Consider the following 113996-nt stretch of genomic DNA (forward strand, 5'->3'; position numbering starts at 1 on the left):
ACAGCGCCGATGGTACTGCAGGGGGGACCCTGTGGGAGAGTAGGACGCCGCCGAACAAATCTTGGGAAAACCCCGCACCTATGGTGCGGGGTTTTTCGTTTTTCGGGCTCGTCTACGCTCGTACCCATGCGCTATGACCTCGTCATCTTCGACAACGACGGCGTCCTCGTCGACAGCGAGCCCATCTCCAACCGGCTGCTGGCCGCCTACCTCACCGAGCTCGGACACCCGACGACGTACGAGGACTCCATCCGCGACTACATGGGGTCCGCGATGCATCGAGTCCACGACCTCGTCCAGGAGCGCACGGGGCGGCTCCTGCCGGCCGACTTCGACGACGTCTTCCACGGACGTGTCTTCGCCGCGTTCGAACGGGAGTTGAAGCCCGTGACGGGGGTCGTGGACGTACTGGAGAAACTGTCCGCCGACGGGACCCCGTACTGCGTGGCGTCGTCCGGGAGTCATGAGCGCATCCGGGTGGGTCACCGTACGACGGGGCTGACCCGGTGGTTCGACGACGGGCGGATCTTCAGTTCCCAGGACGTCGGACGAGGGAAGCCGGCGCCGGATCTGTTTCTCCACGCCGCCGAGCGGATGGGGGTCGCGCCGGGCAACTGCGTTGTCGTGGAGGACAGTCCACTGGGTGTGCAGGCCGCCGTCTCCGCCGGGATGGACGTGTTCGGGTTCACCGCGATGACGCCCGCGGCCAGGCTCGCGGGTGCCACACAACTCTTCTCCATCATGGGGGAGTTGTCCGACCTGCTGGTATGACCCGGGCCGTGACCGGGGCCACCGGTCCGGCGCTGACATTTGTCATGCCGAGCTGCGGACGATCGTTCCTACCGGCGGACCCGCCCCGGCGGCGAAGCTGAGGGCATGACGACGAACACGGTTTCCCAGGGTCACAGCAAGAAGCAGAACCTCATGCCGCTGGTCATCGACGTCGCGGTGCCGATCGGTTCCTACTACCTGTTCAAGGACGGGTTCGGGACGAGCACGCTGATGGCCCTCGGCCTCAGCAGCGTTGTGCCGGCCGTGCGGACCGTATGGGGCGTGGTCAAGGAGCGGACGCTCAACGCCTTCGCCGCGCTCATCCTCTTCGTGAACGTCGCCGGGCTGCTTCTCAGCTTCGTCGCCGGTGACCCGCGGCTGATGCTCGCCAAGGACAGCGGGATCAGCAGCGTGATCGGAATCGGGATCCTGGCCTCCGTGGTCATGGGGAAGCCGATGATGACGGCGGGCATGAAGCCCTGGCTGGTGAAGGGCGTTGCGGCCAGGGAGGCCGCCTGGACGCGGCTGCAGGACCGGTCCTCCGCCTTCCGGCGGGCGGAGCGGGTGTTCTCGGTCGTCTGGGGTGTGGTGCTGCTCGCGGAGTGCGTGGTGCGGGTCGTGGGCGCCTACACGCTGCCGGTCGACACGATGGTCTGGATGGGCTCGGTCGTCGTCGCGGTCGCGATGACGCTCGGGTTCGTCCTCAGCGGTGCCCTGGCCGCCCGTCCGATGGCGCAGCTGCTGATCGCCGAGGTGAAGGCTCAGAGCGCCGACGAGCCCGCCCTGGCGCCGGCTTCCGCCCGGTAAAGCTGAACAAAATTCGTCTTCGACGGGATCTACCCACCGGTAGCCCGGGGTCCTACTCTCGCCGCCATGACAGATGTGCTGCGGCGCGGTAGGGCCTCGCTGGCGTTCGGCTTCTTCGCCCAGGGCGCCACCTTCGCCCTGCTGGTGACCCGTATCCCGGCCATCCAGGACCGGTACGGCGTCTCCGACGCGCTGCTCCCCGTCTTCCTCGCCGCCGTGCCGATCCTCGCCGGCGTCGGCAGCGTGACGACCGAGCAGCTGGTCAAGCGCGTGCGGCCCAGCAGGCTGCTGCGCTGGTCGCAGCCCGTCGTGCTGCTCGCCCTCCTCGGCGTGGGCCTCGGCGGGAACATGGCCGAACTGGCCGTGGCCCTGGCCGCGTTCGGGCTTTCCGTGGGCGCCCTGGACGCCTCGATGAACATGCTCGGGGTGAGCCTCCAACGGACGTACGGGCGCAGCATCATGCTCGGTTTCCATGCCGCGTACAGCCTCGGCGGGATCGTGGGCGCCTCGCTCGCCTGGGTGGGCGCGCACGGACATCTGGCGCTGTGGGTTTCGTACCTGCCGGTGGTCGCGGTGCTGCTGCCGGCCACGCTCATCGGCAGCCGGTGGTACGTCGACGGGAGCGGTCCGGAGCCGGACGCGAAGGGCGCCGAGTCCGGCCCGCTGGTCTTCCGGCTGCTGCTGCCGCTCTGCCTGGTGATGACGTTCGCGTACATCGGGGACTCGACCGTCTCCAACTGGAGCGCCAAGTATCTGCAGGACACGCTGGGCAGCTCGGAGCAGCTGGCGACGGTCCCGTACAACGTCTACATGGTCACCACGCTGCTCGGGCGGTCCATCGGTGACTTCGGGGTGCGGCGGTTCGGGGCCGTGGCGGTCGTACGGCTCGGCGCGCTGGTGGCGGCGCTCGGGTTCGCGGTGGTGGCGGGGGCGCCCGGGGCGTGGGTCGGGATGCTGGGATTCACCCTGCTGGGCCTGGGGTTGTGCGTTCTCGTACCGCAGACCTTCGCGGCCGCAGGGCGGCTGTTCCCCGGGGCTTCGGACACGGCCGTCGCCCGCCTCAATATCTTCAACTACGTGGGCTTTCTGATCGGCTCGCCCCTGGTGGGTGCGCTCGGGGACGCCTGGAGCTACCGGGGGGCCATGCTGGTGCCGATGGCGTTGGTGCTGGTGACACTGGTGTACGCCCGCTCGTTCGCGCCGGGAGCGGACCGATACGGTGACGGGCATGAGCGGCCGCGCACAGCTGATGTGGGACGAGGCAGTAACGGGCTATGACTTCGGTCCGGACCATCCGATGGACCCGGTCCGCCTCGCGCTGACCAGGAAACTCGTCGACGCCTTCGGGCTCGACCGGGCGGTCGAGGTGGTCGCGGCGAAGCCCGCGGGCGACTCGACGCTGCGGCTCGTGCACCGGGAGGACTACGTGGAGGCCGTCAAGGCCGCGTCCGCGCACCCGGCGTCGGCGGACGGATCGTACGGACTCGGGACCGTGGACGATCCGGCCTTCGCCGGGATGCACGAGGTGTCCGCGCTGATCGCCGGGCAGTCGGTCGGGGCGGCGGAGGCCGTGTGGCGCGGGGACGTCCTGCACGCCGTGAACTTCGCCGGCGGGCTGCACCATGCGATGCCGGGCGGTGCCTCCGGGTTCTGCATCTACAACGACGCCTCCCTCGCCATCGCCCGGCTGCTGGAGCTGGGCGCCGAGCGGATCGCCTATGTGGACGTGGACGTGCACCACGGGGACGGCGTGCAGGCGGCGTTCTGGGACGATCCGCGGGTCCTGACCATCTCGCTGCACGAGCATCCGCGCACTCTGTTCCCGCAGACCGGGTGGCCGGAGGAGACGGGCGCGCCGGACGCGGCGGGCAGCGCGGTGAACGTGGCGCTGCCCGCCGGCACCGGGGACGCGGGCTGGGTGCGTGCCTTCCACGCCGTGGTGCCGGAGCTGGTCGCCGACTTCCGTCCGCAGGTGCTGGTCTCCCAGCACGGTGCCGACACCCACTTCGAGGACCCGCTCGCCCATCTCGCCGTGTCGCTGGACGCGCAGCGTGCCGTGCAGGTCGCGTGTCACGACCTGGCGCACGAGTACGCCGACGGCCGCTGGGTGGCGCTGGGCGGCGGCGGATACGCGGTCGTGGACGTGGTACCGCGGTCGTGGACGCACCTGGTCGCGATCGCGGCGGGACGGCCGATCGAGCCGGTGACCGTGATCCCCGAGAGCTGGCGGCAGGAAGTGTTCGCGCGGACCCGGCAGTTGGCGCCGGGACGGATGACGGACGGCCGGTGGCCCGTGTCGTATGCGGACTGGGACGCGGGATACGACCCGGCCGACCGGCTCGACCAGGCGGTGCTGGCGGCGCGGAAGGCGGTGTTCCCGCTGCGCGGGCTGCTGGCGTAGCCGGCCGCCGGGTGCCCGGCATGTGCGACGAAGTGGCGTACCTGGACGCACGGTTACGCCGACTGTGGGGTGTTTCCCGTATTCCGTGCGCAGGGCGGGGGCGATTGGGCCAGCATCGCTGTCGTGTTGAGCACCGGTGCACTGCGTGCACATCTGCTGGCCGCCCGGCTGGCCGGGCCTGTGGCCACCTCGCGCGAGGAGAGCCTGCGCAGCTATCGGCTGTTCGCCGCCCGCGACCCCCGCGTGCTGATCGGCCTCGATCCCGAATGGACATGGGGTCATCGGGATCTGATCGAGCTGATGGCGGACAAGTGCGGGGGCTCGGCCGATCCCCAGCGGATCTCCGGGCACGATGTGATCGACCCGCAGCGCACGCTGGAGGGTCTCGAGGCCTTCGCCCAGCGGATCGGCCAGGCTGCGCAGGACGGGGCGACGGTCCTTCTCGGCACTGGTCACCCGCACCGGTTGCTCGGCTTCTACGCCGAACTCGCGGACGCCTTGTCGACGGCGGGATGTACTGTCCTCACCCCGGCGCAGGGTCGTCGTGTCGACATAACGACCCGGTTCGGTCTACGCACGTACGACCTTGATTACGTACGGGGAGTGGCTTTCGTAAGGAACCCGGAGCCCGGAGGGGCCGGTTGTGAGCCCGGCGCACACACGCATTCGCCGCTGCCGGTGCGCACCGTGCTGGCCGCGGCCGCCGAGTCCGGCGGGCCGCTGCCGCAACTCGTCATCGGGGATCATGGCTGGGTCTGCGGAGCAGGTCAACTGGGCTTCGACGCGATCGGCCTGGCCGACACCGACGATCCCGCTCTCTTCGTTGGTGAGGCCGAGGGGCGCGTGTCAGTCGTCGTTCCCCTCGATGACGCCGTGCGGTCTCATTACTACCGACCGCTTACTCGCTATGTACTCAATCGAGCGTGTCTGTCACAGTAGGCCGCCGATGGCATCCCCTCTTCCCCACTTGCATCATCCGCACCTACATTGGGGAGTGAGCACGCAGCGACGAAGAGTCACCGGAAGGGGAAGCCGGTGGCCGTCGAGTGCGGAAGGTTCAGGTGTGTCATGGCTGCAGCTGACGAGAGGCCTCTGAACGAGGTTCAGTTCCTGACCGTGGCGGAAGTCGCCTCGGTGATGCGAGTGTCGAAGATGACCGTGTACCGGCTGGTGCACAGCGGTCATCTGCCGGCGATCCGGGTGGGGAGGTCCTTCCGGGTACCGGAGCAAGCGGTCCACGAGTACCTCCGCGAGAGCTATGTGGGGGTGGAGACGGCCTGACGGCTGCCCGATGGGGTCGGCCCGGCGAGGGCTCCGTACAGCCTCCCGGGTCACCTCGATTACGAGCTCAGCGCTCGGGCGGGTAGGCTAGGCCCCTCGTAGGTCGTGTGGGCCCATGGCGCCCAGCACCGAGTGAAGAAGTGAGCGAGGGTAGTCGTGGGCTCTGTTATCAAGAAGCGGCGTAAGCGGATGGCCAAGAAGAAGCACCGCAAGCTGCTCAAGCGCACCCGCGTTCAGCGTCGCAACAAGAAGTAAGGAGCGGCCCCCGCGAGGGCACCCTTGCTGCTGTGCGCCGGTGCGCGCGTCGGCCCCCCACTGCTGGTGGGGGGCCTTTGTCTTGCCTGGGGGCGGCTTCCGCCGGAGCGCGGTGGGGGTCGTCTGCGGTCAGCCCCGGCCGAAGCGATCCGTGCGGACGTCCGTCAGTCATATGACTTGTTCTGATCGCACGTTCGTGCGTGTCGTCACTTCGTGCATCGGGTGGTCATCACAGCGCAACATCAACCGGCTAAGTTGGCGGCATACGGGGAACGCGGCAGGCTGTCGGGCAGAAGCGTGCCCCAGTGGACGCGACGGGAAGAGAGGCGCTGAACTTGGGCAAGGTCGTGCTTGTGACCGGGGTGGCCCGCCGACTCGGTGGCCGGTTCGTACGACGGATCCAGCGTGACCCGGAGGTCGACCGCGTCATCGCGGTGGACGCGGTCCCGCCCGAGCACCATCTGGGCAGTGCCGACTTCATCCGGGCCGATATCCGCCAGCCCACCATCGCCCGGGTGCTCGCCGAGTACTCCGTCGACACGGTCGTCCACATGGACGTGACCGGCACCCCGCTGGGCAGCGGCAGCCGCGCCACGGTCAAGGAGACCAACGTCATCGGCACCATGCAGCTGCTCGGGGCCTGCCAGAAGTCCCCCACGGTCAAGCGGCTGGTCGTGAAGTCCAGCACGAACGTGTACGGATCCGCGCCCCGCGACCCGGCCGTCTTCACCGAGACAACCCCGCCCAAGTCGCTGCCGAGCGGTGGCTTCGCCAAGGACACCGTCGAGGTCGAGGGGTATGTACGGGGCTTCGCCCGGCGCAGGCCCGATGTCGCGGTCTGTGTGCTGCGCTTCGCCAACATCCTGGGCCCGAACGCCGACTCGCCCCTCGCGTCGTACTTCTCGCTGCCCGTGCTGCCGACCGTCCTCGGCTACGACCCGCGGCTGCAGTTCGTGCACGAGGACGATGTGATCGAGGTGCTGAGGATCGGCTCGCACGAGCCGCAGCGGGGCACCCTCAACAGCGGCACGTTCAATGTGGCCGGGGACGGGGTGCTGCTGCTGTCGCAGTGTGCGCGTCGCCTGGGACGGCCCACCGCGCCGCTGCTGCTGCCTGCGGTCACCTGGGTCGGCTCCGCGATGCGTACCCTGGGTATGACGGACTTTTCTCCCGAGCAGATCCGGCTGCTCACCCACGGGCGGGTGGTGGAGACGGAACAGATGCGTGTGACGCTCGGATACGAGCCGAAGTACACGACCGCGGAGACGTTCGCGGACTTCGCGCGCAGCCGCGGCCCCGGACTCCTGCCGCCGGAGGCCCTTGCGGGGGCCATCGACAGGATCGCCGCGCTGCCCGTCCTGGGCGGTGGGCACCCCCCGACGCAGAGCGCCAACTGAGGAGCGCATCAACAATGGCGGATGCCAAGGTCATTCCGTTCGACGACGACCGGTCCCGCGGGGCTGCCGCGCAGCGGCCGCAGCGGCGCCGGGGGGCGGGGAGCCGGAGGGGGAGCGAGCCCGCGGTGGTCCGTGAGGTGCAGCCCCTGCCGGGCACGGCGATCCCGCAGGATGATGTTCCCGTGACGCGCGAGGAAGAGCAGCCCACCGTCGCCCAGGAAGGGAGCCTGGAGCGACGCATCGCCGGGGGTCTGGCCTTTCTGCGCCGCCGCCTGACCGGCGACTACGAGGTGGACGCCTTCGGCTACGACGAGGAGCTCACCGACCAGGTCCTGATGTCGCTGCTGCGGCCGATGTACGAGAAGTACTTCCGGGTCGAGGTGAAGGGCGTCGAGAACATCCCGGACAAGGGCGGTGCGCTGATCGTCGCCAACCACTCGGGCACCCTGCCGCTGGACGGCCTGATGCTGCAGGTCGCCGTGCACGACAACCACCCGGCGGGCCGGCATCTGCGGCTTCTCGCGGCGGACTTGGTCTTCGTGCTGCCGGTGATCAACGAACTGGCCCGCAAGGCCGGTCACACCCTGGCCTGTGCCGAGGACGCCGAGCGACTGCTCGAGCGCGGCGAGGTGGTCGGTGTGATGCCAGAGGGCTTCAAGGGCATCGGCAAGCCGTTCAGCGAGCGCTACAAGCTGCAGCGCTTCGGCCGTGGCGGCTTCGTCTCCACGGCGCTGCGCACCGGGACGCCGATCGTTCCGTGCTCGATCGTCGGGGCGGAGGAGATCTACCCGATGATCGGCAACGCGAAGACCCTGGCCCGGGTGCTGGGCTTCCCGTACTTCCCGATCACTCCGACGTTCCCGTGGCTCGGTCCCCTGGGGGCGATCCCGCTGCCGACGAAGTGGACGATCCAGTTCGGCGAGCCGATCCCCACGGACGGCTATCCGACGGAGGCCGCGGAGGACCCGATGCTGATGTTCAACCTGACGGACCAGGTCAGGGAGCAGATCCAGCACACGCTGTACAAGCTGCTGGTGCAGCGGCGTTCGGTGTTCTTCTGACCGCGGGATTCTCCCGCGCCCAGCACCTTCCCGCTGCTTCGGATACGACGACGGGGGCGCCCCTGCGACCAGGGGCGCCCCCGCTCTCGTCGGAGCCGCGGTGGCCCTACTTGTTCTCCTCGCTGTTGAGCCCCAGTCCCGGCAGCAACCCGGGAAGCAGCGGCGGCAGTGTCACATGCGGTCCGGACGACGGGCTCTTGCTCGACGACGGCGAATCGCTGCCGCTGTCCTTCGGCGGATCCAGCAGACCGCCCGTGTTACCGCCGAGCAGCCCGCCGCTGCTGCTCTTGGACGAGGACGGCTGGGGCTTGCCGCTGTCGTCGCTGCTGCTCGCGGAGCCGCCGGTGGTGCTGGGGGCGGGTCCGTCCGAGCCGGTCGAGTCGGTGGCGCTCGGAGCGGAGCTCCGGTGCCGGCCGGTGCCGTCCGAGGACGGGGGATTCGGCAGGAGCGACTGCAGCGGGGCGACCTCCTGGTCTATGGCTTCGAAGACCGACGACACCTGCTGACTGACGTCGCCGAGCTGGACGGGCAGCCGGTCGCGCAGGGCGCCCCAGGCCTCGCGGTGGGACTGGGTGAAGGCGGAGAGTGCCTGGATGGGGGCGAGTGAGCCGTTGCGCTCGTACACCTCGTGCAGCAGGCGGTGGCCTTCGGACGCGTCGTGCTGCATGCCGGACAGCGTGCGGCGGACCTCGCCCAGGGACTCGTGGTCGAGCTGGCCGCCACGGCCGCGCTCCATCAGTCGGCGGGCCTCGTTCAGCCGGGTGGAGGCCTGGTCGAGGTAGAGCCGCCCGCGGTCGTTGTCCCCCTCGGTCATGCCGAGTTTGACGTCCTCGATGCCGCGTTTGAGGCCGTAGAGCGAGTCACCGGGCAGCGCGTCGTTACTGGCAGCGGCCACTCCACCGAAGGAGGCCGCCGCCACGCCGACGCTGAGTCCGCCCGCGGCGAGGCCCTTGGTGAGCCGCGTCCGAGGACGCAACTTACCCAGCGGGCTTGCCCGGTGCGCCCCCCGGGCCCGGTGAGAGTGCGCTCCTGTCTCCCGCCGTCCTTCCGCGGAAGCCGCGCCCCTCTTCCGACCGGGCACCGAAGGGTCCGCCGCCTCGCCTCCGGGAGCCGTGCCCTCCCGCAGCATGGCCTCCATCGCGGCCACGAGCCGCGCGCGGTGGACGACCTTCACCTCGGGATCGAGCGTCGGCCTCGGCAGCTCGTCGAGACGGATCGCGAGGCCCAACAGGTGGGCCTGCTCCGTCCGTTCCGCATCAGCCGGGGCCGGAGCCGATCCTCCGGACTGCTCGGCCGCCGTGCCCCGGTCGTCGGACTGGAACTCCAGGGCCTGGGCGAAGGCGTTCGCCCGCCGGTGCGCCGATACGTTCGCGATCACTGGCGGCACCTCCTCTCGTCATGACGGTCGACTCCCCAGGGGATCCTGAGGGTTGCACGCCCTGTCCGCATCCACACGAACGAGTGGAGGGGGACGGTCAGGGGGTGACCACAGGGAGCCTGTATCCCGCACAACGAGCGGCTCGGCACTTGGGTTACGGACGATAGATGATCGGACCGCGAATCCAACGTGCCCGCACGGAACGTGAGTTGAAGGTGGCGGAACGTGTGCGGCCGGGCACGGTGGACATGGGTGGCGCCTGTGCCCGGCGGGGACGGAGGAGCGGCTCGATGTGGTCGGCGGGGTTCAGCGGGCGTCTTCGGGCAGAAGCCGGGCGAGGGTGCGGACGGCCCGGTACTGGAGGGTCTTGATCGCGCCCTCGTTCTTGCCCATCACGCGGGCGGTCTCGGCGACGGAGAGGCCCTGGAGGAAGCGGAGTGTCACGCACTCCTGCTGCTGGGGGTTGAGTCGCCGCACGGCGTCGAGCAGGGCGGCGTTCGAGAGGGATTCGAGGACGGAGTCCTCGGGTGACCGCTCGACCTCGTTGGCGTCGAGCATCTCCCCGGTGGTGACCTCGAGGCGGAACCGGCTCGACTTGAAGTGGTCCGCCACCAGGTTGCGGGCGATGGTGACGAGCCAGGCACCGAAGTCGCGCCCCTGCCAGGTGAAGGTGCCGATCCGGCGCAGGGCGCGCAGAAAGGTCTCACTGGTGAGGTCCTCGGCGGTCGCTCTGCCGCCCACCCGGTAGTAGATGTAGCGATAGACGGTGTCGCTGTACTGGTCGTACAGGCGCCCGAACGCATCGGCCTCGCCGGCCTGGGCGCGCTCCACGAGGTCCATCATGCGTGCGCTGTCACTGTCCGCAGCCGGTCGGCGTGCGGTGGTGGCCGCCGAGCCGGAGCGGCCCCGTCGGCCGCCGACCGCGGCGCTGCCGTCGGCCAGTGCGTAGCACGGACCGATCGGCGCGGCGGTGGCGAAGGCGGGGACGGCGTACGCGGTGGGGACGAAGGCGCGCAACAGGTCGAGGACCGTTGCGCGCAGCGTGGCCAGGCCCGAGGCGTCAACCCCGACGTGTGGGTACACGGGACTCCCAGAGGCAGAGCTTCCATCACGTGCAGTGCGGAACCGTTCACCCGTCGTAGCGACGGAGGGGTGCCGGATTGCGTCTGAGGAGAATAACGCTTAGTACAGGCAGCACTACACCCAGTTGCTCAAATCATCGATTACGTCGCTTCTGTAACCGATTGATGCTCGCTCAAGTACCGCAGGGTGACCGATTGTTGACCGGTTCGGTCCGACTTCCGGCACAGTACGGGGCGTGTTGTGCCCGGGTCGGTATGCGGGGAGTGGTGGGGGCGGCGCGGGGGTAAGACGGTCGGAATGCGATCGCTTTCGGAGCGCCACCAGAGGTGAACGCCGCCGACCGGGCGACGGTGGGGCCGGCCCGGCCGCGGGGACGACCGCCGATCACGCACAGTCACCAGCATGGGTAGTGGTACCCGCCCATGACCCGTCGCCGTGAGATCGGCCGACGGCCGGCGCTCACTCCAACCAGTGAAACGTGCGACGTGTGCGCGAAGCCCTGGTCTCCGGCCCGTCACGGCCGCGAACGGGGGCGCGGGTGCCGCAACCGCCCCGTCGGACGGCCGGGCCGGCGGCATCCGGCCTGCCCTGGCGTCGGCCGGTGGCATCCGGCCTGCCCTGGCGTCGGCCGGTGGCATCCGGCCTGCCCTGGCGTCGGCCGGTGGCATCCGGCCTGCCCTGGCGTCGGCCTCCCGCCTGCCCTGGCGTCGGCCGGGGTGGGCCGCCAGGACGGTTGCGCCCCGGCCACCCCGGTTTCAGCGGTCGCCGGGTGGGCGTCCGGGACCGTCGCCGGGCAGGCCCGGGCCGTGGTGGCCGTGGGTGCCCCTTCCGGCGTCGGTCGTGGAGGCGTTCAGCGGCGGCGGCGGTGCAGCGCGATGGCCGCTGCCGTGCCGCCCGCCACAGCGCCGAAGCCGGCCGCCGCCGGGAGGCCGACTTTCGCCGCCTTGCGGGCCGTGCGGTAGTCGCGCAGGCGCCAGTCGTAGGTGCGGGCGTGCTTGCGGAGCTTGGTGTCGGGGTTGATCGCGTACGGGTGGCCCACCAGCGAGAGCATCGGGATGTCGTTGTGCGAGTCGCTGTACGCGGCGCAGCGCGAGAGGTCCAGTCCCTCCGCCACCGCGAGCGCGCGCACCGCTTCGGCCTTCGCCGGTCCGTGCAGCGGCTCGCCGACCAGCCTGCCCGTGTAGACGCCGTCGACCGATTCCGCGACCGTGCCGAGAGCACCGGTCAGGCCGAGGCGGCGAGCGATCACCGTCGCGATCTCCACCGGGGCGGCCGTGACCAGCCACACCTTCTGGCCCGCGTCCAGGTGCGCCTGCGCCAGCGCCCGCGTGCCCGGCCAGATCCGCTCGGCCATGTACTCGTCGTAGATCTCCTCGCCGATCGACATCAGCTCGGCGACGCGGTGGCCCTTGACGATCGAGAGGGCGGAGTCGCGGGCGTCCTGCATGTGCTCGGGGTCCTCGACCCCGGCCAGCCGGAACCACGCCTGCTGCCAGGCGAACTTCGCCAGGTCACGCGTCTCGAAGAACTTCCGCTTGTACAGGCCCCGCCCGAAGTGGAACAACGCGGCGCCCTGCATCACGGTGTTGTCCAGGTCGAAGAACGCCGCGGCCTTGTCGTCGCCGAGGACCGGGAAGTCCGGTTCCCGGTCGGAGACGTCCTTGTCCTGTGCGGCGACGTCCTGCGAGGACTTGCGCGCGGCCTCCGCCGAGGCCTCGCCTGCCAAAACACTCCTCGCCGTGGCGGAGCGCCTACGGGGAGTGAGCCATCCGAGAGCGGCCATGACGCGAGCATAGCCAGTCTGTTCAGTGGTTCCGGAGTCGTGAGGTTTGGAGGCTGTGAACTCTCCACGACCGTGTCGTTAAAGGATCGGTTGCATCGGCGTGGCGTCGAGGCGCCGACCGGGTGCGTCGGGTTGTGGTGCTCCGGCTCCCTCTTCGTCCCGGCGGGGCGAGAATGGCCGACATGAGTCCCATCTTTCGGCGCAAGACCGATCAGGAACCCGGTGACCGGCTCGTCACTCTCATCCGCAAGCCGGGGTGCCATCTGTGCGACGACGCACAGACCGTCATCGAGAAGGTGTGCGGCGAGCTCGGCGTGACCTGGGAGCAGAAGGACATCACTCAGGACGAGGGGCTCAACCGCCAGTACTGGGAGCAGATTCCGGTGGTGCTGGTCGACGGCGCGCAGCACACCTTCTGGCGTGTGAACGAGGAGCGGCTGCGCAAGGCCCTGACCTAGGGCCGCCGGTGCCCGCGTGACCTGACCGACCAGTCCAACTGGCCGGGAAAGTCGCTTAGGATCGTCGGCGACTGGTCTCGGGGGGCGTGGATCGTAGAGGAGAGTGGGCGGTTTTGCCCCCAGAAGAAAAGGAACAGCGGCGCCCCCGCGGCGGTTCCCCATCCATGCGGCGGGGGCGCGTGACCCCGGTCACGTTGGCCGGGCAAATCGGACACAATCTTTGTGCACGCGTTCACAAAGACATAGCCTGCATTCGACGGGGCGGTCCAGGGACGTGTGACCGCCTGCAGCCCCGCTCTACCCGCAGGAGCACCGTGGCAACTGGCCGAACTCACCGACCGGCGACCCGCAGCCGAGGGATTCCCGAGGCCACCGTCGCCCGGCTTCCGCTGTACCTCCGAGCCCTGACCGCACTGTCGGAGCGCTCGGTACCCACGGTCTCCTCCGAGGAGCTGGCCGCGGCAGCGGGGGTCAACTCCGCGAAGCTGCGCAAGGACTTCTCCTACCTCGGCTCCTACGGGACCCGGGGCGTGGGGTACGACGTCGAGTATCTCGTGTACCAGATCTCCCGTGAGCTGGGGCTGACCCAGGACTGGCCGGTTGTGATCGTCGGTATCGGTAATCTCGGCGCGGCGCTGGCCAATTACGGCGGGTTCGCCTCCCGGGGCTTCCGGGTCGCCGCGCTCATCGACGCCGACCCGTCGATGGCCGGAAAGCCGGTCGCCGGCATCCCGGTGCAGCACACCGACGACCTGGAAAAGATCATCGAGGAGAACGGCGTCTCCATCGGCGTCATCGCCACCCCCGCGGGGGCCGCCCAGCAGGTCTGCGACCGTCTGGTGGCCGCGGGTGTGACCTCCATCCTGAACTTCGCGCCGACCGTGCTGTCCGTCCCGGACGGCGTCGACGTGCGCAAGGTCGATCTCTCCATCGAGCTGCAGATCCTCGCCTTCCACGAGCAGCGCAAGGCCGGCGAGGAGGCCCTTCCCGACGGCCTGCCGGCCACCGCCGCGGACTCCGCCGACCAGGGACCCGACGGGGACTTTCCCGCCGTGATGCCGGCATGAGTCTCCTCGTCGTCGGGCTGAGCCACCGCAGCGCTCCGGTCAGCGTCCTCGAGCGGGCCGCGCTGGCCTCGGACGCCCAGGCCAAGCTGCTCCAGGACACGGTCGCCGCCGAGCCGGCGGACGAGGCCGCGGTGCTCGCCACCTGCAACCGCATCGAGCTGTACGCCGACGTGGACAAGTTCCACGCCGGTGTCGCCGAGCTGTCCACCCTGCTCGCCCAGCACAGCGGGGTCGGTCTCGACGAGCTGACCCCCCACCTCTACGTGCACTACGAGGACCGGGCCGTCCACCACCTGTTCTCGGTGGCCTGCGGGCTGGACTCGATGGTCGTCGGCGAGGGCCAGATCCTCGGCCAGATCAAGGACTCCCTGGCCACCTCGCAGGAGCTGCACACCGCCGGACGGCTGCTGAACGACCTGTTCCAGCAGTCGCTGCGGGTGGGCAAGCGCGCCCACTCCGAGACCGGGATCGACCGCGCCGGTCAGTCGCTGGTGACCTTCGGCCTGGAGCAGCTCTCGTCCGGTGCGCCGGTCGAGACCTGGGCCGCGGGCAAGCGCGCCCTCGTGATCGGCGCGGGCTCGATGTCCTCGCTGGCCGCCGCGACCCTCGCACGCGCCGGGGTCGCCGAGATCGTGATCGCCAACCGCACGCTGGAGCGTGCCGAGCGTCTGGCGAAGATCCTGACGGAGGGCGACGACACGGACGTGTCGGCACGTGCGGTACCGATGGACACGGTGCCGGACGAGCTGACACGTGCCGATGTCGTGGTCTCCTGCACCGGCGCGACGGGTCTGGTCCTGACGGCGCAGGCGGTCGCTGAGGCGCTCGAGGGACGCGTGGACGGCCCCTCAGACCCTCTCGTCCCTGCCACCCCGGCCGCCCCGGCACAGGGCGCCCAGGTCGCGCGTACGGCCGTGGCGTCGATGCCCGGCCAGGCCGCCGCACGGGACGAACTCGCCCCGACCAGCCTGGGCACCGAGGACGGCTGCCCGCTCGACCTGTCCGCCGTGCAGGGCACGGCCGGCTTCTCGGTGCTCGGCGAGGCCGCCGTCGCGGGGATGCGAGCCGCCGAGCTGGAGCAGCACGCGGCCTGGGTCGACAAGGGCGACAAGGAGCGCAGCGGCCGTCCGGCCGGCAGTGCCGTGCTCGACCCGGAGACCGAGGCCGAGGTCATCACCGCGCTGGCCGCCACCGCGGCCACCGTCGGCCGGATCCCCGAGCGCCGCCGCCCCGAACCCGTCGTGCCGGCCCCCCGCCCCGCGCCCGTGCTGTCCATCCTCGACCTCGCGATGCCGCGGGACGTCGACGCGGCCGTGCACCGGCTGCCCGGGGTACAGCTGGTCGACATCGAGTCCCTGGCCGAGGCCTCCGCCGACGCGCCGATGGCCGCCGACGTCGATCAGGTGCGGCGGATCGTCTCCGACGAGGTCACCGCGTTCGGCGCCGCCCAGCGCGCGGCGCACATCACGCCGACCGTGGTCGCGCTGCGCTCGATGGCCGCCGACGTGGTGGCGAACGAGATCGCGCGCCTGGAGGGGCGGCTGCCGGGCCTGGACGCCAAGCACCGGGCCGAGATCACCCAGACCGTGCGGCGCGTCGTCGACAAGCTGCTGCACGCGCCGACCGTACGGGTCAAGCAGCTGGCCGCCGAGCCCGGCGGCGCCGGATACGCGGACGCACTGCGCACCCTGTTCGACCTGGACCCCGAGACGGTCGCCTCCGTCTCCCGGGCCGAGGACGCCGACAGCACCGAGAACACCGAGAACGCCGAGAACCGAGGGCGAGCATGAGTGAGCCACGTGAGCCGCAGGCGCACGCCACACACCGAGACGGGGCACTGAGGCTCGGGACCAGGCGCAGCAAACTCGCCATGGCCCAGTCCGGACAGGTCGCGGACGCCGTGCGCCGGGTCACCGGACGGCCGGTGGAGCTCGTGGAGATCACGACGTACGGCGACATCTCCCGTGAGCACCTCGCTCAGATCGGCGGCACCGGTGTGTTCGTGACCGCGCTGCGCGACGCCCTGATCAGGGGCGAGGTCGACCTCGCGGTGCACTCCCTCAAGGACCTGCCGACCACGCAGCCGCAGGAGCTGGCGCTGGCCGCGGTGCCCGTACGCGAGGACCCGCGTGACGTGGTGGTGGCGCGCGACGCCCTGAAGTTCACGGACCTGCCCCGCGGCGCACGCATCGGCACCGGTTCGCCGCGCCGTATGGCGCAGCTCAACGCGTACGCGCGCGGCCACGGCCTCGACATCGAGACGGTCCCGATCCGCGGCAACATCGACACGCGGATCGGATACGTCCGCAGCGGCGAGCTGGACGCCGTGGTCCTCGCCGCGGCCGGACTGAACCGCATCGGCCGGATCGACGAAGCGACCGACTTCCTGTCGGTCGACACGGTTTTGCCCGCCCCCGGCCAGGGGGCACTGGCGATCGAGTGCACCGCGGACAACGCGGACCTGATCGCGGCGCTCGCCGAGCTCGACGACCCGTTCACCCGGGCCGCCGTGACCGCCGAGCGGTCCCTGCTCGCCGCCCTGGAGGCCGGTTGCAGCGCCCCTGTGGGCGCGCTGGCCGACCTGTTGGCCGACGGGCAGATTGTCCAAGAAATGCGCCTGCGCGGCGTCGTCGGCACCCCCGACGGCCGGGCGCTGGTGCAGCTGTCCACCACCGGTCCCGTGCCCGAGACGCACGACCAGGCAATGGCGCTCGGTCGCGAACTCGCTGCCGAGATGCTCGCCAAGGGCGCGGCCGGTCTGATGGGGGAGCGAGCACATTGAGCCCCACCACCCTTCCCGCCGGCCTTGAACACGGGTACGTCACCTTCCTCGGTGCCGGACCCGGGGATCCGGGACTTCTCACCCTGCGCGCCGTGGAGGCGCTGGCGAACGCGGACGTGCTCGTCGGCGAGCACGAGGCGCTCGACGTCGTGCGCACGCATGCCAGAGCAGGCGTCGCCGTCGTGAACACGGACCCGGACCCCGCCACGGGTTCGTATCCGGGCACGGGCACGCCTCAGCTAGCGGTCGTTGACGGCGAGTCAACAGCCGCTGGTGTCCCCGCGTTCAGGGATGCGGCACATCTTGTCATGGAGGCTGCGCGGGGCGGCAGGCGGGTCGTCCGTGCGGTGACCGGGGACCCCGGCATGGACGCGTACGCCACCGGAGAGATGCTGGCGTGCGCCGCCGCGGGCGTCCCGTTCGAGGTCGTGCCCGGCGTCGCGACCGCCGTCGGCGTGCCCGCGTACGCGGGTGTGCCGCTGCGGGACGCGCAGGGCACCGACGTACGGTTCGTGGACGCGCGGACCGCCACGGACCGCTGCTGGACCGAGATCGGCGCCTCCGACGGCACCGTCGTGGTCTCCACGACGCTGGACTCGGTGGCCGCCGCCGCGGGTGAGCTGGTGGCCGCGGGCCGCAAGCCGGACACGCCGCTGACGGTGACCGTCGCCGGTACGACGACCCGGCAGCGCACCTGGACCGCGACGCTCGGCTCGATCGCGCAGACGCTCAAGCAGGCGAAGGTCCTGCCGTCTCCCGAGGGCGGGCGTCCGGTGATAGCCGTGGTCGGTGAGCGATCCTCCGCCGCCCAGCGCGACCAGCTGTCGTGGTTCGAGAACAAGCCGCTGTTCGGCTGGAAGGTCCTCGTCCCGCGTACGAAGGAGCAGGCGGTCTCGCTCTCCGACCAGCTGCGGTCGTACGGGGCCGTGCCGCACGAGGTGCCGACGATCGCCGTCGAGCCGCCGCGCACGCCCCAGCAGATGGAGCGGGCGGTCAAGGGTCTGGTGACGGGCCGCTACGAGTGGATCGCGTTCACGTCGGTCAACGCGGTGAAGGCGGTCCGCGAGAAGTTCGAGGAGTACGGCCTCGACGCGCGCGCCTTCGCGGGCATCAAGGTGGCCGCGGTCGGCGAGCAGACGGCGAAGGCGCTGGTGGCCTTCGGCGTGAAGCCGGACCTGATCCCGAGCGGCGAGCAGTCCGCGGCCGGTCTGCTGGAGGACTGGCCGCCGTACGACCCGGTGTTCGACCCGATCGACCGCGTGTTCCTCCCGCGCGCCGACATCGCCACGGAGACCCTGGTGGCCGGGCTGATCGAGCTGGGCTGGGAGGTCGACGACGTCACCGCGTACCGGACGGTCCGCGCCTCGCCGCCGCCGGCCGAGACCCGCGAGGCGATCAAGGGCGGCGGCTTCGACGCGGTCCTGTTCACGTCCTCCTCGACGGTTCGGAACCTGGTGGGCATCGCGGGCAAGCCGCACAACGTGACGGTGATCGCCTGCATCGGCCCCGCCACGGCGAAGACGGCGGAGGAACACGGCCTGCGCGTCGATGTCATGGCTCCGGAGCCGTCCGTACACGCGCTGGCGGAGGCGCTCGCGGACTTCGGCCTGAGGCGGCGCACCGCCGCCCACGAGGCCGGGGATCCGGTGACGCGGCCGAGCGAGCGGCGGCCGGGGGCACGGCGGCGTCGTACGACGACCTGAGCCACTGCCGGGCCGAAAGCGACCGGACGCGAAAGAACCCCTCCGACCGTGACATGCGGTCGGAGGGGTTCTTCGCGCTGGACCGGCGATCAGTCCTCGCAGCCGGGTGCCGGGCCGGCGCAGTTCGTGTCGTCATCGCCCTGCACGGTGCTGCCGACGAGGGCCAGGGCACCCGGAAACCGCGGGAGTTCCGCTCGATGGCTCGTGCCTCCGATACGTCCGCACCGGTCGACACCACGTCGGCAAAAGGACCCCTGGGCCGGGCGTAGCGTAGAGAGCATGACGAAGTACGGATCCTTCCCCGGTTCCCGTCCGCGGCGGCTGCGTGCCACACCCACCATGCGTCGTATGGTCGCCGAGACGAGGCTGCACCCGGCCGACTTCATCCTCCCCGCGTTCGTGCGGGAGGGCGTGAGTGAGCCGGTGCCGGTCGGGTCCATGCCCGGCGTCGTGCAGCACACCCGGGACAGCCTGAAGAAGGCCGCCGCGGAGGCGGTGGAGGCCGGGATCTCCGGGATCATGCTCTTCGGCGTGCCCGAGGAGTCGAAGAAGGACGCCGTCGGGACGACGGGCACCGACCCGGACGGGATTCTGCAGGTCGCCCTGCGCGATGTCCGGGCCGAGGTCGGCGACGACCTGCTCGTCATGTCCGACCTGTGCCTGGACGAGTTCACCGACCACGGGCACTGCGGTGTGCTCGACGCCGAGGGGCGCGTGGACAACGACGCCACCCTGGAGCGGTACGCCGAGATGGCGCAGGTGCAGGCCGACGCCGGTGCCCATGTCGTCGGGCCCAGCGGCATGATGGACGGCCAGATCGGCGTCGTCCGGGACGCGCTCGACCAGATCGGGCGCGAGGACGTCGCGATCCTCGCCTACACCGCCAAGTACTCCTCAGCCTTCTACGGGCCGTTCCGGGAGGCCGTCGCCTCGTCCCTGGAGGGCGACCGCAAGACGTACCAGCAGGACCCCGCCAACTGGCGCGAGTCCCTGCGGGAACTCGCCCTCGACCTGGAGGAGGGCGCCGACATGGTGATGGTCAAGCCGGCCGGGCCCTACCTCGACATCCTGGCGAGGGTCGCGGACGCGGTCGACGTGCCGGTGGCCGCGTACCAGATCTCCGGTGAGTACGCGATGATCGAGGCCGCGGCCGAGAAGGGCTGGATCGACCGGGACCGGGCGATCATCGAGGCCCTGACCGGCATCAAGCGGGCCGGTGCCCGCGACATCCTGACCTACTGGGCCACCGAGGTCGCCCGCAGCCTGCGCTGACGCCCGCCGGTCAGTACGTCAGGGCCGCCTCCCGGTTCGAGAGCCAGTACGTGACGGTCACCTTGTCGTCGACGTGCACGCCCTCGCCCGGGAGCGCCGGGTGCGCGGTGTGGCCGTCGTGAAAGGCGACCGTGAGGGTCTTCACCGTGCGGCCGTGTCCGCCGGTGCCGTCCGCCGCCGACAGGAGCACGCCCGCGTAGGCCGATGCGCCGGGAGAGAGCGTGACGGCGGAGCGCGGTCGCGTCTCCCGCGCGGGCGGCGCCGAGGAGTCCGCTTCGCCGAAGCGGGCCTTCGGGTAGCCGGTCAGCGTGCAGTTCGTCGCACCCGTGTTGGTGACCGTCAGAAGCAGATGGTCCGTGGGACGGGAGACCGGGGTCGCCGTCGTCCTGGTGTGGCCGCCCGAGCAGGGGGCCGCCGTGCCGGGGCCCCCGGCGCCGCGGACCGGGCCGTCGGAGAGGGTCGACTCCGAGGACGGTCCCTCGTCCCGTACGCCCTCCCCGTTCTGGCAGGCCGTGAGTCCCAGGGCGGCGAGCACGGCCGTGGCGGCGAGCAGTCGAGTCCGGGAGGCACGGGCGGTACCGGTGGTGCGAGCAGACATGGGTCGGCCCTTCGACGTCAGGAACTGGGGGGTGGCGCGGCCGCTCGACCGGTCACCGGGAGCGGAAGCCTCGCTACCGGACAGCTTGACCGCTGCGGGAGCCCGGCCGCCACATCTGCCGCGGTTTTCGGGACGCCCGGATGACGATGTGCGTCCTGACGTGGGGAAACGACGTCCGTCGGGAAACCGGGACGGGACGCGGGAGGCGTCCCGAGTCTCCGTCCCCGTCAGTCCGGGCACTTCCAACTCGCCACAGGAGTTAGGTTGTTGACCACGCCTTTGGTTGCCCCTTCAATGACCGAGTCCTACGCCGACCACCAGGGAGACGTCCATGCCCGGCGATGCCCTCAGCCGTGACCCGGCCGAGCTGCGCAAGCGGATCGACACCACCAAGGCCCACCCGGCACGCGTCTACGACGTCTTCCTCGGGGGCAAGGACAACTACCCGGTGGACCGCGCGGCGGCCGCCGCCGCACTCGCCGCCAACCCGCGCGGCTACCTCGACGTCCGGCACAACCGTGACTTCCTGCGCCGCGCGGTGACCCGGCTCGCCGACCAGGACGGCATCCGGCAGTTCCTCGACATCGGCACCGGCCTGCCGACCGCGCAGAACGTCCACCAGATCGCCCAGCGGATCACCCCCGACTCCCGGGTCGTCTACGTGGACAACGACCCGGTCGTCCTCGCGCACGCCCGTGCCCTGCTCACCAGCGGGCCCGAGGGCCGTACGGACTACATCGACGCCGACCTCGCCGCGCCCGCCGAGATCCTCGAACAGGCCGCGAAGACCCTGGACTTCGACCAGCCCGTCGCGCTGGTGCTGGTGGCGGTCCTGCACTTCGTCGAGGACGAGCAGGCCTACCCGATCGTGCGCGAACTGGTGGAGGCGCTGCCCTCCGGCAGCCGGCTCGTGCTCAGCCACCTCACCGAGGACCTCAACCCGGAGAACATCCGCGCGGTCCAGCGCACGTACACCGAGCGCGGCTTCACCTTCGTCCTGCGCTCCAAGGACGAGGTCGCGCGGTTCTTCACCGAGACCCCCGGCGTCACTCTGGACGAGCCGGGCGTCGTCCCGGTCCACCACTGGCACCAGGACGGCGCGGCACCCCTGCCCGAGCATGTCGACCCGGCGCAGCTCGCCACCCTCGACGACATCGAGAAGGTCCGCTACCGCGACATCAACGACGTCACCGACGCGGACATCAACGTGTACGCGGCCACCGCCCGGAAGGCCTAGCCGGGCCGGGTCCCGCTCACCCCTCCGTGCCGAACCACCTCTCGGCGAGTGCGTCCAGGTGTGGTTCGGCCGGAGAGGGCAGTTCGTGCAGGTACAGCGGCAGGTCGCTGTACACGTGCAGCAGCGTGTACGCGAGCAGCTGCCGGGGGTCGTACGGGGCGCGTCCGTAGGCCGCGTAGAAACGGCGGAACTGGCGCGGGTCGGCACGGGTGACGAACAGGCCCACGCTCGCGAAGTCGTAGGCCGGATCGCCGATCATCGCCGGCTCGAAGTCGAACAGCCCGGTCAGCCTGCGGCCGTCGCGCATGTCGATGGTCAGGTGCTCGCGCATGAACTCGGTGTGCAGCAGCGCGAGTCCGGTGGTGGCGGGCAGCGGGACGGAGTCCAGGAACTCGGGGATCCGGCCGAGCCAGGGCTCGGTCACCCCGTTGGCCCGGTGGTGCTCGAGCGTCCCGGCGCGCCGGCGGCGCAGGAACGAGGCCCAGTCCGTCGGTCCCACGACATCCGTCAGCGGCTTGAAGTCCATCGCGTGCAGCGAAGCCGGCATCCGGGCCGACTCCGACACGATCCGGTCCTGCTCCGCCGCCGTGAGCCTCGGCCAGGCCTCGGCGACACTCAGTCCGGGCAGCCGGGACATCAGCACGAACCGCCAGCCGTTGCCGTACTCGTCGGTCGCGTGCAACCGGGGAGTGGGAAGCGACAGTTGCCCCCAGAGGTGGGACAGCACCCGTGCCTCTCGGACGGCTTTCGTCGTCTCGAAGCGCGGATACAGCTTCAGGACCAGGTCGCCCCCGACCGCGTACACGGGCAGGGAGCCCTCGTCGGAGACGCCGTACCGGCAGTCCGACGAGCCCCAGTCGGTCGAGCAGGTCCAGGGCGGCCGGGCGCAGCACCGCCTCGCCCGAGAGCATCGCGTCCAACTCGTCGATCGTGTCCACGCTCGGCAGCATGGGCGGCATGCTAGGGCCCGGCGGCGGTCGTCCGCAGGGCGAAACAGGGTTGTTGTATGAGGCGGTTATGTCCCGGAAGTGCCCGAAAGAGCTGTTTTCGAGCGGCGTACCCATGGGACCCCAGGCAGGGCGAGCGGACTGACGGCTTCCGAGTCTTCGGCGCCGACGGGACCGCCGCCGCGCACCGCGGCCGCCGGGGACGCCGTGCTCGACGGCCCCGGCGGGCCCGACCGGAACGCTTCGTGCCTACAGCCCGGAGAGGATGCGGCGGGGCAGGCGGCTCAGTCCCACCAGAAGGACCAGATCCGCCGGCCCACGATCTCGTGCGCGGCGTACTCCTGGAGCGTCTCGTGATGCCCCTGGGCGATGTTGTCCGGACAGAAGGCGAAGTGCTCGGCGGCCACCGCCTCGGCTTCGGCCTGTGTGGTCGGCGGGGCGGCGACGGACAGGACGAGCTGGTCGAAGGTGAGCGCGACGACCCGTATGCCGAAGCGGTCCTCCCAGGAGCGGAGCACGGAACAGATGCGGGCCGTGTCGTTCTCGTGGTTCAGGGGCCCGCTCCAGCCGATCGCCGCGGGTATGTCGGCCGAGCGACGGGCCGGAACCAGGGCGAGGCGCGCCTCCTTGAACCAGGAACCCTCGTCCAGGAGGGAGTCCGCGACCTCTGCCGCGCGTGCGTCGGGGTCGGCCTCCAGCCGGGGCGCGGCGGCGAGACCAGGCCACTCCGGGCCGAAGGGGGCGAGCATCTCGTCGAATTCGCCGTCGGTGTCGTCGTCGCCCCAGAAGTCGGCCAGCACCTCCTCGGCGTCATGATCTCCGGGGTACGACATCTCGCCCGGCATCAACTCCCATTCCTCGGGACCGCCCTGGGCGCCGCCGACGTCGACGAGCACCGGAAGGAGCCCCGCCCGCGCCCCGGGTGAGCCCAGCCGGGCCCAGTTGCCGGACGACGCGGTGCGTCCGGCATGCCACAGCAGCGGCTCGTGCCACGGACCCTCGTCCGTGGCGTCGATCAGTCTCCCGGGCGGGAGTTCAAGCCCGAGCGCGCGTCCGCTCGGATCGGCCGCCAGCTGGGGCAGCGGATTGGGAAGTGTCGCCATGCGAGTGACTGTAGGGCCAGCCTCTGACAACGCCCCTAGCGGGCCGCGTAGTCGGTGAACGCGGCCCAGGCCTCCGGAGAGACGGTGAAGACGGCCCCGGTGGGGTTCTTTGAGTCGCGGATGTGAACGGTGTGCGGACAGGCGGTGACTTCTACGCACTGGCCGCCTTCGTCAGCGCTGTAGCTGGACTTGTGCCAGGTGTAGGCGACTTCAAGGCATTCGCCGCCTTCGCTGCCGCTGTAGGTGGACTTGAACCACTGAAGCGTGGTGCTCATTGCTCTCCTAGCAGTCGGTCCAGCAGGCTTCTGGAGTCCTCGACGGTGAGGGCCTGAGTTCGCAGCATCGCATATTTGCGCGCCAGGATGGACACCTCGCCCGGGTCGGAGACCCACTGGCTGCCGCGCTGCCCCTCGATGTAGGCCAGGTGCTGGTGGTCGGGGGTTTCCAGGAGAACGAAGGGGCCGTCGAGCCCCGCATGCGATGGGCTGACCAGTGGCAGGAACTGCATGGACAGGCCGGGAAGTTCAGCGCATTCACGCAGGTGTCGAAGTTGCTCGCGGTGCACCTCCGGGCCGCCGATCGCCAGGCGCAACACCGGTTCCCAGACGACGAAGCTCACCGTCGGCGGAACCTTGCGATGGAGTACGTCCCGGCGGCCCACGCGGGCCGCGGTCCTGGTCACAATCTCATCCGCGTCATACGCAGGGACACGTTCGCGCAGAACGGCACGTGCGTACGCCTCGGTCTGCAGAAGTCCGGGCAGGGCTTGGTTGGCGTACAGGGAGAGAGCGATGGCCTCCCGCTCGTGTTCTACGTACAGCTCAGCCCACAGAGGAAACTGGTCGATCTCCGGCAGGTTCTCCACCCCGACCGATAACAACCCTTTCGTCCCCAGGAGTTCATCCAGCAACACCGCCAGGTCCGGCTTCAGCGGACGCCTCCCCTGTTCGATCGAGGCGATCGTCTCCTCGTCGAGCATCAGCCGTTCCCCGAGGGCCCGTTGGGTCAGGCCGGCCGCACGGCGTGCGGTGCCCAGCTGGACCCCCAGCATCTTCATGGCCGAGAGGCTCTTCTTCCGTGGAAGCTTCCTGGAGTTCATGCTGGACCAACTCCCCACGCCCGCCCGTACGCGACCCCGAACGAACCCGTACAAAAAATCTGTACGGGCTCACCCAGTGATCCACGGTAGTCACTCTCCGCGACACTCGCCCTGTGAACGAGACGATCCAACTCCCGCCCCTGCGCGAGAGGTTCTTCCGGCGCGAACGCCGAGCCGTCCCCGCCGCCCGGCGGTTCGCCCGGGAGACACTGGCCGGCTGGGGCCTCGCCGAAGCCGGGCGCAGCGAGGACGTGCTGCTGTGCGTGAGCGAGCTGGCGACCAACGCGCTGCTGCACGGGGTGCCGCCCGGCCGCCACTTCCGCCTCTTCCTGCGGTACGACGGAGCCTTGCTGCGGGTGGAGGTGCACGACAGCGGGGGTGGCGTCCCGCACCTCGTCGACAAGGCCGACGACGGTGACGAGGGCGGGCGTGGGCTGCTGCTGGTCTCCGCGCTCGCCGACAAGTGGGGTGTCGGCGAGCGGGAGCTCGGCAAGGTGGTGTGGTGCGAGTTCGCTTCCGCACCACCTGGGGACCTCACCAGGTGAGGGCGTCGGTCGCGCTGGGCTGCCAGTACGTCGCGGTCAGCTTGCTGTCGTAGTACACGCCCTTGGCGGGCAGCTTCACGGTGGCCGTGGGGCCCGCGTCGCTGCGCGGGGTGCGCCCCTGGAAGATGACGGTCAGTTTGTGGCCCGTGGTTCCGTTCTCTCCACTGCCGTCGGCGGCGGAGAGACGCACGCCCGCGTAGCCGGACCCGCCGGGAGCGAGCGTGGTCACGGCCTGCGGCCGGCTCTCCTCGAACGCCCCGGGCGCCCACTGCATCTCGTCGAACCGCAGGAAGGGGAAGTACGTCAGGTCGCACGGCCGGGAGCCGGTGTTCTTGACGGTGATCAGCATGTGGTCGAGGGGACGGGACACCACCTGGGCGGTGACCCGGGTGTTGGCGCCGTTGCAGAGGACGGGCGTCGTGGTCGTGGTCCCGTGGCCCGTACCCGAGCCGGAGGCGCGGCCCGTGGCGCCCTTGCCGGTCCCCGTACCCGCGCGGGACGCCGTGTCCGAACCCTTCGCCGCCGACGAGCCGGAGCTCGAGCCGGTGGTCGAGGCCGGGGCGCCCTGTGCGGCGGGGCTCTGGGCGGGCGACGACGCGGCGGGCACCGACGCGCTGCCCTCGTCCTGCGTGCCGGTGCCGTTCTGGCACGCCGTCAGGGCCAGGGCCGCGAGCGCGACGGTGGTGGTGGCGAGCAGCCCGGTGCGGGAGCGGGCGGTGCGGAAGGTGCGCATGACTGGATTCCTCGTTCGCGGTTCGGGACGGTGCGAGCCGCCCGGCCGGTCGGCGGGGGCGGCGTGCTTGGATGGCATGGAGCCTGCGGGGTGATCCGTCCCGGCCGCCACGACCAGCGCGCCATCAGGGACGCTGGAACGCCCGCAGCGGCTCTGACCTGGGAGAACGAGGTGTCCCTGGAACGCCGGACCGGGACGCGGGAAACGGGGGAATGGTGTCGGGGGACGATGCGGCGGACACGTTCGCGCAGCTGCTGAGGGAACTGAAGGAACGTTCCGGACTGAGTTACGGGCTGCTGGCCAAGCGGCTCCACATGAGCACGTCGACGCTGCACCGGTACTGCAACGGGGACGTCGTTCCGACGGACTACGCGCCCGTGGAGCGGCTGGCCCGGCTCTGCAAGGCCTCGCCCGAGGAACTGGTCGAGCTGCACCGCCGATGGGTGCTGGCCGACGCGATGCGGGAGAGGAAGAACAAGGCGGCCGCCGGGTCCGTCCGGGAGGCCCGCCCCGTCGAGCCGGGGTCCCAGCCCGGTGGTACGGGAGAACGGGAGCCCGGCGGTACCGGAGAACCAGGCCCCGGGTCCGTTGTTCCGGAAGCCGGAAGCGCAGGTTCCGCCGAGCGGGCCGACGCCGCCCGTCCGGAGCCGGAAGCTCCCGCACGTCCCGGCTCCCGCCGGCGTCTGCGCTCCACGGTGCTCGTCCCGGTCGGCGCCCTCGCGGTGCTGGGCGCCGCCGCGCTCGCGTGGCAGCCCTCCTTCGGCCTCGGAGGGGACGACGCCAAGAGCCCCACGGGAGCGTCGTCGGCCGTGGAACGGCACGGAACCGCGGACGAGGGCGGCACCGGAGAGCCGACGGCTCCCTCGCCGTCGCGGTCCGGCAAGGGCGCCGGCAAGGAGGCCGACGGGAAGCGGAGCCCCGGCCGGGCCACCGGATCCGTGGCCCCGAGCACCCGTCCGCCGACCGCCCCGGCCGACGTCTCCGCCGTACCGCTGACGGTCAACACCCGCCCGTACGCCTGGGAGGGGCCGTGCAGCCAGCACTACCTGATCGACCGGCCACCGCAGCAGATACCGCCGCCGCCCGTCGAACAGGACGCGCCGGGCTGGGTGTCGGCGCTCGGCGCGGTGTCGTCCGGGGAGCAGTACGTGGTGCTCACGGTGCAGGGCACCGGCGCGTCCACCGTGGTCCTGGAGGACCTGAGGGGCCGGGTGATCTCGTCGGATGCGCCCCTGGCCTGGAGCGACTACGCCATGGGTGTCGGTTGCGGCGGTGGCGTGGGAACGCAGGCGTTCGGCGTCGACCTGGACGCGGGCCGTCCGGCGGCGGTGCCCGCCCGGGGGCAGCGCGACTTCCCGTTCAAGGTCAGCGAATCCGACCCGGAGGTCTTCCGGGTCCTCGCCCGCACCGGCGCGCACGATGTGCGCTGGTACCTGGAACTGGAGTGGTCCAGCGGCTCACGGCACGGCACCGTCCGGATCGACGACCACGGCAAGCCGTTCCGGACGAGCGGCGCCACGGGGCGGCCCGGCTTCGACTTCCCCCTCGGCGGCTCGCAGTGGTACGCCCGCGACGAGGGCTGACGGAGCGGTGCCGTAGACGGCCAGGAAACGAACGCGGCCCCGCCGGGAGTGTCCGGCGGGGCCGCGTCACGCAACGGGATCAGAGCCGCTCGGGCGTCCTGATGCCCAGCAGTGTCATGCCCGCGTGCAGGGTGCGGGCCGTGACGTCGCACAGGAAGAGCCGGTTCTCCACCTGCTCCGGCGTCTCGGCCTTCAGGACCGGGCACTTGTCGTAGAAGGACGTGTACAGCGACGCCAACTGGTACAGGTACGCGGTCATCTTGTGCGGGGCGTACTCCCGCGCGGCCTCGGCCACGTTCTCCGCGAACTGGTCGGCGTGCAGGCCCAGGGCGCGCTCGGCCTCGGTCAGTTCGAGCTCGGGGTGCGCGGCCGGGCGTACCTCGCCGGCCTTCCGCAGGATCGACTGGATACGGGCGTAGGCGTACTGGAGGTAGACGGACGTGTCGCCGTTCAGCGACACCATCTGGTCGAGGTCGAACTTGTAGTCACGGCTCGCCGACGTCGACAGGTCCGCGTACTTCACCGCGCCGATGCCCACCTGGGCCCCACGCTCGGCGATCTCCACCTCGGACAGGTCCTGTGCCTTCTCCCGAACGACCGCGGAGGCACGGTCGATCGCCTCGTCCAGCAGGTCGACCAGGCGGACCGTCTCGCCCTCACGGGTCTTGAACGGCTTGCCGTCCTTGCCGAGGACCGTGCCGAAGGCGAGCTGGTACGCCTTCACGTCGTCGTTCAGCCAGCCGGCCCGCCGCGCGGTCTCGAAGACCATCTTGAAGTGCAGCGACTGACGGGCGTCCACGACGTAGATGATCGAGTTCGCCTTCAGGTTGAAGACACGGTCGCGGATCGCGGACAGGTCCGTGGCCGCGTAGCCGTAGCCGCCGTCCGACTTCTGGACGATGAGCGGGACCGGATTGCCGTCCGGGCCCCTGACGTCGTCGAAGAAGACGCACAGCGCACCCTCGGAGCGGACCGCGACACCGGAGTCCTCCAGGAGGCGGCAGGTCTCCGCGAGCATGTCGTTGTAGCCCGACTCGCCGACGATGTCGGGGTCCCGGATCTCCATGTCCAGCTTCTCGAAGACCGAGAAGAAGTAGATCTTCGACTCGTCGACGAACTTCTGCCACATGGCGACGGTGTGCGGGTCTCCGGCCTGGAGGTCGACCACCCGGCGACGGGCACGCGTCTTGAACTCCTCGTCGGAGTCGAAGAGCCTGCGGGCCGCCTTGTAGAGCCGGTCGAGGTTCGACATCGCCTCTTCGCCGGTGACCTCGGCGGCCCTGTGGTCCAGCTCGTGCGGGTGCTCGTCCAGGTACTGGATGAGCATGCCGAACTGGGTGCCCCAGTCGCCGATGTGATGGCGGCGGATCACCGTCTCACCGGTGAACTCCAGGAGCTTGAGCACGGAGTCGCCGATCACCGCCGAGCGCAGATGGCCGACGTGCATCTCCTTGGCCACGTTCGGCTGGGCGTAGTCGATGACCGTGGTGCCCGGGTTCTCCGCGTACGGCACGCCGAGGCGGCCCTCGGCGTCGGCGGCGCGGGCGGCGAGGTTCTCGGTGATCGCCTTGTCGGTGACCGTGATGTTGAGGAAGCCGGGGCCGGAGACCTCGACGTCCTTGATCACGTCACCGGTGACGACCTTGTCCACGACCTGGGTCGCCAGCTCGCGCGGGTTCGCCTTCGCCTTCTTCGCGAGCGCCAGGATCCCGTTGGCCTGGAAGTCCGCCCGGTCGCTTCGTCGCAGCAGCGGGTCCGCGTCGGCGGCCTCCGGCAGGGTGGCCGAGAGGGCGTTCGCGAGGCGCTGGTGGACGGAAGCGGTGAGGGACGTGACCGAGGCCATGGATGTGGGTGCCGTTCTCCTCGTGCGAATAGTTCAGACGCAGCCAGTATCCCATGCGGGGTAAAGCGATTTTTCCGTTCGCCGACTGAACTGCGACCCGCGTCCCCTCGTCCCTGAGGGTGCGGCACGGGCGTGAAAAGGCGTTTTCGCGGATGTGGCCCTGCCTGGGACAATGGAACGGTCAGCCGTCTGACCGTGCCGGCTGCTTCGAGAAAGAAGGACGTGCCGATCGTGGCTCAGAGCACCGAGACCACCGACTGGGTCTCCCGTTTCGCGGATGAGGTCATCGAGGAGTCGGAGCGTCGGGCCCCGGGCAAACCGGTCGTGGTGGCGTCCGGGTTGTCGCCTTCGGGCCCCATCCACCTGGGGAATCTCCGGGAGGTCATGACGCCGCACCTCGTCGCCGACGAGATCCGGCGGCGCGGGTACACGGTGCGCCACGTGCTGTCCTGGGACGACTACGACCGGTACCGGAAGGTCCCGTTCGGCGTACCGGGCGTGGACGACTCCTGGGCCGAGCACATCGGCAAGCCGCTGACCTCCGTGCCGGCCCCGAAGGGCTCCGCTCACCCGAACTGGGCCGAGCACTTCAAGGCCACGATGGTCGAGTCGCTGGCCGAGCTGGGCGTCGAGTACGACGGGATCAGCCAGACGGAGCAGTACACCTCGGGCACCTACCGCGAGCAGGTCCTGTTCGCGATGAAGCACCGCGCGGAGATCGACGCGGTCCTCGCCCAGTACCGGACCAAGCCGAAGGCCGCCGCGAAGAAGCAGCAGCAGAAGCCCGTCGACGAGGCCGAGCTGGAGGCCGAGGAGGGCTCCGGCGCCGCCGCCGAGGACGACGGCAGCTCCGGCTCCGCCGGGTACTTCCCGTACAAGCCCTACTGCGGCCGGTGCGGCAAGGACTTCACCACCGTGACGGCGTACGACGACGACACCACCGAGTTGACGTACACCTGCTCGGCCTGCGGGTTCGCCGAGACGGTGCGGCTGAGCGAGTTCAACCGCGGCAAGCTGGTCTGGAAGGTCGACTGGCCGATGCGGTGGGCCTACGAGGGCGTCGTCTTCGAGCCCTCCGGTGTCGACCACTCCTCCCCGGGCTCCAGCTTCCAGGTCGGCGGGCAGATCGTCGGGATCTTCGGCGGCAAGCAGCCCATCGGTCCCATGTACGCCTTCGTGGGCATCAGCGGCATGGCCAAGATGTCCAGCAGCAAGGGCGGGGTCCCCACCCCGGCCGACGCGCTGCAGATCATGGAACCGCAGCTGCTGCGCTGGCTCTACGCCCGCCGCAGGCCCAACCAGTCCTTCAAGATCGCCTTCGACCAGGAGATCCAGCGGCTCTACGACGAGTGGGACAAGCTGGCCGGCAAGGTCGCCGACGACTCGGCGCTGCCCGGGGACGTCGCCGGGTACACGCGGGCGACCGGCACGGCCGCAGGCCCGCTGCCCGCCACCCTGCGCCCGCTGCCCTACCGCACGCTGGCGTCCGTCGCCGACATCACCGCAGGGCACCAGGACCAGGCACTGCGCATCCTGTCCGACCTCGACCCGGCCAACCCGCTGACCTCGCTCGACGTGGTCCGGCCGCGGTACGACAAGGCCGAGGCCTGGATCAACACGCAGGTGCCCGAGGACCAGCGCACCATCGTCCGCGGCGAGCCGGACACCGACCTGCTGAAGTCCCTCGACGAGCAGGCGCAGCAGTCGCTGCGGCTGCTGCTCGACGGCCTGGAGGAGCACTGGTCGCTGGACGGGCTCACCCACCTCGTCTACGGCGTGCCCAAGGTGCAGGCCGGGTTCTCGCCCGACGCCACCCCCAAGGAGCTGCCGCCGGAGATCAAGACCGCCCAGCGGTCGTTCTTCGCGCTCCTGTACCACCTGCTCGTCGGCCGTGACACCGGCCCGCGGCTGCCCACCCTGCTGCTCGCGGTGGGACAGGACCGGGTGCGCACGCTGCTCGGGGAGTAGGACCCGCCGTACGACGACGGGGGCGCTCGGTGATGGCACCGGGCGCCCCCGTCGTCGTACGCGCCGGGCGTTATGCGATGTGGTCCTCTTCCAGTTCCGCGGTGTGGCGGTTCGTGAAGCGGCTGACCATGCGCTTGGCGTCGTCCGAGGGGAGGCTGATGCGGAACTCCGCCTCGACGTTGTCGATGAACTCGCGCGGTGTCGGGTAGCTGCCGTTGATCGACTGCTTGAAGACCTGGTAGTACGACTCCTCGCCCGGTTCCGGTGTGCCGCCGCCCTCGCCGAGCTCGCGCATGCGGTTGCCGGAGACGGGGATGGGGAAGCTCCCGGTGTCCTCCGGAGAAGGTTCCCGGGGCTGCTCCGGGACGGGGTTGTGGTACTGGTCCGGAACCGGGTTCGGGTACTGCTCGGGGATCTGGTTCCGGTACTGCTCCGGGATCGCCTGGGCGGGGTTCTGGTACTGCTCCGCCTGCTGCTGTCCCTCGTAGAACTGCCAGTGCTCTTCGTCGCCGACGTAGGGAGGTTCCGGCTCGTAGCCCGGGTCGTATCCGCCGTGGTAGTCCGGCTGCTGCTGGGCGTTGAACCAGGGGCTCTGCGGGTCCTCCGCCTGGACGGGCTGTTCGGGGTGCTGCCGGCCCTCGAGCTCGGGGCGCGGTTCACCGACAGGCGCCGCCTGCTGGGGGACGGGCCCGGTCCCCACGGCGCGACTCGCCGGGGCCGCGGCCGGCTCCGGCGACGGGGGTATGAGGGCCGGTTCTATGCCGGCCGCCGCCAGGCCGGCCGGGGCGGTGTCCACCAGGGGGACGCCGTACTTCGCCAGCCTCAGGGGCATCAGCGACTCCACCGGGGCCTTGCGGCGCCAGGCGCGGCCGAAGCGGGATCGCAGGCGGGCCTGATAGACGAGACGTTCCTGCTCAAGCTTGATGACCTGGTCGTAGGAGCGCAGCTCCCAGAGCTTCATGCGGCGCCAGAGCAGGAACGTGGGTATGGGGGAGAGCAGCCAGCGGGTCAGGCGGACGCCCTCCATGTGCTTGTCCGCAGTGATGTCCGCGATCCGGCCGATGGCGTGGCGGGCCGCCTCCACGGCGACCACGAACAGCATCGGGATGACCGCGTGCATGCCCACGCCCAGCGGGTCCGGCCAGGCCGCCGCGCCGTTGAACGCGATCGTCGCCGCCGTCAGCAGCCACGCCGTCTGGCGCAGGAGGGGGAAGGGTATGCGGATCCAGGTCAGCAGCAGATCCAGCGCCAGCAGGACGCAGATACCCGCGTCGATGCCGATCGGGAACACATAACTGAAGTCCCCGAACCCCTTCTTGATGGCCAGCGCGCGGACGGCCGCGTACGAACCCGCGAAGCCGATCCCGGCGATGATGACGGCACCGGAGACGACCACGCCGACGAGAATCCGGTGTGTCCGTGTCAGCTGCAGTGGCGCGGCCACCTGTACTCCCCTCCCATAGCGTGTGGTTGCGCGCAACAGGGTGGCACACGCGCGGAGCCGACGGGTGACCGGAGTGGGACGAGCCCGGTCCGCGCGGGACCGGGCTCCGACAACTGTCCTGGTGGCGCCAAGGATTCAGCGGCAGACGAGTTCGTACTTAACGATCCGGTCAGCCCTTCGTGGCGGCCGAAGCCGACGGGGAGGCGCTCCTGGACGCGCCCGGCGACGCCGGCTTCGACGGCGAGGCGTTCTTGGACGCTCCCTGCGACGGGGAGGTGCCCGCCTTGCCGCCGTCCTTGTTCGCCGCCGTCACCGCGGCCACGGCCTCCTTGGCCGCGCTCTCGGCCGCCTTCGCCAGGTCGTCGGCGTCCGGCGTCTTGTCGCCCGCCAGGCCCGCTCCGTTGTAGTCGAGGGTGACGACGACGTTCTCCACGCGCGCCACGACCGTCTGCTGCTTGAAGGATCCTTCCTTCTTCTTGAGGTCGTAGCGCACCGCGGTGGTCTCGTCGCCCACCCCGGCGACCGGTTGCGCCTTGGTGTTCTTCGCGCCTTCGACGGACTGGGCGTCGTGCACCTGCTTGGTGAAGTAGTCCTTGGCGAGCTTGTCGCCCTCGCCGCGCGTGGCGTTCGACTCGAAGCGCAGCAGGGAGACGTTGAGCCAGCGGAACTGGGAGCCCTTGACGCCGTTGTTCTCCAGGCTGCTCCAGGAGCAGCTGGAACGCGACGCCGAGTCGTCTGTCGTGCCCTTCTTGCCGGACTTGGCCCCCTTGGGTACCAAATCGCCCAGGGTCTTCTGGGACAGGACGCCGCAGGGCTCGGGCAGCGTGGAGTACGCGGCCGGCTGGACGGCGTTCGGCGAGGCGCTCTGCGAGGGCCGCGCGCTCGAGGTCTGCTGCTTGGCGTCGCCGCCGGAGGCGGAACCGGAGTCCGAGGAGGAGCAGCCGGCGGCGACGAGCACCGCCGGAACGGCGGCCGCGCAGACGAGGAGTCGGCGAAGGCGGGGGCCCCGGCGGTTCGGCCGGCCCTTGCCCTGATCGTGCTGATCTCGCTGGTCTCGCTGTGCAGGTCGGTGCATGGTTCCTTCACTCATGACGCTCGTGGATCGTGCGGTCGGATCGGGTCCGAGGGGCCACGGTACGCGGTGGGAACGCATGCGGTACGAGGTTCGGCATCCTTCACGGGGCCGGCCCGGGGGCTCGTCAGCCGAGCGAACCGGCCAGCTGCTGAGCCAGTTTCCTGGCCTTGTCCTGCAGGTCCTTGCTGTCCGGGGCCTGTGCGGTGGTGGCCGGCTGCTCGTCGTACTCGATGGTCACGATCACGTTGGACGTGCGGAACACCACAGTCACGGTGCGCTGCTCGGCGGTGCTCAGCTGGTCGTCGAGGAACGCCTCGTCGCCGAGGCCGTCGAGCGTGCGCGGCTCCAGGCCGGTCGGGGTCTCGGTGGCGGACGGGCTCGCTGAGTCCGAGGCGGAGGCCGAGCCGGAAGCCGACGCGGAGGGCGAGGGGGGCGCGCTCGCCTTCGCGGTGCCACTGGCCGAGGAGAACGCGCCGGTCGCGGAAGCGGAAGGCGGCTCGGGAAGGTTCGCGGCCTTCTCCTTGGTGGCGTACACCTCTTGGGCCCGGCTGTCGTCGGAGACCGTGTTGTCGTACGACACCACGCGCTCGAGGTCGACGAACAGGTGGTCCGTGGCGCCGGGCGACTCGGCCTTCCAGCGGCAGCCGGAGCGCCGGTCGTTGTTGTACGTGGCCGCGGCCTCGCCCGCGTAGGCCCTGTCGCGCTGCTCCTGGTCCGCTATCTGCTTGATGCCGGGCAGCAGCGAGTCGAGGGTGTCGTGGCTCACCGCGCCGCAGGCGTCGGAGAGCGTGCGGTACTTGCCGGGCTGGGCGGCCGGAGCGCTCGTGGTGGCGCTGCCGGCCTTGGAGTCCTCCGCCGCGCCGCCGCTGCCGGAACTGCCGGTGCAGGCGGCCAGCAGAGCCGCGAGGAGTACGACGGCGCCCGGTACGTACGCCTTCCGCTGCACGGTGAGGCTCCTCTCGACGGTTCCACGGGGCCTGTGTCCGCTGGTTATTCGGTTGCCGCGTGAGGCGGGCCCCTGGAGACAATGTCTATCGCACGCACGGCCGTGGATGCCGGTCCGTTGTCCCTTACGTCGACCTTGGCGCCGGTTTTGCGATTAACGACTTGTGACACGTTTCCGGGGGAATGGGGAAGAAATGTCGTACGTGGAAGTGCCGGGGGCCCAGGTCCCGATCCGGCTGTGGACGGACCCCGCGACGGTCGAGGGCGCCGCGATGCAGCAGCTGCAGAACGTGGCGACGCTGCCGTGGATCAAGGGCCTCGCGGTCATGCCGGACGTCCACTACGGCAAGGGCGCGACGGTCGGCTCGGTCATCGCCATGCGGGACGCGGTGTGTCCGGCGGCGGTGGGCGTGGACATCGGCTGCGGGATGTCGGCGGTGAAGACGTCCCTGACGGCGAACGACCTTCCGGGCGACCTGTCGCGGCTGCGCTCGAAGATCGAGCAGGCGATCCCGGTCGGCCGGGGGATGCACGACGAGCCCGTCGACCCCGGGCGGTTCCACGGTATGGCCACCTCCGGGTGGGACGACTTCTGGGGCCGGTTCGGCGGCGTCGCCGAGGCGGTGAAGTTCCGCGAGGAGCGCGCCACCAAGCAGATGGGCACGCTCGGTTCGGGCAACCACTTCGTCGAGGTGTGCACGGACACGACCGGTGCCGTGTGGCTGATGCTCCACTCCGGTTCCCGCAACATCGGCAAGGAACTGGCCGAGCACCACATCGGCGTGGCCCAGAAGCTCCCGCACAACCAGGACCTCGTCGACCGCGACCTCGCCGTCTTCGTGGCGGACACCCCGCAGATGGCGGCGTACCGCAACGACCTGTACTGGGCACAGGAGTACGCGAAGTACAACCGTTCGCTGATGATGGCTCTCCTGAAGAACGTGGTCCGCAAGGAGTTCAAGAAGGCGAAGCCGACCTTCGAGCAGGAGATCTCCTGCCACCACAACTACGTGGCGGAGGAGCGGTACGAGGGCATGGACCTGCTCGTGACCCGCAAGGGCGCGATCCGGGCGGGCTCCGGTGACTTCGGGATCATCCCGGGGTCGATGGGCACGGGCTCCTACATCGTGAAGGGCCTCGGCAACGAGAAGTCGTTCAACTCGGCATCGCACGGCGCGGGTCGGCGCATGAGCCGCAACGCGGCCAAGCGCCGCTTCACGGCGCAGGACCTGGAGGAGCAGACGCGGGGCGTGGAGTGCCGCAAGGACTCCGGAGTCGTGGACGAGATCCCCGGCGCCTACAAGCCCATCGAGCAGGTCATCGAGCAGCAGAGCGACCTGGTGCAGGTCGTGGCGAAGTTGAAGCAGGTCGTCTGCGTGAAGGGCTGACGCGGCGAAGTGCTGACGCACGGGCCCCCGGTGGATGCCGGGGGCCTTGCTCACGCCGGCCCCCGCGGCCGTCCGCCCGTGGATTCACTTCGCGTGCCTCACCGCGTAGATCATCACGAACGCCACGATGTGGATACCGAAGAGGAAGTACGCGAGGTAGTACCAGACAAAGCGCTGGCGTTTCTTCTCCAGGGACAGGCGTTCCTCGTCCCCGGTGCCCGCGGGTTCGTCGGCCGGCGCCGGTTCGGGCATCACAGCTCCCGGTGGACCTTGGTGTTCGACGCCTGGGCACGCGGGCGGACCACCAGGAGGTCGACGTTGACGTGGCTGGGGCGGGTGACCGCCCAGGTGATCGTGTCGGCCACGTCGTCGGCGGTGAGCGGCTCGGCGACGCCCTGGTACACCTTCGCCGCCTTCTCCGTGTCGCCGCCGAAGCGGGTCAGCGCGAACTCCTCCGTCCGCACCATGCCGGGCGCGACCTCGATCACCCGGACCGGGGTGCCCACGATCTCCAGCCGGAGGGTCTCGGCGAGGACGTGCTCGGCGTGCTTGGCGGCGACATAACCGGCGCCGCCCTCGTACGTGCCGTGGCCGGCGGTGGAGGACAGGACCACCACCGTGCCGTCGCCGCTCGCCGTCAGCGCGGGGAGCAGGGCCTGGGTGACGTTCAGGGTGCCGAGCACGTTCGTCTCGTACATCCGGCGCCAGTCCTCGGGGTCGCCGGTGGCGACCGGGTCGGCGCCGAGCGCGCCGCCCGCGTTGTTCACCAGGACGCCGATCGTCCTGAAGGCCGTCGCGAACTCGTCGACCGCCGCACGGTCCGTGACGTCCAGCGCGTACGCCGTCGCCGAGTGGCCGGCCGCGGTGAGCTCCTCCGCGAGCGCCTCGATGCGGTCCTTGCGCCGGGCGGTGACGACGACGCGGTAGCCCGCCTCGGCGAGCTGCCGGGCCGTCGCGGCCCCGATGCCGCTGCTCGCCCCGGTGATGACGGCGATGCGGGAGGCGGCGGCAGGTGCGGCGGCGGTCATGGGGCGGCTCCTCGGGCTGCGGGCTCGGTCCGGCGGTCGCGCGTACGGTCGTACGGGCCACCTCCGCCCAGGATAGGTGGCGGGGCCGGGCGGCCGGCGGGAGTGCCCGAGTGGTGGCCGGCCGGCTGCCGCACGGGGGTCAGTGGCCTCGCGGCGCCCACATGATCACTGCCATCCCGGCGAGGCAGATCAGGGCGCCGGTCACATCCCAGCGGTCCGGCCGGTAGCCGTCCGCGACCATGCCCCAGGCCAGGGAGCCGGCCACGAAGATTCCGCCGTACGCGGCGAGGATGCGGCCGAAGTGGGCGTCCGGCTGGAAGGTGGCGACGAAACCGTAGACACCGAGGGCCATGACACCCGCGCCGATCCACACCCAGCCGCGATGTTCGCGCACGCCCTGCCACACGAGCCAGGCGCCGCCGATCTCGAAGAAAGCGGCCACGAGGAACAGGGCGGCGGACCTGAGGATGAGCATGCCGCCACCTTCGCACGAGGCGCCCGGCACCCGGATCGGGGCCCCGTCTCGCCCGGCCGCGCGCGGGTCACCTGCCCGGCGGCGCCTGCCGTGCCGCACAAGTGGGATACATGCGGTGATGTCCGGGCCGATGCGGAGGAACCGACGATGAGGAAGTGGATGTCCGGCGCGCTGGGCGCGGCCGTGGTGGTGGGTGCGGCCGTTCCCGCCGCGGCCGTGGGCGGTGAGGCCGGCCTCACCTATCACGGGTATGTGGACATGGGCCTCGGCGAGGTCAATGTGCGCCTGACCCCGACGAACCGCGGGGCCTCCAGCATCGAGGACGCCACCGTGCGGCTCCACTGGTCCAAGCCGCTGACGGACCAGCAGCAGCTGGCCGAGGGCTGTGCCCGGTACGACGCGAGCACGGTGCTGTGCCGCACGGGGGCGATCGCCGCGAACGGCGAGGGCAAGGAGATCCATCTGCGGTTGCGCCTCGCGGACGCCACGACCGACGAGGTGCGGCTGGACATCGACTCCGTGTGGTGCGGCGGCGCGGTGGACCGCGACCCGAGCAGCGGCCGCCAGCAGGTTGTGGCGCTGGGCACGGGGGACCGGTACGCCTTCTGAGCGGTCAGGAGCCCGCCCGGCTCCCCTCGTCGTACAGCTCCCGCGCCTCGTGGACCTCCTCGATATGGGCCTCCGCCCAGCCCTTCACGGCGGACAGCAGGTCGCTGAGGCTGCGGCCGAGCAGGGTGAGTTCGTAGTCCACGCGCACCGGCACGGACGGGGTGACGGTCCGGCTCACGATGCCGTCGCGCTCCAGCGAACGCAGCGTCTGCGTCAGCATCTTGGGGCTCACCCCCGCGATCTTGCGGCCCAGGTCGCTGTAGCGCATCGAACCGGCGGACAGCGCGCTGACGACCAGGCCGACCCACTTGTCGCTGATGCTGCCGAGGAGCTGGTGCGTCGGGCAGCTCTTGATGAACGCGTCGTACTCGATCCGCGCCTGCTCGCGCCGCTGCGCCGCGGTCATGGTGGCCATGCGTGCACCTCCCGGTGAGGTACGCACCTTCAGGTGCCTACTATCTTTCAGATAGTAGCTGTTCCTAGGGTTGTGACAGCAGCGTAGATACCGGAACTTTCTGCGCATATCCCCTACGTAATCCTGGAGAACAGTCATGCGTGCTGCTGTGGTGACGACGTTCGGCGGGCCCGAGGCCGTGGAGATCGTGGAGGTGGAGACGCCGGAGCCGGCCGCGCGTCAGGTGCGGATCAAGGTCGCGGCGGCCGCGCTGAACCCGGTGGACGCCGGGGTGCGCGCCGGGATCTTCGGCCCTGCCGACGGACGGATCGGCCTCGGCTGGGATGTCGCCGGGACCGTCGACGCGACGGGCGAGGGCACCGCCTGGAACGTCGGTGACGAGGTGGTGGCCCTCCAGTACGGGATGGTGAAGCCGCTGGGCACGCACGCGGACTACGTCGTCGTGGACGCGGACGCGGACGCGGTGGCGAAGGCCCCGGCGACGGTGGACTCCGTGCTCGCCGCGACGCTGCCGCTGAACGCGCTGACCGCCGCTCAGGCGCTGGACCTGCTGGACCTCGGTCCGGGACGGTCGCTGCTGGTGACAGGTGCCGCGGGCGCGGTCGGCGGGTACGCCGTCCAGCTCGCCGTCCGCCGGGGGATCGAGGTGACCGCGCTCGCCCGTGAGAGCGACGAGCGGTTCGTACGGTCGCTGGGGGCGGGACGGCTGGTGACCGGGGGCGCCGACGCGGGGAGCTTCGACGCGGTGCTGGACGCGGCGGTTCTCGGGGAGACGGCGCTGGAGTGGGTGCGGGACGGCGGGGCGTACATGGGGGTCATTCCGCATGCGCAGCCGGGTCCCGTGCGAGGCATCGAGACGGCCGCCATCCAGGTGGGTGCCGACGGGGCCCGGCTCGCGGAGCTGGTCGGGCTGGTCGACGAAGGCGCGCTGACGCTGCGGCTGGCCGCGACGTTCTCGCTGGCAGACGCCGCCAAGGCGCATGCGTGGCTGGCCGAGGGCGGGGTGCGGGGACGGGTCGTGCTCGTTCCCTAGCGCGGGTGCGGTGCGGCCGGTCGCGCCCGCGCGGCGAAGCCGCTCAGAGATCCGGCACCGCGTTCCTCACGGGGCGCGGTGCTGCACGTATGCCGTCGGCGGCACCCCCACCGTCGCCGTGAAGTCCCTGACGAGATGGGCCTGGTCCGCGTAGCCGAGCTCGGCCGCCAGACCCGCCCAGTCCACCGCCCGCTCGGTCTCCGCGCGCTCCAGGGCCTCATGGATGCGGTAGCGCAGGACGACCCACTTGGGACCCACGCCCACATAGGCCGCGAAGAGGCGCTGCAGGACCCGTACGGACACGCCCTCCGTCCGTGCGAAGTCGGCGACGCGACGGATCGTGCGGTCGGTGTGGATGCGGTCGACGAGGGTCATCGCCAGGTCGGCCTGCGGGTCCGGGTGCGGGCCGAGCCCCAGCAGGAAGGCGTCCAGGGCCGCCACGCGCTCGTGCGCGTCGCCGGGAGTGACGATGCTCACGGGGTCGGCGCCGGGGAGGACATCGGCCGCCGGAACGCGGCGGCCGGTCCAGTCCGCCACGGGACGGCCGGGTGCGAAGGGGCGGAAGCCGCCGGGGCGGAACTGGATCCCGCACACCCGGCCCCGGCCCTGGAGCTTCTGCGTGAACAGCTCCAGCCCGATGCCCGCCACCTCGCCCCAGGGAGCCTGGTCGCCGTACTGCTGGAAGACCACGTTCACCGACGGGTGCGGTACGACATGGGACGCGTACGGCTCCGGGAGGTCCCAGTCGATCAGCCAGTAGTGCTCGAGGTACGGGCGCAGGGGTTCGGCCGGTTCGAAGCGCCGGAAGGCCACGCGCGAGAAGAGCTCCGCGGCGTCGACGATGCCTCGTGTGTCACGGCGAGGGGCGGCCATGCCCGGATCCTACGAGCGGGCAGTGACATCGAGCACTGTCAGCGGGAGGAATACGCGGGCGGGCCGCTTCGTTCTGCGGGTATAGTTGAATCGTAAACAACCTGGAGGGTGTGAGCGGGCATGCAGTTCGGGATCTTCAGCGTCGGAGACGTCACCATGGACCCGACGACGGGACGGACGCCGACCGAGCGCGAGCGGATCAAGGCCATGGTCGCCATCGCGCTCAAGGCCGAGGAGGTCGGCCTCGACGTCTTCGCGACGGGTGAGCACCACAACCCGCCCTTCGTGCCGTCCTCGCCGACCACGATGCTCGGCTACATAGCGGCCAAGACGGAGAAGCTCGTCCTGTCCACCTCCACCACCCTCATCACCACCAACGACCCGGTGAAGATCGCCGAGGACTTCGCGATGCTCCAGCAGCTCGCGGACGGCCGGGTGGACGTGATGATGGGGCGCGGCAACACCGGCCCGGTCTACCCCTGGTTCGGGCAGGACATCCGCCAGGGCATCAACCTCGCCATCGAGAACTACGCGCTGCTGCACCGGCTGTGGCGCGAGGACGTGGTGGACTGGGAAGGCCGCTTCCGCACCCCGTTGCAGAGCTTCACCTCCACGCCGCGCCCGCTGGACGACGTGCCGCCGTTCGTCTGGCACGGCTCCATCCGCTCGCCGGAGATCGCCGAGCAGGCCGCCTACTACGGTGACGGCTTCTTCCACAACAACATCTTCTGGCCCGCCGACCACACCAAGCGGATGGTCGAGCTGTACCGGGAGCGCTACGCGCACTACGGGCACGGCACGCCCGAGCAGGCGATCGTCGGCCTGGGCGGACAGGTGTTCATGCGGAAGAACTCCCAGGACGCTGTGCGCGAGTTCCGGCCGTACTTCGACAACGCGCCGGTGTACGGGCACGGCCCGTCCCTGGAGGACTTCACCGACCAGACCCCGCTGACCGTCGGCTCCCCGCAGCAGGTCATCGAGAAGACGCTGTCCTTCCGCGACTACGCCGGCGACTACCAGCGCCAGCTGTTCCTGATGGACCACGCGGGGCTGCCGCTGAAGACCGTCCTCGAGCAGCTCGACATGCTCGGCGAGGAGGTCGTGCCGGTGCTGCGCAAGGAGTTCGCGAAGGACCGCCCGGCGAACGTGCCGGACGCGCCGACGCACCAGTCGTTGCTCGCCGCCAAGCAGTCCGAGCAGTCCGAGCAGACCCCGGAAGGGGCTGAGGAGGTGACCGCCGTATGAAACTCGTCGTCGTCTCGGCGGGGCTGAGCGTCCCGTCCTCCACCCGGCTGCTCGCCGACCGGCTGGCCGCCGCCGTGGACCGGCGCACCCCCGCCGACCTCCGGGTCGTCGAACTGCGTGACCTCGCCGTGGAGATCGCGCACAACTTCACCAACGGCTTCCCCGGGCGTGCGCTCGAGGAGGCGCTCGACGCGGTGACGCAGGCCGACGGGCTGATCGTCGTCACGCCGGTGTTCTCCGCGTCGTACAGCGGCCTGTTCAAGTCGTTCTTCGACGTGCTGGACAAGGACGCCCTGGTGGGCAAGCCGGTCCTGATCGCGGCGACCGGTGGCACCGCCCGGCACTCCCTCGTCCTGGACTACGCCCTGCGCCCGCTCTTCACCTACCTGCGGGCCGTGGTCGTCCCGACCGGGGTCTACGCGGCGTCGGAGGACTGGGGCGCCGAGGGTCTCGCCGAGCGGATCGACCGGGCGGCGCAGGAGCTGGCCGGTCTGATGGCCGCGGGGTCCCTTCGGCAGACCGGCACCGGAGCGGAACGCGCCTGGTCCGTGCCGGAGCCCGCTCATCCGGTGGCCGCTCCCGTCGTGCCCCTGCCGGGGCCGGCCGCGGGCGACCGGGCGAGCGGCACGGACGGGGACCGCGCGTCCGCGGCGGAGACCGGCGCGACGCACGCGCACGGCTTCCGGGTGATCCCCTTCGAGGAGCAGCTCGCCGCGCTGCGGAACTAGGCGCCGCCCGGTCCCGTCCGGGCGCGGCGCCGGGCGGCGGTTCGCGATGACCTGTCGTCGGACATGGGTCGGGGTGGGCCGCCGCCGTCCTGCGTTCGGCCCACCCCTGGCCGCACCGGCCGGTCCCCGACCGGGGGGCTCCGGGCCCGGCCGGGCGGGTCTCCTCACCTGGCGCGCCCTGGGATGGCGGGCCGGGCGAACCTCTCGGGCGGCGGGTCCGGCGGTGTGTGCGCCGCGCGGACCCGTTCGCCGTTCCACGGCTTCGGTGTCGTCGTCTTCAGGTGTTCGTCCGTCGCGACGGCCGCGGAGAGACGGCGGGACCGGAGGGCGGTCGGTACCACCCGGCGACGAGCCCCAACTTGTCGGCCGGTGCCTTCGACCGCTCCGTCCCGGCCCGCCTCCATGGCTCCGCCCCGGCGCACCCACTCGGGGAACGCGCCGACGTGACGTATCCAACACACTGGCCCGACCAGGTAAGTCACCGCGCGCGCAGCGGTGAGAGGCGGGTAAGAAGCCCGCCCCCCGTCCGGCTCAGCCGGTGGTGCACCACTGTGACCTTGGCAGACTGGTGGGGTGACCCAGACAGTGCTGCTCGCCGAGGACGACCGTGCCATCCGCCATGCCCTGGAACGAGCACTGACACTGGAGGGTTACCAGGTGACCGCTGTGGCTGACGGGATCGAGGCCCTCGCACAGGCTCACCGCACTCAGCCCGACGTGCTCGTTCTCGATGTGATGATGCCCGGCATCGACGGCCTGCAGGTGTGCCGGGTGCTGCGCGCCGAGGGCGACCGCACTCCGATCCTGATGCTCACCGCACTGGTGGAGACCGCCGACCGGATCGCCGGCCTGGACGCGGGCGCCGACGACTACGTCGTCAAACCGTTCGACGTCGAGGAGGTCTTCGCCCGGCTGCGGGCCCTGCTGCGGCGCACCAACGGCTCCGCTCCCGAGCTGCCGAAGGAGGAGCAGAAGATCCCGACCGGCCAGGTGTCCGTCGCCGGGCTGCGCATGGATGTACAGGCGCGCCGCGCGTGGCGCGGTGAGCGCGAGCTGGAGCTCACGAGGACCGAGTTCGATCTGCTGGAGCTACTGGCCCGCAACGCGGGCATCGTCCTCGACCACGCCACCATCTACGACCGCATCTGGGGCTACGACTTCGGCCCCGGATCCAAGAACCTCGCCGTCTACGTGGGCTATCTGCGACGCAAGCTGGACGAGCCGGGGGCCCCGGCGCTCATCCACACGGTGCGCGGCGTGGGGTATGTGCTGAGGGAGGACTAGTGCCTCCACCAGTGGATTCCGGCGCCGAGGCGGACGCCGGAGTGGGAATGCGGCTGTGGCGCAGGCTGCCGAGAGGGCTGCGCCGCCGGCTGCGGCTGAGGTCCAGGCTGCGGCGGATCTCCTCGCTGCGGACCACCTTCACGGTGTCGTTCGCGGCGGTGGCCGCCGGTGTCACCGTCCTTGTCGGCTTTCTGAGCTACGACGCCGCGGCCCGGCTGGTCCGCGTCGACCAGCAGACCGTCTTCGCCCAGGTCGTCGCCGACCTGCGGGACCAGGTCCGCCAGAAGCAGCTGATGCCGGACGACTTCGCCATCTCCGACAAGGACCACGACACCCCGCGCGACGACATCATCCGGCCCAGCCGCACGGTCGTGCAGGTGCTCGGTCCGGGCGGCGCGGTCGTCGACCACTCCAATCCGGCGCTGCCCGTGGGCGGCGACGACCGGAGGATCGCCGAGAGCGGCACTGCGGCCAGGCTCCTGGAGCACAAGAGCGTCGACGTCGACGGCGATGTCTACCGGGTCGCGACCGTCGCGCTCGGGCACGGTCAGGGCGCCGTGCAGGTCGCCCAGGAGCTCAGCAGCACCGAGGACCTGCTGCGCAGCCTGCAGCAGCGGACGGCCCTGCTGATGGGCGCGGTGGTGATAGCGGCCGGGTTGTTCGGCTGGTGGCTGGCGCGGCGCATCACGGGGCGGCTGGTGCGGCTGGCCGGTGCCGCCGAGGACGTGGCGCGCACCCGCAGGGTCGGCATCCAGGTCCCGGTCACCGGGAACGACGAGGTCGGCCGCCTCGGGCGCTCCTTCGACCGCATGCTGGGGCGGCTGGCCCAGTCCGAGGAGGACCAGCGGCGCCTGGTGCAGGACGCGGGCCATGAACTGCGTACGCCGCTGACGTCCCTGCGGACGAACATCTCGCTGCTGCGTCGCATCGACGAACTGCCGCCCGCCGCGCGCGAGGAACTGGTCGCCGACCTCGCCCAGGAGTCCCGTGAACTCACCGACCTGGTCAACGAGCTGGTCGACCTGGCGGCCGGGCAGTCGGACACGGAGCCGTTGCAGCGGGTGAGGCTCGCCGACATCGCCGAGGACGCGGCGACGATCGTGCGCCGCCGCACGGGCCGCGAGATCGTCGTCCGTGTCACCGGTGACACGACGGTCGACGGACGGGTCTCGGCGTTGCAGCGCGCGGTGTCCAACCTGCTGGAGAACGCGGCCAAGTTCGACCGTGACGGCACGTCGCCGATCGAGATCGTCGTCACAGGTCCCGAGCACCCGTTCCAGCTGGAGGACTCCGACGCACCGCGAACCGGCCTGCCGCTGGGCAGTGTGCGCGTGGAGGTGCTCGACCGCGGGCCCGGCGTCGAGGAGAGCGACCTCATGCGCATCTTCGACCGCTTCTACCGTGCCGCCGACGCCAGGAGCCTGCCCGGCTCGGGGCTCGGCCTCTCGATCGTGCAGGACGTGGCCACGTCGCACGGGGGAGCGGCGTTCGCGTACCGGCGGCCGGGCGGAGGGTCGGTCATCGGGTTCACGATCGGCGGTGGCGCGCGAGCGGGGCGCCAGTGACAGGGCGGGCGGGGGACGTCGCCACGCACCTCGTGTGGGCCGCGCAGGGCCGGCCCGACCTGGTGCGGCGGTACGGTTCCGCCCTCGCCGTCGCCGCGCCGGGGCTCTCCGGACGGGACCGGATCGCCGTCTCCGGGGACGCCGACGACGCCGTTCCTCTTGTACGCGATCTGCTCGCCGAGCTGGGGCCCGGCTTCCGGCCCTTCGGGGACGCCGGCTTGATCGCCGCCCTCGCGCGGCGGATCCCCGGGCTCGCCCCGACCGAACCCTTCTACTGGATGGAGACCGCGGCCCCGGGCCGCCCGCCCCGGACGGAGACCGCGGCCCCGGGTGGCGCGTCCGGCGTCTTTGGAGTGCGGTGGCTGGACGCGGCCGAGGAGCGGATGCCGGAACCACTCTTCGAGCGCTGGTTCCCCCGGTCCCACGCCCAACCGGGACGCTCGGGGGTGAGCCGCTGGGCCGGAGTGCACGGCGGGAGCGGGCTGCTCGCCGTCGCCGCCTGGTCCGCCGCCGGGTGCGGCTTCGTCGCCGGAGTGGTCACCGCCCCCGAGGCCCGGGGGCACGGCCTCGGCACCGCCGTGTGCCGGTTCGTGGTCGACGCCCTTGTCCGGGAGCACGGCCGCGCGGCCCTCATGGTGGACGCGGGCAACATGCCCGCCGTCGCCGCCTACGAGCGCATCGGCATGACGGAGCGGCTGTTCGACGCGGCTGCCGTGGTGGCCTGAACTCAGCCCACGTGCACGCGCGGCCGCCGCTTCCGGTCGTGCTCCGCCTCCCGCAGCACCTCCCGGGTCACGGGTGCCACCTCTCCCTGACCGAAGAGGAAGAAGCGCAGGAAGTTGGCGAACGGGGTCCCCTCGGTCCACTCGAAGTACATGTGCGGGATGCAGCCGGTCATGTCCCGGGCGTGCAGCAGCAGAGCGGCGAGGGCGTTGGGGATGGAGGACGACTCCAGGGTGAGCACGCGGTAGCGGCCGTGCATGACCTCGCCGCGGACGGTCAGACCGGCCTCGAACTCCGACGGGTCCCGGATCGTCACCTCCACGAAGACGAAGTCCTCCTGCGGGGGCAGGTCGTTGTCGTTCCGGATCTGCTCGATCTTGTCGCGGTACTCGGCGACGTCCCGGTTGTTCGGCTCGTTGGCGATGAACCGGATCTTGCGGCTGGCGATGTCCCGGACGAAGCGTTCGGCGAGGGTGTCCAGGGTCACGCTGGTCACCCGCAGCTCGAAGGCGCGGGCGAGGCGGGAGAGCAGCGAGAGCAGGATGATCCCGGCGATGAAGCAGGCGCCGATCTTCACACCGTCGGGCCGCTCGATCACGTTGACGACCGTCGTGTAGAGGAAGACGGCCGAGATGATCGCGAACACGATGGTCCATCTGCGCTGTGCGGCCTTGCGGGCGGCGATGGTCACCGCGATCGCCGCGGAGCTGATCAGGACCAGCACACCGGTGGCGTAGGCGCCGCCCTGGGCGTCCACATTGGCGTCGAAGATCCAGGTGACCAGGAACGCGACCAGGGTGAAGACGATGACCATGGGCCGCACGGCGCGCGCCCAGTGCGGCGCCATGCCGTAGCGGGGCAGGTAGCGCGGCATCAGGTTGAGCAGGCCGGCCATCGCGGAGGCTCCCGCGAACCACAGGATCGCGATGGTGGAGACGTCGTAGACCGTGCCGAAGGCGTTCCCCAGATACTCGTGCGCCAGGTAGGCCAGCGCACGGCCGTTGGCCCGGCCGCCCGCCCGGAACTCCTTCTCCGGGATCAGCAGCGTGGTGATGAAGCTGGTGGTGATGAGGTAGCCGCTCATGATGACCGCGGCCGTGGTCAGCAGCTTCTTGGTCTCCCGGATCCGGCCGGTGGGCCGCTCCTCCGTGTCGCCGGGGTCGCCCTGCACATGGGGCATGACGGCGACACCGGTCTCGAAGCCCGACAGACCAAGCGCCAGCTTCGGGAAGACGATCAGCGCCACACCGATCATGACGAAGACGTTGCCGTGCTCGGTGGTCAGAGCGCCCGTCCAGTCGGTGACCACGTGCATGGCCGTCAGCACATGCCACAGTCCGACGGCCACGACCACGGCGTTCAGCGCGAGGTAGATACCGACCAGGGCGAAGGCGACGCCGATCGCCTCCAGGAACCCCTTGAGGAACACCGCGCCCAGCAAGGTGATGAGCAGCAGGGTGATGATCATCTGGTGGCCGTGGAGGGTGCCGGTCAGATGCGGGTTCTCGATCAGGTGGGTGGAGGCGTCGGCGGCCGAGAGCGTGATGGTGATCAGGAAGTCGGTGGCGGCGAAGCCCAGCAGGGTCAGGACGAAGAGCTTGCCCTTCCAGAAGGTGAGGAGCCGTTCCAGCATGGCGATGGAGCCCTGGCCGTGCGGGCTCTCCTGCGCCACCCGCCGGTAGACCGGCAGGGCGCCGGCCAGGGTGACGATCACGAGGACGATGGTGGCGATGGGGGAGAGCAGTCCGGCGGCGAGGGCGGCGATGCCGGGCTGGTAGCCGAGGGTGGAGAAGTAGTCGACGCCGGTCAGGCACATCACCCGCCACCAGGGCTGGCCCTTGTGCGGTGACTCGGGCTGGGCGTGCGGAGCCGCGGAGCCCTTGCCCATGTCGGACAGCCCCTCCAGCATCCACGCCCGCAAGCGGCTCGGACGTGTGTGCTCCGTAGCGGCCATCGGCGTGCTCTCCTGGCATATGGCTCTGCGAGCGGTTCCGGCCATCGAGGAGACCGGGTTCCAGCGTAGGCAGAGACCGAATCCGGTGGCCCGTGGACGGCGACCGGATGGTGTCGCGCCGCCTGGAGGAGACAGGTGGACATCAGGTAGGTGGTGCCTGGTCGGTGAGGGTGCGCCGAGGACCGGGCCGCTGCGACCGCGGGGAGTGGCCGGGCACGCCCAGGGCCTAGGGTGGCGCACCCAGGGCCGTCGGCTGCCGGAAGCCGTGGCGTGTCGTGACAGGAGCAACCGTCCATGACCGCACCCGAGTTCACTCCCGAGGAGGCCGCCGCGCTGGCGGCCGTCGACGAGGCGTCCATCGCCCGGACGCTGCGGGAGCTGATCGCGATCCCGAGCGTGACCGGAACCCCGGCCGAGTCGGAGATCCAGCACGAGCTGGCCCGGCGGCTCGACCGGCTCGGGCTCGACGTCGACCTGTGGTCCATGAACCTGCCCGAACTCCTCGCCGACCCCGGCTTCCCCGGCGCCGAGGCACCCAGGGACGAGGCCTGGGGCCTGGTCGCCTCGACCCCGGACGGGGACGACGGACCGGCACTGATCCTCCAGGGGCATGTGGACGTCGTACCGCCGGGGGATCCGGCGAGCTGGAAGGGCGACCCGTTCGTGGCGAGGGCCGCCGGGGACGTCGTGTACGGCCGCGGCGCCTGCGACATGAAGGCCGGACTCGTGGCGCATCTGGCCGCACTGGAAGCGGTGCGCGCGAGCGGGGCCCGGCTGCGCGGCCGCGTCGCCGTGCACTTCGTCGTCGGCGAGGAGGACGGCGGGCTCGGCGCCTTCGGCACGCTGCGGCGCGGGCACACCGGCGACGCGTGCGTCATCACCGAGCCGACCGGCGGCACTCTGGTGACGGCCAACGCGGGTGCCCTGACCTTCCGGATCTCCGTACCGGGCCGGGCGGCCCACGCGAGCTCCCGTGACGAGGGGGTGAGCGCCGTGGACGCGTACATACCGGTCCACCGGGCCCTGGCCGCACTGGAGGGGGACCGCAACACCGACCCGGACCCCTTGATGAAGGAATACCCCATCCCCTACGCGCTGTCGGTCGGCACCGTCCGCTCCGGCGACTGGGCGAGCAGCGTGCCCGATCTGCTGGTCGCCGAGGGCCGGCTGGGCGTGCGGCTCGGCGAGGACCCGGCCGCGGCCCGGGCCGAGCTGGAGGAGTGCGTTGCCCGGGCCTGCGCCGCCGACCCCTGGCTCAGCGCGCACCCGGCCGTCGTCACCTGGCCGGGGGGCCAGTTCGCGAGCGGCCGGCTGCCCGCAGGCCACCCGTTGCGGGACGCCGTGGCGACGGCGCACGCCGACGCGACGGGCGGTCCCGGGCCGCGGGAGCGCGGGGCGCCGTACGGCAGCGATCTGCGGCTGTACGCGGCGGAGGGCATCCCGACCCTGCAGTACGGGCCCGGTGACGTACGCCTCGCGCACAGCGCACGAGAGCGGGTTTCGCTCGCCGAAGTCACGAACGTGGCACGCGCACTCGCGTTGACGATCTTGCGCACGGTCGGAATCAAATGAAGGGAAGGTAAGAAGTCGGCTCTTACGATTACCCCCTGTACCTGCTGTTACTACAGAGAGTGGCCAACTTTTCGTCGTCTCCGTTGCTGCATTCCAGTGACAGCCGGGTCGCAGCCCGTTCGGCTCCATGGAAGCCTCGAAGGTGCGCGCAAGTGGGGGTCCGTCCAGTGGGGGATCTGTCACAGCACAGGAGACAAACGTGAAATCCACGCTTCGTACCCGCTCTGCCCGTGTCCTCGCCGTCGGTGCCGTCGCCGTCACCCTGGTGGCGGTCGGGGCCGTAGGTGCCTTCGCCGCCGCGCCTGCCTCGACGGCGCAGAACACGACCGTGACGGCCGCCTCGATCACCGTCCAGCCGTCGCACACCGAGCTGAAGCCGGGTCAGTCCGTGACGTTCGCCGGCCACACCGAGGGCCTGAGGGCCGGCGACATGCTGACGCTTCAGCGGTACATCGGCAGTCAGTGGGTCACCGTGAAGAGCCTCAAGGTGCAGGGCGACACCTTCACCTTCTCCGCCGTCAAGCTCCCCAACCGCGGCATGGAGAAGTTCCGGGTGATCCACGCCAAGGCGATGTCGCCGACGGTGACGATCAACGTGCGGTGACGCCGCGAGCCTGACGCCACAAGGCTGAGGGGCGCCCCGGATCCCGGGGCGCCCCTTCCGTCTGTCCGGCCGTGCGCGACAAACGTCCGGAATTCCGTCGCCGTGACCGCTGCGGAGCCGAGTGCGGCGCTCCATATGGAATTCGGCGCACATTTCCCTTTGTGCGGTCACGCTGTCATCCGGTCACGATGTCACGTGGGTCACAACGCCGTCGGAGTTGCCCTGTCGAGTGGTCCGGTGACGCCGGTTCAGGGCCACACCAGGCAATAGGGCTGATGCCCCGCCTCATGCAGTCGATGGCTGAAATCCTGCCATTCATGGAGCAACTGGTACACGTTGAAGGCGTCGCGCGGCCCGCCCCGGTCGGGCACCGTGGACCAGATGAACGCCGCGGCGCCCACCGCCTCCTCGCCGATGCCGCGCAGGGGGTCGACGACCGTCATGGGGAGCTTGACCACCGCGTAGTCGGGGTGCAGGACGACCAGTTCCAGCGGAGGGACCTTGTGCAGCGGGACGCCCTCGATGCCGGTGAGGACCATCGCCGCCATCGTCTCCGGCTTGATCTTGGTGAACATGCCGCCCATGCCCAGCTCGTCGCCGCCGAGCTCTTCGGGACGCATCGAGATCGGGACCCGGGCCGCGGTCGCGCCGTCGGGCGCACCGAAGTACTTGTACGTCACCCCCACCCGGCCACCATTCCCGCTTCCTGCCCCGAGTCCGTCCAACCTACGGTTCGCGTGGTCCATGCCATCCATACGCGACAGCCGGTCGATCCGCTCAGGTCCACCCTGCGCACCCTGCGCCTGACGTCTCTCGCTCGTCTCCTCCGCGTCGCGTCGGTGCCTTCCCCGCCGGGCACGCCGAGGACCGAGGTCATCGGTCCCCTCGCCCAGTCCGCCACCGCGATGCATATCTCCACCCGACTGCTTTTCTAGGATGCGAAGACCCCGTTGCGCAACCCGATCATCGTGTCAGTGACCTCCCCCACGTTCGTCCGCCGAAACGTGCGGTGAAACACCTGTCCGCGGGATCTTCGCGGCCTCTGACACCATGGCTTGTGTGAGCTATCCGTACGAAGCCCCAGTTTCGCAGACTCTTTTCGAGCGCGCGGCGGCCGTCACGCCCGGCGGCGTGAACTCTCCGGTACGCGCCTTCCGCGCCGTGGGCGGTACGCCCCGGTTCATGGTGTCCGGTGACGGTCCCTATTTGACCGATGCCGACGGACGCGAATATGTCGATCTTGTTTGTTCGTGGGGACCCATGATCCTCGGGCATTCCCACCCCGAGGTGATCGCCGCCGTCCAGGAGGCCGTCTCGCACGGCACCTCCTTCGGTACGCCCGGTGAGGGCGAGGTCGCGCTCGCCGAGGAGATCGTCGCCCGCGTCCGGCCCGTCGAGCAGGTGCGCCTCGTCTCCAGCGGGACGGAAGCCACCATGTCGGCGATCCGGCTCGCCCGCGGGTTCACCCGGCGGTCCAAGGTGATCAAATTCGCCGGGTGCTATCACGGGCACGTCGACTCCCTCCTCGCCGCCGCCGGCTCCGGGGTCGCGACGTTCGCGCTGCCCGACACCCCCGGAGTCACCGGTGCCCAGGCCGGCGACACCGTCGTCCTGCCCTACAACGATCTGGACGCCGTCCGCACCGCGTTCGCCGCCCACCCCGGCGAGATCGCCTGCCTGATCACCGAGGCCTCCCCCGGGAACATGGGGGTCGTTCCGCCGCTGCCGGGGTTCAACCAGGGACTCAAGGATCTCTGCGAGGAGAACGGCGCTCTCTACATCTCCGACGAGGTCATGACCGGCTTCCGCACCAGCAAGGCCGGCTGGTACGGGATCGACGGGGTCGAGCCCGACCTCATGACGTTCGGCAAGGTGATGGGTGGCGGCTTCCCCGCCGCCGCGTTCGGCGGACGTGCGGACGTCATGGCGCATCTGGCCCCGGCCGGGCCCGTCTACCAGGCCGGCACCCTCTCCGGGAACCCGGTCGCCACCGCCGCCGGTCTGGCCCAACTGCGGCTGCTCGACGACGCCGCGTACGAGAAGGTCGACGCGGTCTCCGCCGAGATCCGTACGCTCGTCACGGACGCGCTGACCAAGGAGGGCGTGGCGCACCGGCTGCAGAACGCCTCCAACATGTTCTCCGTGTTCTTCACCGACCGGCCGGTGCACAATTACGAGGACGCCAAGAGCCAGGAGTCCTTCCGGTTCACGGCGTTCTTCCACTCCCTTCTCTCCCAGGGCGTCTACCTGCCGCCCTCTTCTTTCGAATCCTGGTTCGTCTCCACCGCCCACGACGAGCGGGCGATCCAGCAGATCGCCGACGCCCTTCCGGCGGCGGCCCGTGCAGCAGCGGAGGCCACGGCAGCATGAGTGACATCACCGTCGTCCACCTGATGCGGCACGGCGAGGTCGCCAACCCCGACGGGGTGCTGTACGGGCGGCTGCCCGGCTACCACCTGTCCGAGCTGGGCCGGCAGATGGCCGAGCGGGTCGCCGAGCACCTCTCCTCCCGGGACATCACCCACGTCGTCGCCTCCCCGCTGGAGCGGGCGCAGGAGACGGCCACCCCGATCGCCAAGGCGCACGGTCTCGACCTCGCGGTCGACGAGCGGCTGATCGAGGCCGAGAACGTCTTCCAGGGCAAGGCCTTCGGGGTCGGGGACGGCGCGCTGCGGCGCCCCGAGAACTGGAAGCACCTCGTCAACCCGTTCAAGCCGTCCTGGGGCGAGCCGTACGTGGAGCAGGTCGTCCGGATGATGGGGGCGCTGGACGCCGCCAAGGACGCGGCGCGCGGCCACGAGGCCGTGTGCGTCAGCCACCAGCTGCCGATCTGGATCGTGCGCAGCTTCGTGGAGAAGCGCCGGCTGTGGCACGACCCGCGCAAGCGGCAGTGCACGCTGGCGTCCCTGACCACCTTCACGTATCAGGGCGACAGGATCGTGTCGGTGGGGTACACCGAGCCGGCCCGGGACCTGGTGCCGGCCCATCTGCTCGCGGGTGCCAAGCCGATCAAGGGCAAGGACAAGGCGTTCGGGGCCTGAGGACCGGCGCCCCGGTGACGGCGTACGCCTTGAGCCAAGGCGTACGCTTCGTCACAAGATGTACGCAGTCCTGCCGTGTAATCGTTTCTTCGTAAAGTCCGCTCCACGTAGTCGAGTTCGGCGGAACCTTCGTCTTCATCGCGCCCTCTCATTGTGTGACCACTGAGAGGGCGCAATGAGATGGGGACGGAATGAGGGAGATCAGCCGACGGGGACTGATGGGGCTGGGGGCGGGTGCGGCCGCCGCGATGGGGCTGGCCGGATGCGGTACCCAGCAGCACGACGACGCGAAGCCCGGCCGTGGTTCCGGCAAGAGCACTCCCCGTGCCTCCAGCAGCCCCACGGCCACCGCACGCCCCCTCGGTGACGGCTCGACCTCGGCCGCCGGCAAGCAGCCGAACCAGCCGGACAAGCCGGTGCCCCTGGAGCCCGGCCAGACGCCGCCGCAGTTCGTCGTCTTCTCCTGGGACGGCGCCGGAGAGGTCGGCAACGGGCTCTTCCCACGCTTTCTCGACCTCGCCAAGGAGCACGGCGCGCACATGACCTTCTTCCTCTCCGGGCTCTATCTGCTGCCGGAGTCGAAGAAGCGCACCTACCTCCCGCCGAACAACGCGCCGGGTGCCTCCGACATCGGCTATCTGACGGACGCGCACATCCGCTCCACCCTGCAGAACGTGCGCCGCGCCTGGCTCGAAGGCCATGAGATAGGCACCCACTTCAACGGGCACTTCTGCTCCGGTTTCGGCACCGTCGCGCACTGGACGCCCAAGCAGTGGCGCAGCGAGATCGACCAGGCCAAGTCCTTCGTCAAGGAGTGGCGGACCAACACCGGGTTCACCGATCTGCCGTCGCTGCCCTTCGACTACGACAAGGAACTGATCGGCGGCCGGACCCCCTGCCTCCTCGGCCAGGACAACCTGCTGCCCACGGCCCGCGAACTCGGCTGGCGCTACGACGCCTCCTCGCCCGGCGGCCGGCAGCGCTGGCCGGAGAAGCGCCAGGGCCTGTGGGACTTCCCGCTCCAACTGGTCCCGTTCCCCGGGCGCAGCTTCGAGGTCCTGTCGATGGACTACAACATGCTCGCCAACCAGTCGATCCGGACGACGCAGGCTCCCTCGTCCAACTACCCGGGCTGGCGTACCCAGGCGGCGAACGCCTACATATCCGGATTCAGGCGGGCATACGAGACCAATCGTGCGCCGTTCTTCATAGGCAACCACTTCGAGCACTGGAACGGCGGCATCTACATGGACGCCGTCGAAGAGGCGTTCAAGCACATAGCCCGTGAGAAGGAAAAGGGCGCTGACGTACGGCTCGTCTCCTTCCGGCAGTTCACGGACTGGCTCGATGTGCAGCGGCCCGAGGTCGTGCGCAAGCTGCAGTCGCTGGACGTGGGGCAGAAGCCGGCCGGGGGCTGGGCGACGTTTCTCGCGGCAGCCGGCAAGGGGGCTTCGGGTGCCCCGTCGAAAGCCGCCTGAAACGCGGTTTTCCACCCACAAGGGGGGTGCGCAAGATCCCCGGAACGGACATGCGAAACTTTTCACATGAGTGCCGCCTGCCGCACCCCCCAGCGCCTGAACCGGACCCGCAGCTGCAGCCGCCGACGCGCCGCCCTGGCCACCGCCGGGGCCGCCGTGGCGGCGCTGGTGCTGTCCGCCTGCTCCTCCGGGGGCACCTCCGGGGGCTCCGGCAACACCAACTTCATCACCGGCAAGGACGGCATCGCGACCGTCAAGAAGGGCGAGCGGGCCGCCGCTCCCGACCTGTCCGGGCCGACGATCGACGGCAAGCAGCTGGACGTCGCCGCCTACAAGGGCAAGGTCGTCGTCATCAACGTCTGGGGCTCCTGGTGCCCGCCGTGCCGCGCCGAGGCGTCGAACTTCGTCAAGGTCGCCCAGGACACGGCCGGCAAGGGCGTCCAGTTCGTCGGCATCAACACCCGCGACACCAGCACCCAGCCGGCCCGCGCCTTCGAGAAGCAGTACGGGGTGCCGTACCCGAGTCTGTACGACCCGACGGGAAAGCTGATGCTCCGCTTCAAGCAGGGCACACTCAACCCGCAGGCGATCCCCTCCACACTGGTCATCGACCGGGACGGGAAGATCGCCGCGCGCACGCTGCAGGCGCTCAGCGAGGACAAGCTGCGCGCGATGCTCGCCCCGGTACTCGCGGAGAAGTGACGTGACCGGAGTGTCCACTCTCGCCGCGGCCACCGATCCCAACCAGACGGTACTCAACGGGGCTCTGCTGCTCGCCGTGCCGGTGGCGGTGCTCGGGGGTCTCGTCTCCTTCTTCTCCCCGTGCGTTCTGCCGCTGGTCCCCGGTTACCTCTCGTATGTGACCGGGGTCACCGGCAGCGATCTGGCGGAGGCGCGGCGCGGGCGGATGGTCACCGGCGCCTCCCTGTTCGTGATCGGGTTCACCGTCGTCTTCGTCTCCGGCGGGGCGCTGTTCGGGTACTTCGGGCAGACGCTGCAGGAGTACAGGGACACCGTGTCCAAGGTGCTCGGTGTCCTCATGATCCTGCTGGGCGTCTTCTTCATGGGCCTGATGCCCTGGCTGACCCAGCGGGAGTTCCGTTTCCACAAGCGGCCGATGGCCGGGCTGATCGGCGCGCCACTGCTGGGCGCGCTGTTCGGGATCGGCTGGACCCCATGCATCGGCCCGACCCTCGCCTCCGTGCTGGCGCTCTCCTCCAACCAGGCGAGCGCGGGCCGCGGGGCCCTGCTGACCGTCGCCTACTGCCTCGGTCTCGGTGTGCCCTTCGTGCTCGCCGCGGTCGCCTTCCGCAAGGCGCTCGGTGCCTTCGGCTGGGTCAAGCGCCACTATGTCTGGGTGATGCGCATCGGCGGCACGATGATGATCGTGACCGGTGTGCTGCTGCTGACCGGCGCCTGGGACAGCCTCGTGCAGGACATGCAGACCTGGTCCAACGGCTTCACGGTGGGGATCTGACCCATGAGCGACACACGGAGCACCGACGTGCACAGCGACGGAACCCCTGGAACATCCGCGCGGACCAGCGAGCCCGAGACTCCCGCGAACGCCACCGAGTCCGACCTCGGCGAGGCCGCCTCGCAGCTGTCCACCGCCCCCGTCGAGACGGCCGTGCCCGGCTCCTTCGGCGGTTCCCGGGCGCCCGGCGCCAAGGGGTGGATGACCTGGATCCTGCGGGAGACCGTCGGCTGGGCCCGCTGGTTCTGGCGGCAGTTGACCTCCATGAGGGTCGCGCTGCTCCTGCTGTTCCTGCTCTCGCTCGGGGCGATCCCCGGTTCGCTCATCCCGCAGTCCGGCACCGACGTGCTGAAGGTGCAGGACTTCATGACCGCCCACAGGACGCTGGGCCCGGTCTACGAGAAGCTCGGGCTGTTCCATGTGTACAGCTCGGTGTGGTTCTCGGCGATCTACATCCTGCTGTTCGTCTCCCTCATCGGCTGCATCGTGCCGCGCAGCTGGCAGTTCGTCGGGCAGCTCAGGGGCCGCCCGCCGGCCGCGCCCAAGCGGCTGACCCGGCTGCCCGCGTACGCGACCTGGCGCACCGACGCCGACCCCGAGCAGGTCCGCGAGGTCGCGCTGAAGGTGCTCAAGCGGCGCCGTTTCCGTGCCCATGTCGCCGGTGACGCCGTCGCCGCCGAGAAGGGCTATCTGCGCGAGGCCGGGAACCTGGCCTTCCATGTCGCCCTCGTGGTGATGCTGGTCGCCTTCGCCTGGGGCCAGCTCTACAAGTCCGAGGGCAACAAGCTGGTCGTCGAGGGCGACGGGTTCTCCAACACCCTCACGCAGTACGACGACTTCAAGTCGGGCAACCTCTTCACCGACGACGACCTCGTGCCGTTCAGCTTCAAGCTGGACAAGTTCGCCGCCACGTACGAGCGCACCGGCCCCAACAAGGGCACCCCGCGCACCTACCAGGCCGGCATCACCTACAGCGTGGGCGCCTACGGCAAGGACAAGAAGACCACCATCAAGGTCAACGAGCCGCTGAACATCGGCGACGCGAAGGTCTACCTCGTCAGCCACGGGTACGCCCCCACGGTCACCGTCCGCGACGGCAAGGGCAACGTCGTCTACCACGACGCCGTGCCGCTGCTGCCCCTCGACCCCAACGTGACCTCGCAGGGCGCGATCAAGGTGCTGGACGGCTACCGGAACGCCCAGGGCCGGCCGGAGCAACTCGGCTTCCTCGCGGTCTTCGTGCCGACCTTCGCCGGAGCCGGCAAGGGCACGATGTCCTCGCAGTTCCCGGCGCTCGACCACCCGGTGCTGGCGCTGAACGCGTACCACGGGGACCTGGGCGTCAACGCGGGCCTCCCGCAGAACGTGTACCAGCTGGACACCAAGAACCTGAAGCAGTTCAAGGACGCGAGCGGTGCCATCCTCAAGTCCAGCCTGCTGCCCGGTGAGACCATGACGCTGCCCGGCGGCAACGGCTCGATCACCTTCGACAAGGACATCAAGGCGTGGGCCGGCTTCCAGATCGTCCAGCAGCCCGGCACCGGCTGGGCGCTCGGCGCCGCGATGACCGCGATCTTCGGACTGGCCGCCTCGCTGTTCATCCACCGCCGCCGCGTCTGGGTGCGCGCGACGACCGGAGCCGACGGCGTGACCGTCGTCGAGATGGCGGGTCTCGGCCGCAGCGAGTCCACGAGGCTGCCCGAGGAACTCGGCGACCTGGCCGCGCTCGTCCACGACCAGGCACCCACGACAATCGACGACGAACCGTCCCCGGACGCCGACCCCGATCAGGAGCCGGGCGCCGCAACCTCCGTACCCGTCGCTGAAGGGGCTCAGAAGAAGTGACCCTCGCCACCGCCACCAACGAACACCTCGCGAACATCAGCAACACGCTGATCTACTCCGCGATGGCCGTCTACACCCTGGCGTTCTTCACCTACATCGCCGAATGGATCTTCGGCAGCCGCAGCAGGGTCGCCCGTACGGCGAACGCGCTCACCGCCGACGGCGCGAAGAAGGCGGAGGGGCCCGCCGTCACGGTCCGGAAGGCCGGGGGCACCGCGGTGCTCGAGCGGCCGAAGGTCGTCACCCGCGCCGCGACCGGTGCCCGTGACGTGCCGGACGGCCCCGGCGCCCACGGCGGCGACGAGCAGGGCGACCTCTACGGCCGGATCGCCGTCTCGCTCACGGCGCTGGCCTTCCTCATCGAACTCGTCGGCGTCATCGCCCGCGCGGCGTCCGTACAGCGGGCGCCCTGGGGCAACATGTACGAGTTCAACATCACCTTCTCCACGGTCGCCGTCGGTGTGTACCTCGCGCTGCTCGCCCTGAAGAAGAACGTGCGCTGGCTGGGCCTCTTCCTCACCACCACGGTCCTGCTCGACCTCGGTCTCGCCGTCACCGTCCTGTACACGGCCAGCGACCAGCTCGTCCCGGCCCTCCACTCGTACTGGCTGTACATCCACGTCTCCACCGCCATCATCTGCGGTGCGGTCTTCTACGTCGGCGCGGTCGGCACGCTCCTCTATCTCTTCAAGGACTCGTACGAGAACAAGCTGCAGAACGGCGGCAAGCCCGGCACCTTCGCCACGTCCGTCCTGGAGCGGCTTCCCGCCTCCGCCTCCCTCGACAAGTTCGCCTACCGCGTGAACGCCGCGGTCTTCCCCCTGTGGACGTTCACGATCATCGCGGGCTCCATCTGGGCGGAGTCCGCCTGGGGCCGCTACTGGGGCTGGGACCCCAAGGAGACCTGGGCCTTCATCACCTGGGTCGCGTACGCCTGCTATCTGCACGCCCGTTCCACGGCCGGCTGGAAGGGCCGCAAGGCGGCCTACATCGCGCTCATCGCCTTCGGCTGCTGGCTGTTCAACTACTACGGCGTCAACATCTTCGTGACCGGCAAGCACTCCTACGCGGGCGTCTAGTCCTCCTGCCGCACAGGCCGGTTCCGTGGCGTGAGCCACCGGAACCGGCCTGCGCCGTTCGCAGGCGGCCCTGGCCGCCAGGACGGCCCGGCACCTGCAACACGTGCGGAACATCCGCTCGCGGGCGAGGCTGGTGTCATGACCGATCCCATCGAAGAGGGCACCGCCGAGCACCGTGGGGGTGTGCACGTACGGCACTACCTGCTGCACCTGCCCCGGCCCGTGGAGGAGGTCTGGCCCGCCCTGGCAACCGCCGCGGGTCTTGGCTGCTGGCTGGCCGCCGCCGAGCCGTTCGAACCACGGCTCGGCGGCGAGGTGGGACTGAGCCTGCCCGGTGGAACGGCCCGGGGCCGCGTCACCGCGTGGGACGTGGAACGGGTCGCCGAGTACACCGTGGAGCGCCGCGGCCGTATCCGCTTCCATCTGGAACCGGGCCGTCCCGAGGGCACCACGGTGCGCTTCACGCACGAGTCCGAGGAGGACACGGACCCGGACTGGAGGGAACGCTTCGAGCGCCTGCTCGCGTATGTGGGAGGCCGCGGCGGCTGAGCCGTCGCACGCTCCTCGGCCCGGTGTTTCGGCCGACGGAGAGCGGAGGCATGGATCAGGCACAGGCGCACGAGACGCTCGCCACCGCGGTCGCGGAGGCCCTGTGGAACGAGGACTTCGGAACGTGACTGAGCCCCGCATCCCCACCATCGATCTGCGGCCCTGGCCGGACGGCGCCCCGGACGCCCGCGCCCGTACCGCGCGCACCGTCGACGACGCCCTGCGCAGCGCCGGTTTCCTGCTGGTCACCGGGCACGGCGTGGCCGCGTCCCTGCGCGCCCGGATCCGTGCCGCGGCGCGGACGTTCTTCGTGCTGCCCGACGAGATCAAGGAGAAGTACGCGGCCCGGGTCGGCGGTCGCGGCTGGCTCGGCCCCGGCACCGAGGCCAACGGCTACTCCGAGGGCACCGAGACACCGCCCGACCTCAAGGAGTCGCTGACCTTCGCCACGCACGAGCCGTTCGAGGACCCGGAGATCAACGCGCAGTGGTACGCGCCCAACGTCTGGCCGCGGGAGGTGCCGGAGTTGCGGGTGCTGTGCGAGGAGTACCTGGCGCGGATGGGCGAGCTGGAGAACCGGCTGCTGTCGCTGCTCGGCGAGGCCCTGGGGCTCGAACAGGACTTCTTCACACGCCACATGGCACATCCGACGTACGGGTTCAACATCAACTGGTACCCGGGTACGGAGCTCGTCGGCGAGCCCGAGCCCGGCCAGTTCCGCATCGGCCCGCACACCGACTTCGGAACCGTCACGATCCTCGACCGGCAGGCCGGCAAGGGAGGACTCCAGGTCCACACGGACGACGGCGGCTGGCAGGACGCGCCCTACGACCCGGCGGCCTTCACCATCAACATCGGCGACCTGATGGCCCGTTGGACGGGCGACCGCTGGCGTTCGGGCCGGCACCGGGTTCTGCCGCCGCCGGCCGACGCGCCGGCCGAGGAGCTGATGTCCCTCGTCTACTTCGGCGAGTGCACCCCGGGCACCGTCGTCGAGTCGGTACCGGCGCCGGTGGGGCGGGTGGCGTACGAGCCGGTCGACTCGCATGTGTATCTGCGGGAGAAGCTCGACTCGATCACGGTCCGCTGAGCCCGGCGCCGGCCCGTGCCGGACCGCGGACGGATCCAGGGCCGGGGCGCACCCCGGTTCCAGGGTCAGGGCCTCGCCCTCAGTCCTGGGGCTCCTCGCCGCGTTCCCGGCGCCGCAGTTCCTCCTCGCGCCGGCGCAGGTCGGCCTCCCAGTCCTTCAGGAGCGCCTCGTCCTTCTTGTTCTCTTCCTTCAACGTCTTCAGGAAGGCGGGGTTGTCGTCGGGCGCGACCCACTCCATGCGGTGGTTGCGGTGCCACTCGGAGGGCGTGGCTCCGTTCGCCGTGGCCTCTCGCACCTTGCCCGCCACGAGCCAGGCGATCGGGCCGACCAGCACTTCCCCGAAGAGCAGGATGATGATGACCCAGACCACCTTGGGCAGCCCCCGGATCTGCGCCTCGGGGGTGTTGAGGCAGTCGATGAAGGCGTATATCCACAGCGCCAGGACCAGCAGGTAGGGCAGATACCTGAACATGGTGGTGCGATCCCCCAGGAGTCGGCGACGGGGCATGAGAGGGCCCCGGTGACGGGGCAAGGTTAGCCGGTACCGGATACTGGGACGCATGGCCTACGACGATCTTCGGTCCCTGCTCCGGGCGCTGGACCGCGAGGGGGACCTCAAGCGCATCAAAGCCGAGGTCGACCCCTATCTGGAGGTCGGGGAGATCGTCGACCGGGTGCAGAAGTCCGGCGGGCCCGCGCTGCTCTTCGAGAATGTGCGCGGCTCGAGCATGCCCCTCGCCATGAACGTGTTCGGTACCGACCGGCGTCTGCTCAAGGCCCTCGGCCTGAAGTCGTACGGCGAGATCTCCGACCGGATCGGCGGACTGCTGAAGCCGGAACTGCCGCACGGATTCGTCGGGGTGCGCGAGGCGTTCGGGAAACTCGGGGCGATGGCGCACGTACCGCCCAAGAAGGTCAAGTCCGACAACGCACTCGTGCAGGAAGTCGTCCTGCGCGGCGACGAGGTGGACCTCGACACCCTGCCGGCCCTCTTCACCTGGCCCCAGGACGGCGGCTCCTTCTTCAACCTCGGGCTCACCCACACCAAGGACCCGGAGACCGGGATCCGCAACCTCGGTCTGTACCGCCTCCAGCGCCACGACAAGCGCACCATCGGCATGCACTGGCAGATCCACAAGGACAGCCGCAACCACTACCAGGTGGCGGCCAGGCGCGGTGAGAAGCTCCCCGTCGCGATCGCCTTCGGATGTCCGCCGGCCGTGACGTACGCCTCCACCGCGCCGCTGCCCGGTGACATCGACGAGTACCTCTTCGCCGGGTTCATCGCGGGCAGGCGGATCGAGATGGTCGACTGCAAGACGGTCCCGCTCCAGGTGCCCGCCAACGCCGAGGTCGTGCTGGAGGGCTGGCTGGAGCCCGGCGAGATGCTGCCCGAGGGGCCGTTCGGCGACCACACCGGCTTCTACACGCCGCAGGAGCCCTTCCCCGCCCTGACGATCGACTGCGTGACGATGCGCCGCCGCCCTCTGCTCCAGTCGATCGTGGTGGGCCGCCCCCCGACGGAGGACGGGCCCCTCGGCAGGGCGACCGAGCGGTTCTTCCTGCCGCTGCTGAAGATCATCGTGCCGGACATCGTGGACTACCACCTCCCCGAGGCGGGCGGTTTCCACAACTGTGCGATCGTCTCGATCGACAAGAAGTACCCCAAGCACGCCCAGAAGGTGATGCACGCCGTCTGGGGTGCGCACATGATGTCCCTCACCAAGCTGATCGTGGTCGTCGACGCCGACTGCGACGTCCACGATCTGCACGAGGTCGCCTGGCGTGCCCTCGGCAACACGGACTACGCCCGTGACCTCTCGGTCGTCGAAGGCCCGGTCGACCACCTCGACCACGCCTCCTACCAGCAGTTCTGGGGTGGGAAGGCAGGCATCGACGCCACGAAGAAGTGGCCCGAGGAGGGTTACACGAGGGACGGGGGGTGGCCCGACATGGTCCTGTCCGACCCGGAGACGGCGGCGAAGGTGACCCGCCGCTGGAAGGAGTACGGCCTGTGAGCAGCGCCTCCGCCGCGATCCCGCAGCCGGGACGCACCAAGGCATTCCTGCGCCTGGTGATGATCGAGCACTCCGTCTTCGCGCTCCCCTTCGCGTACATCGCCGCGCTGACCGCGATGTACCAGTGGGACCGGAACATCCACTGGGGCCGGCTGTTCCTGGTCACCGTCGCCATGGTGGGCCTGCGCACCTTCGCCATGGCGGCGAACCGGATCATCGACCGGGAGATCGACGCCCGCAATCCGCGCACGGCCCACCGCGAACTGGTCACCGGCGCGATGTCCGTGCGGCACGCCTGGACGGGCGCACTGGTCGCGCTGGTCTTCTTCCTGGGCTCCGCGGCGCTGCTCAACCCGCTGTGCCTGGCGCTCGCCCCCATCGCGGTGATCCCGATGGTGGTGTATCCGTACGGCAAGAGGTTCACCAACTTCCCGCAGGCCATCCTCGGGCTCGCCCAGGCGATGGGCCCGGTCGGCGCCTGGCTGGCGATCACCGGCGGGTGGGACTGGGACGCGGTCATCCTCGGGCTCGCGGTCGGGATCTGGATCGGCGGCTTCGACCTGATCTACGCCTGCCAGGACGTGCAGACGGACCGCGAGATCGGGGTCATGTCGGTGCCGGCCCGCTTCGGCGTGCCGGCGGCGATCTGGGGCGCGCGGGTGTGCCACACGGTCGTGACGGTCCTGTTCGTCTGGTACGCGGTCGTCACCAGCGCCGGTTTCTTCTTCTGGCTCGGTCTGGTGATCGTGGCGGGGGCCTTCGTCTACGAGCACTCGATCGTGCGGCCCCATGACCTGAGCCGAGTGAACCGGGCGTTCTTCAGCGTCAACGGATTCATCGGCATCGCCCTGTTCGTGTGTGCGCTTCTTGACCTTCTGGTGCGGGGTCTGAGCGTGTGAGTACGGCGCGGCCTACCAACGGGTGCAGGGCCCCAGGGAGTCGACCGTGACCGTCCCGGGCATCGACCGCCCGCACGCGCGGCTCAGCAAGCCGGCGGACAACTTCCCCGGCTGTCTGACGGAGATGGTCGAGGGCGGCATCGGAAGGCCGACGCTCACCACCGGCCGTCTTCCGGTGGACCCGAAAGCGCGCGACCGGTCCTGACCCCGGCCCCAACCCCCCGCCGGAACAGGAACGCCGCCGCCACCCCCGCCACCAGACCGATCAGATGGCCCTGCCAGCTGACGTTCGTCTGGGCGGGCGAGAGGCCCATCAGGATCGAGCCGCCCCACACCGCGCCGACCAGCAGGCCGACCAGGATGCCGAGCGGGCGGCGCTCGACGAGGCCGCCGGCCACGAGGAAGCCGAAGAGTCCGAAGATGAGGCCGGAGGCGCCCGCGGTGTTGGTGTGCGCCGGGGCGATGAGCCATACGCCCAGGCCGTCCGCCACGATGATCAGCAGACAGACCACGGCGAACCGGCGCAGTCCGCCGAGGGCCGCCAGGAAGCCGAGGACCAGCAGCGGAACGCTGTTGGCCGCGACATGGGCGAAGCCGAAGTGGATGAAGGCGGCGGGAACGACGTCGACCAGCTCGGAGGCGGTGCGAGGCATGATGCCGAGCCCGTCCAGGGCGTGGCCGCTCACCACGTCCACCACTTCGAGCAGCCACAGCAGCGCCACCCACCCCACCATCAGCTTGGCCGCCGCCTTGGCCCGGTCGCTCTGCGACCACTCGGGCTCCGCACCCCGCATGGCACCCCCCACCCCTCGCTGATCCCCTCCGGTGAACGGCGGGGCCCCCTTGGCCGGTTCCCGCCCCGCGGCGCCGGATAGGCTCGGTGTCGTGAACCCAGTCAAGCCAGGAGAGACGTCGCGTACGCCTTGGATCGTAGGGGTGTCCGGCGCCTCCGGCACCCCGTATGCCGCTGCCGTGCTGCGCGCACTGCTCGCCGCGGGCGAGAGTGTCGATCTGGTCGTCTCCCGCGCCTCGCGGCTCACCCTGCTGGACGAGACGGGGATCGCCTTCCGTGACGCGCACTGGCGGGACGACCTGAGGGAATGGCTGGGGCGGGGCGCCGACGGCAAGCCCGGGACGTTCACGGTCGACGTCGACGGGGACCGCGTACGGCACTGGAGCGCCGGCGACCTGGCGGCCGGGCCGGCTTCCGGGTCGTACCCCGCCAAGGGGATGCTCATCGTGCCCGCGTCGACGGCGTGTGTGGCCGGTGTCGCGCTCGGGCTCTCGAAGGACCTGTTGCAGCGGGCCGCGAGCGTGACGCTCAAGGAGCGGCGGCCGCTGGTCGTCGCCGTGCGGGAGACCCCGCTCGGCGGGCAGACCCTCAGGCATCTGGTGGCCCTGGACGAGGCGGGCGCGGTCGTGCTGCCCGCGTCGCCGGCGTTCTACGCCGGAGCGACGCACATCCAGGACCTCGTCGACTTCGTCGCCGGGCGGGTGCTGGACGCGGCAGAGGTGCCGCACCGGCTGTACCGCCGCTGGAAGGGAGAGCTCGGGGGAGGCTCGCGGCCCGACGAGTAGAGGCTGACGGATTCTGCGCAGCGTCCTCCGATGACGCGCCGGGACAGTGGCTCATCACTGATCGTATGAATGATTCTCAGGGCTCCGGCTCTGCACGCCTTGATTTCTATACGTAAACTTTCGGTAACGCCGAACAATGAAAGGCTTAGGACCTATGGATGCCGTTGACAGGCAGCTCATTCAGGCCCTGCGCGAGAACGGCAGGGCCTCTTATGCCGAGCTCGGCCGGCTCGTGGGCCTCTCCGGGCCCAGCGTCACCGACCGCATCAACCGCCTGGAGGCGGCCGGCGTCATCACCGGCTACCGCGCCACCGTGGACGCCGCCTCCCTCGGTCTCGGCGTCACGGCCCTGATCGGCATCTCGCTGTCCGACGCCGCCGACCACGAGGACGTGGCGCGCCGTCTGAGGGACCTTCACGAGATCGAGGACTGCTGGTTCATCGCCGGCGACGACTCCTTCATGCTCAAGGTGCGCGCGAGCGACGTGGACGGCCTGGAGAAGACCATCCGCCGGCTGTCCGGCACCAAGGGCGTCTCCCGTACGCGCACCACGATCGTGCTGTCCACGAAGTGGGAGAACCGGGTGGGCGAGCTTCCCGAACAGAGCTAGGCGCACGGCGCCGTATGGGGGCGCCGTCCGTCCGGAGGGCGGGGGGTACGGTTGGCAGGATTCGTCCAAGGGAGAGGCAGAAGCATGGATGTCGGGCTCAAGCGCGAGCTGGAGGACAAGGTCCGGGCCGGTGAGCGGCTGACCCGCGAGGACGGCATCGCGCTGTACGAGTCGGACGACCTGGCGTGGCTCGGCGGTCTCGCGCACGAGGTGCGGACCCGCAAGAACGGTGACGTGGTCCACTTCAACGTCAACCGCCACCTCAACATGACGAACGTGTGCACCGCCTCCTGCGCCTACTGCTCCTTCCAGCGCAAGCCGGGCGAGAAGGACGCGTACACGATGCGCATCGAGGAGGCGGTCAAGCTCGCCAAGGCGATGGAGTCGGACAACCTCACCGAGCTGCACATCGTCAACGGCCTGCACCCGAACCTGCCGTGGCGCTACTACCCGCGCTCGCTGCGCGAGCTGAAGGCGGCGCTGCCGAACGTCTCGCTGAAGGCGTTCACCGCGACGGAGATCCACCACTTCGAGACGATCTCCGGTCTGACGGCCTCCGAGATCCTGGACGAGCTGATCGACGCCGGTCTGGAGTCGCTGACCGGCGGCGGCGCCGAGATCTTCGACTGGGAGGTCCGGCAGCACATCGTCGACCACAGGACCCACTGGGAGGACTGGTCGCGCATCCACCGCCTGGCGCACGAGAAGGGTCTGAAGACCCCGTGCACCATGCTGTACGGCCACATCGAGGAGCCGCGCCACCGCGTGGACCACGTGCTGCGGCTGCGTGAACTCCAGGACGAGACCGGCGGCTTCCAGGTCTTCATCCCGCTGCGCTACCAGCACGACTTCGTGGACATGAAGGACGGCAAGATCCGCAACCGCCTTCAGGAGCGCACCCAGATGGCGACCGGGGCCGAGGCCCTGAAGACCTTCGCGGTCTCGCGTCTGCTGTTCGACAACGTCCAGCACGTCAAGGTGTTCTGGGTCATGCACGGTGTGCAGACCGCGCAGCTGGCCCTCCAGCACGGCGCCGACGACATGGACGGCTCGGTTGTCGAGTACAAGATCACGCACGATGCGGACAACTTCGGCACGCCGAACAAGCTGACCCGCGAGGACCTGCTCGACCTGATCCGTGACGCGGGCTTCCGGCCGGTGGAGCGGAACACCCGGTACGAGATCATCCGCGAGTACGAGGGCTCGGACCCGGCGCGCCGGGACGAGCCGCAGCCCATGCGCCTCTGACCGCCCACGCACCCTGGTGCAAGCCCCGGCTCGGCCGGGGCTTTCGCGTGCGCGCCGACGGCGGGAAGGGGCTTGAGTCCCGGCCGGAGTAATAGGTACCCTCGCGGCATGCCCCTTACGTTCGTCTTCGATCCCGCCATGACCCCCGAGCTCCGTGACGGCGTCCTCGACCTGTGGACGGACGTGTCCAACGCCGGCGGCGCCGTGGGATTCGTGGCTCCGGCCACCCGCGAGGAGATACGCCCGGAATTCCTGAAGCACCTGGCGGCGATGAGTGAGGGGTGCACCCGGCTGCTGGTGGGCCACGACGAGGACGGGCGGGTGGCGGCGACCACGTTCCTCACCTTCAACACCCACCGGCTGATGAAGCACTGGCTGTGGCTCTACACGGTGATGGTGCATCCGCGGCACCAGGGCAAGGGCTACGGCCGTGACCTGATGGCCGCCGCCGCGGACGCGGCGCGCGGCATCGAGGGCATCGAGGCGGTACGGCTCACCTGCCGGGGCGGTCTCGGTCTCGAGAACTTCTACGGGTCCTGCGGCTACAAGGAGGTCGGCCGGGTGCCCGACGCCATCCGGGTGGCTCCGGGGGACGACCGCGACGACATCACGATGCTGCTGCACCTGGGGTGAACCGGGGCGTACCCCGGTGCAAGATCGGGTGTCCGGCGTGCTTCACTGGAGGGTGCCTTTTGGGAACCCTTTGGGAAGATCGCCGGGTTCTCGGCTTGGCTCGAACAGGGGAATCCCCACGGAACGGAAGAGTGGATTGAGATGCTCCGCTACACGCTGATGCGCCTCGGTATTCTCGCGGGCTGCCTCGTGGTCGTCTGGGGCCTCGTCTACTCGGGCATCGTCCCGCGCGGCCTCGGCGACTCCAACGGCATCTGGATCGTCCTGCTGGCCCTGGTGATCTCGGCCCCGATCAGCTTCGTCGTCCTGCGCAAGGAACGCGACCGGGCGTCCATGCAGGTCGTCGGCCGGGTGGACCGTATGAAGGCCAACATCGAGGCGAACCGTGCGCAGGAGGACGTGGCGGACGACGCCGCCAGGACTCAGGGCCAGACCTCCTGAGGCGGCCCGTACGGCGGGCCGCCCGACCGTAGTCTTGCCGGTATGGGTGCCGTGAAGACCAAGCGGATGCCGCGGGCGGTCCGGGAGCAGCAGATGCTGGACGCCGCCGTGAAGACCTTCGGGCAACGCGGCTACATGGCCGCGTCCATGGACGAGATCGCCGAACTCGCCGGTGTGTCCAAGCCCTTGGTGTACCTGTACCTGAACTCCAAGGAAGACCTCTTCACCGCCTGCATCCGCCGGGAGGCCGCCGCGCTCATCGAGGCGGTGCGCTCCGCCGTGGGGCCCGGACTCGCTGCCGACCGCCAACTCTGGGACGGGTTGCGCGCGTTCTTCACGCACACCGCGCAGCACCCGGAAGGCTGGTCGATCCTGCACCTGCAGGCCCGTACGCAGGGCGAACCCTTCGCCGCCGAGGTCACCGCGATGCGCGAGGAGATCGTCGCGTTCGTGACGCAGCTCATCGCCGTCGCCGCCCGGGAGGCCCGCCCCCGGCCTCTCGGCTGCGCTCGAGCGGAGAGGTACCCCGAGGACCCCGACCTCCCTGAGCGCGAGGTCGCAGGGCTCGCCGAGGCCCTGGTCGGTGCCGCCGAGTCGCTCGCGGCCTGGGCCAACGCCACACCCGGTGTCTCCGCCCGGCAGGCGGCGGCCACCCTGATGAACTTCGCCTGGGCGGGCCTCGGCAACCTCATGGACGGGCGCCCCTGGTCGCCGCCCGACCAGGGCCAGACGACCCGGCCGGATCCGGCCGCGGGCGGGAACGGCCCCTGAGCCCGCGCGCCTACTGATCGTGTGAGGTGTCCCGGGCAGGGAGCCGGCGCGTCTCACCGGTGAGGTGGAGCCGGTGCCCGCCCCGCAGTTCGAACCGCCCGCCGGCGGCGGCGTACGTCACGGAACCCGGGAGCAGGACCGGAGTCCTGAACTCGGCGCGCACCTGCACCGCGGCGTGGGCCGGCTGTTCGGCGAGGCACCGGGCGAGCGTCCACATGCCGTGCGCGATGGCACGCGGAAAGCCGAAGAGGCGGGCGGTGAGGGCGTGCAGATGAATGGGGTTCCGGTCTCCCGAGGCGGCCGCGTACCGCCGGCCGAGGTCTGCGGCGAGCCGCCACTCGGCCGGCGCGGGAAGGGGTTCGCTCTCGGGCGCCGGAGCCGCGGCCGCGGCCGGGGTGCCGTGCCGGGCGAGGTAGGCGCTGGTCGACTCCCACAGGAGCCGGTCACCGGCGCGGACCTCCGTGACGACCACTGCCTGGGTACCGCGCCGATGGGGCGCCAACTCCCTGATACGCGCGCTGACGTCGTACTCCCCGTCCGGGACGAGCGGCTCCCGCTGGGTGATCTCGATGCCCGTGTGCACCAGCCCGAGGAGGGGGAGGGGGAACTCCCGGCTCGCCATGATCCGCATGGCCAGGGGAAAGCCGAGGAGGTGGGGGTAGGTCACGGGCACCGTGGCGACGCCCGTGGGAAACCCGCAGACGCGTTCGTAGGCGGCGAGATGTGCCGGATCGATCCGGACGCCGGGCAGAGCGAGCGGCGCCCGGGGGAAGCCGGCTCCGGGGTGCGGGCGCTTGAGCGGGGAGAGGAGAGCGCCGCGGGCGAGAACGGGAAGCAGCGAAGACATGAGGGAGGCTCCAGGACGGGGACGCAGTGAGGGGGAGCAGCCCTTGAAGGGCGCTAGGGGGAACACCTGTTGAGGGCCGCGAGGGGCTGCGAGCGGCCACGGACGGTCCGCGGTCGGGGCACGGGGATCCGCGCGGAGCGCTACGCACCGAGCAGGCTCTGTCCGCACACGCGCACCACCTGCCCGTTCACCGCCCCCGATCCCGGACCGGCCAGCCAGGCGATCGTCTCCGCCACATCCACCGGAAGGCCGCCCTGCCCCAGCGAGTTCATCCGCCGTCCCGCCTCCCGGACGACCAGGGGAATCGACGCCGTCATCCGGGTCTCGACGAATCCCGGCGCGACCGCGTTCACCGTCACCCCGTGCTCCGCCAGGGCCCGGGGCGCCAGCGCCCGCACGAGGCCGATCACGCCCGCCTTGCTCGCGGCGTAGTTCGTCTGTCCCACGTTCCCGGCGATCCCGGCGATCCCGGCGATCGACGCGGTCGCCACGATCCGCCCCCCGCCCCGCAGCAGACCGCGCGACAGCAGGACGTCCGTCGTGCGCAGCACACTCGCCAGGTTCACCTCGAGCACCGGACTCCACCGCTCGGCCGCCATGTTCGCGAGCCGCCGGTCCCGGGTGATCCCCGCGTTGTGGACGAGGACGTCCAGGCCGCCCGGCAGCGCCTCGGCGATCCGCGTACCCGCGTCGCCGGCGGTGATGTCGAGCGTCAGCGCGGTCCCGCCGATCCGCTCGGCGACCCGCCGTACGTCCGCCTCCGCGGCCGGCACGTCGAGGCACAGCACGTGCGCCCCGTCCCGGGCCAGCGTCCCGGCGACCGCCTCGCCGATGCCGCGGGCGGCCCCGGTCACCAGCGCGGTCCGCCCGGCGAGCGGCCGCGACCAGTCCTCCGGAGCGGCGGTCTTCCCGTCCCCGACCTCGATGACCTGCCCGCTGACGTACGCGGACCTCGGCGAGAGCAGGAACCGCAGCGTCGACTCTGCGGCCTCGGCGTCCGTCAGCCGCACGAGCGTGACGGTCCGGCCCCGCCCGATCTCCTTGCCGAGCGATCGTACGAACCCCTCCAGGCCCTGCTGCGCCGCCGCCTGGTGGTGGTCGTCCGGGTCGAGCGGGGAGCCCAGCACCACCACGCGTCCGCTCTCGGCGACCGACCGCACGACGGGGTGCAGCGCGGCGTGGACCTCGGCGAGCGCGTCGACGTCCCGTACACCGGTGGCGTCCAGGACGACGGCGGCGGGCCGCTCGGTGCCGGGCACAAGACCGGTACGGCTCAGCACCGGGGTGAGGTCCAGCTCCGACCTGCCCGCCGTCAGGTGCAGCAACGGCCCGTCCAGCACGGGCCGTTCGGCCGACCAGCGGTGCGGTGCCACGGGCTGCGGCAGCCCGAGCCGCCTGGTGAGGAAGCGGCCCGGTGCGGTCCCCGTGAAGCGCAGATAACGGTCGGCCATGGTCCGGCTCCCAGCTCGCTCGACTGTCCACATCTCTTTACTCTGGAGTAAGGTTACCCGGGGTAAGGCTAGCCGGGCGCGCGAGGAGCGGGTCGAGATGAGCAGTTCCCTCCACATCGGTGAGGTGCGGCGGATCGCCGTGGTCGGTGGCAGGCGCATCCCCTTCGCCCGTTCCGACGGTCCGTACGCCACCGCTTCCAACCAGGAGATGCTGACCGCGGTGGTGGACGCGCTGGTCGAGCGGTACGGGCTCGACGGCCCGGGCGCCGTGGGCGAGTTGGTCGCCGGAGCCGTGCTCAAGCACAGCCGCGACTTCAACCTCGCCCGCGAGACCGTGCTGGGCTCGCGTCTGGACGCCCGCACGCCCGCGTACGACATCCAGCAGGCCTGCGGCACCGGCCTCCAGGCAGTGATCGCCGCCGCCAACAAGATCGCCCTGGGGCAGACCGAGTCCGCGATCGCGGGCGGGGCGGACACGACCAGCGACGCGCCCCTCGGCGTGAACGACGCGCTGCGCCGCATCCTGCTGGAGGTCCGCCGGGCCCCGTCGCCCGGTGCCCGGCTGAAGGCGCTGGCCAGGATCCGGCCCGGTCATCTGGTTCCCGACATCCCCCGCAACGCCGAGCCGCGCACCGGCCTGTCCATGGGGGAGCACGCGGCCGTCACCGCCCGCGCGTGGGGCATCACCCGCGAGGCCCAGGACGCGTTGGCGGCCACGAGCCACCGGCGGCTTGCGGCGGCGTACGAGCGGGGCTTCCTGGCCGACCTGGTGGTTCCCTTCCGCGGCCTGGAGCGGGACCAGAACCTCCGCCCCGACTCGACACCGGAGAAACTCGCCCGTCTGGCGCCGGTGTTCGGCACCGGCGGCCCGAACCCGACGATGACGGCGGGCAATTCGACGCCGCTCACGGACGGGGCCGCCGTCGTACTGCTCGCGAGCGAGGAGTGGGCGCGGGAGCGGGGCCTTGAGCCGCGGGCGTATCTGACCGCGTATGAGACCGCTGCCGTCGACTTCGCCGGCGGGGACGTGGCGGGCGGCCCGGACGGGCTGCTGATGGCGCCGGCCCACGCCGTGCCCCGCATGCTGGACAAGGCAGGGTACGGCATCGAGGACTTCGACTTCGTCGAGATCCACGAGGCGTTCGCCTCCCAGGTGCTGGCGACGCTGGCCGCCTGGGAGAAGCAGGGTCTCGCACCGGTGGACCGCGCCCGGCTGAACGTCACGGGGTCCTCCCTGGCCACCGGTCACCCCTTCGCCGCGACCGGCGCCCGGATCGTGGCGACGCTCGCCGAACTCCTCGCCGAGCGCGACGCCCCGGGCCGCGGTCTGATCTCGATCTGCGCGGCCGGCGGACAGGGGGTCACGGCGATCCTCGAACGCCCCTGACAGTCAAGGGGGAGGAGGCTGCACAGCCCCGGCCCCAGACCATCCCGGAACCCGCACAAAGTCCCCACGTGCGGGCCGTACGATCGCGGTTCTGACCGGCGGTAACAGCGAGTCGCTCCGCCGATGAACGGATCGGTGCGCGCTGTGCGTACCCGATACGGCAGAGCAGTGCACAGCCGCAGTCCCCAGGAGCTGCCCCATGCCCATCTCGTACTCGTCCGCACCCGTCGCCTTCGCTCCCCTCGATCTCGACCACGACGGCGGCCCGGTGCTCGTCGAGCCGCAGACACGGCGGCTGAACGGCCAGGTGCGGGAGGTGTACGTACCTCCGCTGGTGCCGCCGGTGAGCCATGGCTCGCTCGCCGACCTGCCGTTCGAGAACGCGACCGAGATGCCCGGCCACCATGTCCTCAGCCGCCGGGACCCGGACGGCGGCTGGACGGAGGTGACGGCGGTTCAGTTCGCCGACCAGGTACTGGCCGTGGCGAAGGGGCTGATCGCCGAGGGCCTGATGCCGGGCGACCGGATCGCGATCATGGCCCGCACCACCTACGAGTGGACGCTGCTCGACTTCGCGGCCTGGGCGGCCGGCCTGGTCACGGTTCCGGTCTACCCCACCTCGTCGGTCTTCCAGACCCGCTGGATCCTCCAGGACTCCGGCGCGGTGGCCCTGGTGACGGAGACGGTCGGCCAGGCGGCGGCCCTCGGCCCGGAACTCAGCCGGCTGCCCGATCTGCACCATGTGTGGGTGATGGAGAAGGGGCACGTCGAGCGCCTCGCGGAGCACGGCGCGTCGGTGCCGGACCAGGAGGTGGTCGTACGCCGGGGCGTCCTCGGCCCGGACACCCTGGCCACGATCATCTACACCTCGGGCACGACGGGCCGCCCGAAGGGCTGTGCGCTGTCGCACGGCAACTTCCTGGCGGAGGTGGACAACGCGATCGAACTGCTCCACCCGGTCTTCAAGGCGACGACGACCGGTGACGAGCCCTCCACCCTGCTGTTCCTGCCGCTGTCACACGTCTTCGGCCGGATGGTGGCGGTCGCCTGCATCCGCGCACGGGTGCGCCTCGGGCACGCTCCGAGCCTGCAGGCGGAGGACCTGCTGGCGGACCTGGCGAGCTTCCGCCCGACCTTCCTGCTGGTCATCCCGTACATGCTGGAGAAGGTCTTCAACAATGCGCGGGCCACGGCCGAACGCAGCGGCCGCGCGGCCCTGTTCGACCGGGCGGCGAGCGTGGCCCGCCGCTACGGCGAGGCGCTGGAGGCCCGTCAGCACGGCACGGGCTCCGGACCCAGCCGCTCCCTGAAGGCGGCCCGCGTTCTGTACGACCCCCTGGTCTACCGCCGTATCCGGAACGCCCTGGGCGGCCGCGTACGCCATGTCATCTGCGGTGGCTCCCCTCTGGGACAGCGGCTGGCGGCGTTCTACGCGGGCACGGGCATCGAGATCTTCGAGGGCTACGGCCTGACCGAGACGACCGGCGCGGCGACGGTGACGCCCCCGCTCAGGCCCCGCCTCGGAACGGTGGGCTGGCCGCTGCCCGGCACCAGGGTCCGGATCGCCGCGGACGGCGAGATCCTGCTCGCCGGCGGACAGGTGTTCCGGGGCTACTGGGACCCCCATGGCGGCGGGGTGGTCCCTGCCAGCCCGGACGGCTGGCTCCCCACGGGAGACATCGGCCGTCTGGACGACGAGGGCTATCTGACGATCACCGGCCGGAAGAAGGAGATCCTGATCACCGCCGGGGGTAAGAACGTGGCCCCCGCCCCGCTGGAGAACTGGCTGCGCTCCCACCCCCTGATCTCCCAGTGCATGGTCCTCGGCGACGGCCGCCCGTATGTGAGCGCCCTGATCACGCTGGACCCGGAGGGCATCGTCCACTGGCGCCAGATGCGCGGCAAGCATCCGGTGCCGCCGGAACTCCTCCTGGACGACGAGGAGTTGCACGCGGTCCTGCAGCGCGCTGTGGACGAGACCAACAAGCTGGTCTCGCGCCCCGAGTCGATCCGCCGCTTCGCCGTCCTGCCGGTGGACTTCACGCAGGAGGCCGGCCATCTGACTCCGTCGATGAAGCTGCGCCGGATGGCGGTCATGCGGGACTTCGCCGCAGAGGTGGAGCAGTTGTACGCGCGGTAGGTCCGTCGCTGCCCGCTGACCGGGTGCCGGAGGTGTCACCCGATCGCCGACGAGCGGTTCACCCGCCCGGCCGCAGGGATGGCGGCGCTGGCGGCCGTCCGCAGCCCCCCGTGGTTCCATCCGGTCAGGGAGGATCACATGATGGCTGAGGACCGACAGCAGGACACCCGAACGTCGCGGCGGCGGATGCTCGCCGCGGCTGCCCTGGCGCCCTTGCTGGGCGGGGCGACCCCCGCGTGCGCCCTGTCCGCCGGAACGACTGAGGACAGACACGAGGGGCCGGTCGCACCGGCGCGCACCGCCCTGTCGGACTGGCGGGACGTGGCCCACGTGCTGGGCCGGCAGGGCGACATGAAGCGCGACCTGATGTACCACACGGGCCTGCCGCGCCGGGACCTCTCGGTGGTCTCGCACGGCGTCGTCGTCAAGCCGGCACTCGCCCTCGGGTCGCACGTGTCCTTCGTCCGGTACGCCGACGGTGGAACGCTGCTGATGGGCGACGTGGTGGTCACCGAGGACGAGTTGCAGCCCTACAGCGACGTCCTGTACGAGCACGGGATCGAGCAGACCGCCATCCACAAGCACCTGCTCTCCCAGTCCCCGGACATCTGGTGGATCCACGTCCATGCGCACGGCCGGGACCCGGTGTCCATCGCCCGGGGCCTGCGCGCGGCGTTCGACCGCACCGGCACTCCGCCCCCGGCGCGGCCGCAGGCCGTCCCGCCGCGGCCCGTCGACCTGGACACCGCGGGCATCGATGCCGCACTGGGCGTCAAGGGCGCCCACGACGACGGGATCTACAAGAACACGTTCATCCGCCGAGAGGTCATCACCGACGGCCATATGATCCTGCCGCCGGGCCTCGGGTCGACCACGGCGCTCAACTTCCAGCCGCTGGGTGGCGGCCGGGCGGCGATCAGTGGCGACTGCGCCATGATCGCCGGGGAGGTGCAGGACGTTCTCGTGGCCCTGAGGCGGGCCGGCGCCGAGCTCGTCGAACTGCACAACCACGGCCTGACCGACGAGCCCCGGCTGTTTTTCGTCCACTTCTGGGCGGTGGGCGACGCGGTCCGCCTCGCCCGGGGGCTGCGCACCGCCGTGAACGCCACCAACGTCCTGCCGGTGCCCGTCTCGGTCGACTGACGACCCGAACGGGGGAACGGTCCGCCATCCGCTTCCGGCCTTCGTCGTCCTTGGCATCCCTGCGCTCCGACTGGCATATCCGGAGGAATCCGGACAGCCATACGGGGTGAAAAGGGCTTATGCATGAAGAAGCGACGAAGGCGGAGGGAAACGGAGAACAGCGCGATGACCGCAAGCGGCGAAGCAATCACCTGTCCGTTCGACTTCAGCGAGGGTCTGGACTTCGACCCCGCGCTCGCGGCTCTCATGGCCCGCGACTCCATCACCCGCATCCGGTTGCCGTACGGTGACGCCGAGGCCTGGCTGGTCACCGGGTTCGAGGGCGTACGGCAGGTGACCACGGACCACCGGTTCAGCCGGGCGGGGATCATGGGATCCGACTATCCGAGGCTGACACCGGAGCCCATCGTCTCCCCCGAGTCGATCAACGTGATCGATCCGCCGCACAGCACCCGGCTGCGCCGGCTCGCATCGCAGGGCTTCGCCAAGCGGCATGTCGAGCTGATGCGGCAGAGGATCGTCCGGCTCGCGGACACCCTGCTCGAAGAGATGGCCGAGCAGGGGCCGCCGGCGGACCTGGTCCACCATCTGTCGAACCAGCTTCCTCAGCAGACCATCTACGACGTCCTCGGGATCGCCCGCGAGGACTGGCCCCGGATGCAGAAGTACGCGCACCAGCTGCTCGCCACCGGCCCGGAGGGCCGCGAGACCGCGGCGAGAGCCAAGGCCGCGCTGCGGGAGTACTTCGGCGAACTGGTCGAACAGCGGCGGCGCACTCCGGGCCCCGACCTGATCAGCGCGCTCGCCGCCGCCAAGGACGGCGACGACGTGCTCGACGACCAGGAACTGGCGGTCATGGCGCTGACCCTTGTGCTGAGCGGTCAGGACACGGCCACCTGCCAGATCAGCAACATCTCCTATCTCCTGCTGACCCGCCCCGAACTGTTGCAGCATCTCAGCGACCGGCCGGAGACCCTGACGGACGTCCTGAACGAGCTGCTGCGGGTCATCCCCTTCCGCAAGGGGGTCGGCATTCCCCGGGTGGCACTGGAGGACGTGGAGATCGAGGGGGTGCGGATCCGGGCGGGTGAGTTCGTGCATGTGTCGTACCTGACGGCGAACCGCGACCCCAAGCGCTACACGGACCCGGACGTCATCGACCCGGAGCGTCCCCTGGCGCCGCACATGACCTTCGGCTGGGGCGGGCACCGGTGCATCGCCGTCCCGCTGGCGATGGCGGAGCTGGAGGTGGCCATCGGGCGGCTGGTGGAGCGGTTCCCGGGTCTGCGGCTCGCGGTGGCCCCGGAGGACGTGCGCTGGGACACGGAGACGATCCGGCGCTTCCCGCTCGAGCTGCCCGTGGCCTGGTAGGGCGGCGGCCGGGCTCACGGTCCGACGCTCGTCGCGTGTCCGCCGCCGCGCTCGGCGGCTCCGGAAGGGCGCCCCGTCCATTGCGCGCATTCACCCCATGGGGTGAATGCGCGGGGTGCCGCACAGGCCTGCCCACCGTCAGCGTCACCGGGCGAAGTCACCCGAACGGGTGTGCATACTCGCGGCCGCCTCATGGGCATCTCGCCTTGCCGGTCGGGTCCACCACGCGAAAGCCATCCGTATGGGTGTCCGCCCAACGCCCCAGTGTGGCCGGCCGGGCAGCGTCACCGATCCTGGCGAAAGGGACCCACCGGCGGTGCTCCGTCCGGGTGAACCACGCCGTCCGGCGTACCAGGAAAGTGGACCGGCGCAAAAAAGCAGGAGCCCCCTGCGCCGGATGGCGCGCGGGGCTCCTTGGGTAAAGCTGTCCGTTCCGGATCAAAGCACTCGGGCTCAGAGAGCCGAAGGCCTGGAACCGAAGACCGAAACTCCGAGACCGGAGACTCAGATGGCCGTGACGTTCTCCGCCTGCGGGCCCTTCGGACCCTGGGTCACGTCAAAGCTGACCTGCTGGTTCTCCTCGAGCGAACGGAAGCCGTTCGCGTTGATCGCGGAGTAGTGGACGAAGACGTCGGGGCCGCCGCCTTCCTGGGCGATGAAGCCAAAGCCCTTTTCGGCGTTGAACCACTTCACGGTTCCGGTAGCCATAAGCCCTCCTTGGGCCCAAAGGGTTGCCCTGCTCCAGAACCTGCAAGTGTGAAAACTGAAGCGCCGCACAACTGCATATGTCTGAAAACGACGAGAGCCCGCGGTTACATGCTCCGCAGGCTCTGTACTGCAAGGAAACCAAACTGCAACTTGCGGCGAGCCTAGCACGCAGGCAGCCGAAAGCAATAGAGGTCAAGATCACTTCACCCGAAGGTTTCAACGGGTGGTGAGCGGGGTTGACATCGCCGTGGCTCATCGTAGTCGCCGAGGTGGACACCAGGAGACCGGGGCGTTTCCGAAGCCACTCGCGGACCCTGGGCCCAGCACGCTACCGCACGGGGTCTAGTCTCGCGATGTGGACAATTCTCGCACCCGGCCGCGCGTCGGCCACATCCAGTTCCTGAACTGCCTGCCCCTGTACTGGGGGCTCGCGAGAACCGGCACCCTGCTGGACTTCGAGCTGACCAAGGACACCCCGGAGAAGCTCAGCGAGCGGCTGGTGCGGGGCGACCTCGACATCGGCCCCATCACCCTCGTCGAGTTCCTCAAGAACGCCGACGACCTGATCGCCTTCCCGGATATCGCGGTCGGCTGCGACGGCCCCGTGATGTCCTGCGTGATCGTCTCCCAGGTCCCGCTGGACCAGCTCGACGGCGCCCGCGTCGCCCTCGGCTCCACCTCGCGCACCTCCGTACGCCTCGCCCAGCTGCTGCTCGCCGAGCGGTACGGGGTGACGCCGGACTACTACACCTGCCCGCCCGACCTCAGCCTGATGATGCAGGAGGCCGACGCCGCGGTGCTGATCGGCGACGCCGCCCTGCGCGCCAACCTCCACGACGGGCCGCGCTTCGGCCTCGCCGTGCACGACCTCGGCACCCTGTGGAAGGAGTGGACGGGCCTGCCGTTCGTCTTCGCGGTGTGGGCGGCGCGGCGCGACTACCTGGAGCGTGAGCCGGTCATCACCCGCCAGGTGCACGAGGCCTTCCTGTCCTCGCGCAACCTGTCGCTCGAGGAGGTCGGCAAGGTCGCGGAGCAGGCGGCCCGCTGGGAGGCCTTCGACGAGAAGGTGCTGGAGAAGTACTTCACGACGCTGGACTTCCGCTTCGGCGACCCTCAGCTGGCGGCGGTCGCCGAGTTCGCGCGCCGGGTCGGGCCGACGACGGGCTTCCCGGCCGATGTTCAGGTCAAGCTCCTCCAGTCGTAGGGAAGTTGTCACCGGGCCCGGTGCCGCCGGACCCGGTCTGCGGACCCGGCGAGAGCTACCCTGCTGGGAGTCATAGGGGGAGGGGGGCCGCCATGCAGTCGCTGGAGGCCGGTGAACCCGCCGTCGTGGGGCCGTACCGGCTGCTCGGCAGGCTGGGCTCCGGTGGGATGGGTCGCGTCTACCTGGGACGCAGTACGGGCGGGCGCACCGTCGCGGTCAAGGTGGTGCATCCGCACTTCGCCCTGGACGAGGAGTTCCGCGCCCGTTTCCGCCGGGAGGTGGACGCCGCGCGGCGCGTCGGGGGCGCCTGGACCGCACCGGTCCTGGACGCGGACCCGGAGGCCCCGGTGCCCTGGGTCGCGACCGGGTACGCGGCGGGTCCGTCCCTGACCGCGGCGGTGACGGACGGCGGACCACTTCCCCTCGCCTCGGTACGGGCCCTGGGCGCGGGGCTCGCGGAGGCCCTGACGGCGGTCCACGGCCTGGGCCTGGTCCACCGGGACGTGAAACCGTCGAACGTCCTGCTGACCCTGGACGGCCCGGTCCTCATCGATTTCGGTATCGCGCGCGCCATCGACGGCACGGCATCGCTCACCTCCACGGGTGTCTCCATCGGCTCGCCCGGCTACATGTCGCCCGAGCAGATCCTCGGCAAGGGCGTCACGGGCGCGGCGGACGTTTTCTCGCTGGGCGCGGTCCTGGCGTACGCGGCCACCGGGCAGTCCCCCTTCTCCGGCGACTCCTCCGCGGCGCTGCTGTACAAGGTCGTGCACGAGGAACCGGAACTGGACGGCCTCGAAGGCGCCTTGCGGGAACTGGTGGCCGCGTGCCTCGCCAAGGACCCGGCGGCGCGCCCCGCACCGGAGCAGGTGGCCGGGCGGCTCGCCCCCGAGGGCGCGGCCCCTCTGGTGGCGGCCGGCTGGCTGCCGGGCCCGCTCGTGGAGCAGGTCAGCCGCAAGGCCGTACAACTGCTGAACCTGGAGGCGGGGGAGGCGGCACCCTCGGGGCCGGTGGGGTTCAGCAAGGCCGCGGTGGCCGAGTCGTCGGTGGCCGCGGCGGTGGCGGACAGTGCTCCGGCCGGGCCCCGGGCGCCTCTGACGGACGGGTCGTCCGGGCCGCGGCCCGCCGGGGTCTTCGGCCCACCGCCCGAGATGACCGCTCCTCCGATACCTCACCCTCGCGAGGCACAGCCGCAGCCGCAGGACGCCGTGCCCCCCACGGACGCCGGGGGGAAGGTCTCCATGAGCGTCGCCGCGACGTCGGTGCCGGGAACCGGCGGCCGCGGCCGGCGCATGAGCTGCACGGTCGCGCTGGCGGTGGCCGGAGCGCTGGCCGCGGTCACGGTCGGATCGGTCCTGCTGCCCGGGCTGCTCCACAAGGCCGATTCGGGCAAGGACGGAGCGGTCGGCAACGGCGCCCCCACGGCCGGTCAGAGCACGGGGCCGGGAGCCGTGCCCGCCGCGTATCTGGGCACCTGGGAGGGCGATGCCCTCGCGCTCGGCGGCGCGCTGCCGGCGGGCACCTTCCGCGTCACCCTCCGGCAGGCGGGTGTCGGCGAGGAGATCGGCACTTTCCGCTCCACCGACCAGCTCGGCGGTATCTGCGACGACGTACTGCTGCTGAAGCGGGCCTCGGCCCGGCAGCTCGTCGCCACGAGCGTGGCCCAGAAGTCCAACCCGTCGACGTGCACGACCGGACGGCACGAGGTGCGGCTCACCCCGGTCGGCACCGGCCTCGACTTCGAGACGGACAACTCGGACGCCGGCAACCCGACATCGCGCATGGCGAAGGTCAAGTAGTCCGCCGCTTCCCCGAGTCGGGCCCGGGCGGCGGCGCTTACCCTGTCGGCGTGGATCTGGACCTCTGGCTGGCCCCCGGTGCCGCGCTGTGGGGCGCGGCGGCCGGCGCGCTGCTGCCCCGGGCCGCCTACCGGCTCTCCGTCGAGCCGGAGCAGCCGTGGCGGGACCGATGCCCGGACGGGCATCCCATCGGCGGATGGGTCGGCCGGGCGCGCTGTGCGGACGGGCGGTCCTACGGCCCCGCGACCGTACTCGTCTGCGCGGTCACCGCGCTGGTCTGCGCCGGGCTCGCGCTCGCCACGGGCACCCGCCCCGAACTGTTCGTCTGGCTGCTGCTCGCTCCCGTCGGCGTGCTGCTGACGATCGTGGACTTCCGGGTGCAGCGGCTGCCGGATGTGCTCACCCTGCCGTTCGCGGTCCTCGCCCTGTGCCTGCTCGCCGGTGCGGCGGCCCTGCCCGAGCACGCGGGGCGCTGGCTCACCGCGCTCCTCGGCGCGTCGGTGCTCGGCGGCGCCTACTTCCTGCTGTTCCTCGTCAACCCGAACGGCATGGGTTTCGGCGACGTCAAGCTCGCGCTCGGGCTCGGTGCGGTGCTCGGCTGGTACGGCTGGCCCACCGTGGTGCTCGGGACCTTCGCCGGGTTCCTCTTCGGAGGGCTGTACGGACTCGGGCTGGTCGTGGTGCGGCGCGCGGGGCGGCGCACGGCGATCCCGTTCGGGCCGTTTCTCATCGCGGGCGCCCTGGTCGGGCTGCTGACCGGCGCGTACGCGGCCTGACGCAGGTCCCCGAAAGCCTCTGGCGTAGGCTGGTTCGGTCCGTCCACGACCCTTGGGTCCGTCCACAACCCTTACGAAAGGGACGCCCGGTGACCGAGAAGGCCGACCTCACGCCCATTGATGTCACAGCCGTCCTCGACCGCGCCGCCGCCGGTGGTCGGATCACTCCCGAAGAAGCGCTCGTCCTCTACCGGGACGCCCCGTTGCACGCGCTGGGCGCCGCGGCCGACGCCGTACGCCGCCGCAACTACGCCGGTGTCGAGCACATCGCGACGTACATCATCGAGCGCAACATCAACTACACGAACGTCTGCGTGACGGCGTGCAAGTTCTGCGCCTTCTACGCGGCTCCGAAGGACACCGCCAAGGGCTGGACCCGCGACCTCGACGACATCCTGCGCCGGTGCGCGGAGACGGTCGAACTCGGCGGCACACAGATCATGTTCCAGGGCGGCCACCACCCGGACTACGGCGTCGAGTACTACGAGAAGCACTTCCGGGCCATCAAGGACGCCTTCCCGCAGCTGGTCATCCACAGCCTGGGGGCCTCCGAGGTCGAGCACATGGCGCGGATCTCCGGCGTGACGGTGGAAGAGGCCATCACCCGCATCCACACCGCGGGCCTGGACTCCTTCGCCGGCGCCGGTGCCGAACTCCTCCCGGCGCGGCCGCGCAAGGCCATCGCCCCGCTGAAGGAGAGCGGTGAGCGCTGGCTGGAGATCATGGAGACCGCGCACAACCTGGGCGTCGAGTCGACCTCCACCATGCTCATGGGCACGGGCGAGACCAACGCCGAACGCATCGAGCACCTGCGGATGATCCGCGACGTGCAGGACCGCACGGGCGGCTTCCGGGCCTTCATCCCGTACACCTACCAGCCCGAGAACAACCACCTGAAGGGCCGCACCCAGGCGACCCTCTTCGAGTACCTGCGGATGATCGCGATCGCCCGCCTCTTCCTCGACAACGTCCGGCACATCCAGGGCTCGTGGCTGACCACCGGCAAGGAGGTCGGCCAGCTGTCCCTGCACTACGGCGCGGACGACCTCGGCTCGATCATGCTCGAGGAGAACGTGGTCTCGTCCGCCGGTGCCAAGCACCGCTCCAACCGGCTGGAGATCATCGATCTGATCCGCAAGGCGGGCCGGGTCCCGGCACAGCGCTCCACGACCTATGAGCACCTCGTCGTGCACGACGACCCGGCGCACGACCCGGTCGACGAGCGGGTCATGTCCCACATCTCGTCGACGGCGATCGAGGGCGGTACGGCCCACCCGGAGCTGAAGCTGCTCGCGTCCAACTAGGGCGCGCGTGCTGACGATCCACACCGCCGGCCTTCTGGTCACCGGGGACCGGCGGCCCGCCCTGGCGGGCGGCGCGATCCTCGTCGACGGCAGGACGTGCGCGGCCGTCGGCCCGTACGAGGAACTGGCGGCGGCGCATCCGGCGGCCCGGGTGCGGCGCTGGCCGGGGCTCATCGCCCCGGGCCTGGTGAATCCGTACGGGCCCGAACTGCTGGAGCAGGCCTACCATCCCGATCCCCGCGAGGCCGGCGAACTGGGCACCGAACCGATCGCCGGCGAGGCCCTCGTGGCACTGGCGTTGGGCGACGCCCGGTGGGGTGCGAGCGCGCGGCGCGGTGTGCAGCGGATGCTCGCCCACGGGACGGTCGCCGTGGCCGGGCAGCTGTCCCGGCCCGCCGTGGTGGACGCCGTGCAGCGAGCGGGGCTGGCGCAGGAGGGGCGCTTCGAGCGTCCCGCCGGGCCGCCGTCCCTCGACCCGCTGGCCGGACGGAGCCTGGCAGAGGCGATGGTGCGTCCGCTTCCGTCCGACGCCCCGCACGGCCAGGACGCCACGTTCGCCGTCTTCGGCGTCCCGGACGAGGCCGCGCTCACCGCACGGGGAGCCGGCAACTGCGTGGCGACGGTCGTCGCCGGGCGGCTCGTGCACCGGCGCCGTTGACGTCGAGCCCGGCCGCCGGCGTCGGAAAACCCCTCATCGCGCTTGGCGCGCCGATCGACCGGCTCTGGAACGTGCCCGCCTTCGAGAAGTGGCTGCCGCTGGACAGCCGATGGTTCCTGTACGGCGTCGGCTGGGTGCTGATCCGGAGGGCGATCCCGCTCGTGGGCCGGGCCGAGGACGTGACCGCGAGGGGGAGACCGGGGCTGCTCCCGTAGGTCCCTCCGAGGGCCGCGAGACCCGCCTACGGGCCGGGCGCCTGAGTCGCGCCCGGCCCCTACTGCCACAATGGGCACCGTGACCCGCGCATCCCTGGACAAGCAGCCGCACGAAGTCGCCTCGATGTTCGACGACGTGGCGGAACGGTACGACCTGACCAACGACCTGCTGTCGCTCGGCCAGGACCGGGTGTGGCGCAAGGAGGTCGCGAAGGCCGTCGACGCCCGCCCCGCGCAGCGGGTCCTCGACCTCGCGGCGGGTACGGCGACCTCGTCGCTCCCCTTCACGCGTACCGGCGCATACGTGGTCCCCTGCGACTTCTCGCTGGGGATGCTCCAGGTCGGCAAGAAGCGGCACCCCTGGCTGCCGTTCACGGCGGGTGACGCGACCCGGCTGCCGTTCCAGGACGACGTGTTCGACGCGGTGACGATCTCCTTCGGGCTGCGCAACGTGCAGGACACCGACGGCGCGCTGCGCGAGCTGTACCGGGTGACCAAGCCCGGCGGGCGGGTCGTCATCTGCGAGTTCTCGCACCCGACCTGGGCGCCCTTCCGCACGGTCTACACCGAGTACCTGATGCGCGCGCTGCCGCCGGTGGCCCGCGCGGTGTCGTCCAACCCCGACGCGTACGTCTACCTCGCCGAGTCCATCCGTGCCTGGCCCGACCAGCCGGCCCTCGCGGAGCGACTGCGCACCGCGGGCTGGTCGAAGGTGGCCTGGCGCAACCTCTCGGGCGGGATCGTCGCCCTGCACCGCGGCTTCAAGGCGGACTGACGGGACCAGGCGGCGCGGACCCGGCGGGCACCGCGCAACCGGGTCCATCAGTTCACCGGAGCACCTCGAACGCGTCGCCCGGTTCACTGAGTTCGCGGCGCACCCCGCCCGGTGGCGGGATGGGCAGCCGTGGCTCGCGGACCCCGGCGCCTCCCCCGCCCTCGCCCTCACTGAGGTCGAACCACACGGTGACCACCGCGCCGCGCGGCACCTCGACGCCAGGCAGGGGATATTGGCGTACGACGTAGTCGAGGACGGTTCGGTGGAAGTCCGGCCGGTCGGGCGCGGCAAGCATGACGCCCTGCTTGGCGGCGGCCTCGCGCGCGTCCATCGCCATCAGGCCGACCAGCCGCGGTACGCGCACTTCGGGTGTTTTGGGTGTTATAGGCACAGATGTCACCCCCAGCGGTACTGGAAGGGTAACCGGCCGAGGGTGCTACCCGGAAGCGTCACGTGTCTTTCTGTAACAGTCGGCTACCGGGCGTCACAGGGTAAGTCGGTAGCAGTGCGCGGGATCGCCGAGCCGCGGGTGCGGGAAGACCTCGGCCAGTTCCATGCCGAGGCGCTGGGTGACGGCGATCGACCGCTGGTTGGCGGCCATGACCATCGCCACGACCCCGGGAACGCCCGCCGCGCGCACCCGCTCCAGCGTGACGAGCGCGGCCGCGGTGACGTACCCCTTGCCCCAGTGCTCCCGCCCGAGCCGCCAGCCGATCTCGATCTCGCCCTTCGGCCCCCACTCGCCCGGCCAGGGCTGTGCGCCCGTGAAGCCGACGACGTCGCCCGTGCCGTCGAGCACGGTCCACAGGCAGAAGCCGCGCTCGGCGTCGTGTCTGCGCTGCCGGGCGGTGAGCTCCTCGTAGACGGACAGCTCGGCGGCGCGGCCGCCGTGGAACTCCATGACCTCGGGGTGGTCGAAGACCCGGTGCCAGGCGAAGGCGTCCTCGTCGGTGGGAACGCGCAGCCGCACGTCGGGGAGAGCTCGGTTCACGGGGGGCAGCCCTTCAGCCGGGGGATCGGTACCGCTGAATAGACTGCCCATGTCCAGTGCCCGTCAGCACGCCGTTTTCACCATGGATTTCGGCGCTGTCGGTGCCGGCGTCGTCCGTGCCGTCGTCAAGTCTTGGGGAGAACCCGCCGTGACCGAGCCCCAGCCCCTTACCGAACACACTGCCGATGTGATCGTCGTCGGGGCCGGGCCAGCCGGTTCCACCACCGCGTACTACCTGGCGAAGGCAGGGCTCGATGTCCTGCTGCTGGAGAAGACCGCCTTCCCGCGCGAGAAGGTGTGCGGCGACGGCCTCACGCCCCGCGCCACCAAGCAGCTCGTCGCGATGGGCATCGACATCTCCGAGGAGGCCGGCTGGCTGCGCAACAAGGGTCTGCGCATCATCGGCGGCGGAGTGCGGCTCGAGCTGGACTGGCCGGATCTCGCCTCGTACCCGGACTACGGCCTCGTCCGCAAGCGCGACGACTTCGACGAGCAGCTGGCCCGCCAGGCGCAGAAGGCCGGCGCGCGCCTGTACGAGCTGTGCAACGTGGGCGCGCCGATCGTCGACGAGCGCACCGGACGCATCACCGGCGTGCACGCCAAGCTGGGCGACGAGAAGCGCGAGGTCACCTTCCACGCGCCGCTCGTGGTGGCCGCGGACGGCAACTCCTCGCGCCTGTCGCTGGCCATGGGCCTGCACCGCCGGGAGGACCGCCCGATGGGCGTCGCGGTCCGTACGTACTTCACCTCCCCGCGCCACGACGACGACTACCTGGAGTCCTGGCTGGAGCTCTGGGACCGGCGCGGCGGCCAGGAGCGGCTGCTGCCGGGCTACGGCTGGATCTTCGGCATGGGGGACGGCACCTCCAACGTCGGCCTCGGCGTCCTGAACACCTCCGCCGCCTTCAAGGAGCTGGACTGGCGTGAGGTGCTCAAGACCTGGTGCGCCTCGATGCCCGAGGACTGGGGCTACACCCCCGAGAACATGACCGGACCGATCCGCGGCGCCGCCCTCCCCATGGCCTTCAACCGCCAGCCGCACTACACGAAGGGCCTGCTCCTCGTCGGTGACGCGGGCGGGCTGGTGAACCCCTTCAACGGCGAGGGCATCGCCTACGCCATGGAGTCGGGACAGATCGTGGCGGACGTCATCGTCCAGGCGCTGGCCCGGACGACCCCCGCTCAGCGCGAACTGGTCCTGCACAACTACCCGAAGGTCCTCAAGGAGACCTACGGCGGCTACTACACCCTGGGCCGCGGCTTCGTGAAGCTGATCGGCAACCCGAAGGTGATGAAGGTCGCGGCGCAGCGGGGCCTGACCCATCCGCTGCTGATGAAGTTCACGCTGAAGCTCCTCGCCAACCTGACGGATCCGACGGGTGGCGACGCGATGGACCGGATCATCAACGGTCTGAGCAAGGTGGCGCCGAAGGCGTGAAGGTTCGGCGAGTGTCGGGCCGCTGAGAGGACCGGCTCCGTACGGTGACGTGCACATGATGCATTCGTGGCCGAAGGGGGCCGAGCCATGCGTACGGGACACAGTCGAAGAACCCTTCTGAAAGGTGCGGCGGCCGGTGCGGCAGGGGGCGCGGTCGGGGTCACGCTGCCCGCGGGCCCGGCGGCGGCCGCCCCCAGCGGCCAGGGCCACGTCGCCGTCCTGGGCGGCGGCGTGTCGGGTCTGACCGCCGCCCACGAGCTCGCCGAACGCGGCTACCGCGTCACCGTCTACGAGTACTACGACGTCCTCGGCGGCAAGGCCCGCTCCATCCCCGTCCCGGGATCGGCGGCCGCCGGCCGCAAACCGCTGCCCGGAGAACACGGCTTCCGCTTCATCCCCGGCTTCTACCGCAACCTCCCCGACACCCTGCGCCGCATTCCGTACCCGGGCAACGCGGACGGCGTCCACGACAACCTGCGCTCCGGCACCGAGACCCTGTTCGCCCGCGCCGGCGGCCGGGCCGATCTGCACTTCCCGCTGCGCCGGGTCACCACACCCCCGCACCTGGGCGACCTGACTCCGGCCTGGATCCGCGATCAGCTGCTGTCCGTACTCGGTCTCGCGACCCGTATGCCCGCGTACGAACTGAGCTATTTCGTCAACCGGCTGCTCGTCTTCCTCACCAGCTGCGAGGTCCGCCGCGACCAGCAGTGGGAGCGGGTGCCCTGGTGGGACTTCATCAGGGCCGAGGACTTCAGCGAGGAGTACCGCCGGTTGTTCGCCATCGGCCAGAGCCGCAACCTCACGGCCACCAAGGCCGAGGAGTCCTCCACCCGCACGGTCGCCGGCGTCTACATGGAGAACTTCCTCGTCTTCGGCCTGCTCGGGCTCGGCCAGGACGGCGACATCGACCGCGTCCTCAACGGCCCCACGACCGAGGCGTGGCTCGACCCGTGGGTCGACCATCTGCGCTCGCTCGGCGTGGAGTTCGTGCTCTCCACGTCCGTACGGGACGTTATGTATGAAAACGGGCGGATCGCCGGAGTCCGCGTCACCGCCCCGGACGGCACCGGCGCACGCACGGTCACCGCCGACCACTACATCTCCGCCCTCCCCGTCGAACACGCTCGTCCGACGTGGGGCCCCGCGCTGCGTGCCGCCGATCCGCAGCTCGGCCGGTGCGACGCCCTGCGCACCGACTGGATGGTGGGCGTCCAGTACTACATGCGCACGCGGACCCCGATGGTGAACGGGCACGTCAACTGCCTCGACTCGCCCTGGTCGGTGACGGCGGTCGGGCAGGCGCAGTTCTGGGACACGCACGACTTTCCCGCCGAGTACGGGGACGGGCGCGCCGTGGACTGCGTCTCCGCCATCGCCTCCGAGTGGGACAAGCCCGGGATTCTGTACGGGAAGACGGCACGCCAGTGCACCCGTGAGGAGTTCGTGGCCGAGGTCTGGGCCCAACTCCAGGACGCGGTCGGTGTCGCGGGGGATCCCGTGCTGAAGGACGAGGACCGGCTGGCGTGGTTCCTGGACCCCGCCGTGACGGGCATGGGCGGGCCGGATCCGGCCAACCGGGAGCAACTGCTCATCCATCCTGTCGGCTCGCTCTACAACCGCCCCTCGGCGAAGACCGCCGTGCCGAACTTCTTCCTCGCCGGCGACTACGTCCGCACGGGTATGAACCTGGCCTCCATGGAGGGCGCCAACGAGGCCGCCCGGCACGCCGTCAACGCTCTGCTCGACGCCGACGGGTCGGCCGCGGCGCGCTGCGTCACCTGGGGCCACTACCAGCCGCCGGAGCTGGAGCCCCTCAAGCGGGTCGACGAACTGCGCTATCGGCTCGGCCTGCCGAACACCTTCGACCTCGGGTGAGCGGCACGGGCGGGTGAAGGCGCGGCGTCGGGCGGCGCGTCCTCACTTCGGGGGAGTCCGGGGGACGGCATGCGGGTGTGCCGGAAGGGCCGCTGCCCCCGAGCGGCTGCGGCCCTTCACCCGTGCGGCTGGTGGATGGGGTCAGAGCACCCGGACCGCACCGCTCGGCGGGTCGTACGACAGCGGCTTCTCGACGACGCCGGTCGAGGGGTTCTGCGCACCGACGAACATGCCGTCGCCGACGTACACCGCCACGTGGTACGCGCTGCCCGCGCCGCCCCAGTAGAGGATGTCGCCCGGCTGCAGATTGCTCAGCGAGACCTGCGTGCCGGCGGTCGACTGGCCCTGCGAGACGCGCGGCAGGCTCACGCCGACCTGCTTGAACGCGGCCTGCACAAGACCGGAGCAGTCCCACGAGTTGGGGCCGGTACCGCCCATGACGTACGAGTCACCGATCTGCGCCTTGACGAAGGCGACGATCGCCGCGGCCGAACCGGTGGCCGTGGACGTCGAGGCGGTGCTCGTCGCCGCGGAGAGGACGGTCCGCGCGGTGCTGCGCGAGGCGGCCTCGGCCTGGCGGGCGGCCTCCGCCTTGCGCTTGGCCTCCGCCGCCTTCTTCTTGGCCGCTGCTAGGTCCGCATTGGCCTGCTTCGCGGCATGTGCGGCGGCCGCGTCACGCTCGGCCTGCAACTGGTAGTTGGCCGCGGCCAGCTGGGTGGCCTCGGCGGACTGCGCGACCTGAGTGGCCAGGTCGGCCGTCAGGGTGGGCAGTTCGAGGGTCTGTGTCACCGGCTCGGCCGCGTTGGCCGAGGCCGAGGCGCCGGCGGCGGCCAGGCTGAGGACGCCACCCGCGACTCCGGCCCGCATCGCGATCGTCGACGCGTTGCGGTTCCGGGGTTTCCGGTGGCTGCGTATGTGAGCGGTGTGGGACATGGGTACAAGCGGTACCAGGGGCTCCTCCATACCTTCAAGAAACGTGTGGTGCGCCACAGTTGTTCAATGGAGACCCTGAATTGCCGGGGCGTCACTCTTTATTGACGCCGTAACGGGCATTACGGACAGCGGTGATCAGGGCTGTGAACACGGCCTTTCGCCGTTACGCCCGGATTGCTCCGCACCTACCACTGGATATGCCGGGTGGCCAAGCCTGGTTCGTCGGAACCTCACGCGGATGTGGCACAGGTCACGGAACGGTCACCGCCGCGGTGGCGTCTCGCGCGCGGTGGCGCCCTCTGGCTCGTGAACGCGTGCACTCCCGTCCGCGGGGTGCGCCTTTGATCGTGAAGGCCCGTGAAGGCGCGGCCCCTGCTCGTGAACGCGCGCACACGTCCACATCTGTCACCGCTCCTACCCCTGAAGTGTGAACGGACTCCTTTATCAAGCGATCCGGTCCAGGGCTAATTTGCTTTCAACGCCATCACTTTGATATTGCAAGGCCGCTCCGACCTGCGAGGATGAGCGAAAATGTCACCTCTTGGTGATCACTCGACTGCTTCGCGTATGAAGATCACCGCTCATCCGACTTCATGATCCTTCGCCGGGTGGTGGAGATCACAAAGTAGGTCCTGACCCCCGTGTCGCAGATCACATAGCGGCGGGCATAAGATGCGGGGCAGTTGGGCTTGTGACCTGCTTCACATGTACGCGATCTTCGCCGGGACGAGCGGGGGTCGTGGGACAGGTGGGGCAGCTGTGAGCCCGGCAACCGCCAGCAGTCAGTGCCGACTGAGAGGAGCGAGGAGCGGTGAACGCGTATGCGCCCATCCTCGTACTGGGAGCCCTCGGGGCAGGCTTTGCGATCTTCTCCGTGGTCATGGCCACGCTGATCGGTCCGAAGCGGTACAACCGCGCCAAGCTCGAAGCGTATGAGTGCGGTATCGAGCCGACCCCCACGCCGGCCGGTGGCGGGCGTTTCCCGATCAAGTACTACCTGACGGCGATGCTCTTCATCGTCTTCGACATCGAGATCGTCTTCCTCTACCCCTGGGCCGTCACCTTCGACTCCCTGGGGATCTTCGGGCTCGTGGAGATGCTGCTCTTCGTGCTCACCGTCTTCGTCGCCTACGCGTATGTATGGCGACGCGGCGGCTTGGAATGGGACTGAGGGGCCTTTGGACATGGGACTCGAAGAAAAGCTGCCGAGCGGTTTCCTTCTGACCACCGTCGAGCAGGCCGCGGGCTGGGTGCGCAAGGCGTCGGTCTTCCCCGCCACCTTCGGCCTCGCCTGCTGTGCCATCGAGATGATGACCACCGGAGCCGGCCGTTACGACCTGGCGCGCTTCGGCATGGAGGTCTTCCGTGGTTCGCCCCGCCAGGCGGACCTGATGATCGTCGCGGGCCGGGTCAGTCAGAAGATGGCGCCGGTGCTCAGGCAGGTCTACGACCAGATGCCGAACCCCAAGTGGGTGATCTCCATGGGGGTCTGCGCCTCCTCGGGCGGCATGTTCAACAACTACGCGATCGTCCAGGGCGTCGACCACATCGTCCCCGTCGACATCTATCTGCCCGGCTGCCCACCGCGGCCCGAGATGCTGATGGACGCGATCCTCAAGCTGCACCACAAGATCCAGACCTCCAAGCTCGGCGTCAACGCCGAGGAGGCGGCCCGCGAGGCGGAGGAAGCGGCCCTCAAGGCTCTTCCGACGATCGAGATGAAGGGGCTGCTGCGATGAGCGACGCGAAGAGCAACGGCGCGAACACTCCGGGCAACGGCGCGAACGGAGCCGCGGAGAACGGCAACGGCGTCAACCCCGAGAAGGACCTCGGCGCCGCGAACCTCCCGGGTATGCGCGGCGACCACGGCGAGGAGATCCGGGTCCAGCGCGGCATGTTCGGCGCCAACAACGGCGGCGACACCTCCGGTTACGGCGGCCTCGTCCGCTCCATCCGGCTCCCCGGTGCCTCGACCCGCCCCTACGGCGGCTGGTTCGACGAGGTCGCCGACGAGTTGGAGGGCGCCCTGGAGGAACAGGGACTCGTCCCCGAGAACGCCATCGAGAAGACGGTCGTCGACCGCGGCGAGCTGACCTTCCACATCGAACGCGAGTACCTCCTGGCCGTCGCCCGGACCCTCCGCGACGACCCGGCGCTCCGCTTCGAGCTGTGCACGGGTGTGAGCGGAGTGCACTACCCCGGCGACAAGGGCCGCGAGCTGCACGCCGTCTACCACCTGCGCTCGATCACCCACAACAGGCTGCTCCGCGTGGAGGTCGGCGCCCCCGACGCCGACCCGCACATCCCGTCGCTCGTCTCCGTCTATCCCACGAACGACTGGCACGAGCGCGAGACGTACGACTTCTTCGGCCTGATCTTCGACGGCCACCCCGCGCTGACCCGGATCATGATGCCCGACGACTGGCAGGGCTTCCCGCAGCGCAAGGACTATCCCCTCGGCGGTATCCCCGTCGAGTACAAGGGCGCCCAGATCCCGGCTCCGGACCAGCGGAGGTCGTACTCATGAGCACGCATACTCCCTCCTCCGCCTCCGCGCGCGAGACGACCGAAGGCACCGTCTACACGGTCACCGGCGGCGACTGGGACGAGGTCGTCCAGTCCGCGGCCCGCGCCGACGACGAGCGCCTCATCGTCAACATGGGCCCTCAGCACCCGTCCACGCACGGCGTGCTCCGGCTGATCCTGGAGATCGAGGGCGAGACCGTCACCGAGGCCCGCTGCGGAATCGGCTACCTCCACACCGGCATCGAGAAGAACCTCGAGTACCGCACGTGGACGCAGGGCACCACGTTCGTGACGCGCATGGACTACCTGACGCCGTTCTTCAACGAGACGGCGTACTGCCTCGCGGTCGAGAAGCTCCTCGGCATCGAGGACGAGATCCCTGACCGCGCCACGCTCATCCGCGTGCTCCTGATGGAGCTGAACCGGTTGTCCTCCCACCTGGTGTGCATCGCCACCGGAGGCATGGAGCTCGGCGCCACCACCATCATGATCTACGGCTTCCGCGACCGGGAGCTGATCCTCGACATCTACGAGCTGATCACCGGTCTGCGGATGAACCACGCCTACGTCCGCCCCGGCGGACTCGCCCAGGACCTGCCGCCGGGCGCGGTGGACCAGATCCGCGAGTTCGTCAAGAAGATGAGGAAGAACCTCCCGGAGTACGACAAGCTCGCCACCGGGAACCCCATCTTCAAGGCCCGTATGCAGGACATCGGCTACCTCGATCTGGCCGGCTGCATGGCCCTCGGTGCCACCGGCCCGATCCTGCGCTCCGCGGGCCTGCCGCACGACCTGCGCAAGGCACAGCCCTACTGCGGCTACGAGACCTACGACTTCGAGGTCCCGACCGCCGACAGCTGCGACGCCTACGGCCGCTTCCTCATCCGCCTGGAGGAGATGCGCCAGTCGCTGAGAATCATCGAGCAGTGCCTGGACCGGCTGCAGCCCGGCCCGGTCATGGTCGCCGACAAGAAGATCGCCTGGCCCGCCCAGCTCGCGCTGGGACCGGACGGGCTCGGCAACTCCCTCGACCACATCAAGAAGATCATGGGCACCTCCATGGAGGCCCTGATCCACCACTTCAAGCTGGTGACCGAGGGCTTCCGCGTCCCGCCGGGACAGGCGTACGCGGCGGTCGAGTCGCCCAAAGGCGAACTGGGCGTGCACGTCGTGTCCGACGGCGGCACCCGCCCCTACCGGGTCCACTTCCGCGACCCGTCCTTCACCAATCTGCAAGCCATGGCGGCGATGTGCGAGGGCGGTCAGGTCGCCGACGTGATCGTCGCCGTCGCGTCCATCGACCCCGTGATGGGAGGCGTCGACCGGTGACCACCAGTTCCTCGGAGCGGGGCGTCAGCCTGGGCATGCCCGAGCTGCCCGCGCCCGGCTACCCGGACGACGTTCGAGCCCGGCTCGAGCGGGACGCGCACGAGATCATCGACCGCTACCCGGACTCGCGGTCCGCCCTGCTTCCGCTGCTGCACCTGGTGCAGTCGGAGGAGGGGCACGTCACGCGGACCGGAATGCAGTTCTGCGCGGACATGCTGGACCTGACCACGGCCGAGGTCACCGCGGTCGCCACCTTCTACACCATGTACCGGCGCAAGCCCTCCGGTGACTACCAGGTGGGTGTCTGCACCAACACCCTGTGTGCCGTGATGGGCGGCGACGCGATCTTCTCCGCCCTCCAGGAGCACCTGGGCGTCGGCAACGGCGAGACCACCGCGGACGGCAAGGTCACCCTGGAGCACATCGAGTGCAACGCGGCCTGCGACTACGCGCCGGTCGTGATGGTGAACTGGGAGTTCTTCGACAACCAGACCCCGCAGAGCGCCAAGAGCCTGGTGGACGACCTGCGCGCGGGACGGCAGGTCGAACCCACCCGCGGCGCCCCCCTGTGCACCTTCAAGGAGACCGCCCGGATGCTGGCGGGCTTCCCCGACGAACGGGACGGTGCCGTCGAGGCGACGGGCAGCGCGGGCCCCGCCTCGCTGATCGGGCTCCGGCTCTCCAAGGGCGAGACCCCTACGGCGCGCGTGGTGCATCCGCGGGACGGCGGACCGCACGACGAGCCGCGACCGGGATCGGTGCACGAGCCGTCACCGGCCGAGCACCTCGGGTCGCACGACGCGCCACAGGACACATCGGCCTCTGACCCGGCCCACCCGGCGGGTCCCGTCACGGAGGAGGGGGAGTGATGACAGTGACCACCGAGGACGGGGGGACCTCCCGCCCGGGCAAGTTCGAGGGTGGGGGAGAGAGCAGCCCCGAGAAGCTGCTGGCACCCGTCCTGTCCGCCTTCTGGGACGAGGAGAAGGCCTGGACGCTGGACGTCTACCGACGGCACGAGGGGTACGAGGGGCTCCGCAAGGCGCTCGCCATGTCGCCGGACGACGTGATCGCGTACGTCAAGGACTCCGGACTGCGGGGGCGCGGCGGCGCGGGATTCCCGACCGGAATGAAGTGGCAGTTCATTCCGCAGGGCGACGGCAAGCCTCACTATCTTGTTGTCAACGCCGACGAGTCGGAGCCCGGGACCTGCAAGGACATCCCGCTCCTCTTCGCGAACCCGCACAGCCTCATCGAGGGCATCGTCATCGCGTGCTACGCCATCAGGTCGTCGCATGCCTTCATCTATCTGCGGGGTGAGGTCGTCCCCGTACTTCGCCGGCTGCACTCGGCCGTGGACGAGGCCTACGCAGCGGGCTACCTCGGCGAGAACATCCTGGGCAGCGGACTCGACCTCCAACTCACCGTGCACGCGGGCGCGGGCGCGTACATCTGCGGTGAGGAGACCGCACTGCTCGACTCGCTCGAAGGCCGCCGTGGCCAGCCACGGCTGCGTCCCCCCTTCCCTGCGGTCGCGGGCCTCTACGCGTGCCCGACTGTGGTGAACAACGTCGAGTCCATCGCGTCCGTTCCCGCGATCCTGACCCGGGGCAAGGAGTGGTTCCGGTCGATGGGCAGCGAGAAGTCACCCGGCTTCACGCTCTACTCGCTCAGCGGCCATGTCGCGAGCCCCGGTCAGTACGAGGCCCCGCTCGGCATCACGCTCCGCCAGCTGCTCGAGATGAGCGGCGGCATGCGGCCCGGCCACCGCCTCAAGTTCTGGACGCCGGGCGGCTCCTCGACGCCGATGTTCACCGACGAGCACCTCGACGTCCCGCTCGACTACGAGGGCGTGGGCGCCGCCGGTTCCATGCTCGGCACCAAGGCCCTGCAGTGCTTCGACGAGACGACCTGTGTGGTCCGTGCCGTCACCCGCTGGACCGAGTTCTACGCCCACGAGTCCTGCGGCAAGTGCACACCCTGCCGCGAAGGGACGTACTGGCTCGTCCAGTTGCTGCGGGACATCGAGGCGGGCAAGGGCGCGATGTCCGACCTCGACAAGCTCGCCGACATCGCCGACAACATCAACGGCAAGTCGTTCTGCGCCCTCGGTGACGGCGCCGCCTCGCCGATCTTCTCCTCCCTCAAGTACTTCCGCGAGGAGTACGAGGAGCACATCACGGGCCGGGGCTGCCCCTTCGACCCGGCCAAGTCCACGGCCTGGGCGGACAAGCCCGCGGAGGTGACCGCATGACTGTGACCACCAGCGCTCCCTCGGGAGGGGGAGGGGCGGCGGTCCCGCCGGAGGACCTCGTCACGCTGACGATCGACGGCATCGAGATCAGCGTGCCCAAGGGCACCCTGGTCATCCGTGCCGCCGAACAGCTCGGCATCGAGATCCCCCGCTTCTGCGACCACCCTCTGCTCGACCCGGCCGGCGCCTGCCGCCAGTGCATCGTCGAGGTCGAGGGCCAGCGCAAGCCCATGGCCTCCTGCACGATCACGTGCACGGACGGGATGGTGGTGAAGACGCACCTCACCTCACCCGTCGCCGAAAAGGCCCAGAAGGGTGTGATGGAGCTGCTGCTCATCAACCACCCGCTGGACTGCCCGGTCTGCGACAAGGGCGGCGAGTGCCCGCTGCAGAACCAGGCCATGTCGCACGGCCACGCCGAGTCCCGCTTCGAGGGCGGCAAGCGTACCTACGAGAAGCCCGTCCCGATCTCCACCCAGGTGCTGCTGGACCGGGAACGGTGCGTGCTGTGCGCCCGCTGCACCCGGTTCTCCAACCAGATCGCGGGCGATCCGATGATCGAGCTGCTGGAGCGCGGCGCACTCCAGCAGGTGGGCACCGGTGAGGGCGACCCCTTCGAGTCGTACTTCTCCGGCAACACCATCCAGATCTGCCCGGTGGGCGCGCTCACCTCGGCGGCGTACCGCTTCCGCTCGCGGCCCTTCGACCTCGTCTCGTCGCCGTCGGTGTGCGAGCACTGCTCCGGCGGCTGCGCGACCCGCACGGACCACCGGCGCGGAAAGGTCATGCGCCGCCTCGCGGCGAACGACCCCGAGGTCAACGAGGAGTGGATCTGCGACAAGGGGCGCTTCGCGTTCCGGTACGCGCAGATGAGGGACCGCCTCGACACCCCGCTGGTGCGCGGCGAATCCGGTGAACTGGAGCCCGCGTCCTGGCCCGAGGCGCTGGAGATCGCCGCACGGGGCCTGCTCGCCGCGCGGGGCCGGGCCGGTGTGCTGACCGGTGGCCGGCTCACCGTCGAGGACGCCTACGCGTACAGCAAGTTCGCACGCGTGGCCCTCGACACGAACGACATCGACTTCCGCGCGCGCGTGCACAGCGGTGAGGAGGCCGACTTCCTGGCCGCCAGGATCGCGGGCCGCGGACGCGACCTCGACGGTACGGGCGTCACGTACACCTCCCTGGAGAAGGCACCCGCCGTCCTCCTCGTCGGGTTCGAGTCCGAGGAGGAGGCGCCCGGCGTCTTCCTGCGGCTGCGCAAGGCCTGGCGCGGACACGGACAGCAGGTGTTCTCGCTCGCCACACACGCCACCCGGGGCCTTGCGAAGGCCGGCGGCACCCTGCTGCCCGCCGCGCCCGGCACCGAGACCGAGTGGCTGGACGCGCTGGCCGGCAAGGTCGGCCTGGAGGAGGACGGCGTACGGGCCGCCGAGGCCCTGCGCACCGAGGGCGCGGTGATCGTCGTCGGCGAACGCCTCGCCGCCGTGGCGGGCGGACTCACCGCCGCCGTCCGGACCGCGGCCGCGACCGGCGCCCACCTGGTGTGGATCCCGCGCCGGGCCGGGGAGCGCGGGGCGGTCGAGGTGGGCGCCCTGCCCTCGCTGCTGCCGGGCGGCCGTCCGGCGAGCGACCCGCGCGCGCGGGAGGAGGTCGCCGCCGCCTGGGGCGTCGCCGAACTCCCGCACCGCTACGGCCGGGACACGGGTCAGATCGTGGAGGCCGCGGCCACGGGCGAACTGCGGGCCCTGCTGGTCGCCGGCGTCGACGTCGCCGACCTGCCGGATCCGGCACGCGCGCGTGCAGCACTCTCCGCGGTGGACTTCGTGGTCTCGCTCGAACTGCGCCCCGGCGAGGTCACCGACCGCGCGGACGTGGTGCTGCCGGTCGCGGCGGTCGCCGAGAAGGCCGGCACCTTCCTCAACTGGGAGGGCCGGGCCCGCTTCTTCGAGGCCGCGCTCAAGCCCGACCAGATGACCCGCTCCGTGGCACCCACCGACGCACGTGTGCTCCAGATGCTCGCCGACGCCATGGACGTCCATCTGGGCCTGCCCGATCTGCGCACCGTGCGCATGGAGCTGGACCGGCTCGGCGCATGGGGCGGACCACGGGCGAACAACCCTCTGGAGATCGGCGGGCAGCTGCCGCGCCCGGCAGCCGGGGAGGCCGTGCTCGCGGGCCACCGGCTGCTGCTCGACCTGGGCCGCCTCCAGGAGGGCGACGACGCGCTCGCCGGCACCCGGCACGCGGCACGCGCGCGTGTGTCCGCCGCCACCGCTGCCGAGGCGGGCGTCAAGGACGGCGACACCTTCGCCGTGACCGGCCCCGCCGGAACCGTCGAACTCCCGCTGCAGATCACCGAGATGCCCGACCGCGTCGTCTGGCTCCCGCTGAACTCCACGGGTGGCGGCGTCGCCTCCGACACCGGCGCGCTGCCCGGCACCCTCGTCCGCATCGGCCCGGCGACGTCCACCGTCGACGCCCCCAAGGAGGTGGAGGCATGAGCCCGTACCTCGCCGCTGAAGACCTCTCCATGTTCGGCCACGACCCGTGGTGGCTGGTCGTCATCAAGGCGGTCTTCTGCTTCGCCTTCCTGATGGTGACCGTGCTGTTCTCCATCGTGTGGGAGCGCAAGGTCGTCGCCTGGATGCAGCTGCGCATCGGCCCCAACCGGCACGGCCCCTGGGGCATGCTCCAGTCGCTCGCCGACGGCGTGAAGCTGATGCTGAAGGAAGACGTCATCGTCAAGCGCGCGGACAAGGTGGTCTACGTCCTCGCGCCGATCGTCGCGGCCATCCCGGCCTTCATGGCGATCGCGGTGATCCCCTTCGGACCCTCCGGCAACGAGATCTCGATCTTCGGCCACCGCACCGCGATGCAACTGACCGACCTGCCGATCGCGATGCTCTACATCCTCGCGATCGCCTCGGTCGGCATCTACGGCATCGTGCTGGCGGGCTGGAGCTCCGGATCCACCTATCCGCTGCTGGGCGGTCTGCGCTCCTGCGCGCAGATGATCTCGTACGAGATCGCCATGGGCGCCGCCTTCGCCTCCGTGTTCCTCTACTCGGGGTCGATGTCGACGTCGCGGATCGTCGAGCAGCAGCACGACCGCTGGTTCATCCTGCTGCTCCCGGTCTCGTTCATCATCTACATCGTCACGATGGTCGGCGAGACCAACCGCGCCCCCTTCGACATGCCCGAGTCGGAGGGCGACCTGGTCGGCGGGTTCAACACCGAGTACTCGTCGATCAAGTTCGCGATGTTCATGCTCGCCGAGTACGTGAACATGGTGACCGTCTCGGCCGTGTCGACCACGCTCTTCCTGGGCGGCTGGCGGGCCCCGTGGCCGATCAGCACCTTCTGGGCGGGAGCCAACCACGGCTGGTGGCCGCTGCTCTGGTTCGTCGTCAAGGTCCAGTTGCTGCTGTTCTTCTTCATCTGGCTGCGCGGAACGCTGCCGCGCGTCCGCTACGACCAGCTGATGAAGCTCGGCTGGAAGGTGCTCATCCCGGTCTCCGTGGTCTGGCTGATGCTCGTGGCGACCGTGCGGGTGCTGCGCAACGAGAACTACGGCTTCGCCGACATCGCCTTGTATGTCGCGGGCGGCATCCTCGCGCTGCTGCTGGTGTCGTTCGTCATCGACATGTTCCGCGGGAAGGCCACGGAGGGCGAACGGCCCGCCGAGGGGCCGGCCGCATTCGACGCGATGGCGGGCGGATTCCCCGTGCCGCCGCTGCCCGGTCAGACGCTGCCGCCGGTACCGCGGCGCCGTTCGCGCGGCCAGCGGGAGCTGATTGTCAGTGGTGGACCGGACACTGTCAGCGACGGATCTTCGGATGGAAAGGAGGCGTCCGATGGCTGAGGAGCCCAAGGAGACCAAGCCCGGTTTCCAGAACCCCGTGGCCGGCTTCGGCGTGACCTTCAAGGCCATGTTCAAGAAGCGGCTGACCGAGCAGTACCCGGAGCAGAAGAAGACCACGGCCCCGCGGTTCCACGGACGGCACCAGCTCAACCGCCATCCGGACGGCCTGGAGAAGTGCGTCGGCTGCGAGCTCTGCGCATGGGCCTGCCCCGCCGACGCGATCTACGTCGAGGGCGCGGACAACACGGACGAGGAGCGCTACTCGCCGGGCGAGCGGTACGGGCGGGTGTACCAGATCAACTACGCCCGCTGCATCCTGTGCGGGCTGTGCATCGAGGCGTGCCCCACCCGCGCGCTCACCATGACGAACGAGTTCGAGCTCGCCGACTCCAGCCGCGCCAACCTCATCTACACCAAGGAGCAGCTGCTCGCCGGCCTCGAAGAGGGCATGGTCGACACGCCCCACGCCATCTACCCGGGGACGGACGAGCAGGACTACTACCGGGGTCTGGTGACGGAGGCCGCGCCCGGCACGGTGCGTCAGGTGGCCGTCTCCAAGGGAGAGAAGCCCGAGGAACAGGGGGCCGACGCATGAGCCCGCAACTTGCCGTCTACACCACCTCCACGGGAGAGGCCTTCCAGTTCTGGGTCCTCGGCACCGTCGCGGTGATCGGCGCCCTGTGCACCGTCTTCATGAAGAAGGCCGTGCACAGCGCGCTCTGCCTGGCCGGCACCATGATCGTGCTGGCGGTGTTCTACCTCGCCAACGGCGCCTACTTCCTCGGGGTCGTGCAGATCGTCGTCTACACCGGCGCGATCATGATGCTGTTCCTGTTCGTGGTGATGCTCGTCGGTGTCACCGCGGCGGACTCCCTGAAGGAAACCATCAAGGGCCAGCGCTGGCTGGCCCTTGTGTGCGGGGTCGGCTTCGGCGTCCTGCTCCTCGCGGGCATCGCCCACGCGTCCCTGAAGGACTTCAACGGCTTGGGCAAGGCCAACGCGAACGGGAATGTGGAGGGTCTGGCGGCTCTCATCTTCACCAAGTACGTGTACGCCTTCGAAATCACCGGTGCCCTGCTCATCACGGCCGCGGTCGGCGCCATGGTGCTCACCCACCGCGAGCGCACCGAGCGCGCCCGGACCCAGCGCGAGCTGTCCGAGCAGCGGGTGCGCGAGGGCAAGCACCTTCCGCCGCTTCCGGCCCCCGGGGTCTACGCCCGGCACAACGCGGTGGACATCGCCGGTCTTCTCCCGGACGGCACCCCGTCCGAGCTGACCGTCAACAAGACCCTGCGTGAGCGCGGTCAGATCCGTGATGTGTCCGAGGAGGCGATCGGCGATCTGAAGGCCCTCGAACAGCGGGCCGCGGAGCGCCTGGAGCGGTCCGAGGAGGAGCGTCCGGCGCTCAAGAGGACCGAGGAGGCGTCGAAGTGAACCCGGTCAACTACCTCTACCTAGCCGCCCTGTTGTTCACGATCGGCGCGACCGGTGTGCTCATCCGGCGGAACGCGATCGTGGTGTTCATGTGCATCGAGCTGATGCTCAATGCCTGCAACCTCGCGTTCGTCACCTTCTCCCGGATGCACGGCAATCTCGACGGCCAGATCATCGCGTTCTTCACGATGGTCGTCGCCGCCGCGGAGGTCGTGGTCGGGCTCGCGATCATCGTGTCGCTGTTCCGTACCCGCCACTCGGCCTCGGTCGACGACGCCAGCCTGATGAAGCTGTAAGGGGTCGGAAGAACTGTGGAGAACCTGATTGCGCTGCTCATCGCGGCGCCTCTGCTCGGAGCGGCCGTCCTGCTGTGCGGCGGCAGAAGGCTCGATGCGGTCGGCCAGTGGATCGGCACGGTGCTCGCCACTGCCTCCTTCGTGGTCGGCGCCGTCCTCTTCACCGACATGCTGGGCAAGGCAGCCGACCACCGGACCCTGACGCAGCACCTGTTCAGCTGGGTCCCGGTGGGCGGCTTCCAGGCCGACGTGGCCTTCCGGCTCGACCAGCTGTCGATGACGTTCGTCCTGCTGATCACCGGTGTCGGCTCGCTCATCCATCTGTACTCGGTCGGGTACATGGAGCACGACGAGCGCAGGCGCCGTTTCTTCGGCTATCTGAATCTGTTCCTCGCGGCGATGCTGCTGCTCGTCCTCGCCGACAACTACCTCCTGCTGTACGTCGGCTGGGAGGGTGTCGGTCTCGCCTCGTACCTGCTGATCGGCTTCTGGCAGCACAAGCCGAGTGCGGCGACGGCGGCGAAGAAGGCGTTCCTCGTCAACCGCGTCGGCGACATGGGCCTGTCGATCGCCATCATGCTGATGTTCACGACCTTCGGGACCTTCGCCTTCGGGCCGGTCTTCGCGGACGTGGGCAAGGCCGGCGAGGGCAAACTCACCGCCATCGGCCTGATGCTGCTGCTCGCCGCGTGCGGCAAGTCCGCACAGGTGCCGCTGCAGTCCTGGCTCGGGGACGCGATGGAGGGCCCGACCCCGGTCTCGGCCCTCATCCACGCCGCGACCATGGTGACCGCGGGCGTCTATCTGATCGTCCGCTCCGGTGTGATCTTCAACGCGGCACCGGACGCCCAGCTGGTGGTCACCGTGGTGGGTGCCGTCACGCTCCTGTTCGGTGCGATCGTCGGTTGCGCCAAGGACGACATCAAGAAGGCGCTGGCCGGCTCCACCATGTCGCAGATCGGGTACATGGTGCTCGCCGCGGGTCTCGGCCCCATCGGCTATGTCTTCGCGATCATGCACCTGGTGACGCACGGCTTCTTCAAGGCGGGGCTCTTCCTCGGTGCCGGCTCGGTGATGCACGGCATGAACGACGAGGTCGACATGCGCAAGTACGGCGGCCTGCGGAAGTACATGCCGGTCACGTTCGTCACCTTCGGCCTCGGCTACCTCGCCATCATCGGCTTCCCGGGCCTGTCCGGCTTCTTCTCCAAGGACAAGATCATCGAGGCGGCCTTCGCCAAGGGCGGCACCGAGGGCTGGATCCTGGGCGGCGCGGCCCTGCTCGGCGCGGCCATCACCGCGTACTACATGACGCGCGTGATGATCATGACCTTCTTCGGCGAGAAGCGCTGGCAGCCGGACGAGCACGGCCACGAACCGCACCCGCACGAGTCGCCGGGGGTCATGACGATCCCGATGATCGTGCTGGCCTTCGGTTCGGTGTTCGCGGGCGGGTTCTTCTCGGTCGGCGACCGCTTCCTGCACTGGCTGGAGCCGGTCACCGGGCACTCGGAGGGCAACTCGCCGGTCAGTGCCCTGACGGTCACGATCGCCACCATGGTGCTGCTCGTCGTGGGCGCCGGCATCGCCTACGCCCAGTACGGCCGCCGCCCGGTGCCGGTCGTCGCCCCGCACGGATCGCCGCTCACCCGGGCGGCGCGGCGCGACCTGCTCCAGGACGACTTCAACCACGTCGTCCTCGTCCGCGGCGGAGAACACCTCACACGCTCCCTGGTGTACGTGGACCACACCCTGGTCGACGGTGTCGTCAACGGCACCGCGGCCTCGGTCGGCGGCCTTTCCGGTCGGCTCCGCCGGCTGCAGAACGGCTACGCACGGTCGTACGCGGTCTCGATGTTCGGCGGTGCGGCGCTGCTCGTCGCCCTGACCCTGCTGATGAGGGCGGTCTGATACCGATGTCCTTTCCTCTGCTGACTTCGGCGGCGGCGCTCCCGGCCCTGGGAGCGATCGCCACGGCCGCGGTCCCGGCCGCACAGCGGACCGCCGCCAAATGGCTGGCGCTGGTCGTCTCGCTCGCCACCCTCGCGCTCGCCGCGCTGGTCGTGGTCCGCTTCGATCCGAGCGGCTCCCGCTACCAGCTCACCGAGTCCCACGCCTGGATCAGGGACTTCGGGGTGCGGTACGAACTCGGGGTGGACGGCATCGCCGTGGCGCTCGTCGCGCTGACCGCCCTGCTGATGCCGTTCGTGATCCTGGCGGGCTGGCACGACGCCGACCCGCTGGAGACCGGAAGCCGCCGCTGGCGGCCGACGCAGGGCTTCTTCGCCCTGATCCTGGCCGTCGAGGCGATGGTGATCCTCTCCTTCGAGGCCACCGACGTCTTCCTCTTCTACATCTTCTTCGAAGCCATGCTCATCCCGATGTACTTCCTCATCGGCGGCTTCGGGGACCGTGCCCACGAGCACGGCGAGAAGGTGGCGTCCACGCAGCGGTCGTACGCCGCTGTCAAGTTCCTCCTCTACAACCTGGTCGGCGGCCTGATCATGCTGGCCGCGGTGATCGGCCTCTACGTGCAGGCGGGGAACTTCTCGCTCCCGGAGATCGTGCAGGCGCGGGCGAACGGCTCGCTCCACATGGCGACCAGCACCGAACGCTGGCTGTTCCTCGGCTTCTTCTTCGCCTTCGCGGTGAAGGCGCCGCTGTGGCCGGTGCACACCTGGCTGCCCAACGCCATGGGAGAGGCCACCGCCCCGGTCGCCGTGCTGATCACGGCGGTCGTCGACAAGGTCGGTACGTTCGCCATGCTCCGCTTCTGCCTCCAGCTGTTCCCGGAGGCCAGCAAGTGGGCGACGCCCGCCATCCTCATCCTGGCGCTGATCAGCATCATCTACGGTGCACTGCTCGCCGTGGGCCAGCGGGACATCAAGCGCCTGGTGGCCTACGCGTCGATCTCGCACTTCGGCTTCATCATCATGGGCATCTTCGCGATGACCAGCCAGGGCCAGTCCGGGGCGACCCTCTACATGGTCAACCACGGCATCTCGACCGCTGCCCTGATGCTGGTGGCCGGCTTCCTGATCTCGCGCCGGGGCTCGCGTCTGATCGCGGACTACGGAGGCGTGCAGAAGGTGGCGCCGGTGCTCGCCGGCACCTTCCTGATCGGCGGCCTGGCGACGCTCTCGCTGCCGGGGCTCGCGCCGTTCGTCAGTGAGTTCCTGGTCCTGGTCGGCACGTTCGCACGCCATCCGGCCATCGGCATCATCGCCACCTTCGGCATCGTCCTCGCCGCGCTCTACACCCTCGTCCTCTACCAGCGGACGATGACGGGCCCGGTGAAACCGGAGGTCGCCCAGATGCCGGACCTGCGCGTGCGTGAACTTCTGGTGGTCGCCCCGCTGATCGTGTTGCTGATCTTCCTGGGCGTCTACCCGAAGCCGGTCACCGACATCGTGAACCCGGCGGTCCAGCAGACCATGTCCGACGTACACCAGACCGACCCCAAGCCCGAGGTGGAGGCGGCCAAGTGAGCACAGCAGTCGTCCACAGCCTGTGGACAACCGCGGCCGATCCGATCTCGAAGATCGGCGCGCCGAAGATTGAATACGGTCAGTTGTCACCCACCTTGATCGTCCTGGGTGGGGCACTGATCGGAGTGCTGATCGAGGCCTTCGTGCCGCGCAAGTCCCGTTACTACGCCCAGGCGTTCGTATCGACGGTCGCGCTCGCCGCCGCGTTCGCCGCGGTCGTGGCCCTCGCGGCCGGCGGGTACGGCACCACCAAGGCGCACATCGCGGCCATGGGCGCCATCGCGGTCGACGGGCCGTCCCTGTTCCTACAGGGGACGATCCTGCTGGCCGGTCTGCTCGGCGTGTTCACCTTCGCCGAGCGGCGCCTGGACCCGGCGGCGCACGGCAACCGGGTCGACTCCTTCGCCGCGCAGGCGGCCGCCGTACCGGGCAGCGAGAGCGAGAAGGCCGCCGTGAAGGCGGGCTTCACGACGACCGAGGCGTTCCCGCTGCTGCTGTTCGCGGTGGGCGGCATGCTCGTCTTCCCCTCGGCGAACGACCTGCTGACCCTGTTCGTCGCCCTGGAAGTCTTCTCGCTGCCGCTGTACCTGCTGTGCGCCCTGGCCCGCCGCAAGCGGCTCATGTCGCAGGAGGCCGCGGTCAAGTACTTCCTGCTCGGCGCCTTCGCCTCCGCGTTCACGCTGTTCGGCATCGCGCTGCTGTACGGCTACGCGGGCTCGGTGTCCTACGGCACGATCGCCCGGGTCGTGGACGGCACGGTCACGAACGTCGACCCGGCGCTCGCGGGCACCATGGGCAATGACGCGCTGCTGCTGATCGGCGCCGCGATGGTCGTGATGGGCCTGCTGTTCAAGGTGGCCGCGGTGCCCTTCCACATGTGGACACCGGACGTGTACCAGGGAGCACCGACCCCGGTGACCGGTTTCATGGCGGCGGCGACCAAGGTGGCGGCGTTCGGCGCCCTGTTGCGGCTGCTGTACGTCGTGCTGCCGGGCATGCGCTGGGACTGGCGTCCGGTGATGTGGGCGGTCGCGATCGTCACCATGCTGGGCGGCGCGATCGTCGCGATCACCCAGACCGACATCAAGCGCCTGCTCGCCTACTCGTCGATCGCGCACGCGGGCTTCATCCTCGCGGGTGTCATCGCGACGACACGGGACGGCGTGTCCTCGGTCCTCTTCTATCTGGCCGCGTACTCGTTCGTGACGATCGGCGCCTTCGCCGTCGTGACGCTCGTCCGGGACGCGGGCGGCGAGGCCACGCACCTGTCCAAGTGGGCCGGGCTCGGACGCAGGTCACCCCTGGTGGCGGCCGTGTTCGCGGTGTTCCTGCTGGCCTTCGCGGGCATCCCGCTGACCTCCGGGTTCGCCGGGAAGTTCGCCGTGTTCAAGGCGGCGGCGGAGGGCGGGGCGGTCCCGCTGGTGGTGATCGGTGTGATCTCGTCGGCGATCGCTGCGTTCTTCTACATCCGGGTGATCGTGCTCATGTTCTTCAGCGAGCCGCACCCCGAGGGCCCGACGGTGGCGGTGCCCTCACCGCTGACGATGACGGCGATCGGGGCGGGCGTGGCGGTCACGCTGGTACTGGGTGTGGCGCCGCAGTACTTCCTGGATCTGGCGAGCCAAGCGGGTGTGTTCGTGCGCTGACGCACAGCGCCCGCAGGGCGACGGCCCGGTGCCCGCTCGGGGGGTGCCGGGCCGTCGTGCGTGCGGCTCACCGGTTCGGCGCGCGACGCGTCACGACTACCGGGTCCTCGACCTGGGGTGGACATGGGAGCCTGTGGACAACTCCGGACCTGTCGGCGGCGCCCCCTATCGTGGACGTCGTGGTCGAAGGACGACGTACGGGGGACGGGCGATGGACGGGACGGGTGTGATGACCGAGGCAGGCGTGCGGCCGGCGCCGGGCGGTGGCAGCGAGGCGCTGGCCGCGCTGAACCGGGTCTTCGGCTACGAGACCTTCCGCGGCGAGCAGGAAGCGATCATCGAGCATGTGGTGGCCGGTGACGACGCCGTGGTGCTCATGCCCACCGGCGCCGGCAAGTCGCTCTGCTACCAGATCCCGGCCCTGGTCAGACCCGGTACGGGCGTGGTCGTCTCGCCCCTGATCGCGCTGATGCAGGACCAGGTGGACGCGCTGCGCGCGCTCGGCGTGCGCGCGGGGTTCGTCAATTCCACGCAGGACTTCGAAGAGCGGCGCATGGTGGAGGCGGAGTTCCTGGCCGGCGAGCTGGACCTGCTCTATCTGGCCCCCGAGCGGCTGCGCCTGGACGCCACCCTCGACCTGCTCTCGCGCGGCAAGATCTCGGTGTTCGCCATCGACGAGGCGCACTGCGTGTCCCAGTGGGGCCATGACTTCCGGCCCGACTATCTGGCGCTGTCCCTGCTCGGCGAGCGCTGGCCGGAGGTCCCCCGGATCGCGCTGACGGCGACGGCGACGCAGGCCACGCACCAGGAGATCACCCAGCGGCTCGGCATGCCGAGCGCCCGTCACTTCGCGTCGAGCTTCGACCGGCCCAACATCCAGTACCGGATCGTCCCGAAGGCCGACCCCAAGAAGCAGCTGCTCACATTCCTGCGCGAGGAGCACGCAGGCGACGCGGGCATCGTCTACTGCCTCTCGCGGAACTCGGTGGAGAAGACGGCCGAGTTCCTGACCCGCAACGGCATCGAGGCGGTGCCGTACCACGCGGGCCTGGACGCGGGCACACGCGCCGCGCACCAGTCCCGGTTCCTGCGCGAGGACGGACTGGTCGTCGTCGCCACCATCGCGTTCGGGATGGGCATCGACAAGCCGGACGTACGGTTCGTCGCGCATCTGGACCTGCCGAAGTCGGTCGAGGGCTACTACCAGGAGACCGGCCGCGCGGGCCGCGACGGGTTGCCGTCCACGGCCTGGATGGCGTACGGGCTGAACGACGTCATACAGCAGCGCAAGCTCATCCAGTCCGGGGAGTCCGACGAGGAGTTCCGCCGCCGGGCCCAGGCGCACCTGGACGCGATGCTGGCGCTGTGCGAGACCGCCCGGTGCCGTCGCGGTCAGCTGCTGGCCTACTTCGGCCAGGACCCCGGGACCGGCGGCTGCGGCAACTGCGACACCTGCCTGGTGCCGCCGGACACCTGGGACGGCACCATCGCGGCCCAGAAGGTGCTGTCCACGGTGTGGAGGCTGGACCGGGAGCGGCGGCAGAAGTTCGGCGCCGTGCAGATCGTCGACATTCTGCTGGGGCGGCGCACGGCCAAGGTGATCCAGTTCGACCACGACCAGCTGTCCGTGTTCGGCATCGGCGAGGAGCTGTCCGAGGGCGAATGGCGCGGCGTCATACGGCAATTGCTGGCGCAGAGCCTGCTGGCGGTCGAGGGCGAGTACGGGACGCTGGTGCTGACCGAGGCCAGCGGTGCGGTGCTGCGGCGGGAGCGTGAGGTGCCCCTGCGCAAGGAGCCGCCCAAACCCACGGTCACCCGGTCCGGGGCCCCGAAGGGTGAGCGTGCCCCGAAGGTGGCGGCGGAGCTTCCGGCCGAGCTGCTGCCGGTCTTCGAGGCCCTGCGCTCCTGGCGTGCGTCCCGGGCGAGGGAACAGGGCGTCCCGGCCTATGTGATCTTCCACGACGCGACGCTCCGCGAGATCGCGACGGCCCGGCCGAAGACGGTGGCGGAGCTCGGCGCGATCGGCGGAGTGGGCGAGAAGAAACTCGCGACGTACGGGGAGGGGGTGCTCGGGGTCCTGGCCGCCCTCGACGGGCCGACGGAGGAGGATTCCGCGGACGCTGGGCCGGTGTCCGGCCAGGGCCCCGACCCGGAGTGGCCGGAGCCCGAGGACGAGCCCGAACCGGAGGACTGGGCATAGGTGCTGCCGGGGGGCGTCCTTCGGCGACGGGCGGCCACAGCGCCCGCACCGCGGCCCCCCAGCAGCGTCTCCTGCCCGCTCTCCGGGATGCCGCCGACTCAGCTGCTCGCTACCACCCGGCCTGACACCTCTCCGAGGCCCACCCGTGTCCCGTCCGGCCCCGGTGCCCACGCCGTCATCGTCACCACGTCCCCGTCCTCCAGGAACGTCCGCTTGCCGTCCGGGAGTTCGAGCGGGTCCCGCCCGTTCCAGGTCAGCTCCAGGAGTGAGCCGCGCTCGCCCTCGGCCGTGCCACTCACGGTGCCCGACCCGTACAGGTCACCCGTCCGCAGCGACGCGCCGTTCACCGTCATGTGCGCCAACTGCTGCGCCGCCGTCCAGTACATGGTCGAGAACGGCGGTTCGGAGATCACATGGCCGTTGACCGCCACGGAGATGTGCAGGTCGTAGCCCGCCGGTTCGTCCTGTGAGTCGTCCAGGTACGGCAACAGGGTGTGCGTGCGCTCCGGCGGCGCCACCCGGGCCTGCTCCAGCGCGTCCAGCGGGGTGATCCACGCCGAGACGGAGGTGGCGAACGACTTGCCGAGGAACGGTCCGAGCGGCACGTACTCCCAGGACTGGATGTCCCGCGCCGACCAGTCGTTGAGGAGGCAGAGACCGAACACATGGTCGCGGAAGCCGGACAGCGGGACCGGCCGGCCCATCTGCGACGGCACGCCCACCACGAATCCCACCTCGGCCTCGATGTCCAGGCGGACGGAGGGCCCGAAGACCGGCACCGGGTCCGGGGGCGCCTTGCGCTGGCCCTGCGGACGGACGACATCGGTGCCCGACACCACCACCGTGCCCGACCGGCCGTGGTAACCGATGGGCAGGTGCTTCCAGTTGGGGGGCAGCGAGTCGGGCGCGTCGGGGCGGAAGATCCGGCCGACATTGCGGGCGTGGTTCTCGGAGGCGTAGAAGTCGACGTAGTCCGCCACCTCGAAGGGCAGGTGCAGGGTGACCTCGGAGAGCGGGCGCAGAAGGGGTTCGACGGTCTCCCGGTGCGCGGGCACCGTCACCCACGCCGTCAGCGCCCGGCGGACGTCCGACCAGGCGGTGCGCCCCGCCGCCAGCAGCGGGCCGAGCGACGGCCGCGCCAGCAGGGCGGCGTAAGGGGAGCCGAGCGCCAGCGCCGCGGCGCCCGCGTCCAGTACGTGGTCGCCCAGGCGGACGCCGACGCTCCGATCGTCGGAGCCGATGGGCGAGAACACGCCGTAGGGCAGATTGTGCGGGCCGAAGGGGTCGCCCTCGGGGAGGTCGAAGGGGGGCATCTGATGCTGCCTCGCTTTCGTGCACTTCTGGTGTGCCGGGCATGGGAAATGTGTTCCATGTGGTCGCCGCACACGTTACGGGGGAGTCGCCTGTCTGGGCAGTGTCGAAGTGTTCGCTATGTCCGAATAGGTCTTGTCGGAGCAATCAATTCCGGCTTGGCGTCCTTCAGGGACACAGACGAAGTGGGTCCGGTCCATGGGGGCCTCGTGGTCGACAGCGCCGGCAATGTGCCGTTCGACGCGGACCGCGACGTACCGGGGCTCATAGGGAAGGGCTCAACGGCGCGTGGGGAAGGGGGAGTCGAGCTGCCGGTCGCCGTTCCCGGGGGCCGCGACGCGAGGGAGGATACCCGTGCGTGCCGGGCTGCGTGGGATATCGGATGCCGTCCGGTAACCGCCCGAACGCTGAGGTGTTTCCATCCGTATTCTCTGATCATGGCCGCACCCCTCGCTTACTCACTCATCGCCACTGACCTGGACGGAACGCTGCTGCGTGGTGACGACACGCTCTCCGACCGGTCAAGGGCCGCGCTGGAACGGGCCACCGCGGCCGGTGCACAGCACCTGGTGGTGACGGGCCGCCCGGCGCCGAGGGTGCGACCGCTGCTCGACGACCTCGGCGGCAGGGGGCTTGCGGTGTGCGGACAGGGCGCGCAGGTGTACGACGCCGGCGCTCAGCGGCTGCTTTTCTCCGTCACCCTGGACCGGGAGTTGGCCGAAACCGCGCTCGGCAAGATCGAGGCCGAGGTGGGGCAGGTGTACGCGGCCGTGGACCAGGACGGAGTGCACGGGCTCACGCTCATCGAGCCCGGCTACCAAATGCCGCATCCCACGCTGCCCGCGGTGCGGGTGGAGCGGCGCGACGACCTGTGGTGCGAGCCCATCAGCAAGGTGCTGCTGCGCCACCACACCCTGTCCGACGACGAGTTGGCGACGGTGGCCCGTGGCGTGGTCGGTTCTCTGGCGACGGTCACCATGTCGGGACCCGGCACCGTCGAGCTCCAGCCGTGCGGCGTCACCAAGGCGACGGGGCTCGCGCTGGCCGCCGGTTTCCTGGGCCTGAGCCCGTCGGGGACCATCGCGTTCGGGGACATGCCCAACGACATCCCCATGTTCGACTGGGCGGCGCACGGCGTCGCCATGGCCAACGCCCACCCGGAACTCAAGGCGGTCGCCGACGAGATCACCACGTCGAACGAGGACGACGGCATCGCCGTCGTCCTCGAGCGACTGTTCCCGGCCGCCATCCCCCGGCAGGCGGCTGCCGGTCAGGGGTTGGCGGCCCGCGGACCTCAGTAGGCGCTGTTGACGTTGTCGATCGAGCCGTACCGGTGGGCGGCGTAGTTGCACGCGGCCGTGATGTTCGCGACCGGGTCGTAGGGGTCGAAGGGCGTGCCCGACACGTGGTACGTCCGGAAGGTCGGGTCGATGATCTGGAGGAGCCCCTTGGACGGGATGCCCTTGCGGGCGTTGGAGTCCCAGAGGTTGATGGCCTTCGGGTTGCCCGAGGACTCGCGCATCACGTTGCGGTAGATGCCGTTGTACGAGCCGGGGATTCCCTTCTGGGCCATGATCGCGAGCGACTGGCGGATCCAGCCGTCGAGGCTACCGGCGCGGGACGTCACGCTGGCGGCCTTCGTCGGAGCGGCCGGCGTGGCGGCCGAGGCGCAGGTCGCACCCATGATCGGCAGGGCGAGAACCACGGCTCCGGTCCCCGCGGCGGTGAGTGCGCGGCGGATGCGGGTGGCCTTGGAGTTGCGGTCCTGGCGACGTGCGGGCAGGGCGAAAGCGGACATGTGGCATTCCTCTCCGGCGCCTGCGAGGTGAGCTGTCGGGTTCGGGCGGGGAGGTGCCCGGCCGTGTCCTCGGTGTCGAGGCACGGCTTCACCCCAAGCCGTTCCGGCACGCTGTCCGGCTCGGCGACTTACCTGGGTCCCCCGCTCCTGCCGTGGTGGGTCGATGGCTTCTCGAGCGGCGGCAGGATTCGGCGGCCCGCTCGGGTCGAAGGGAAGGTATGCGAGAGCACATGTCGGGAACAAGCCTGGAAGTCATGCTCCGGCCCGATTGACCCTGACATTGGGGAATAAGGGGTGTGATCCTCTTTGCCGAGAGATGCTCAACTTGGCATATGCAAAGGGTGATTGGGTGACCCGCCCGAAAGCCCCCCTCCGGTGGGTGCGTGACCCAATTCACTTCGCCCTTGCGTGAGACCCGATCGGCAACTAAGGGGCTAATACGGCAATTCGGACAGGCGGATGCGCACACCTCCCCCGTCCGGCATTCCGGCTAATCGGGCATATTGCCCTATAAGGGCTTGGGGTGGCGATCGGATGCCTCGCCTCTATCCCGTTCCGCGGGGGATCCGTTTCTCCCATGTGCGGTGGAACACCACCTCATAGCCGTCCTTGCAGACGACCTCGTGAGAGGTGACGAAGTCCGTCTCGGTGCAGGTGAGCTCCGCGTGCGTCTCCACCCTCGCGTCCCAGCCCGACTCCGGGCGGTGCAGCCGGACCGACCAGTCGCAGCGGATGCGGGCGGTCAACGGACCCGAGTCCTCGATGGTGTACGCCTCCAGCGCGTCCTCGCTCACTTCGAGGCCGTCGGGATACACGCGGGTGCCGTCCCGGCGCGGGTCGACGACCAGGAGCCACTCGCCCTTCGCCACGTCCCGCACCACCAGGCGCTCCGGGCGGGGTTCGTCGAGCGTGGCCGGATCGCTGACGCCGAGCGGCTCGGACTGCTCCGGTTCCCCGAAAGCGATGCGCGGCCCCTGCTCCCGGGTCCGCACCGGGAGTTCCAGCGAGCTTCCGGCCGGGTTCAGCGTGAAGCCCGCCTCCGAACCCGGCCGGGGCCACGCCCACGGCCAGTACGCGGAGGAGACGGCCAGGCGGATGCGGTGGCGGGGCGGGAAGGCATGGCCGACACCGCTCAGTTCGAAGACCACGTCCTCCGTCGTGCCCGGAATCCAAGGGGCGGCCCGATCAGGACCGCGGCGCGCCCACAGGTTCAGGACTCCACGGGTGACCAGCGTCGAAGACCCGTCGGGCGCCACGTCGCAGAGACGGGCGACCACTTGGCCGCCCGGCACCGGACAGGTCAGCCGCAGCCGCACCCGGGGACGCCCCAGCACCCAGGTCTCCTCGGCGGGTTCGAACTCGAAGCACACCGACCTCGCGTCCTCCTCGCGCTGGTCCGACGGCAGATCGGCGTGGTCGCCACGGGGGGCGAAGCCGCCCGAGTCGAGGCCGGTGTGCATCGGGGACCGGACGGGCACGGGCGCGCCCTGGAGCGCGTACGGGACCCGGGTGACGTTCGGTGAGGGCCAGGACGGCTCGCCGACCCAACGGCCCGGCAGCGCGTCGTAGTGCGTCGCCGGAGGGTGCGGGTCGCTGATGTACACCCGCAGCGGCGGCTCGGCCATGACTCCCGTGTCCTCGCCCTTGAGCCAGTGGTCCCACCAGCGCAGCGTCTCCTGGAGGAAACCGATCGCCGGACCCGGCAGCCCGTGGTCCGGGTACTGGTGCGACCAGGGACCGATCAGACCGCGTACGCGATCGGCCGGAAGGTGCTCCACGAGCCCGAGGACGGCGTCCCGGTACGGGTCGTGCCCGCCGCCCACCGCGAGCACGGCCGCCCGGAGCGCACCGTGGTCCTCCCGGATGCCGCCGTGGCCCCAGGGGCCGTCCCACACCGGGTGGGCCGGCCAGGTGTCGACGAGCGGGTCGAGCGCCTCCAGGCGGTCGGCCCAGACGTCCCGC

At 70.4% G+C, this 113996-nt stretch carries 104 protein-coding genes, 2 pseudogenes and 1 riboswitch (1 of these 107 running past the window's edge); of the genes and pseudogenes, 75 read left to right on the plus strand and 31 right to left on the minus strand.

Translation table 11 applies throughout. The features are described from left to right. The first annotated feature begins 126 nt into the window (after positions 1-126). From ABZ904_RS16350 to ABZ904_RS16390, 9 genes are all read left to right on the plus strand, one after another. Positions 127-771 (plus strand): HAD family hydrolase, encoded by a 645-nt coding sequence (locus ABZ904_RS16350; RefSeq protein ID WP_360990156.1) that lies wholly within the window; start codon positions 127-129, stop codon positions 769-771. Positions 772-876: 105 nt separating this feature from the next. Continuing rightward, the gene (locus tag ABZ904_RS16355; RefSeq protein WP_359405433.1) at positions 877-1578 is read left to right on the plus strand and encodes a VC0807 family protein; all 702 of its coding nucleotides are present in this window, start codon (positions 877-879) and stop codon (positions 1576-1578) included. Between the two features lie 66 nt (positions 1579-1644). Further along, complete coding sequence (locus tag ABZ904_RS16360; protein WP_360990159.1) at positions 1645-2856, plus strand: MFS transporter; 1212 nt, start codon at positions 1645-1647, stop codon at positions 2854-2856. Beyond that, positions 2807-3979, plus strand: a complete 1173-nt coding sequence (locus ABZ904_RS16365; protein WP_360990162.1) for an acetoin utilization protein AcuC — start codon at positions 2807-2809, stop codon at positions 3977-3979. Before ABZ904_RS16360 ends, ABZ904_RS16365 begins: the two co-directional genes overlap by 50 nt. Before the next feature lie 123 nt (positions 3980-4102). Beyond that, positions 4103-4918 (plus strand): phosphatase, encoded by an 816-nt coding sequence (locus ABZ904_RS16370; RefSeq protein ID WP_359405424.1) that lies wholly within the window; start codon positions 4103-4105, stop codon positions 4916-4918. A gap of 129 nt (positions 4919-5047) precedes the next feature. Beyond that, positions 5048-5260, plus strand: a complete 213-nt coding sequence (locus ABZ904_RS16375) for a helix-turn-helix domain-containing protein (protein WP_166661820.1) — start codon at positions 5048-5050, stop codon at positions 5258-5260. Between the two features lie 156 nt (positions 5261-5416). Beyond that, on the plus strand, positions 5417-5515 hold the full coding sequence (locus ABZ904_RS16380; protein WP_003948845.1) for an AURKAIP1/COX24 domain-containing protein: 99 nt from the start codon (positions 5417-5419) through the stop codon (positions 5513-5515). Between the two features lie 335 nt (positions 5516-5850). Then, positions 5851-6912 (plus strand): NAD-dependent epimerase/dehydratase family protein, encoded by a 1062-nt coding sequence (locus ABZ904_RS16385; protein ID WP_359405439.1) that lies wholly within the window; start codon positions 5851-5853, stop codon positions 6910-6912. Positions 6913-6926: 14 nt separating this feature from the next. After that, a complete protein-coding gene (locus ABZ904_RS16390; protein WP_359405420.1) occupies positions 6927-7973 on the plus strand; it encodes a lysophospholipid acyltransferase family protein in 1047 nt (348 codons plus the stop codon). Positions 7974-8079: 106 nt separating this feature from the next. Here the strand turns inward: ABZ904_RS16390 and ABZ904_RS16395 are convergent, their stop codons facing one another. From ABZ904_RS16395 to ABZ904_RS16405, 3 genes are all read right to left on the minus strand, one after another. After that, positions 8080-9351 (minus strand): DUF5667 domain-containing protein, encoded by a 1272-nt coding sequence (locus tag ABZ904_RS16395; protein ID WP_360990168.1) that lies wholly within the window; start codon positions 9349-9351, stop codon positions 8080-8082. 306 nt (positions 9352-9657) lie between these two features. Next, the gene (locus tag ABZ904_RS16400; RefSeq protein ID WP_359405414.1) at positions 9658-10434 is read right to left on the minus strand and encodes an ECF subfamily RNA polymerase sigma factor, BldN family; all 777 of its coding nucleotides are present in this window, start codon (positions 10432-10434) and stop codon (positions 9658-9660) included. 850 nt (positions 10435-11284) lie between these two features. Continuing rightward, positions 11285-12217 (minus strand): HAD-IB family hydrolase, encoded by a 933-nt coding sequence (locus tag ABZ904_RS16405; protein WP_359405411.1) that lies wholly within the window; start codon positions 12215-12217, stop codon positions 11285-11287. A gap of 173 nt (positions 12218-12390) precedes the next feature. On the opposite strand from ABZ904_RS16405, the gene ABZ904_RS16410 reads away from it, so the two are divergent. From ABZ904_RS16410 to hemB, 6 genes are all read left to right on the plus strand, one after another. Then, positions 12391-12675 (plus strand): glutaredoxin family protein, encoded by a 285-nt coding sequence (locus ABZ904_RS16410; protein WP_359405408.1) that lies wholly within the window; start codon positions 12391-12393, stop codon positions 12673-12675. A 314-nt stretch (positions 12676-12989) separates the two neighbouring features. Further along, entirely contained in the window at positions 12990-13742 is a 753-nt protein-coding gene (locus tag ABZ904_RS16415) for a redox-sensing transcriptional repressor Rex (protein ID WP_359405405.1), read from the plus strand. Beyond that, complete coding sequence (locus ABZ904_RS16420) at positions 13739-15532, plus strand: glutamyl-tRNA reductase (protein ID WP_360990174.1); 1794 nt, start codon at positions 13739-13741, stop codon at positions 15530-15532. The genes ABZ904_RS16415 and ABZ904_RS16420 overlap by 4 nt, the downstream gene beginning before the upstream one ends. Then, positions 15529-16524 carry a hydroxymethylbilane synthase gene (gene hemC / locus ABZ904_RS16425; RefSeq protein ID WP_359405399.1) on the plus strand — a complete coding sequence of 332 codons (996 nt, stop codon included), beginning with the start codon at positions 15529-15531 and terminating at the stop codon, positions 16522-16524. Before ABZ904_RS16420 ends, hemC begins: the two co-directional genes overlap by 4 nt. After that, on the plus strand, positions 16521-18227 hold the full coding sequence (locus ABZ904_RS16430) for a uroporphyrinogen-III synthase (RefSeq protein ID WP_360990179.1): 1707 nt from the start codon (positions 16521-16523) through the stop codon (positions 18225-18227). Before hemC ends, ABZ904_RS16430 begins: the two co-directional genes overlap by 4 nt. A 279-nt stretch (positions 18228-18506) precedes the next feature. After that, complete coding sequence (gene hemB / locus ABZ904_RS16435) at positions 18507-19499, plus strand: porphobilinogen synthase (protein ID WP_360990182.1); 993 nt, start codon at positions 18507-18509, stop codon at positions 19497-19499. Positions 19500-19509: 10 nt separating this feature from the next. Here the strand turns inward: hemB and ABZ904_RS16440 are convergent, their stop codons facing one another. Beyond that, positions 19510-20097: a DUF4232 domain-containing protein gene (locus ABZ904_RS16440; RefSeq protein WP_361823828.1), complete on the minus strand. Its 588-nt coding sequence runs from the start codon at positions 20095-20097 to the stop codon at positions 19510-19512. Between the two features lie 331 nt (positions 20098-20428). Between ABZ904_RS16440 and ABZ904_RS16445 the strand changes: the two genes are divergently transcribed. After that, the gene (locus ABZ904_RS16445) at positions 20429-21334 is read left to right on the plus strand and encodes an SAM-dependent methyltransferase (protein ID WP_359405387.1); all 906 of its coding nucleotides are present in this window, start codon (positions 20429-20431) and stop codon (positions 21332-21334) included. A gap of 16 nt (positions 21335-21350) precedes the next feature. Here ABZ904_RS16445 and ABZ904_RS16450 read toward each other — a convergent pair whose 3' ends face one another. From ABZ904_RS16450 to ABZ904_RS16465, 4 genes are all read right to left on the minus strand, one after another. Beyond that, entirely contained in the window at positions 21351-22139 is a 789-nt protein-coding gene (locus tag ABZ904_RS16450; RefSeq protein WP_360990187.1) for an aminoglycoside phosphotransferase family protein, read from the minus strand. A 426-nt stretch (positions 22140-22565) separates the two neighbouring features. Next, positions 22566-23384 carry a DUF4253 domain-containing protein gene (locus ABZ904_RS16455; protein ID WP_360990190.1) on the minus strand — a complete coding sequence of 273 codons (819 nt, stop codon included), beginning with the start codon at positions 23382-23384 and terminating at the stop codon, positions 22566-22568. Between the two features lie 35 nt (positions 23385-23419). Then, positions 23420-23659: a DUF397 domain-containing protein gene (locus ABZ904_RS16460; RefSeq protein ID WP_360990193.1), complete on the minus strand. Its 240-nt coding sequence runs from the start codon at positions 23657-23659 to the stop codon at positions 23420-23422. Next, positions 23656-24483, minus strand: coding sequence for a helix-turn-helix transcriptional regulator (locus tag ABZ904_RS16465; protein WP_361823833.1), 828 nt, complete (start codon positions 24481-24483; stop codon positions 23656-23658). The genes ABZ904_RS16460 and ABZ904_RS16465 overlap by 4 nt, the downstream gene beginning before the upstream one ends. A 113-nt stretch (positions 24484-24596) precedes the next feature. Between ABZ904_RS16465 and ABZ904_RS16470 the strand changes: the two genes are divergently transcribed. Next, positions 24597-25028: an ATP-binding protein gene (locus ABZ904_RS16470; RefSeq protein WP_359405372.1), complete on the plus strand. Its 432-nt coding sequence runs from the start codon at positions 24597-24599 to the stop codon at positions 25026-25028. Here ABZ904_RS16470 and ABZ904_RS16475 read toward each other — a convergent pair. Continuing rightward, the gene (locus tag ABZ904_RS16475; RefSeq protein WP_360990199.1) at positions 25018-25761 is read right to left on the minus strand and encodes a DUF4232 domain-containing protein; all 744 of its coding nucleotides are present in this window, start codon (positions 25759-25761) and stop codon (positions 25018-25020) included. The two genes, ABZ904_RS16470 and ABZ904_RS16475, sit on opposite strands and share 11 nt — an antisense overlap. 212 nt (positions 25762-25973) lie before the next feature. Between ABZ904_RS16475 and ABZ904_RS16480 the strand changes: the two genes are divergently transcribed. Continuing rightward, positions 25974-27344, plus strand: coding sequence for a helix-turn-helix domain-containing protein (locus ABZ904_RS16480; RefSeq protein ID WP_360990202.1), 1371 nt, complete (start codon positions 25974-25976; stop codon positions 27342-27344). Between the two features lie 79 nt (positions 27345-27423). Here ABZ904_RS16480 and argS read toward each other — a convergent pair whose 3' ends face one another. Then, a complete protein-coding gene (gene argS / locus ABZ904_RS16485; protein WP_360990205.1) occupies positions 27424-29187 on the minus strand; it encodes an arginine--tRNA ligase in 1764 nt (587 codons plus the stop codon). 222 nt (positions 29188-29409) lie between these two features. Here argS and lysS point away from each other — a divergent pair, with 222 nt between their 5' ends. Then, the gene (gene lysS / locus ABZ904_RS16490) at positions 29410-31155 is read left to right on the plus strand and encodes a lysine--tRNA ligase (protein ID WP_359405360.1); all 1746 of its coding nucleotides are present in this window, start codon (positions 29410-29412) and stop codon (positions 31153-31155) included. A gap of 70 nt (positions 31156-31225) precedes the next feature. Here lysS and ABZ904_RS16495 read toward each other — a convergent pair whose 3' ends face one another. The 3 genes from ABZ904_RS16495 to ABZ904_RS16505 form a co-directional block, all read right to left on the minus strand. Continuing rightward, positions 31226-32599 (minus strand): DUF2637 domain-containing protein, encoded by a 1374-nt coding sequence (locus tag ABZ904_RS16495; RefSeq protein ID WP_359405357.1) that lies wholly within the window; start codon positions 32597-32599, stop codon positions 31226-31228. A 169-nt stretch (positions 32600-32768) separates the two neighbouring features. Beyond that, positions 32769-33674, minus strand: a complete 906-nt coding sequence (locus ABZ904_RS16500; protein ID WP_360990209.1) for a DUF3558 family protein — start codon at positions 33672-33674, stop codon at positions 32769-32771. 124 nt (positions 33675-33798) lie between these two features. Next, positions 33799-34620, minus strand: coding sequence for a DUF3558 domain-containing protein (locus ABZ904_RS16505; RefSeq protein WP_359405351.1), 822 nt, complete (start codon positions 34618-34620; stop codon positions 33799-33801). 193 nt (positions 34621-34813) lie between these two features. Here ABZ904_RS16505 and ABZ904_RS16510 point away from each other — a divergent pair, with 193 nt between their 5' ends. After that, positions 34814-36007 carry an RtcB family protein gene (locus ABZ904_RS16510; RefSeq protein WP_360990212.1) on the plus strand — a complete coding sequence of 398 codons (1194 nt, stop codon included), beginning with the start codon at positions 34814-34816 and terminating at the stop codon, positions 36005-36007. Between the two features lie 84 nt (positions 36008-36091). On the opposite strand, the gene ABZ904_RS16515 is transcribed toward ABZ904_RS16510, so the two are convergent. The 3 genes from ABZ904_RS16515 to ABZ904_RS16525 form a co-directional block, all read right to left on the minus strand. Beyond that, positions 36092-36259, minus strand: a complete 168-nt coding sequence (locus tag ABZ904_RS16515; protein WP_359405345.1) for a hypothetical protein — start codon at positions 36257-36259, stop codon at positions 36092-36094. Further along, positions 36259-37035: an SDR family NAD(P)-dependent oxidoreductase gene (locus ABZ904_RS16520; RefSeq protein WP_360990215.1), complete on the minus strand. Its 777-nt coding sequence runs from the start codon at positions 37033-37035 to the stop codon at positions 36259-36261. Before ABZ904_RS16520 ends, ABZ904_RS16515 begins: the two co-directional genes overlap by 1 nt. Positions 37036-37174: 139 nt before the next feature. Further along, positions 37175-37510, minus strand: a complete 336-nt coding sequence (locus tag ABZ904_RS16525) for a YnfA family protein (RefSeq protein ID WP_359405339.1) — start codon at positions 37508-37510, stop codon at positions 37175-37177. 147 nt (positions 37511-37657) lie between these two features. Here ABZ904_RS16525 and ABZ904_RS16530 point away from each other — a divergent pair, with 147 nt between their 5' ends. Then, entirely contained in the window at positions 37658-38119 is a 462-nt protein-coding gene (locus tag ABZ904_RS16530; RefSeq protein ID WP_359405336.1) for a hypothetical protein, read from the plus strand. Positions 38120-38123: 4 nt separating this feature from the next. Here ABZ904_RS16530 and ABZ904_RS16535 read toward each other — a convergent pair whose 3' ends face one another. Further along, a complete protein-coding gene (locus tag ABZ904_RS16535; protein ID WP_360990219.1) occupies positions 38124-38534 on the minus strand; it encodes a helix-turn-helix domain-containing protein in 411 nt (136 codons plus the stop codon). 136 nt (positions 38535-38670) lie between these two features. Here ABZ904_RS16535 and ABZ904_RS16540 point away from each other — a divergent pair, with 136 nt between their 5' ends. Beyond that, entirely contained in the window at positions 38671-39567 is an 897-nt protein-coding gene (locus ABZ904_RS16540) for an NADP-dependent oxidoreductase (protein WP_359405329.1), read from the plus strand. 66 nt (positions 39568-39633) lie between these two features. Here ABZ904_RS16540 and ABZ904_RS16545 read toward each other — a convergent pair whose 3' ends face one another. Beyond that, a complete protein-coding gene (locus ABZ904_RS16545) occupies positions 39634-40440 on the minus strand; it encodes a helix-turn-helix transcriptional regulator (RefSeq protein ID WP_360990223.1) in 807 nt (268 codons plus the stop codon). 120 nt (positions 40441-40560) lie between these two features. Between ABZ904_RS16545 and ABZ904_RS16550 the strand changes: the two genes are divergently transcribed. The 5 genes from ABZ904_RS16550 (at position 40561) to ABZ904_RS16570 (ending at position 45987) form a co-directional block, all read left to right on the plus strand. After that, complete coding sequence (locus ABZ904_RS16550; RefSeq protein ID WP_360990226.1) at positions 40561-41685, plus strand: LLM class flavin-dependent oxidoreductase; 1125 nt, start codon at positions 40561-40563, stop codon at positions 41683-41685. After that, on the plus strand, positions 41682-42413 hold the full coding sequence (locus tag ABZ904_RS16555) for an FMN reductase (RefSeq protein WP_359395136.1): 732 nt from the start codon (positions 41682-41684) through the stop codon (positions 42411-42413). Before ABZ904_RS16550 ends, ABZ904_RS16555 begins: the two co-directional genes overlap by 4 nt. Positions 42414-42986: 573 nt before the next feature. Continuing rightward, entirely contained in the window at positions 42987-43697 is a 711-nt protein-coding gene (locus ABZ904_RS16560) for a response regulator transcription factor (protein ID WP_359395138.1), read from the plus strand. A 47-nt stretch (positions 43698-43744) separates the two neighbouring features. Further along, positions 43745-45262: a HAMP domain-containing sensor histidine kinase gene (locus tag ABZ904_RS16565; RefSeq protein ID WP_359395321.1), complete on the plus strand. Its 1518-nt coding sequence runs from the start codon at positions 43745-43747 to the stop codon at positions 45260-45262. After that, positions 45259-45987: a GNAT family N-acetyltransferase gene (locus ABZ904_RS16570; RefSeq protein ID WP_360990231.1), complete on the plus strand. Its 729-nt coding sequence runs from the start codon at positions 45259-45261 to the stop codon at positions 45985-45987. Before ABZ904_RS16565 ends, ABZ904_RS16570 begins: the two co-directional genes overlap by 4 nt. 2 nt (positions 45988-45989) lie before the next feature. Here ABZ904_RS16570 and ABZ904_RS16575 read toward each other — a convergent pair whose 3' ends face one another. Then, a complete protein-coding gene (locus ABZ904_RS16575) occupies positions 45990-47939 on the minus strand; it encodes an amino acid transporter (protein ID WP_361823845.1) in 1950 nt (649 codons plus the stop codon). A 294-nt stretch (positions 47940-48233) separates the two neighbouring features. Between ABZ904_RS16575 and ABZ904_RS16580 the strand changes: the two genes are divergently transcribed. Then, complete coding sequence (locus ABZ904_RS16580) at positions 48234-49511, plus strand: ArgE/DapE family deacylase (RefSeq protein WP_360990237.1); 1278 nt, start codon at positions 48234-48236, stop codon at positions 49509-49511. A 199-nt stretch (positions 49512-49710) separates the two neighbouring features. After that, complete coding sequence (locus ABZ904_RS16585) at positions 49711-50115, plus strand: hypothetical protein (protein ID WP_359395146.1); 405 nt, start codon at positions 49711-49713, stop codon at positions 50113-50115. A gap of 248 nt (positions 50116-50363) precedes the next feature. Here ABZ904_RS16585 and ABZ904_RS16590 read toward each other — a convergent pair whose 3' ends face one another. Then, a complete protein-coding gene (locus tag ABZ904_RS16590; protein ID WP_359395148.1) occupies positions 50364-51026 on the minus strand; it encodes a hypothetical protein in 663 nt (220 codons plus the stop codon). A gap of 139 nt (positions 51027-51165) precedes the next feature. Here ABZ904_RS16590 and hemL point away from each other — a divergent pair, with 139 nt between their 5' ends. From hemL to ABZ904_RS16635, 9 genes are all read left to right on the plus strand, one after another. Next, the gene (gene hemL / locus ABZ904_RS16595) at positions 51166-52485 is read left to right on the plus strand and encodes a glutamate-1-semialdehyde 2,1-aminomutase (RefSeq protein WP_359395149.1); all 1320 of its coding nucleotides are present in this window, start codon (positions 51166-51168) and stop codon (positions 52483-52485) included. Continuing rightward, complete coding sequence (locus tag ABZ904_RS16600) at positions 52482-53156, plus strand: histidine phosphatase family protein (protein WP_359395151.1); 675 nt, start codon at positions 52482-52484, stop codon at positions 53154-53156. The genes hemL and ABZ904_RS16600 overlap by 4 nt, the downstream gene beginning before the upstream one ends. Positions 53157-53347: 191 nt before the next feature. Then, positions 53348-54634: a hypothetical protein gene (locus ABZ904_RS16605; protein ID WP_359395153.1), complete on the plus strand. Its 1287-nt coding sequence runs from the start codon at positions 53348-53350 to the stop codon at positions 54632-54634. Positions 54635-54700: 66 nt separating this feature from the next. Beyond that, the gene (locus ABZ904_RS16610) at positions 54701-55336 is read left to right on the plus strand and encodes a TlpA disulfide reductase family protein (RefSeq protein ID WP_360990243.1); all 636 of its coding nucleotides are present in this window, start codon (positions 54701-54703) and stop codon (positions 55334-55336) included. Position 55337: 1 nt separating this feature from the next. Continuing rightward, on the plus strand, positions 55338-56111 hold the full coding sequence (locus tag ABZ904_RS16615) for a cytochrome c biogenesis protein CcdA (protein ID WP_359395157.1): 774 nt from the start codon (positions 55338-55340) through the stop codon (positions 56109-56111). Positions 56112-56114: 3 nt separating this feature from the next. Beyond that, positions 56115-57956 (plus strand): cytochrome c biogenesis protein ResB, encoded by a 1842-nt coding sequence (locus ABZ904_RS16620; RefSeq protein WP_360990247.1) that lies wholly within the window; start codon positions 56115-56117, stop codon positions 57954-57956. After that, a complete protein-coding gene (ccsB, locus tag ABZ904_RS16625; protein ID WP_359395161.1) occupies positions 57953-59035 on the plus strand; it encodes a c-type cytochrome biogenesis protein CcsB in 1083 nt (360 codons plus the stop codon). The genes ABZ904_RS16620 and ccsB overlap by 4 nt, the downstream gene beginning before the upstream one ends. Before the next feature lie 138 nt (positions 59036-59173). After that, a complete protein-coding gene (locus ABZ904_RS16630; protein ID WP_361823852.1) occupies positions 59174-59584 on the plus strand; it encodes an SRPBCC domain-containing protein in 411 nt (136 codons plus the stop codon). Positions 59585-59708: 124 nt separating this feature from the next. Continuing rightward, entirely contained in the window at positions 59709-60674 is a 966-nt protein-coding gene (locus ABZ904_RS16635; protein ID WP_359395165.1) for a 2-oxoglutarate and iron-dependent oxygenase domain-containing protein, read from the plus strand. 79 nt (positions 60675-60753) lie between these two features. On the opposite strand, the gene ABZ904_RS16640 is transcribed toward ABZ904_RS16635, so the two are convergent. Then, positions 60754-61146, minus strand: a complete 393-nt coding sequence (locus tag ABZ904_RS16640) for a PLD nuclease N-terminal domain-containing protein (RefSeq protein WP_359395167.1) — start codon at positions 61144-61146, stop codon at positions 60754-60756. 88 nt (positions 61147-61234) lie between these two features. On the opposite strand from ABZ904_RS16640, the gene ABZ904_RS16645 reads away from it, so the two are divergent. Continuing rightward, entirely contained in the window at positions 61235-62692 is a 1458-nt protein-coding gene (locus ABZ904_RS16645; RefSeq protein ID WP_359395169.1) for a menaquinone biosynthesis decarboxylase, read from the plus strand. After that, positions 62689-63591 (plus strand): menaquinone biosynthesis prenyltransferase MqnP, encoded by a 903-nt coding sequence (mqnP, locus tag ABZ904_RS16650; RefSeq protein WP_360990257.1) that lies wholly within the window; start codon positions 62689-62691, stop codon positions 63589-63591. Before ABZ904_RS16645 ends, mqnP begins: the two co-directional genes overlap by 4 nt. A gap of 155 nt (positions 63592-63746) precedes the next feature. Here mqnP and ABZ904_RS16655 read toward each other — a convergent pair whose 3' ends face one another. After that, the gene (locus ABZ904_RS16655; protein WP_359395174.1) at positions 63747-64385 is read right to left on the minus strand and encodes a rhomboid family intramembrane serine protease; all 639 of its coding nucleotides are present in this window, start codon (positions 64383-64385) and stop codon (positions 63747-63749) included. Positions 64386-64476: 91 nt separating this feature from the next. Here ABZ904_RS16655 and ABZ904_RS16660 point away from each other — a divergent pair, with 91 nt between their 5' ends. The 6 genes from ABZ904_RS16660 to ABZ904_RS16685 all read left to right on the plus strand — a co-directional run bounded on the left by ABZ904_RS16660 (position 64477) and on the right by ABZ904_RS16685 (position 68872). After that, the gene (locus tag ABZ904_RS16660; RefSeq protein ID WP_359395176.1) at positions 64477-65169 is read left to right on the plus strand and encodes a UbiX family flavin prenyltransferase; all 693 of its coding nucleotides are present in this window, start codon (positions 64477-64479) and stop codon (positions 65167-65169) included. 154 nt (positions 65170-65323) lie between these two features. Further along, the gene (locus ABZ904_RS16665; RefSeq protein ID WP_359395178.1) at positions 65324-65779 is read left to right on the plus strand and encodes an Lrp/AsnC family transcriptional regulator; all 456 of its coding nucleotides are present in this window, start codon (positions 65324-65326) and stop codon (positions 65777-65779) included. An 84-nt stretch (positions 65780-65863) separates the two neighbouring features. After that, positions 65864-67027, plus strand: a complete 1164-nt coding sequence (mqnE, locus tag ABZ904_RS16670; RefSeq protein ID WP_360990263.1) for an aminofutalosine synthase MqnE — start codon at positions 65864-65866, stop codon at positions 67025-67027. Between the two features lie 108 nt (positions 67028-67135). Continuing rightward, on the plus strand, positions 67136-67660 hold the full coding sequence (locus ABZ904_RS16675) for a GNAT family N-acetyltransferase (protein ID WP_360990266.1): 525 nt from the start codon (positions 67136-67138) through the stop codon (positions 67658-67660). Between the two features lie 141 nt (positions 67661-67801). After that, positions 67802-68101 carry a DUF4229 domain-containing protein gene (locus tag ABZ904_RS16680; RefSeq protein ID WP_359395185.1) on the plus strand — a complete coding sequence of 100 codons (300 nt, stop codon included), beginning with the start codon at positions 67802-67804 and terminating at the stop codon, positions 68099-68101. Between the two features lie 42 nt (positions 68102-68143). Next, positions 68144-68872 carry a TetR/AcrR family transcriptional regulator gene (locus tag ABZ904_RS16685; RefSeq protein ID WP_360990270.1) on the plus strand — a complete coding sequence of 243 codons (729 nt, stop codon included), beginning with the start codon at positions 68144-68146 and terminating at the stop codon, positions 68870-68872. Positions 68873-68882: 10 nt separating this feature from the next. Here the strand turns inward: ABZ904_RS16685 and ABZ904_RS16690 are convergent, their stop codons facing one another. Both ABZ904_RS16690 and ABZ904_RS16695 read right to left on the minus strand, forming a co-directional pair. Continuing rightward, complete coding sequence (locus tag ABZ904_RS16690) at positions 68883-69719, minus strand: MaoC/PaaZ C-terminal domain-containing protein (protein ID WP_360990273.1); 837 nt, start codon at positions 69717-69719, stop codon at positions 68883-68885. 140 nt (positions 69720-69859) lie between these two features. After that, on the minus strand, positions 69860-71170 hold the full coding sequence (locus tag ABZ904_RS16695) for a 3-oxoacyl-ACP reductase (protein WP_359395190.1): 1311 nt from the start codon (positions 71168-71170) through the stop codon (positions 69860-69862). 97 nt (positions 71171-71267) lie between these two features. Between ABZ904_RS16695 and ABZ904_RS16700 the strand changes: the two genes are divergently transcribed. From ABZ904_RS16700 to ABZ904_RS16715, 4 genes are all read left to right on the plus strand, one after another. Continuing rightward, a complete protein-coding gene (locus ABZ904_RS16700) occupies positions 71268-72557 on the plus strand; it encodes an acetyl-CoA C-acetyltransferase (RefSeq protein WP_360990279.1) in 1290 nt (429 codons plus the stop codon). Between the two features lie 199 nt (positions 72558-72756). Then, positions 72757-74697 (plus strand): long-chain fatty acid--CoA ligase, encoded by a 1941-nt coding sequence (locus ABZ904_RS16705; protein ID WP_360990282.1) that lies wholly within the window; start codon positions 72757-72759, stop codon positions 74695-74697. A gap of 138 nt (positions 74698-74835) precedes the next feature. After that, positions 74836-75840 carry a DUF1259 domain-containing protein gene (locus ABZ904_RS16710; protein WP_359395195.1) on the plus strand — a complete coding sequence of 335 codons (1005 nt, stop codon included), beginning with the start codon at positions 74836-74838 and terminating at the stop codon, positions 75838-75840. A gap of 165 nt (positions 75841-76005) precedes the next feature. Then, positions 76006-77211, plus strand: a complete 1206-nt coding sequence (locus tag ABZ904_RS16715; RefSeq protein WP_360990286.1) for a cytochrome P450 — start codon at positions 76006-76008, stop codon at positions 77209-77211. A 504-nt stretch (positions 77212-77715) separates the two neighbouring features. On the opposite strand, the gene ABZ904_RS16720 is transcribed toward ABZ904_RS16715, so the two are convergent. Next, positions 77716-77919, minus strand: a complete 204-nt coding sequence (locus tag ABZ904_RS16720; protein WP_043442843.1) for a cold-shock protein — start codon at positions 77917-77919, stop codon at positions 77716-77718. Between the two features lie 355 nt (positions 77920-78274). Between ABZ904_RS16720 and ABZ904_RS16725 the strand changes: the two genes are divergently transcribed. The 7 genes and pseudogenes from ABZ904_RS16725 (at position 78275) to ABZ904_RS16755 (ending at position 84650) form a co-directional block, all read left to right on the plus strand. After that, on the plus strand, positions 78275-79123 hold the full coding sequence (locus ABZ904_RS16725; protein ID WP_359395199.1) for a menaquinone biosynthesis protein: 849 nt from the start codon (positions 78275-78277) through the stop codon (positions 79121-79123). 92 nt (positions 79124-79215) lie between these two features. Continuing rightward, the gene (locus tag ABZ904_RS16730; RefSeq protein WP_360990289.1) at positions 79216-80922 is read left to right on the plus strand and encodes a serine/threonine-protein kinase; all 1707 of its coding nucleotides are present in this window, start codon (positions 79216-79218) and stop codon (positions 80920-80922) included. 50 nt (positions 80923-80972) lie between these two features. After that, positions 80973-81698, plus strand: coding sequence for an A24 family peptidase (locus ABZ904_RS16735; protein ID WP_360990292.1), 726 nt, complete (start codon positions 80973-80975; stop codon positions 81696-81698). An 89-nt stretch (positions 81699-81787) separates the two neighbouring features. After that, positions 81788-83002, plus strand: a complete 1215-nt coding sequence (mqnC, locus tag ABZ904_RS16740; RefSeq protein ID WP_359395205.1) for a cyclic dehypoxanthinyl futalosine synthase — start codon at positions 81788-81790, stop codon at positions 83000-83002. A gap of 7 nt (positions 83003-83009) precedes the next feature. Next, positions 83010-83660 carry a hypothetical protein gene (locus tag ABZ904_RS16745; RefSeq protein WP_361823866.1) on the plus strand — a complete coding sequence of 217 codons (651 nt, stop codon included), beginning with the start codon at positions 83010-83012 and terminating at the stop codon, positions 83658-83660. Positions 83661-83710: 50 nt separating this feature from the next. Then, a pseudogene (locus tag ABZ904_RS16750) lies at positions 83711-83875 on the plus strand (acyltransferase); the annotation flags it as partial. Between the two features lie 79 nt (positions 83876-83954). Then, positions 83955-84650 carry a demethylmenaquinone methyltransferase gene (locus ABZ904_RS16755; RefSeq protein WP_360990299.1) on the plus strand — a complete coding sequence of 232 codons (696 nt, stop codon included), beginning with the start codon at positions 83955-83957 and terminating at the stop codon, positions 84648-84650. Positions 84651-84702: 52 nt separating this feature from the next. Here the strand turns inward: ABZ904_RS16755 and ABZ904_RS16760 are convergent, their stop codons facing one another. Then, positions 84703-85014 carry a PASTA domain-containing protein gene (locus ABZ904_RS16760; protein ID WP_361823869.1) on the minus strand — a complete coding sequence of 104 codons (312 nt, stop codon included), beginning with the start codon at positions 85012-85014 and terminating at the stop codon, positions 84703-84705. A gap of 120 nt (positions 85015-85134) precedes the next feature. After that, complete coding sequence (locus ABZ904_RS16765) at positions 85135-85641, minus strand: GNAT family N-acetyltransferase (protein WP_359395212.1); 507 nt, start codon at positions 85639-85641, stop codon at positions 85135-85137. 148 nt (positions 85642-85789) lie between these two features. On the opposite strand from ABZ904_RS16765, the gene ABZ904_RS16770 reads away from it, so the two are divergent. Both ABZ904_RS16770 and ABZ904_RS16775 read left to right on the plus strand, forming a co-directional pair. Beyond that, positions 85790-87079 carry a geranylgeranyl reductase family protein gene (locus ABZ904_RS16770; RefSeq protein ID WP_359395215.1) on the plus strand — a complete coding sequence of 430 codons (1290 nt, stop codon included), beginning with the start codon at positions 85790-85792 and terminating at the stop codon, positions 87077-87079. Positions 87080-87166: 87 nt separating this feature from the next. Then, positions 87167-88957 carry an FAD-dependent oxidoreductase gene (locus tag ABZ904_RS16775; RefSeq protein ID WP_359395217.1) on the plus strand — a complete coding sequence of 597 codons (1791 nt, stop codon included), beginning with the start codon at positions 87167-87169 and terminating at the stop codon, positions 88955-88957. 141 nt (positions 88958-89098) lie between these two features. On the opposite strand, the gene ABZ904_RS16780 is transcribed toward ABZ904_RS16775, so the two are convergent. Continuing rightward, positions 89099-89890, minus strand: coding sequence for a C40 family peptidase (locus ABZ904_RS16780; protein ID WP_360990307.1), 792 nt, complete (start codon positions 89888-89890; stop codon positions 89099-89101). 811 nt (positions 89891-90701) lie between these two features. On the opposite strand from ABZ904_RS16780, the gene ABZ904_RS16785 reads away from it, so the two are divergent. The 15 genes from ABZ904_RS16785 to recQ all read left to right on the plus strand — a co-directional run bounded on the left by ABZ904_RS16785 (position 90702) and on the right by recQ (position 108925). Next, the gene (locus tag ABZ904_RS16785; protein WP_030379754.1) at positions 90702-91061 is read left to right on the plus strand and encodes an NADH-quinone oxidoreductase subunit A; all 360 of its coding nucleotides are present in this window, start codon (positions 90702-90704) and stop codon (positions 91059-91061) included. A 13-nt stretch (positions 91062-91074) separates the two neighbouring features. Continuing rightward, positions 91075-91629: an NADH-quinone oxidoreductase subunit B gene (locus ABZ904_RS16790; protein WP_023547484.1), complete on the plus strand. Its 555-nt coding sequence runs from the start codon at positions 91075-91077 to the stop codon at positions 91627-91629. Next, on the plus strand, positions 91626-92417 hold the full coding sequence (locus tag ABZ904_RS16795) for an NADH-quinone oxidoreductase subunit C (RefSeq protein ID WP_359395223.1): 792 nt from the start codon (positions 91626-91628) through the stop codon (positions 92415-92417). Before ABZ904_RS16790 ends, ABZ904_RS16795 begins: the two co-directional genes overlap by 4 nt. Next, positions 92414-93745 carry an NADH-quinone oxidoreductase subunit D gene (locus ABZ904_RS16800; protein WP_360990312.1) on the plus strand — a complete coding sequence of 444 codons (1332 nt, stop codon included), beginning with the start codon at positions 92414-92416 and terminating at the stop codon, positions 93743-93745. The genes ABZ904_RS16795 and ABZ904_RS16800 overlap by 4 nt, the downstream gene beginning before the upstream one ends. Further along, positions 93742-94614 (plus strand): NADH-quinone oxidoreductase subunit NuoE, encoded by an 873-nt coding sequence (nuoE, locus tag ABZ904_RS16805; protein ID WP_360990315.1) that lies wholly within the window; start codon positions 93742-93744, stop codon positions 94612-94614. Before ABZ904_RS16800 ends, nuoE begins: the two co-directional genes overlap by 4 nt. Continuing rightward, the gene (nuoF, locus tag ABZ904_RS16810) at positions 94614-95999 is read left to right on the plus strand and encodes an NADH-quinone oxidoreductase subunit NuoF (protein ID WP_360990318.1); all 1386 of its coding nucleotides are present in this window, start codon (positions 94614-94616) and stop codon (positions 95997-95999) included. The genes nuoE and nuoF overlap by 1 nt, the downstream gene beginning before the upstream one ends. Next, on the plus strand, positions 95996-98500 hold the full coding sequence (locus ABZ904_RS16815) for an NADH-quinone oxidoreductase subunit G (protein ID WP_359395232.1): 2505 nt from the start codon (positions 95996-95998) through the stop codon (positions 98498-98500). Before nuoF ends, ABZ904_RS16815 begins: the two co-directional genes overlap by 4 nt. After that, the gene (gene nuoH, locus ABZ904_RS16820; RefSeq protein WP_359395234.1) at positions 98497-99861 is read left to right on the plus strand and encodes an NADH-quinone oxidoreductase subunit NuoH; all 1365 of its coding nucleotides are present in this window, start codon (positions 98497-98499) and stop codon (positions 99859-99861) included. Before ABZ904_RS16815 ends, nuoH begins: the two co-directional genes overlap by 4 nt. Continuing rightward, entirely contained in the window at positions 99854-100456 is a 603-nt protein-coding gene (gene nuoI, locus ABZ904_RS16825; RefSeq protein ID WP_359395237.1) for an NADH-quinone oxidoreductase subunit NuoI, read from the plus strand. The genes nuoH and nuoI overlap by 8 nt, the downstream gene beginning before the upstream one ends. After that, positions 100453-101295: an NADH-quinone oxidoreductase subunit J gene (locus ABZ904_RS16830; RefSeq protein ID WP_360990324.1), complete on the plus strand. Its 843-nt coding sequence runs from the start codon at positions 100453-100455 to the stop codon at positions 101293-101295. Before nuoI ends, ABZ904_RS16830 begins: the two co-directional genes overlap by 4 nt. Then, positions 101292-101591, plus strand: a complete 300-nt coding sequence (gene nuoK, locus ABZ904_RS16835) for an NADH-quinone oxidoreductase subunit NuoK (RefSeq protein WP_023547474.1) — start codon at positions 101292-101294, stop codon at positions 101589-101591. The genes ABZ904_RS16830 and nuoK overlap by 4 nt, the downstream gene beginning before the upstream one ends. Before the next feature lie 15 nt (positions 101592-101606). Beyond that, positions 101607-103502, plus strand: coding sequence for an NADH-quinone oxidoreductase subunit L (nuoL, locus tag ABZ904_RS16840; RefSeq protein ID WP_359395242.1), 1896 nt, complete (start codon positions 101607-101609; stop codon positions 103500-103502). A 5-nt stretch (positions 103503-103507) separates the two neighbouring features. Next, complete coding sequence (locus ABZ904_RS16845) at positions 103508-105079, plus strand: NADH-quinone oxidoreductase subunit M (RefSeq protein ID WP_360990328.1); 1572 nt, start codon at positions 103508-103510, stop codon at positions 105077-105079. After that, on the plus strand, positions 105076-106725 hold the full coding sequence (nuoN, locus tag ABZ904_RS16850) for an NADH-quinone oxidoreductase subunit NuoN (protein WP_359395246.1): 1650 nt from the start codon (positions 105076-105078) through the stop codon (positions 106723-106725). The genes ABZ904_RS16845 and nuoN overlap by 4 nt, the downstream gene beginning before the upstream one ends. A gap of 229 nt (positions 106726-106954) precedes the next feature. Beyond that, entirely contained in the window at positions 106955-108925 is a 1971-nt protein-coding gene (gene recQ / locus ABZ904_RS16855) for a DNA helicase RecQ (RefSeq protein WP_360990332.1), read from the plus strand. Between the two features lie 98 nt (positions 108926-109023). Here recQ and fahA read toward each other — a convergent pair whose 3' ends face one another. Beyond that, complete coding sequence (fahA, locus tag ABZ904_RS16860) at positions 109024-110238, minus strand: fumarylacetoacetase (RefSeq protein WP_359395250.1); 1215 nt, start codon at positions 110236-110238, stop codon at positions 109024-109026. A 435-nt stretch (positions 110239-110673) separates the two neighbouring features. On the opposite strand from fahA, the gene ABZ904_RS16865 reads away from it, so the two are divergent. Then, entirely contained in the window at positions 110674-111537 is an 864-nt protein-coding gene (locus tag ABZ904_RS16865; protein ID WP_359395252.1) for an HAD family hydrolase, read from the plus strand. On the opposite strand, the gene ABZ904_RS16870 is transcribed toward ABZ904_RS16865, so the two are convergent. Together ABZ904_RS16870 and ABZ904_RS16875 are read right to left on the minus strand one after the other, a co-directional pair. Then, complete coding sequence (locus ABZ904_RS16870; protein ID WP_359395254.1) at positions 111531-112034, minus strand: transglycosylase SLT domain-containing protein; 504 nt, start codon at positions 112032-112034, stop codon at positions 111531-111533. The genes ABZ904_RS16865 and ABZ904_RS16870 overlap by 7 nt on opposite strands. Before the next feature lie 4 nt (positions 112035-112038). Further along, positions 112039-112207, minus strand: a riboswitch (cyclic di-AMP (ydaO/yuaA leader). A gap of 372 nt (positions 112208-112579) precedes the next feature. Continuing rightward, positions 112580-113996: pseudogene (locus tag ABZ904_RS16875) on the minus strand (CocE/NonD family hydrolase); it runs 655 nt beyond the window's last position.

It is taken from the genome of Streptomyces sp. NPDC046900 (assembly GCF_040644975.1).
GTDB lineage: Bacteria > Actinomycetota > Actinomycetes > Streptomycetales > Streptomycetaceae > Streptomyces.

Bases quoted from the DNA above. Each gene is read 5' to 3' on its own strand.
- ABZ904_RS16350 (WP_360990156.1), top strand. From the start codon at position 127: ATGCGCTATGACCTCGTCATCTTCGACAACGACGGCGTCCTCGTCGAC.
- ABZ904_RS16355 (WP_359405433.1), top strand. From the start codon at position 877: ATGACGACGAACACGGTTTCCCAGGGTCACAGCAAGAAGCAGAACCTC.
- ABZ904_RS16360 (WP_360990159.1), top strand. From the start codon at position 1,645: ATGACAGATGTGCTGCGGCGCGGTAGGGCCTCGCTGGCGTTCGGCTTC.
- ABZ904_RS16365 (WP_360990162.1), top strand. From the start codon at position 2,807: ATGAGCGGCCGCGCACAGCTGATGTGGGACGAGGCAGTAACGGGCTAT.
- ABZ904_RS16375 (WP_166661820.1), top strand. From the start codon at position 5,048: ATGGCTGCAGCTGACGAGAGGCCTCTGAACGAGGTTCAGTTCCTGACC.
- ABZ904_RS16390 (WP_359405420.1), top strand. From the start codon at position 6,927: ATGGCGGATGCCAAGGTCATTCCGTTCGACGACGACCGGTCCCGCGGG.
- ABZ904_RS16405 (WP_359405411.1), bottom strand. From the start codon at position 12,217: ATGGCCGCTCTCGGATGGCTCACTCCCCGTAGGCGCTCCGCCACGGCG.
- ABZ904_RS16410 (WP_359405408.1), top strand. From the start codon at position 12,391: ATGGCCGACATGAGTCCCATCTTTCGGCGCAAGACCGATCAGGAACCC.
- ABZ904_RS16420 (WP_360990174.1), top strand. From the start codon at position 13,739: ATGAGTCTCCTCGTCGTCGGGCTGAGCCACCGCAGCGCTCCGGTCAGC.
- hemC (WP_359405399.1), top strand. From the start codon at position 15,529: ATGAGTGAGCCACGTGAGCCGCAGGCGCACGCCACACACCGAGACGGG.
- hemB (WP_360990182.1), top strand. From the start codon at position 18,507: ATGACGAAGTACGGATCCTTCCCCGGTTCCCGTCCGCGGCGGCTGCGT.
- ABZ904_RS16440 (WP_361823828.1), bottom strand. From the start codon at position 20,097: ATGTCTGCTCGCACCACCGGTACCGCCCGTGCCTCCCGGACTCGACTG.
- ABZ904_RS16445 (WP_359405387.1), top strand. From the start codon at position 20,429: ATGCCCGGCGATGCCCTCAGCCGTGACCCGGCCGAGCTGCGCAAGCGG.
- ABZ904_RS16455 (WP_360990190.1), bottom strand. From the start codon at position 23,384: ATGGCGACACTTCCCAATCCGCTGCCCCAGCTGGCGGCCGATCCGAGC.
- ABZ904_RS16460 (WP_360990193.1), bottom strand. From the start codon at position 23,659: ATGAGCACCACGCTTCAGTGGTTCAAGTCCACCTACAGCGGCAGCGAA.
- ABZ904_RS16465 (WP_361823833.1), bottom strand. From the start codon at position 24,483: ATGAACTCCAGGAAGCTTCCACGGAAGAAGAGCCTCTCGGCCATGAAG.
- ABZ904_RS16475 (WP_360990199.1), bottom strand. From the start codon at position 25,761: ATGCGCACCTTCCGCACCGCCCGCTCCCGCACCGGGCTGCTCGCCACC.
- ABZ904_RS16480 (WP_360990202.1), top strand. From the start codon at position 25,974: ATGGTGTCGGGGGACGATGCGGCGGACACGTTCGCGCAGCTGCTGAGG.
- argS (WP_360990205.1), bottom strand. From the start codon at position 29,187: ATGGCCTCGGTCACGTCCCTCACCGCTTCCGTCCACCAGCGCCTCGCG.
- ABZ904_RS16500 (WP_360990209.1), bottom strand. From the start codon at position 33,674: ATGCACCGACCTGCACAGCGAGACCAGCGAGATCAGCACGATCAGGGC.
- ABZ904_RS16510 (WP_360990212.1), top strand. From the start codon at position 34,814: ATGTCGTACGTGGAAGTGCCGGGGGCCCAGGTCCCGATCCGGCTGTGG.
- ABZ904_RS16515 (WP_359405345.1), bottom strand. From the start codon at position 36,259: ATGCCCGAACCGGCGCCGGCCGACGAACCCGCGGGCACCGGGGACGAG.
- ABZ904_RS16520 (WP_360990215.1), bottom strand. From the start codon at position 37,035: ATGACCGCCGCCGCACCTGCCGCCGCCTCCCGCATCGCCGTCATCACC.
- ABZ904_RS16525 (WP_359405339.1), bottom strand. From the start codon at position 37,510: ATGCTCATCCTCAGGTCCGCCGCCCTGTTCCTCGTGGCCGCTTTCTTC.
- ABZ904_RS16530 (WP_359405336.1), top strand. From the start codon at position 37,658: ATGAGGAAGTGGATGTCCGGCGCGCTGGGCGCGGCCGTGGTGGTGGGT.
- ABZ904_RS16535 (WP_360990219.1), bottom strand. From the start codon at position 38,534: ATGGCCACCATGACCGCGGCGCAGCGGCGCGAGCAGGCGCGGATCGAG.
- ABZ904_RS16540 (WP_359405329.1), top strand. From the start codon at position 38,671: ATGCGTGCTGCTGTGGTGACGACGTTCGGCGGGCCCGAGGCCGTGGAG.
- ABZ904_RS16545 (WP_360990223.1), bottom strand. From the start codon at position 40,440: ATGGCCGCCCCTCGCCGTGACACACGAGGCATCGTCGACGCCGCGGAG.
- ABZ904_RS16550 (WP_360990226.1), top strand. From the start codon at position 40,561: ATGCAGTTCGGGATCTTCAGCGTCGGAGACGTCACCATGGACCCGACG.
- ABZ904_RS16555 (WP_359395136.1), top strand. From the start codon at position 41,682: ATGAAACTCGTCGTCGTCTCGGCGGGGCTGAGCGTCCCGTCCTCCACC.
- ABZ904_RS16565 (WP_359395321.1), top strand. From the start codon at position 43,745: ATGCGGCTGTGGCGCAGGCTGCCGAGAGGGCTGCGCCGCCGGCTGCGG.
- ABZ904_RS16575 (WP_361823845.1), bottom strand. From the start codon at position 47,939: ATGGCCGCTACGGAGCACACACGTCCGAGCCGCTTGCGGGCGTGGATG.
- ABZ904_RS16580 (WP_360990237.1), top strand. From the start codon at position 48,234: ATGACCGCACCCGAGTTCACTCCCGAGGAGGCCGCCGCGCTGGCGGCC.
- ABZ904_RS16590 (WP_359395148.1), bottom strand. From the start codon at position 51,026: ATGCATCGCGGTGGCGGACTGGGCGAGGGGACCGATGACCTCGGTCCT.
- hemL (WP_359395149.1), top strand. From the start codon at position 51,166: ATGGCTTGTGTGAGCTATCCGTACGAAGCCCCAGTTTCGCAGACTCTT.
- ABZ904_RS16600 (WP_359395151.1), top strand. From the start codon at position 52,482: ATGAGTGACATCACCGTCGTCCACCTGATGCGGCACGGCGAGGTCGCC.
- ABZ904_RS16605 (WP_359395153.1), top strand. From the start codon at position 53,348: ATGAGGGAGATCAGCCGACGGGGACTGATGGGGCTGGGGGCGGGTGCG.
- ABZ904_RS16610 (WP_360990243.1), top strand. From the start codon at position 54,701: ATGAGTGCCGCCTGCCGCACCCCCCAGCGCCTGAACCGGACCCGCAGC.
- ABZ904_RS16620 (WP_360990247.1), top strand. From the start codon at position 56,115: ATGAGCGACACACGGAGCACCGACGTGCACAGCGACGGAACCCCTGGA.
- ABZ904_RS16630 (WP_361823852.1), top strand. From the start codon at position 59,174: ATGACCGATCCCATCGAAGAGGGCACCGCCGAGCACCGTGGGGGTGTG.
- ABZ904_RS16640 (WP_359395167.1), bottom strand. From the start codon at position 61,146: ATGTTCAGGTATCTGCCCTACCTGCTGGTCCTGGCGCTGTGGATATAC.
- ABZ904_RS16645 (WP_359395169.1), top strand. From the start codon at position 61,235: ATGGCCTACGACGATCTTCGGTCCCTGCTCCGGGCGCTGGACCGCGAG.
- ABZ904_RS16655 (WP_359395174.1), bottom strand. From the start codon at position 64,385: ATGCGGGGTGCGGAGCCCGAGTGGTCGCAGAGCGACCGGGCCAAGGCG.
- ABZ904_RS16665 (WP_359395178.1), top strand. From the start codon at position 65,324: ATGGATGCCGTTGACAGGCAGCTCATTCAGGCCCTGCGCGAGAACGGC.
- mqnE (WP_360990263.1), top strand. From the start codon at position 65,864: ATGGATGTCGGGCTCAAGCGCGAGCTGGAGGACAAGGTCCGGGCCGGT.
- ABZ904_RS16675 (WP_360990266.1), top strand. From the start codon at position 67,136: ATGCCCCTTACGTTCGTCTTCGATCCCGCCATGACCCCCGAGCTCCGT.
- ABZ904_RS16680 (WP_359395185.1), top strand. From the start codon at position 67,802: ATGCTCCGCTACACGCTGATGCGCCTCGGTATTCTCGCGGGCTGCCTC.
- ABZ904_RS16685 (WP_360990270.1), top strand. From the start codon at position 68,144: ATGGGTGCCGTGAAGACCAAGCGGATGCCGCGGGCGGTCCGGGAGCAG.
- ABZ904_RS16690 (WP_360990273.1), bottom strand. From the start codon at position 69,719: ATGTCTTCGCTGCTTCCCGTTCTCGCCCGCGGCGCTCTCCTCTCCCCG.
- ABZ904_RS16695 (WP_359395190.1), bottom strand. From the start codon at position 71,170: ATGGCCGACCGTTATCTGCGCTTCACGGGGACCGCACCGGGCCGCTTC.
- ABZ904_RS16700 (WP_360990279.1), top strand. From the start codon at position 71,268: ATGAGCAGTTCCCTCCACATCGGTGAGGTGCGGCGGATCGCCGTGGTC.
- ABZ904_RS16705 (WP_360990282.1), top strand. From the start codon at position 72,757: ATGCCCATCTCGTACTCGTCCGCACCCGTCGCCTTCGCTCCCCTCGAT.
- ABZ904_RS16710 (WP_359395195.1), top strand. From the start codon at position 74,836: ATGATGGCTGAGGACCGACAGCAGGACACCCGAACGTCGCGGCGGCGG.
- ABZ904_RS16715 (WP_360990286.1), top strand. From the start codon at position 76,006: ATGACCGCAAGCGGCGAAGCAATCACCTGTCCGTTCGACTTCAGCGAG.
- ABZ904_RS16720 (WP_043442843.1), bottom strand. From the start codon at position 77,919: ATGGCTACCGGAACCGTGAAGTGGTTCAACGCCGAAAAGGGCTTTGGC.
- ABZ904_RS16730 (WP_360990289.1), top strand. From the start codon at position 79,216: ATGCAGTCGCTGGAGGCCGGTGAACCCGCCGTCGTGGGGCCGTACCGG.
- ABZ904_RS16775 (WP_359395217.1), top strand. From the start codon at position 87,167: ATGCGTACGGGACACAGTCGAAGAACCCTTCTGAAAGGTGCGGCGGCC.
- ABZ904_RS16780 (WP_360990307.1), bottom strand. From the start codon at position 89,890: ATGTCCCACACCGCTCACATACGCAGCCACCGGAAACCCCGGAACCGC.
- ABZ904_RS16790 (WP_023547484.1), top strand. From the start codon at position 91,075: ATGGGACTCGAAGAAAAGCTGCCGAGCGGTTTCCTTCTGACCACCGTC.
- ABZ904_RS16795 (WP_359395223.1), top strand. From the start codon at position 91,626: ATGAGCGACGCGAAGAGCAACGGCGCGAACACTCCGGGCAACGGCGCG.
- ABZ904_RS16800 (WP_360990312.1), top strand. From the start codon at position 92,414: ATGAGCACGCATACTCCCTCCTCCGCCTCCGCGCGCGAGACGACCGAA.
- nuoF (WP_360990318.1), top strand. From the start codon at position 94,614: ATGACAGTGACCACCGAGGACGGGGGGACCTCCCGCCCGGGCAAGTTC.
- ABZ904_RS16815 (WP_359395232.1), top strand. From the start codon at position 95,996: ATGACTGTGACCACCAGCGCTCCCTCGGGAGGGGGAGGGGCGGCGGTC.
- nuoH (WP_359395234.1), top strand. From the start codon at position 98,497: ATGAGCCCGTACCTCGCCGCTGAAGACCTCTCCATGTTCGGCCACGAC.
- nuoI (WP_359395237.1), top strand. From the start codon at position 99,854: ATGGCTGAGGAGCCCAAGGAGACCAAGCCCGGTTTCCAGAACCCCGTG.
- ABZ904_RS16830 (WP_360990324.1), top strand. From the start codon at position 100,453: ATGAGCCCGCAACTTGCCGTCTACACCACCTCCACGGGAGAGGCCTTC.
- ABZ904_RS16845 (WP_360990328.1), top strand. From the start codon at position 103,508: ATGTCCTTTCCTCTGCTGACTTCGGCGGCGGCGCTCCCGGCCCTGGGA.
- recQ (WP_360990332.1), top strand. From the start codon at position 106,955: ATGACCGAGGCAGGCGTGCGGCCGGCGCCGGGCGGTGGCAGCGAGGCG.
- fahA (WP_359395250.1), bottom strand. From the start codon at position 110,238: ATGCCCCCCTTCGACCTCCCCGAGGGCGACCCCTTCGGCCCGCACAAT.
- ABZ904_RS16865 (WP_359395252.1), top strand. From the start codon at position 110,674: ATGGCCGCACCCCTCGCTTACTCACTCATCGCCACTGACCTGGACGGA.
- ABZ904_RS16870 (WP_359395254.1), bottom strand. From the start codon at position 112,034: ATGTCCGCTTTCGCCCTGCCCGCACGTCGCCAGGACCGCAACTCCAAG.